Origin of the sequence: Sphingobium sp. DEHP117, from assembly GCF_030867385.1 — a bacterium.
Lineage (GTDB): Bacteria > Pseudomonadota > Alphaproteobacteria > Sphingomonadales > Sphingomonadaceae > Sphingobium.
Genome location: NZ_JAPFBJ010000001.1, coordinates 166,809 through 281,435 on the forward strand (window position 1 = coordinate 166,809; position 114,627 = coordinate 281,435).

The following is a 114,627-nucleotide window of genomic DNA, read 5'->3' on the forward strand; positions in this document are numbered from 1 at the left end:
GCGCTCGCGTTCAGCGATGCGGACATGGAGTTGGCACCAGAGGTCAGGGTAACGCTCGAGTCAGGCGTGATCGTCACGATTTCGCTGCTCGATCCGCTGACGTCGAACGCAGCGGCGGCAGTGGTGCCAGAGCAGGTCAGCGCCGCGGCGCAGGTCAGGCTGCCTGCGGCCGAGATCGTCACGGTTCCCGACGAAGCGCCGGCGATGATCTTGCCGAAGGCGAGGTCAGCGGTCTTGGTAACGGTGATGGGCGAGAGGATGGTGGCCGTTGCCGAAGCTGTGCCCTGCGCCGCGTTCGCCGCGCCGCTGAAACCCGCCATGACACCCACAGCAGCCACTAAAGCTATCTTATTTTTATTGAACATATGCGTCTCCAAATATTCTTATGTATTACCCACTCATTAAGCCGGGGGTTTGCTCACCGGCGAGTTGGCTGTCTAGGAACTTGCCGTTGAAATATGGTTCGTGCGCTTGGTTAATTTTTTGGTAACCAGCACGGATTCTCGAAAAAAATCTGATAATGCAAAAATTTTACAAAGCTGAAAATTAGATATATTTGATTCACAAGGATAAAGTGAAACACAGAACACATGATCTCAAAGTTATAGTCTGTTTGGCTATGCTGATGGCCAAGCATTACTCGTATCTTCGGTGTTGTCGCAATTCCATGAAATTCAATGTTAAATTGCCGAAAGATCACATCTATCGGCAATTTACATCTTTGGGTTCAAGCGCGTGTTCTCGCTGCGGAAATATTCCGGGTCATTTTTGATTAACCATTTTTGCCTAACTGCCTCGCTCTGCGTTCAGGGGTGAACGCCAATAAGATGTGGGGATAGGAAGGCATGAATAGCATTCGCGCCAAATGCGCAGCCATGGCTATTGCTATTCCGGGGGCCGTTGCTGCGGTTTCCGCGCCTTGTCAGGCGCAGACCGTCACCAAGACAGCAGATCTTGTATTCGGCAAAATTGTGAGGGGAAGCAGCAACGGCACCCTGTCCGTATCAACTGCGGGGGCGCGGACCTGCCCAGCACCGCTGACGTGCATGGGGGCGGTGTCGGCGGCCCGGTTCACGATAACGGGGACCAATAATCGTGATGTGTCGATCTCCGTCAGCCCGAGCGTGACGCTTACTGCAAGCGGTGGCGCGACGATGACGGCTACTCTTACCAACAGTCCGACGCAGCTGCGCCTCAAAAACGCGAGCACCAATGCCTTTACGGTGGGAGGCAGCCTGACGATCAGCGGAACGCAGACTGCCGGAAGTTATACAGGGACATTCACCGTTACTGTCAATTATCTTTGAACAACAAAATAAATCAACAAAAACTATTAAGTGGGGTTGTTATGAAAAATAGAATATTGAACGGGTTGTCTGTTTGTTCGATTTGTATCGCTTCTGCCTTGCCGTCCAGTGCTTGGGCGCTGGGCGATCTTCTTGTCGCGCCGACCAGGGTTGTAATGGCGGACAACACGGGGGCAGAAGTCATTCTGAACAATAAAGGTCGGGAGAGTGCAACCTACCGCGTTTCGCTCGTTATCAAAAAAATGCTGCCTGACGGTCAGCTTGAGGATGTCGTTGAACCCAGTGCCGAACAGCAGCAGGCTCTTTCGATCATCAGCTACGCGCCCCGCAAGGTAGTGTTGGCTCCCGGACAAAGTCAGACTGTTCGGCTAGGGGCGCACGCGCCGATCGATCTGCCGGACGGCGAATATCGCGTGCATATGCTGTTTCGTGCCATTCCCGACGCCGATCCCGCTGCGCGAGACGTCAACGCGCAGGCGAGCGGCCTGTCGATCATGTTAACGCCGGTATATGGCGTGAGTATTCCGGTGATCACCCGCAAAGGCGAGCTCGAAGCGCAAGCCAAAATAGAAAATATCCGGGTCGAACGAGACAGGGGCCGGGCAACACTGCTTTTCGACCTTGCGCGATCAGGCAACCGTTCCATTTCGGGCACCGTCTTGGTCAGCAAGGCCGGGTCAGCAGATCCGCTTGCAGAGGTAAAGGGTGTGTCGGCGTATCGGGAGGTCGACCGCAGGACGGTCGCAATCGATCTGGGCGACCGTGCGAGCGCACAGCTCAAGGGCCTCGTAACGGTGAGTTTCCGAGAGGATAGCGGCAGCACCTCCGCACCTGTTATCACGGAGGCGCGGGCCAGCCTGTAAATTCGGGGGCGCGGGCGGGGCAGTGCTCCGCCCAAGCCGCCCGTCGTCAGCCGCTCCGCGAAATCGATGTCTTTAGCTCCCGCCTGGATATGGCGGCTACTGAGCCTGTGTCTGGCGTTTACCCTGTTGATGGGTAGTTGCCGGGCGATGGCTCGGACGCCCGATGCCGACGATGCCGTGCTGTTTGATGTACGGCTCGGCGACCTGCGCCTGGGCAACGGTATACGCGGCTATGCCTTGGCGGACGGATACTGCGTCGATTTCGAGGACATTGCCTCCGCGCTTGACGTCGCGGTGCGGATCGATCCCGGCAGGCGTCACGCATCGGGCTGGGTGTTCGACGAATCCTATTTGTTGTCGATCGATCGGGATGCGGGCAGCGTTCGTCATGCCGGGCAGACCATGGCGCTGTCTCCCAAAACAATCACCGACGCCGACGGCGGCTGGTGCGTGGAAACGCGCGCGCTGGCACGGTGGTTCGGCATTGAACTGAACCCAGACCCTCTCAACGCGGTCCTGCATGTGCGGTCGGAGCGCATTCTGCCCGTTCAGGAAGCCATTGAGCGAAAGGCGCGGGCCGAACGAATTTCCGGACAATCGGAAGCCGACGCGACCGCTGATCTGCGCCGTATCCTGATGCCCTATCGGCTATGGCGCACGCCGAGCGCGGATGTTACCGCCGGCCTGGCGCGAGCGGATGGCCATCGATCGGCACGATACGAGGTCTTTGCGGCTGGCGAGGTCGCGTGGATGTCTGCCGAGAGCAGGATCGCGTCGAACTCCCGCGGGAAACCGAGCGAATGGCGCAGCTTGTTCTATCGCAATGATCCCGACGCGCAGTTGCTCGGCCCGCTGAAGGCCACCAGCCTTTCGCTGGGCGATGTCAACAGCTCCGGAACGCCCCTCGTCTCGCTCAACAAGCTGGGCAGGGGCATCGCCGTTTCCAACAGGCCACTCAATCAAAGCACCCGCTTCAATGCCATCACTCTGCGAGGCGATCTGCCCCAAGGTTGGGAAGTGGAACTCTACCGCAATGGCGAACTGCTGGCCGTGTCTGGCAGGGAGAGTGCAGGCCGCTATCTTTTTGCCGATATCCCCTTGTTATATGGAAGTAATTTTTTCGAGGTGGTGCGCTACGGTCCGCAGGGTCAGATCCGCAGGGAAAGGATCGTTCATGAAGTGAGGGGCAATGCCGTGCCACCGGGGAAATTACGGTGGTGGACCAGTACACATCAGGACGACCGAGATCTGATCACGCTGACGCGACGGCCCAACATCGGAGGGCGATGGCGCTATGGGGGAGGGGTCGAATATGGCCTGGACCTGAGGACGTCACTCGCCGCCAATATCCAGTCGCTGGTGTTGGACGATGTACGGCGTACGTATATGCAAAGCGAATTGCGCCGCGCCTTCGGCGCTTTTGGCGTTTCTGTGATCGGCGCGGCGGAACGAAAGAAGGGCAAGGCTGCGCAGTTTGCGGTTCTGGGAAGCCTGGGCGGCTTTCGGCTGGACGCGAGCGCCATCGTCAACCGCGCGCTGCATTCCGAAGAAACGGAGGAGACGACCCGGCGCAGCCAGCGGATTTCCATCGAACGCGCAGTGCGTCTCGGCAGGCTGTTGCTGCCAATACATTTCGACCTTGCGGAGCTGAAATCCGTCAGTGGCGCGCGCAACCGGATATGGGGAGGGCGGGCCTCCTATTCCGGCCGGAGACTCTCACTTACGATGCAGGCCCGCGCCGTCCAGAGCAAGGCGCCGCAAGAGCCATATGGTCCCCTCGATACCAATGTTTCGCTTTTTGCCAGCGCCCGCCTCAAGGCCGTGACCGTGCGGGGTGAACTGGACTATCATTGGGGCGAAGGCATTCAGACCACCCGCCTGTCTGGCGAGTGGGCGCTGGACGAACGCCGCCAGCTGGCAGCCGAGGCCGCCTATGCTTGGCGCGAGCAGCGGGTATCCTTCCGCGCGGCCTATACCCAACAGTTTGATAAAATTGGGATTTCAGCCAATGCGGGGGTCACCGGAAAGTCCGGGTTTTCCGGAGGGATCGAGCTGATCTTCAGCATCGGCAGGCGTGGCGGATGTGCGAAGGGCGGCCTGCTTTCTTCCAGTCGAATTGCGTCCAACGGATCGCTTGCCGTTACTGTGTTTCGAGATGACAATGCGGACGGGGTGCAGGACGATGGCGAACCGAACATGCCCGGCGTAGGAATTCTGCTTGCGAAGCAGCGGGTTCCGGCACCAGAGGGTAATCGCTCCGGCCCCTCATACATTTCCGGGCTGGCGTCGAGCCAGCCGGTCAGCGTTGGCATAGACACTGCGACATTGGTGGATCCTATGTTGGATCCGGCGGAAAAGGCGGTGAGGGTGGTGCCGCGCAAAGGGCTTACATCCGCAGTCAAACTCGCTGTGGTGCCGACCGGTATCATCGAGGGAAAACTGACCGATATGGACTTGAACGCGGCACCGCGCATCCCGGTCGCGCTGGTCGACGACAAGGGTAAGGAGATCGCGCGCACCGTTTCGGAATTCGACGGCAGCTTCCTGTTCGAGCGTATCCGTTATGGCCACTACAGGCTGAAAATAGACGCGGTTGGTGTCATATTGGCGAGCGGTACGCGGCCGGACGCTATCGTTCTTGATGGTCAGAAGCGCGATATCCGCATGGGAGCGCTCAAGCTTCTACGCAGCCCTGTGCGCCTCAGCAGTCGATAGCTTTCCTTAGCGTGCCTGCATTCCGAAGACGCGCTTGAGCGTGCGCTGCATCTGCATGATCGTGGAAAAGCCGGCCCCGGTGGCTGCCGTCTCCAGGCTGGCGCCCCTGCGCAACAAATCCTGAGCCCTTTCCGCTCGTGCCTGTGCTACGTCGCGCATCGGCGTTCGTCCGGTGGCATCCTTGTAGGCGCGGATGAAGTGAAACCGGCTCAAACCCACGAGGTTCGCCAGATCCTCAAGCCGCAGATCTGAATTGAGGTGCCCTGCCATATAGTCGCGTACCAGCCGAACCTTGGTCGGAGCGAGGCTGGCGGAAGGGCGCGGTGTGGGCCGCGCATCTGCGAAAAGTTCGAGCATCAGCAGGTCGCTCAACGCCTCGGCAATGAGCGCGTCACCCGCTTCGCCATTCAAGATCCTCCGCTTAAGCTTCGCCATTGTGTGCTCCGCCTCTGCTGAGCGAAAATAGACACGCGGTTCGCGCCAATCGGTCTTTGCCCGCAATGGCTCGGGAAGGGCGTGGTTCTCTATATAAAGCGCGGTAACGGACTGGGCTCTGTCCTCTGTGTGGCACCAACCCTTCGCCTCCGTGCCTGGCGGGAAATAGGTTATCAGCCCCCTCAAATCCATTTGCTGTATGTTTGCACCGCCCTCAACGAAGAATTCCCCATCCTTCAGGACGAGATCGTGCAGGGCGATGTAATGCACCCCTCCGGAAACAGTAAATTCATAGGCTGTCTGCCGCGGTATTCGGATATGTTCTATCGTAATGCCTGATGCGGGCAATATCGCCCTGCGAAGGGGGCGATCTTCATTGACGTAGAAATCCAAGGACTGCGCTGCCGTCATCTATAGCCCTTTAACCTAAACCTTTATTATGTAGCCCGAAATTTCGTCGCAACAGGCATTTGCGACGAATAAGCGGCGTGTGAAATCTACAGAAATTGCCAAATGTGGCAAGTTGCTGGCGGGGGCGACGATAGAGAAGGCTCTGCCCAAACGGTGGGTGTGTGCTGGTAGCGGAGGAGGGGTGCGACTGCGCAGTGCTGGGCGTCAATCCGGGCACCGAAGCAGTCGATCAGCTCGGTGCAGCGTTGCAGGGTGTGGGCAAGCCGCTCGGAATGATCCCCGGCTACTCCTCTGCGCAATAACCGGCCCTGCAGAAAGGCGCGTCTTCAGTCGGCAAGCCGGTCACCATCGCTGCGGTGAGGGGGTGGCATCGCATGGCCCCTCAGGGTCTCAATTTAGTCCTCGCCGCTTCCCGGTTCGGCCATCTTGCGATGCTGTTCGGCCAGCACGGATTGCGGGATGACACCTGACGCAGCCACCTGCAACTTGTTGGAAATGCCGGAGACGATATGCCCTTTGCCCTCAAGCAGAGCATTCCATCCATCCCGCGCGACCTTGGCAGGGTCGGCTTTTGCATCCTGACCGACCTTGGTATCCAGCATCCCCGCCCGTGCGAAAAATTCGGTCTCGGTCGCGCCGGGCATCAAGGTAGTCAAGGTGACCCCTTCTACATCCTTCAGCTCGTTGCGCAGCGCCTCAGTGAAATTATCGACGAACGCCTTTGTGGCATTGTAGACGGCGTTGAAGCTGCCCGGGATGTAGCCGGCGATGGACCCGGTGACCAGTACCTTGCCCTGATTGCGCGCAACCATGTCGCGCAACACCTTTTGGAGCAGATAGACCGTGCCGGTCACATTGGTGTCGATGGAGCGACGCCATTTCTGGACATCCTGATCGAGGAAGGCGCCGCCCGTTCCCACACCGGCGTTGGCACACAAAACATCGATCGGCTGGCCGTTGGTGGCTGCCAGCAGCCGGTCCACGCCCTGAAACGTCGAAAGGTCTGCCTCGATGGATTGCACGTTCACGCCGTGCCTGTCCAGATCTTGCGCCGCCGCATCGATCAGCGGTTCGTCGGCTGCTATCAGCAGATCATAGCCATCGCGCGCGGCGATGTGCGCCAGCTCGAAACCAATGCCGGTAGAGGCTCCTGTGATGATGGCGAGCTTGGTCATGATAGATCGGTCCTTATGGTCAAACGCCCAACTTGCTCACATCGTGTTCGACGCCGGAGAGGACATGCTGACTATTGATGGCGGAGGTTTGCGCCGCCTTGATGACCGAACGGTCGGGCAGGCGGAATGTGCCGCGCCCACTACTCCGCTGTCCGCAAACGCCGCCCGTATCGTCGCCTGGGATACCAGGCACAAGGCTATCCCTTGGTTTGACCGCCCAATTGCTCAACGGCGTCGAGGATTGTGTCCAGCCGATAGGGCTTGTCCAGCACCAGATCGAACAGGTCTTGGCGATCGCGCGCGATCGCGCCCTGCGCGCCGCTGACCAGCAGGATGGGAAGTTTGCGCAGCTGCGTATCCGCCTTCAGCGCTTCCGCCAGCTCAAGGCCGGTCATGAGCGGCATCATAAAATCGGTGATGACGAGATCGGGGGTCTGCTCTCGGATCAGCTGGAGCGCGGCGGCCCCGTGCGCGGCAGCGCGCACCTGATGGCCTGCCTCTTCCAGGCTGACGACCAGCATATCGGCTATGAGGAACTCGTCTTCAACGACGACGATGTTCATACCCACGGCTCCTGACGACCAAGGCGGATATGCCGCTTCAAGAGGTGAGAGGCCCTGCGAGGCCGGTCGAAACACCTGTCGCCGGCTCGAACGGCCCGCAAATAGCGAGGCCATTGCCATCGATTATCACCTCCTGCGCTGCGGCGTCACAGGAGCGGTCCCGCACTTTGAGGACCGACAGCAAGCGCCGGTATTGAGAGCGGAACTCGACATGGCGCATCATGATGAGATTGTCGAGCAGGCTGGAGATTTCCGGCCCGGGAGCAGCCACTTCTTTCGCGAAAAGATCGCGCTGTTCCCAGGTGCCGACGGTCGTTACATTGCGGGCGCGCAACTCGTTGGTCAGCGCCGCGAAAAATTCCACCAGCCGGGGAGGGTGGACTGCCGCGCGCTCGAACCCGCCCAGTGAGTCCACGAACAGCCGCTTCACGCCGCGCGCCGAAACTGCGTCGAGCAACCGATAGGCAAGCTTGTCGAGAAGATTTTCGGTTAAGGGTTGCCACAAAATTTCAAGGTCTCCGTTGTCTATGGCCCTCGCAAGATCGAGCCCGAGAGCCTTTGCTTTCAGCAGGATACGATCAGGTGTCTCATAAAAGCCGAACAGCAGGCCGGGTTCCGCCGCGCACGACGCAGCGAGGAAGTTTATTCCGAAGGATGTCTTGCCGCTTCCCGAAGGGCCGACCAGGAGGGTTGTCGACCCCTGGGGTAGTCCACCACCTGTTATTCCGTCGAGCCCCTCGATATTGGTGGTGAGCGGTCTTGGATCTGGGAAGTCGTCGACGGAGGGGGTGCCGAACGCGGCCTCTATTCGAGGGAAGAGTGCGATGCCCTCCCCCGTGATCTCATACTGGTGAAAGCCTCCTAGCGCAGCACTGCCACGCGACTTACGGACGCGGGCGCGGCGGACAGTGCGGACGCCGACCAGCTCCTCGTGCAGCTCCAGCACGCCGTCGACCATGGTGTGCTCCGGGCTGTTATCCTCCATTCGTGCGCTGGTGAGGAACAGGACGGTGCAGCCCGCGAAGGCGGCCTGGCTCTGGACCTCCGCCACGAAAGTCTTCACGTCCAGGTCGGTTTTCGCCTGATCCCTGGCGTTCAACAGCCCGTCAAACACGATCAGCGAGGCTTCCCGCTTTTTGGTTTCCTTCCTCAGCAGGCTGACCACTGCGTGCAGCCCCTCTTTGGAAAGCGTCTGAAACACACTGAGATAGGTGACCTTTTCTCCCAAATGGCGCTTGTCGAAAAAGGAGAGGGTGGAGAGCGATTGGAACAGCCGGTCATGCGTCTCTGCCAGCAGGGTGATGTAAAGAACTCTCCGGCCGGATTGCGCGGTAGCGAAGGCAATCTGGTTGCCGAGGATCGTCTTGCCCGCTCCGGGCTGACCCTGCACGATATAGGATGCCCCTTCCACGAAGCCCCCTCCCAGGATCCTGTCCAGTCCTGGCATTCCCGTCGACAGCCTCGGAAGCTCTTGGGTCACTGGCACCTCGTTTAATGTGGGCCGGCTGCGCCAGGCCAATGCATATGTCGAAACAGCGGCAGGCGGGCCGCAGTCTCATGTTCCAGTATCGGCAGGGCAGGGTCGATGCAATGCCAACGCGACAATCTGATTTGGATTTCAAGTACCTTCAGCGCCCGACAGCCTTGTTGACCGCATCGAGAAGCTGATCCGAACTGAACGGCTTTGGCAATATGGGAGCCGCAACCCCGGAAGCGGCGAGCGCCTGCGTGTCGGAAAAGCCCGAGATCACGAGCGCCTTGAGATCGGCGCGTACCGTGTGAGCCTGTCGAAGCATTTCCGCGCCGTTCATGCCCGGCATCGCAAAGTCGACGATGACGAGGTCGAACGGCTCGGCCGTGAGCGCGGCCAGAGCTGTTGTCCCGCGCGACACCGAGTCGACCGAATGGCCGGCCGCTTCCAATAGCCGCGCCGTTGTCGCTCGTACGGCAGGATCGTCATCGACCACGAGCAGCCTCAGCGGAAAATCCTCCAAGAACCGATCGGCCCGCGCAGTCTTGGCAGGGTCCGGATGGGGGCTCGGACATCCTGGCAGGCGCATCGATACCGTCGTTCCTCTGCCAGGCACACTGTCGATCGTTACGGAGCCGCCAGACTGCTGGGCCAGGCCGAGCACCTGCGCCAGCCCGAGGCCGGTGCCGCGACCGACCGGCTTGGTGGTGAAGAAGGGTTCGAGCGCCCGCCGCCGGGTCTCTTCGTCCATGCCTGCGCCTTCGTCATGCATCCGGAAGAGAATGTCGGGCGGGTTGAACCCGTTCTCGTTACTTACTGCCGCTATCGCGAGCCTGATGGTGGCACCGGGCGGCGACGCGTCGCGTGCATTGAGCGCGAGGTTGAGGAGCGCCAGTTCCAGTTGGTTGGGGTCGCTCGTTACTCCCTGAGCCCGCGGGTCGACCTCCAGTTCGAACATGTGGTCGCTCGCGAATGCCCGCTCGACCAGAGTGCTGACGTCCTTCGCCAGCGCAGCCACATCGATCGGCACAATCTGCAGCTGTTGACGGCGGGAGAAAGTGAGGAGCTGGCCGGTCAGCTTGCCCGCGCGCTCGGCCGAGGCCAGGGCGCCCGCTGCCAGCTTGCGCCCACGCTCGTCAAGGCTTTCCCGCCGGTGCAACATATCGAGCGCGCCGACTATGGGGGTGAGGAGATTGTTGAAGTCATGGGCGATGCCGCCTGTCAGCTGGCCCAGTGCCTCCATCTTCTGCGTCTGTTGCAGCCGCTCGGTCATCCGCCGTGACGCATTGATCTGGCGCACAGCAGAGCTGATCAACAAACCCGCCAAAACCAGCGATAATAAGCCGGCTGCGGCGAGCGAGGCGATGAATTTTCTGGTGGGCGCATCGATGTAGTTTGAGCTGAGCGCCACATGCGCGCTCCAGCCGGTCTTGGTCGACCGTGTGAACGCGGTATAGTTTTCGAACCCTTCAAGCGTGATGCCCCGATAGGTGCCCGCCCGCTTGCCCGAGAATATCGCCTGCCGCAGATAAATGGAACCAAGTGTCCCAAAGCGACCATCGTTGTCCAGTGTCCGGGCAATAAATCGGCCGTTCGGACCGTTGAAGGCCGAAACCTCGAAAAGCTCTCCACTCGGGGGCAGCAGCTTCAAGAAAATCGTTGAGTCGGTGAGCAGCGTGAACACATAGGCGTCGCCCGCGCTATCCGTGACGCCCATCTCGAACATCAGGCACAGGCAGCCGCCCCCGCGTGCGTAACCGACGAAAAGCGGTTTGGAAGAGGTTGCCCCGTCGGCAGTCCGCGTGACACCGTCCGGCTTGATCCCGGCGGAAAGGAGGACCTGACCTTCCTTCCCAGAGCGGACCTCCAGCCCCCTGATATCGGCGTTGAACGCGGCAAGTTCTACAAACCGCGATGCAAGCCTCTGCCAATCTGCATTTCTGGTCGATTGGGCGGTGGCAAGCACCTGAAGGACGGTGCCGATCCGCCCTACCTCGCCGTCGGCTGCGACTATCAGCTGTTCGGCTACGGCGGATACTTGCGATTGGGTGGTTTCCCGTTGCGCCTGCGCGGTGAAACCTACCTGAAAGATAACAAACAGGATCAGCGGCACGAATGCCGCCGACACAATCAGCCATATCGACCGCCGCGACGATTGCCCTGTTCCGGTATTTTTGGTCATGCTCGTGACCAGCGATAGAAGATCGAAGTGCCTCTGGCGAGGCAATAAAGCAACGATCTCAATAAGCTATCGGCCAGCCGACCCTGCTCGGCAGGTCAGCCGCTCCGCGAGCGTTAGGATGCAGGCGCCTTTTGGTGCCTTATGCCTCGAAGTAGCGCTCCAGCCCATAGCCGAGCGTGCGACCGACATGGGAGGTTATCTCGACGAAGCGGCGCTTGTCCGTCTCACTCCAGTGCATGTCGCTGAGCTTCAGGAACTGGGTAAGGTCGCGGTCCTTGTTTGCCTGGGGGCGCTGGGAGAGGAGATAATTCTCGACATAGGCGATCTCCTCCGCCTCAAACTCGAGATAGGCGCCGATCTTGTTGGCGGCCGCAGCCGGGTCTGCCGCCATCTCGTGAAAGTTGATCTCCAGAAAATCCTGCCCCATGTCTTCCAGCCGCTGGCGGGACGCGAACCAGGCCTGATGGCAGTCGGTCCATTCGCGGGCATGATTTTCGAGCGACTGGTCCGGGAATTTCTTCACCTTCGACTGGATGTTGTCCACATGACGGCGCGAGCAATGGATGAACTTGGCGTCGCTGTGATAGGTCGCCAGATCGGGCGCTGCGAGGATAGGCGCGATTGTGGGCGTCTTGTCGACGATGTAAGTGGCCTTCCACTGATCGGAAAGATAGGCCTCATAGCCCCCGATCAGCGAACGGATCAGTTCATCCGCCTTGAGGCCAGAAAGCCCGTTGCCCGGCACGTTTGCGCCGATGCCCGACTGGCCGTTGCGGCGGACCGAGGCGATAATTTCGGACAGGATGGGGACGAGGTGCCCCTCGCCATAGCCCTTGTAGCGGGTGCCCGCTATGGCGTTGCGCAACGCCGAGGTGCCGGATCGGGTGGACCCGAGGATATAGAGGATCGTGGTCATGGGAGCATCCTTCCTATCCGGCGAGCGCGATCTGCGGCCGCGCCTGGGCCGGTGTCATGAGCGAATGCGCAAGGTCGACATGGCGCGACCAGGCGAGATCGAGCGAGATTTCATCCTCCACCTGAGCGGAGATCGAATCCCACAGGGCGGCGTTGCCGATGCATTGCGTCATCAGCTGGGAAAGGCCCGACACGCTGCCCGGTGCGAAGCTGAGGCCGTTGCGGCCGTGCTCGATCCGCTCGATCAGGCCGCCGGCGCGCGAGGCGAGGATCGGCCGACGCGCTTCCCATGCTTCGGATACCACCAGCCCGAATGTTTCAGGCCAGACCGAGGGCACGACCACCCAGTCGACGCTGTTCATGAGTTCGAACACGTTTTCACGGGAGTAGGCGCCCATCTCGGTTACGCGCAGGTTTTCGGGGGCGTTGTCGAGGGCTTTTTCTATGCGGAGAAGATAGTCCGGGCTGGCGTGGCTCTTGTTGCCGCCGAAGATCTTGACCTCGACCGGAGTGTCGGACCCTTCCGCCGCGACGCGCGCCGCCTGTAGGAGCACGTCTATCCCCTTAGCGTCGACAAACTGGCCGAAGTAACCGAAAACATTGAGTTTTTCGCTGTGAGTTGCCTGCCAGCCCGCCGGGCGGCTGGTGCGGTGGCCGTTGGGGATGACCGACATCTTGTCACGCGGGATGCCCCATTCGATGAACCGCTCCGCCAGATAGGCGGACGGCGACACGAAATGATCGACTTTGGAAAAGGCGCGCTGGAAAAACCGCTTGCGCAAGGTGAACTCCTCCGCCGAGCGGCCGGGGAAACACTTCACGCACTGGTCGGGCGCGGCCTGATGGCAGATCGCCCGCTCATGATAGCGGAACAGCTGCCCCTGCGAATAGCACATGGCCAGATATTCGTGCAGCGTGTAGATGATCTTCACATTGGGCAGCACCTTGCGGCACAGCTCGATGAATTCCAGCCCCACCCAGAGCGAATGATGGATGTGGATCACATCCGGCTGGTGATCTTCCAGAAAGCGCGCGAGCATCTTGTTGCGGCGCGGATCGTGGACGACATGATAGAAATCGTCGAACTTGAAGCCGCCGAGGATATACTCGTTCTCGGTTTCCGGCAGCGCGCTGATGACCGAGCCGACCTTGACATATTGCGGGAACATGCGCCCGTCGATCCCGGCGAGCAGCACGGCATCGAAGTCTTCGCCCGCCGCCGCCATGTCGTGCAGATCCTTGGCGACATATTGCGCGCCGCCCTTCATCACGCGGGGGTGATAGAGCGCGACGGTGAGGTATTTCGGTTTGGCAGTGGGCAGTGTCATAGCAGCGACTGATCCATCAAAGTGTCGACGACGTGCGGGGTATCGGCATAGGTTTCCGAGAAGTGCGCGCGGTTGAGCCACATGAAACTGCGCACGTGCGGGGGCATGGATTTGCCGACGCCCTCCATGTGGATCCAGCGGGCGCTGGTGTCGATCGTCACCGGCACGCCTTGTTGCAGGGCATCCAGCCCGAAGGCGGCGTCTTCGTAATAGGCATAGATGTAATCGGTCGAAAGGCCGCCCATTTTGGCGAATTGTTTCTTGCGGATCTTCCACAGGGCGGCGCTGGGAATGCATATCTGCTGCGGCACGCCTGCCATCGCCCGCGCGAGCGACTGCCGGTCCGCATCGATATCGAGCGTCAGGCCCTTGCCGAAATGTTCGACGCGCAACGCGTGGTCAATGCCGGTGCTGGCATGGCTCACCAGATCCTGCACCACATACATGCCCGAGTGCATCAGCAGGCCGTCGCCATAATAGAGCATCGCGCCGTGCAACCCGTCACCCGGATCGCTCAGCAAAAAGCCGAGCGAGCCTTCGGCATTGTCGAGCGGGGGGAACACGTCCGGGTTCATGAAGATGAGCACATTGCCGCGCGCCACGCTCGCGCCGAAATTATTGCCTGCGGAAAAGCCCGAATTCCCGCTGCAGTTGTAGAGCGAGATGGCGATCGGGTGGATCTGGCAGAAGGCCAGCACCTCCTCGGCCAGCGTGGCGGCGTTGTCGACCTCGTTCAAAACGACGATCACCTCGATCGCCGCACGCTCTAGAAACTCGGCGAGTTCCGACAATTGCACCAACAGCATGTCCGCCTTGCGATAGATGGTGATGACGATGCTGCTGCGCACCTTGCGCTCTGTGTCGAGCGCGAGGATGCGGGAGAAGGTCATCCCGTCGATCACCCGCTGCCAGATCGGCAGGAACTGGCGGTGCAGCCGCTTGGCCGAGCCGAGAGTCTCGCCGATCGGCCGATCCGAGAGAATTGCGCAGGCGCCCATCGCCTGTTGCAGGAAGCGCTCGGGCGAAAGCCAGCGCGCCGCATTCTGCCGGTGAAGCGCCACGCCGTTGACGAAGACGGTGAGGGCGGAGTGGATCAGGAACGGCTCCGCCTCGTCCACCTTGAGCAGCGCGAGAAAACCGGAGGGCCGGTCATGATCGCCGAGCACGTTGTTGACGTCTACCCGGTCGTACCAGCACGGCGCGGCGTGGGGGAACCGGTATTTGACATAGCCGACCTGCACCGTGATCTCGAGCGTTTCGAAGATGCGGCGATCGGCCCAGCCGGTGATGAAGAAGTCGCCCTTGTCCGAGCAGAGCACGGACTCAATGTTCACATAATCATTGAGGTGGATGCCGCGTCGCTCAAGGATGCCGAATTCCTTGAAGTGGTTGAACACGGCGTCACGATCCCGGCCGCTGAAATACTCGGCGAGGTCGGAGTTGCTGGCGATATAGTCATCGAAGCTGAATTCCTTCAGCACGTCGGTCACCATGTTCATGGGGCGAGAGTCTCCAGTTCTGGCTGGGTTTCGGCGGCGGGCTGGTCTGCGGGCGCGGGGCTGAGGGCCATGGCGCGCTTGTGCCAATGGTCGGCCTTGGCGTCGTCGCGCGCGACATACTCGCCGTCGCGATAGAGGTTATGCAGCGCCCAGAGGGAAGGGCCGTGATCTCGTGCCGCAGCTTCCTCCAGCAACTCCAGGCCGGAGCGGGCGTCGGCAGGGGCGGGGTCAAGCCCGCGCAGGCGCAGGAAGGCGAGGTTGAACAGGCCGTCCGCAGAACCAAGTTCGGTGGCCTGGTGATACTGACGCGCGGCGGCGGCATAGTCCTCGCGCCCGGCGTGGATGATGCCGAGCTGGATGCAGGCGGCGTGGCTGCCGCGCGCGGCAGCGTCTTCAAGCAGCGTGATAATCTCCGGCGTGTCGTTGCCCGCGTCCAGCATCAGCATCGCGATGTGATAGGGCGCATCGATGCTGCCAGCTTGGGCGGCTTGCTTGAACAGGGCGATGGCGGTGGCGCGGTCAGCTGTCACGCCGCGCCCTCCGGCGGTGAGCGCGGCGAGCGCCTCAATCGCGGGCAGCAGATCCTGCTCTGCCGCCTGTCTGATCCAGCCCAACGCCTTCTCGTCATCCTGCGGCACGCCGAGCCCCGCGAGATAGAGCTTGCCGAGCAGAAACTGCCCGACGGGGTCACCCTGTTCCGCCGCCTCGCGGAACACACTGGCGCCGGAGATATAATCGCGCGGTTCCATTGCTTCGGTGAGCAGGAAGCCCAGCGAGAGCGTTGCGTTGCGGTTGCCGCGCACGCTGGCCCGGCGGAACCATGTCTCGGCGGCGCTCACGTCCCGCGCGGTGCCTCTGCCATCGCGATAGAGGCTGCCCAAGTAGAGCATCGCCTCCACCTGGCCGTCTTCGGCGGCGCGGGTGAGCAGGCGGAAGGCGTCGGCATCGCTGCCCTGTTGCGCGTGGCCGTCTATGATGAGCAGGGCGAGCGCCATGCAGGCGGCGGCATCGCCCGCCTCGCTCGCCGCGCGGAACCAGCGCTCGGACTGGTCGGGCCGCGCCTCGGCATCCTCGCCGCCTGCATAGAGCATGCCGAGGCAGCGCTGCGCGAACACATTGCCCTGCTCCGCCGCCGCAAGAAACAGTCGCTCCGCCTGCGCGCGGTCTGCCTCGACCCCGAGGCCATAAACATATTGATAGGCCAGATGCGCCTGACCCGTCGCCAAGCCTGCGTCCGCAGCCTTGCGGTTCCAGTGCGCGGCTTGATCATGGTCGGGCTGGACGGAGAGCAGGCCGAGCAGGCGGTGGGTGCCGCCAGTGTCCCCCTCGACAGCGCGCTGGCCGCGCCCGGCGAGATAGAAGTCACCAAGCTTCGCCCATGCCTCGGCATGGTCCAGGTCGGCGGCACGTTGATACCACTCCAGCGCCTGCGCGAAGTCCTGCAGCGCGCCGAGGCCATGCTCATAGACCTCACCCAGGCGGTACATCGCGTCTACATTGCCGGCGTCTGCGAGGCGGCGGGTTAGGGTGATCGCGGTTGCGAAGTCCTGCCGCCCGAAGGCCGCGTCGAGATCCGCCGGTGTCGGCAGCGGCTCCGGCTTGGTACGCTTGAGGAAGAGGTCTTTGAGGTTCACCATCATTGCGGCTCCCGCATGGCTTCGACCGAGGCGCGCTGTGCGCCGCTCAGCAGATAGGAAAGGATCGTGCGCTTGCCGACGAGTATGTCTCCGTTCAGCGTCATGCCCGGGATGAGACGGAAGTCGCTCGGCACGTTGGTGAGCCTGGCGTTTTCGATTCGCACCCGCACCTTGAAGAAGGGCGCTGTCTGGCGGCCGTCGCGGTCTTGCGTGAAGCTGCCCTCGCTGATCGAGGAGACGACGCCCTGAGCCGTGCCATGGCGGAGGAAATCATAGGCGTCGAGCTTGACCGTGACTTTCTGGCCGCGCTCGATAAAGCCGATATCCTTGGCGTTGACCGCGATCTCCGCTTCCAGCTTGCCGCGGATCGGCGTGATCGTGAACAGGGGCTTCTGGCTCTGGCCCGGGTCGATGATTGAGCCGATCGACGCCTCGCCGATATCGAGCACGACGCCGTCCTCGGGCGCTACGAGGTTTACGAAATCGCTGAACTTGCGCGCCTTGGTGGCTTCGCCCTTGTCGTCATTGAGCTGACGCCGCGCGGTGGCGAGCTGAAGCCCCGCGTCGTTGCGCCATTTGCTGACATAGGCTTCGCGCTGGGCGCGCAGGGCGGCGATCTCGCTGCGGATCTGGGCTGCCTCGTGCTGGCTTTCCTTCATCTGCCGCTCGACCGCCGTGCGGTCCGACGTCGCGATCATGGTGTTTAGCTTGGAGCCGAAGCCTTTCGCCTCGAGCTCGGAGCGCATGTCCCTGATCCGCGTGGCGATGGCGAGCTGCTGGCTGTAGTTGCCGGCATTGGTGCTGGCGCGCCCTTCCGAGGTCTTGAGCGCCATGATGCGCGCGTCGAAATCGGTGAGTGACTGGCGCAGCTCTGCCTGCCGCTGGTTGTAGATGCTCATCTGCAGGTCCGAGTCCGCGTCCCGCCGGGAGGGGCTATAGGCGCGCCCGTCGACCTCCGCCTGCAGCCGCTCGACCATCGCCCGGTTGGCGACGCCGCGCATCTCATATTGCTCCAGATTGGCCTTGGCGAAAGTGGGATCGAGGGTGGCGAGGATCTGGCCCTTGCGCACGACATCGCCCTCGCGGACCTTGATTTCCTTGACGATCGAGCGGTCGAGCGGCTGGACGAACAGCGAGCCTTCCAGCGGCACGATCTTGCCCGAGCTTTCAACGACGCGATCGAGCGGCACTACCGCCATCAGAAGGATGGACAGCAGCAGCATGCCCGACAGCACATACATGAAGCTGAACGAGCGGTTGGGCAGGGTGCGCGCCAGCACGGCCTGCGTTTCCGACTGGAAAACCGCGACCGCATTGGCTCCGCCGCCCGTATTACTGATGATGAGGGATCGCGATGCGGTCAAAATTCGTCACCTCAATTGAGCGGTTTTGCGTGTGCCACATGTGCTGATAGATCTCGTTGCCCTGCAGCAGCTCGTGGTGGGAGCCGATGGCGTCCAGGCGCCCCTTCTCGAGCACCAGGATCTTGTCTGCATCGACAAGCATGGCGAGCCGGTGTGACACGCAGATGATCGTGCGCCCTTGCGCGATGCGCATCAGGTTGGCGTTGATGATGGCCTCGGATTCCGCGTCGAGCGCCGAGGTTGCCTCGTCCAGGATCAGGATCGGCGGATCGAGGATCAGCGCGCGGGCGATGGCGAGCCGCTGGCGCTGGCCGCCCGAGAGGTTCGCCGCGCCTTCGGTAAGCAGGGTGTCATAGCCCTGCGGCAGGCGCTCGATGAACTCCTCCGCCCCGGCGAGCTGGGCGACGCGCACGATCTCCGAGAAGGTGGCATGCGGCTTGGCGATGCCGATATTCTCGCGGATCGTGCCGCTGAACAGGAAATTCTCCTGCCCCACCACGCCGATGCAGGTGCGCAGGTGCTGAAGGTCGATCTCGCGCAGGTCCATGCCGTCGATCTTGATGATGCCCTCATACTGGTTGTTGAGGCCCTGAAGCAGGCGGGTGATCGTCGTCTTGCCCGAGCCTGAGCGCCCCATCACGCCGAGGAAGGTGCCGGAGCGCGCCTCGAAGCTCACGCCGTCCAGTGCCTGCGGCGCGCCGGGGGCATAGCGGAAGCTGACGTCCGAGAAGGAGATGTTGCCGGAGATCGGCTGGCGCAGGCCGGTGCCGATACGGGTCAGCTCCGGCTGGGCGTTGACCACCGAGCCGACCTCGGCGACCGCTTCCTTGATCTCGCCATAATCCTGCATCAGCTGCGCGAGCTGGATGATCGGCTGGGTGGCGCGGTTGCCGAGCATGATGAACGCCATCAGCGAGCCTGCCTGAAAACTCGCCGGATCGACCAGCGTGAGATAGGCGCCGAGCAGGAAGGTGCCGGAGAAGATCAGCCGCTCGAACGGCAGGGAGAGCGTCTGCGGGATGTTGGCAGTGCGCCCCAGCTCATAGCGCGCATCGACGGACTGGGCGACGCGCGCGTCCCACTCGCCGCGCCTGCGCCCCTCCAGCGCGAGCGACTTGATGGTCTTGATGCCGTAGATGCTCTCGACCAGATGGGTGTTCTTGCGCTGCTCGGCCGCGACGACCGCCTTGAAACGTCGGCCGATGACCTCTGCATAATGATAGACGATGAAGGCGAGCACGCAGGCGAGGCTGAGCACCGTCAGCGTGAGCGCCCAGTTGAGCACGAACAGGATCGGCACCACGATCGCCACCACCACGAGATCAAGCGCGGTCTGCAGCAGCTTGCCGGTGAGGAAGCTGCGGATCTGGTAGATCTTGGCTAACTTGGACTGGATGAGGCCGGTGGGGTTGCGCTCGAAAAAGTCGAGCGGGAGGTTGAGCATCCGGTCCAGCAGATAGAGGCTCAGGCGCCCGTCGATGCGCGTCGCCATCACCTCCATATAGAGGCGCCGGGAGTATCCCGCGATCATCTCGAACACGATGAGGAGCACCACCGCGCCGCACATCACGGTCAAGGTCGAGTAGCTGTGGTTGACCATCACCCGGTCGAGCACGATCATCGAGAGGATCGGCGGGAACAGCGAGAAGACGGTGGTGATGATGGACGCAAGGCCGATATCGCGCAGCAGCGTCCGTTCGAGCAGCAGTTGCGAGACGATCCACCGCATGCTGAATGGCTGCACGCTGTCTGTGAGCTTATAATGACGTTTGGCGAGGATTACCTCGCCGGTGCAGAGCCGCTCGAACCGCTGTTGATCGAGCGCGATGTCGACGGAGTCCGGCCCGGCCTCGGCATCGCGCGCCAACAGGATCGGCCCCTGCGGCGTATCTTCGACCAGGCCTTCGAGGATCAGGAAGCTGCCGTCACGCAGGCCCAGCATCGCCGGGAACGCGCCCTGCAACTGGGTGATGGATGCCCACTCGATCTGGAGCGGGCGCAGCTCTATTCCCAGCTCGCGCGCCATGCCGACGACAGTGTCGAGCGGCACGTCCGCGTCAACGAGCGCATAGGATCGCCGCAATTCGTCCTCGGTCGTCTCGATTCCCGTGCGGGCCGCGACATGGACAAACGCGCTGAGGAAATAACCGCAGTTCAGCTTCATCAAACCTATCTCTTGTTCGCCGGACCGGGACTTCGAGCGTGCGATTCCGTGCAAGACGTGTTCGCTGTGGTTCTAGAGAAGTGGAATTAGGAAAGTCTTGGGGTTTGAGGTTAATTCCCCTTAGCCAATCTCGTTCATCATCGGAACGCAATGGCGCGAAACCTCGAGTTTTCCCAGGGCAGCCTTGCGACGCACACCCTCGCGAGGGGTAAGGCCGAGGGACTGCTTGACAGGTTTTTGCGGGAGGATTTTCGTCTTGGGTTGAGCATCGTCCAGAACGGGCCGGCGACCCATGACGAGATCGGCGATCAGGTTTTGCCAGCGGGGCAGGGCGCAGGTCTTGAGATCATAATTTTCGACCACCGTGCGGCGCGCATTCTCGCGGATCGTGCGCATCCGTTGCCGGTCCGAAAGCGCCGCGTCGACCGTTTCCGCGAGATGGCCGGCCGAGAAGAAATCGACCAGCAGGCCGTTTTCGCCGTCGCGGATCACCTCCTGCACCGGCGCGGTGGCGGACCCGATCATCACGCAGCCTGCGGCCATCGCCTCCAGGAACGACCAGGACAGTACGAACGGATAGGTGAGATAGATGTGCGCCGAGGAAATCTGGAGGACGCTCAAGTAAGTATCATAGGGTAGCTGGCCGAGGAAATGGACCCGGCTGAGGTCGATGCGGCCCCGAAGTTCGGTCAGCATCCTCTGGCGATAGGTCTGGCCGGAGGGCAGCGCCGCGCCGTAGCTCACCTCGTCCCCGCCTATCACAAGGATATGCGCGTTGGGCCTCAAGCGCTGAATTTCCGGGATTGCACGCATGAAGCTGTGGAAGCCGCGATAGGGCTCCAGATTGCGGGCGACGTAGGTGATGACTTCGTCTTGCGCGGAGAGGCGCAACTTGGCCCGGTCGATCTGGAGCCAGGCGTCAGGATTGGGCTTGATCGCGTCGGTATCGATCCCCTCATGCAGCACGCTGATGCGCCCGCGCATTTCCGGGGGATAGAGGCTGCGCTGCCATTGCGTGGGCGCATTGCCCCAGTCGGTCGATTCGAAGCTGAGCAGGTTGACGGCATTGCGCATACGGAGCCGCCCGGCGTCGTCCTGCCCGCCGGGAAATTCGGGGTCGAAGTCCGCATCGACACCCGCATGATGATAGAAGAACTCGAAATAGCTCAAGAGCGGCGTGTCGGGATAGACATCCTTGACGAAGAGGGTTTCGCCCCAGCCGCTATGGCCGATAATGATGTCTGGCGTGACGCCCTGTGCCCTCAACATGCCGAGCGATTTCGCCACCGCCTCGCCGTGGCGCACCGCGACCTCGAAGTCGACGGTGTAGCGGTGGCACTGGATCGGCGCATTAAGATCAGGGTAATAAACGAGCTTGATGACGCCCTGCATCCAGTTGGGATTGGGCTGGGAAATGAAATAGACGGTGTTGTCCGGGTCATCCGCCAGATGCCGGATGAGGTGCTTGTACTGCCCCGGAAAATTCTGGTGGATGAAGAGATAGATCATAGCGCCATCGCGTCGAGCAGGCTGCCCATGTGACTGGGATCGGCGTGGGCGGTCTTGCGGCCGACGCAGGCAAGCTCCAGCCCCGGCCTCCGCCGGATCGCGATATCGGCAAAGCCTGCGTCCTGCATGGCTGCGATGATGCTGCTCGGCGTGAAGGCGGTCTTGTGCGCCATGTGCAGGTTGCCCTGCTCGATGGATTCACTGTGGCCGAACAAAATGTCATGCGCGGTGATCGGCCCCGCGGGGGATTCGTAGAGGACTTCGTGCAGCCTGTCCTCCGCCACATAGCGCGCGATGATCTGGATATCGGGAACGAGGATGACGGCAAAGCCATCGGGCTTCAGCACGCGCAGGAACTCGGCCAGCGCCGTGCGCACCTGGTGCTGGAACAGATGCTCGACGCAGTGCGAGGTCCACAGCGCATCGGCAAAATCGTCGTTGAAGGGAGATAGGTCGGTTATGTCCGCCACGACATCGGGCTGGGCGGCGGGATCGATATCGACGCGCATGTGCCGCCAGCTGCCGAACATCGGGGGCAGTCGCTCCGGCCCGGACCGGCCGCAGCCGGCGTTGAGGATTATGGGTTGCACGGGGTTGTCCTTGAACTTCTGGAGTGGGGCGGATCAGGCGGCGTTTTCGCGGAAAGGGCTGAAGCGCGGCCCTGAGGGTGCGGCATTGCCAAGCGTGCGCAGATCGCCCCGGATCGTGTCGATGCTCATGGAAATCCGGGCGGGCGAGGCGGCATGATCGACGACGTTGAGCCACAGGCCCACGAGCCGGTCATTGGCGAGCGGGCTGACGCACAGCGCGCCATCGCTCATCGGCCCGACGATGCGCCCGGAGGCGAACCGCCCGGAATAGGCGCAGCTGAAACGGGCGTCGGCATCTGGCTTTTGGCGGATAGCAAACCCCAGCAACGGCGTTGCCCGTCCGCGCGAGCCGCAGGGGCGGCCCTGATCGGTCCACGGCGTTTCCGCGCCGGTGGCCGAAAGCGTCTTGTACTCGATGGCGGAGGGCGAGATGCCGGTCATCGGCGTGACCGTCAGGCATTCGATCGCGCGCGTCGCATCGGGCGTGCCGACCCATGTCTGATCCATACCGATGACATCGCCGACATATTCGACATGCGCGACGATCTGCGCGCGCAGAAGCATGGCGTCTGCCGGGGCGACTGGCGGCTTGCCCGGCGTGATTGCTTGCGGAGCAGGCGCTGCCTCCTGCGCGAAGGCGGTTGCGCCATGCTCGCCATCGAGCTTGCGCACGTCGATATGCAGCGGGGCGAGGCCCGGCGCGGTGAGCGACATCACCACCACCTTCGCCATCTCGTCATTGACCTTGAGGATCATGCTGTCCTTCGCGCTGCGCAGCCAGTGATGCTCCGATCCCTGCGCCGAGACATGTTCCACGGCGGTGCTGCTCTGCCCCGGCGCGACGAGGATCTGCAATGCGGGCAGCATTGGCGACTGTGCCGCCGTCTGGCCGCCACCGGGCATCACCGAAAAATGATAGATGCCGCGGGCGAGCGTCAGGAATTCGGCGGTGGAACTGAGGGCGGTGCCGGGATCGCGCATGATCGAACCTTCTGGAGCGTGGAGGGGGACGGGGTGGGTGGTGGTGGTCCGTGGTGGTGTGGGGAGGGTATCTGACGTGGCGGGTTGCTGTTGCAGCGCCACCAGCGCTTCGGTGATCTGCGCCGGGGCGGAGCCGAGGGGCAGCAGCTGGTGGGGGTGCGCGCTGTGGCCCAGCCGCTCGGCAATCGCGCCGGTGTCGAAGGCGAGGATGGGCAGGCCGGTCGCCATCGCGTGGCTCAGAGAGTAGCTCCATGTCTCGGGCGTGACCGACGGCAGGAAAATGGCGGCAGGCGCTTCGCGGCGGAGCAGCTCGGGCAGCTCGGCGTCGTCATAACGGCCGGTGATGAAGACCTTTCCGGTGGCGAGCAGTGCGTCTTCCTCGTCGGCAAAGCCGATCAGCACGAACTCCAGCGGCAGGTTATGCAGCGCGGCATGGCGGGCGCAGGCGAGCAGCACCGCACGCCCCTTTTGCTCGCCGACCGCGCCGAGGATGGCGATGCGGTTGGGCACGGGATCGGCGATCGGGCAGGGGGTGGCAGGCTGATCCTCCCACAGCGCGAGCTGGATGCGCGTTTCCGGGAACATGCGCGCATACCGCCGCGCGACATCCTCGCACGGGGCGAAGACATTGCGTGCATGGCTTAGCCATTGGGTACTGCGCGCCCGCAGGGTTTCAGGGTCGAGGCTGTCGTGCAGCTCCGAACCGTTTTGCGCGATGCAGCTTTGGCACGCGGCCGCGCCCGGCTCGCCGCAATAGCTGCCGTTGGCGCCGAGCAGGCTGAGGCGAGGGCAATACCAGCTGTAATCGTGGAGAAAGATGTCTGCCGGGGCATCGAGCGCGAGGCAGGCATCGACAAAGGCCGCATCCAGACCCAGGAAGTGGTGCAGCTCGACATGGCCCACGGGGAGGGTGGCGAGCAGCGCGCCAAAGGCCTCGGCCTCGTCCGCGCGATAGGCGAGATCCTGCAGGTCCGGGCTGTCGGGCTCGGTCAGCTTTGCTGCGCCGCTCTGGGCATCGGGCCGCAGCAGGAGGGGGCGATAGCCCTGGCGTTTGAGCGCCGCCATTCGCGCCTCGACATGGCGCTGTACTCCGCCGGCCAGCGCCAGCGACACCAGCAGCGCGATGGGGCGCGCGTCTTCCCGCAGCAGGGCGATGTCGATCGCCCGCCGCAGCGGTGCGAGCGGCTGTGCCTTGTGACAGGTCTCGACCAGCGCCTGATAGGTCGGGTGACGCTGGCCGAGAACCGCTTCATTCCGCGCCATCCAGCCATTGCGGGTGGTGCCGAACGAAGTTCCATTGCGGTGGAGCACATAGACATCGCCCGCGATCACATGCTTCCAGCCATGTGCCGCAGCGCGCATGCAGAGGTCATTCTCCTCGCCATAGCCGCGGCCGAACAGGTCTTCGTCGAACGCGCCGACCTGATCGAGGCAGGCACGGCGCACGAACATGCAGAAGCCGACGCCGGTGGGTACCTCGACATGACGCCCTGCATTGGCCGACGCTGCGACCGCATCGCGCAGGCGAGCGGTCTCCGGCGCGCAGGCGCTTTCCTCGCCGCCGGGATAGCTGGCGATGGAGCCTGCGTTGGAGAGTGGCGTGACGGTGGCGATGGTGCGGTCCGCCGCCGCGTGGGCGCACAGCCGCTCGAGCCAGCCGGGAAACACCATGGTGTCGGCATTGAGCAGCACGATGTCATGATCGGGCTGGGCGGCCATCCCGATATTGGCCGCACCGGGAAAGCCGAGATTGGTGGCATTCTCGATGACGGTGAGGCGGGGGTCAGCCTTCAGTCGCTCGACCAGCGCCGTGATGGCCGCCTCGGGGCTGGCGTCATTGACGATGACGACCGGCGTGCCCGGCGGAACCGTGTCCAACACGCTGGCGATACACGCGCGGGTTTCCTCGGCACCACGATAGACCGGGATGACGACGGCGACGCCAGCGGATGTGGCGCGGTTGGGCACGGCAGACTTCGGCGCGCGATAGGGCTTGGCCGTGCCGAGGCTGATGGGCGAGCCGGGCAGCGGCGTGCGCGTGCCGTCGGGCAGCTGGACGGAGAGGCCGATCTGGCGACCTGTGAGTTTTGCCAGCAGATTGGCAGGCAGCGCAAAGCGCCAGGTGCCGGGCGCTGCATCGTCCGCCTCCAGCTCTACCGGGCGCTGTTTGCCCCTGTCCTCGACGAAAAGTTGTGGGGGGACGGAGGGCGGCAGCCAGCCAAGGCGCACCGTGCCGTTGATACGGGAGCTTTGTACGGTGACTGAGCCAGTGAGACCGAAGTGGGGCGGGAAGGCGACGCGACGCCCGATCACCGTCTCGTCACCCAGTTCGAGGCCTTCTGCGGGTCGAACGGCAGCGAGGGCATCCACAGGCTCAGCCGTCAGCGCGAAATCAGGGGTTACGCCGACCCAGCTCCAGCCCGGCTGCTCCGCCACCAGAGCCGAGGCCGCTCGCGCGAGCGCGCTTTCCGGCTCGACCGCGAACAGGGCGAGATAGTGCTCCAGCGCTGCGCGTGCATCCGTGAACTTTCCGGCAAGCCGCAGCGCATCGACATGGGCGGCAGCAAGGTCCGCCGTGGCCGTGGGCTGGTCGAGCGCCGCGAACACCTCAAGCGCGCGGTCCGCATTGCCGTCGGCCAGCAGCAGCGCCATCAGCAGCTGGCATACAATGGGCGAGCGGGGCGAGAGACGCCATGCCCGGTCCGCCATGCGCAGCGCGTCTGCGAGCCTGCCGTCGGCAATGGCCTCGTTTGCTGCCGCCATTGCTGAAGACAGCGAGGACGGCGCCTTGTGGGGCGCCGTCGGCTTCGGTCTGGAGTGTTCAGGGTCTAAAACGGGCATTCAGTCCTCATAAAAAAGCCCGGCGGCGGCGCCGGGCTTTTCACAGGCGATCAGACGATCAGGAGAAATCCGAGGCGGTGAGGCTCGTGAAGTTCTTGAGCGTGATCTGCGTGCCATCGGACAGCTTGAGGACCGTGGAACCGGCCTTGATCGTCGCCGAGCTGATGTCGGCCAGCGTATATCCGCCGCCGGACAGGTCGATCTTGTCGAGGCCGTGCTGGAAGTCGGTGATGACATGGGTGGCGCTCGACGGGCCGCCGGAGTTGACGAAGCGGAACTTGTCAGCGCCGGAGCCGCCGGTGAGCGTATCCTTGAAGCTGCCGCCGATGAGCAGATCCCTGCCCTCGCCGCCGTCCGCCTTCATCGCGCCGGAGCCGCCGATGATGGTATCGAAGCCGCCGCCGCCCAGGATCGTCGCCGAGCCGCTGCCCGCCATGATCGAGTCGTTACCCGAGCCGCCGCCCTCGAAGTTGAGCTTGCCGCTGCCGCCGTACACCGTGGTGCCGCGCACGTTGGTGATGTCGACGTTGCCCGCGCCCAGATAGACGGTGTCGTTGCCATTGAGATCGAGGCTGTGGTGGCCGGCACCCAGCTGGTGGATCGTCATGTCACCCTTGAGGTCGTAGCTGCCGCCGACCGTCGAGTTGAGCGTGAGGTCGAGCGTGGCCGGGCCATGCTTGTCGATCTCGACCGAGCGGCCAGTGACGGTGATGTCATCATGGCCGGAGCCGGTGACGGTGAACTTGCCGCCGCCGGTGACGATGGTGTTGTTGCCGCCGTTGATGTCGAAGCTCGCGCTCTTGTCGACGACGATATTGTTGGTGCCGCCGTTGAGCTCGATCTCGTCTCCGACGCGTGAGCCGGTGATGGTGGCGTTGCCGCCCCACATGCGAACGGTGTCGTTGCCCGAGGCCAGCGAGATATACGCATCGCCGCCAGCCTGGCCCGCGCTGTTGAGCTGGATGATGTCGCCGCCACCGCCGCCGGTGATCGTGACATTGGCGGCGCCTGCCGCGTTGATGGTGTCGGCACCGCGTCCGCCTGCGATCAATTGGACGCTCGCGTTGCCGGTGATCTTGGTGCCTTCGTTGCCCGTCACCACGATCGCATCGAGATCAGGTGTCGCAGTCACATTATGCGTATAGCGGCTGTCGACGTTGTACACGTCGAGCACGGTGGGCGAGGACGGGAACAGAGGAATGCTCTGTACCTTGGACGAGGCGAACTGGCTGGAAAGCGCCGCCAGCGCGTTCTTTGCGGTGACAAGGTCCGCGCCCGATAGGCTTAGCGAGACATTGTTGCCGCCGGTAACTGTTGCTGTTGCCATATACATTCCCCATGAAAAGGGCGTTCGTGCGATCGGGAACGCTCGATGACGTGAATATTGGCAGTCGAATTAAAAAAGTCTTAAAATCGAAATACAAAGGCTACTGATAGAATGTATAGTTTGGCGAGTGTTAATCAATATTGAACCCACTGAACCAATAGTTTATATGGTTTATTCAGAATTAACTGTGAATATTCAAATTCTGTTATCGGGTATTTTGTTGAATTAAACTATAGTTTACCATCTTTATATGGTGCAGGAACTTCCCAGATGTCGTGGCCGGCGTGTGTCGAGAACTGCCGCTCTCAGTCGGCGATCAACGCCCGCAGCGTGTCTATGCGGTCTGCCTCGTGCGCGGGCTTGTCCGTCCGGATGCGGTTGATGCGGGGGAAGCGCATGGCAAGGCCGGACTTGTGGCGCTTGCTCTCGTGCACCGAATCGAACGCTACCTCGAAGACGAGGCTCTTGTCGGTCTCTACTACAGGGCCGAAGCGCGCGGTGGTGTGCGCCCGGATATATTTGTCGAGCCATTTCAGCTCCTCGTCGGTGAAGCCGAAATAGGCTTTGCCCACGGGCAGCAGCTCCGCGCCCTGATCGGGGTCGCCGTTCCAGCAGCCGAAGGTATAGTCCGAAAAGAAGGACGAGCGTTTGCCGCTGCCTCGCTGCGCATACATCAGCACGCAATCCACGAGCAACGGATCGCGCTTCCATTTATACCACAGCCCGGTGCGGCGCCCGGCGACATAGGGGCTGTCGCGCCGTTTCAGCATCACGCCCTCAATGGCGTTATCCCGCGCTTCCGCCCGGATTACGGTGAGCTCGTCGATATGCGTGGCGGCGATGACGGGCGAGACATCGAAGTGGCGCGGGTCGAGCGCGCGGGCAAACTGCTCCAGCCGCTCACGCCGCTGGTCCCAGCTCAGTGGGCGAAGATCCTCGTCGCGCTCGATCAATATGTCGTAGAGTCGCACAAAGGCCGGATAGTCAGCCAGCATCGCCTTTGAGACCGTCTTGCGCCCCAGCCGCTGTTGCAGCGCGTTGAAGCTCGCCGCGCCGCCCTCTTCGCCGCCCTGATGGGTGCCGCGCACCAGCAGTTCGCCATCCAGGACGGCCGGGATCGACAGTGAGGCGGCGACTTCCGGGAATGTGCCTGAGATATCGTCTCCCGAGCGCGAATAGACGCGCGTCTGGCCCGCCACATGGACGAGCTGCACGCGGATGCCATCCCATTTCCACTCGGCGGCATAATCGGTGAGATCGATGTCAAGATTTTCGAGCGGGTGGGCCAGCATGAAGGGCCGGAACAGCGGCACATCCTCATGGCTGGGTGGGGGCGCGCGGCCTTCCGCCCAATCGAACAGCGGGCCGTAGGGCGCACGCTGGCCGTGCCAATATTCCTCTACATCATCTACGGACTTGTCGAACGCCTGCGCGAAGGCGACCTTGGCGAGACGCGATGAAATGCCGATCCTCATCGCCCCGGTGGCGAGCTTGATGAGGGCGTAACGGCCATTGGTGTCGAGCTGGTCGAATAAGCCTGCCAGTTCGCGCTTCGCGGTCGCGCGGGTCATGGCATCGAGCCGGGCGACAGCTTCCGCCACCGTGGGCGGATTCTTCGGCGTGCCGTAATCGGGCCAGAGCAGGCTCGCGGTTTCCGCCGTATCGCCGACGAAGTCGCGGCTGAGCGCATAGAGCACCGGATCGACCCGCTCCATCAATAGGTTACGGATGGTGGAGGATTTGACCGCAGGGAAATCCAGCCCGTCGGTGAGCGCCGCGAGCGCCCAGCCACGATCCGGGTCCGGCGTGGTGCGCAGATAATCGGCGATCAGCGCGATCTTGCTGTTGCGCGAGCGGGTGTAGATCAGGCGGTCGATGAGCGACGCAAACTGCTCCATCCAGGGTCAGAACCCGCTAGGCACAGGAGCCGTGGTGGCTCGCTGCGGGATGATATACGATGAGGACCGCGAAAAGCGGGGCATGTTCCCCGGTTGAGCGGTTCGACGAAGTAGATCGCCCGCAGCGAGCCATCCGAAGGACTTGGCTGAAAAGGCCCAGAACTTTGTCACTCTCTCGTTAAATAGCACCACTATTCTCCTCGTTCATTTCGCGTTCCGGGCCTTTTCAGCTCAAGCCACGGCCCTGTACCTAGCAGGCTCTGACCCTAATCTTCCTCGTCGCGCCCGCCGATGTCGAGCGGGCGCGCCTTGCGCTGGCCCAGCTCGCACCAGCGCATCAGCGCATCGTCGCGTCCGTGGGTGATCCACAGCTCGCGCGGGTTGACCTCCTCGATGGTGCGGGTCAGCTCGTCCCAGTCGGCATGGTCGGAGATGACGAGCGGCAGCTCGACCGTCCGTTGGCGGGCGCGCTGGCGGATGCCCATCCAGCCCGAGGCCATGGCGGTGAGCGGGTCGGGCAGATTGCGCGACCAGCGATCATTGAGCGCCGACGGCGGTGCAATGATGATGTGCTTGGCCATCAGCTTGCGGTCGGTGCCCGCGACCGGGCGGATATCGCCCAAGTCCAGCCCCATTTCCTTATAAAGCGCGCAGAGCTTTGCCATCGCGCCATGATAATAGATTGGGGCGAGGTGGCCTGCGGCGCGCAGCTCCATGATCACGCGCTGAGCCTTGCCGAGCGAATATGCGCCGACCAGCACCGAGCCGACGTCTTCATCGTCCAGCGCGTCCAAGAGTTTGCGGATTTCGTGCTCGACCGGCGGATGGCGGAAGACGGGGAGGGCGAAGGTCGCCTCGGTGACGAAGATGTCACAGGGTACGACCTCGAACGGGGCGCAGGTGGGGTCGGCACGGCGTTTGTAGTCGCCGGAAAAAACGACGCGCTGACCCTGATAATCGACCACGATCTGCGCCGAGCCGAGGATATGCCCGGCGGGCACGAAGCGCACCTCAACCTCTCCGATCCGCACCGTCTCGCCATAGGCCACCGGCTGCTCCTCCCAGCCGATGCCGTATCGCGCCTCCATGATCCGCAGCGTCTCGCGTGTCGCCATCACGGCGCCGTGCCCGGAGCGGGCATGGTCGGCATGGCCGTGGGTGATGAGCGCGCGCGGGGCGGAGAAATTGGGGTCGATCCAGAAGTCGCCCGGCGTGATATAGATGCCCCGACGCGAAGCCTGGATCCAGCTGTTGTTAGCCATCGTTATGCCTATATGGTCGAGATGAGCGATAGTTCCCTTTTGCCTGCCGCGATAGAGGCGTGGTTCGCGGGCAAGGGCTGGGCGCCGCGCGCGCATCAGCTGGCGATGCTGGAGGCTGACGGAGCGGGCAGGGATGCGCTGCTTGCCTCCGCAACCGGATCGGGCAAGACGCTCGCCGGATTTCTCCCCTCCCTTGCCGATCTGGCGGATGGCGGGTTTGACGGGCTGCATACGCTCTATGTGTCGCCCTTGAAGGCGCTCACCAACGATATCGAGCGCAATCTCGTCGGGCCGATCGGAGAGATGGGGCTGCCGATCAGCATCGAGACGCGTACGGGCGACACGAGCTTTGCGGTGAAGGCGCGGCAAAGGAAGAAGCCGCCGCAGATCTTGCTTACCACACCGGAGTCGCTGTCGCTGTTGCTCAGCCATCCGGACAGCTTTCATCTTTTCCCGTCGCTGAAGCGCGTCGTGATCGACGAGGTGCACGCCTTTGCGCACAACAAGCGGGGGGACTTGCTGGCGCTGTGCCTCGCGCGGCTGGCAAGGCTGGCGCCTGCGCACCGGCGCGCGGCCCTGTCCGCCACCATTGCGGATGCTACGCCTTATCAGGAGTGGCTTTCGCGTCGGAGTACGGCGGGCGATGTCGCGCTTGTCACCGGCGCGGAGATGGCGCCGCCGGAGATCCACATCCTCTCGCCGGAGGGGCGCATTCCCTGGTCCGGCCACAGCGCCCGCTATGCCGCAGCCGAGGTGATGGAAGCGATCCGCCAGCATCGCCTGACGCTCGTCTTTTGCAACACGCGCGCGCTGGCCGAGCTGACGTTGCAGGAACTGTGGGCGATCAACACGGAGAATCTGCCCATCGGCATCTTTCACGGATCGTTGTCGCTTGAGGTGCGGCAGCGGGCGGAGGCGGGGATCGCGGAAGGGCGGCTGCGCGCGCTGGTGTGCACGTCCGCGCTTGATCTGGGCGTCGACTGGGGCGATGTCGACCTTGTCATCCAGATGGGCGCGCCCAAGGGGACCGCGCGGCTGCTGCAGCGTATCGGCCGGTCCAACCACCGCGCCGATACGCCGAGCAAAGCCTTTCTCATCCCCGGCAATCGCTTTGAATATCTGGAGGCGCGGGCGGCGCTCGACGCGATCGAGGAGGGCGTGCTCGATGCCGAGTTCTGGCGGCCCGGCGCACTCGACGTGCTGGCCCAGCATATCATGGCGATGGCCTGCGCCGCGCCGTTCGACGCCGACGACCTTTTTGCCGAGGTTGCGAGCGCGCGGCCGTACCGCGAGCTTGACCACGCGCAGTTCCACAAGGTACTGAACTTCGTTGCCAACGGCGGCTATGCGCTGTCGCACTATGACCGCTTTCAGCGCCTGCGCAAAGACGCGGACGGACTGTGGCGCGTCAGCCTGCCGCGCTTCGTGGCGCAATATCGGATGAATGCGGGGATCATCGTCGAGGCGCCGATGCTCAAGGTCCGCTTTCGCAATGGGCGGACATTGGGCCAGCTGGAGGAAGGCTTTGGCTCGTCGCTTCGGCCCGGGGATACCTTTCGCTTTTCCGGGCTGGACCTCGAAGTGGAGTCGATCCGTGATACGGACCTGATCGTGCGCGCCAGTCGCAAGTCTGCGCTGATCCCGAGCTATACCGGCGCGCGCATGGCGCTGACCACCAGCCTGTCGGACCGGGTGCGGGCGTTGCTGAGGGACCGCGCGGAGCACGCGCGTTTGCCCAAGGATGTGAAAGAGTGGCTGGCGGCGCAGGCAAGGTTTTCGGTGATACCGGCGCCGGATCAACTGCTGGTCGAGACGTTTCCGCATCATGGGCTGCACCATATCGTCATCCACGGCTTCGAGGGGTGGAACGCGCATCAGTCGCTCGGCATGCTCATCACCCAGCGCATGGAAAAGGCGAAGATGAAGCCGCTGGGGTTCGTGGCGAACGACTATAGCCTTGCCGCTTATGGCCTCATGCCGATCTCCGACCCCGGCTTTCTGCTCGACCCCGAGGTGATTGACGATGAGCTGACGCAATGGGTGGAGCAATCCTATCTGCTGAAGCGCGCGTTTCGCGAGGTTGCGGTGATCAGCGGTTTGGTCGAGCGGCAGCATCCCGGTCGTCGCAAGAACGGCAAGCAGGTCACGTTCTCGACCGACCTGATCTATGACGTGCTGCAAAAGCATGAGCCGGATCACATATTGCTGCGCGCGGCGTGGGACGACGCCTCTACCCGGCTGGTGGAGGTCGCGCGGTTGAAGCGGCTGCTGGAACGCGCGCGGGAGACGATGCTGCATGCGGACCTGCCGAGGGTTTCGCCCTTGTCCGTCCCCGCGCTCGTCATCATTGGGCGTGAGCGTGTTGCCGGAGGCGAGGCGGAGGATGCGCTGATCGCGGAGCTGGAAGCGATGATCGCCGATACCGGCGAAACGACCCGCCGCAACGATGCGCAAACTGCTTGAAAGGCGGCCGGTGCATCGGCATAGGGAGGCGATGGTTCCGTTTTTGTTCCATGGGCGGGAATTGCGGCTTTCGCCGTGCGGCGCACTGTGGTGGCCGGCGGAGAGCGCGCTGTTGCTGGCCGATCTTCACCTCGGCAAGGCGCGCTTCTTCGCCTCTGCGGGTCAGTTCCTGCCGCCGTATGACAGCTATGAGACGGCGCTGCGCATCTGTGAACTGATCCGGCAGACCGACGCGCGGCATGTGCTGTGCCTGGGGGACAGTTTTCACGATGCCGATGGCGCGGCGGATCTGGAGGCCAGGGCGCTCGCGCTGCTGAGGCAATGCGCGGATGGGCGGCGGTGGACCTGGGTCACCGGCAATCACGACCATGCCGCCGCGCCGCCCTTTGGCGAGGTGACCGGCGACATGTGCGTGGACCGGATATGGCTGAGGCACGAGGCGGTCCCCCGACACTCAGAGCCGGAGATCAGCGGCCATTTCCACCCCAAGGTTCAGCTGCACCACCGCGGCAGGTCGATCCGGCGGCGCTGTTTTCTGGCCAGCGAGACCAAGCTCGTGCTCCCCGCCTTCGGTGCGCTGACCGGCGGGCTGGATGTGCGGCATCCAGCGTTTTACGATGCGCTGGGTGCGGAATTTCATGCGCTGGTGCCGACGGGTGATCGGCTCTTGCAGTGGCCGGTCCGCGCCTTGGCTGAACCGACCCGCGATACTATCGGCTCGCGCTATGCGGTGGCCCGGCGCATCACCTAGGCAATGACATCCGGGCAGGTCCGGGCAACATGCAGCGCGTCGTCCCATTGCGGCTTGTAGATCGCGCTGCCGCCGCGCAACTGGGCGCACGAGAGGTCGCCGTTCGCGCCTTCGAGCGCCGCGATGGTGCGGCCATATTTGTCCTCGCCGTAGCGCTCGATCGGCATGCTCGCGCGTACCATGGCGGAGAGGGTGGCAGTGGCTGCATAAGGGTCGCCCGGCGCGCAGTCACGCCCCGGGCGGCAATGGCCCGGCATTTCGGGCGCATCGATCCCGACGAGGCGGATGCGCTCTCCGCCGCACCTCAGCGTGTCACCGTCGACAACATCGCAGCCCGATACCACCGCATCGTAACGCGGTGCCGCCATGGCCCGCCAGCCGCGATGGTCGAGGGTCGAGCCGATGCCCGCCAGAGTGCCGATGATGCCCGCAGCCATAAGGATGAGATAGGGTTTGGCCCCGCGTGATCCCCGACGTGGCGCGGTGCGCCTGCGCCACTTTCGGCCATGAAATGAAGTCCGCCTCATACCTCCATAATAGGAGGCAAGGCTTAATGGTTCCGATGCTGGCGAGGTTTATGAGCCGTTGAGCGTACCGCCAAAACCTGAGCGCTGACTCAAGCGGCTTTTTGCAGCTCCAGCTCGTCCCGGCTCCAGATCTCGACCAGCGCAGCGACCAGTTCGCGCATCATCGCCTCGCTGTGCGCCGGGCCGGGGGTGAAGCGCAGGCGCTCCGTACCGCGCGGCACGGTGGGATAGTTGATCGGCTGCACATAGACGCCATATTCGGCCAGCAATATGTCGCTGATCTTCTTGGCTTTGACCGGATCACCCACCATCAGTGGCACGATATGCGTGACGGACGCCATGACCGGCAGCCCAGCCTCCGCCATCAGGCGCTTCAGCGTGGCGGCGGCGGCCTGTTGCCCCTCGCGCTCGACGCTGGATTGCTTCAGGTGCCGCACAGAAGCCAGCACTCCGGCCACCAGCACCGGCGAGAGCGAGGTCGTGAAAATGAAACCCGGCGCGTAGGAGCGGATGCAGTCGACGATCATCCGATCTGCCGCGATGTAGCCGCCCATCACGCCGAACGCCTTGCCGAGCGTGCCTTCGATGATCGTTACGCGGTTCGCCACCTCGTCCCGCTCGGTGATGCCGCCGCCGCGCGCGCCATACATGCCGACAGCGTGGACCTCATCGCAATAGGTGAGGGCGTTGAACTCGTCCGCCAGATCGCAGAAGGCGGCAATCGGCGCGACATCGCCGTCCATAGAATAGACGCTCTCGAATGCGATCAGCTTGGGCGCGTCCGCGTCCTCCGCCTCCAGCAACTCGCGCAGATGCGCGACGTCGTTGTGGCGGAACACGCGCTTTTCGCAGCCGGAGTTGCGGATGCCCGCGATCATGCTCGCGTGGTTGAGCTCATCGGAAAAGACGATGCAGCCGGGCAGCAGCTTCGCCAGCGTCGCCAGCGTCGCCTCGTTGGAGACATAGCCCGATGTGAAGAGCAGCGCGCTTTCCTTGCCGTGGAGATCGGCGAGCTCGGCCTCCAGATCGACATGGTAATGAGTGTTGCCGCCGATATTGCGGGTGCCGCCCGATCCGGCGCCGACATCGTGCAGCGCCTCTTCCATCGCGGCAACGACCTTTGGGTGCTGGCCCATGGCTAGGTAATCGTTGGAGCACCAGACCGTTATCGGCTTGGGGCCGTTATGCCCGTGGAAACAGCGCGCATTGGGGTATGCACCCTTGTTGCGCAAAATGTCGATGAACACGCGGTAGCGGCCTTCCGCATGGAGCCGCTCGATCGCCTGAGAAAAGATATGCTTGTAATTCGTCATGCTCGCGCCGCCGACCCTATTTGCCGCATGTCGCCCCAAAGCCGCCCCTTAGCGCGGAGTGTATTGCTTTTCCAGCGATAATGGCTCGCAACTAAATATCATCCCATTATAGGGCATTGATCTGCGTCAAGCCATAAGACTTAAGTGCGGATCTGAGCTCGGCGATATCGGGGTCTGATCCCGTGAACACGGCGATGCCGGGCGCGGGTGTTTCCGGCCACGGCAGATCGCCATTCAGATAGGCTATCCGGCGCGCGATGCCTTCGCCACCGTGCAGGAAGGCGAGGGGGCGAGTACCGAGCGTCCTCGCCGCCTGCTCAAGCTCCTGTTGGACCAGCGGGAAATGGGTGCAGGCGAGCACCACGCTGTCCATCCGCTCCCCGTCCGGCTGCTCGATCAGGCCGAGCAGCGCGGTGCGCGCGACCTCTGGATCGAGCGGCTGCCCGCGCAGCTTCGCTTCCGCCAGCGCAACAAGTGCGGCGCTGCCGTGGCGCAGGATCGTGCAGTCCGCGCCATGTTCGGCCGCCAGGCGATCGACATAGGGTTGCCGCACGGTCGCCTCTGTGCCCAGCACGCCGATGACGCGGGTTTTGGAGGACAGCGCGGCGGGTTTGATGGCGGGCACGGTTCCCACCACCGGAATGTCCAGCGCGGCGCGCACAGCTGCGAGCGCGATGGTTGATGCCGTGTTGCAGGCGATGACGGCGATGCGCGGGCGATAGCGCTCCACCAGTCGGCCGAGCAGCGCGGGCACGCGCGCGGCAATTTCTGCCTCGCTCTTGGTGCCATAGGGATAACCGGCCCGGTCCGCCGCATAGATGACGGGCATGCGGGGAAGCAATTCACGCGCGGGGGCAAGGATGGACAGACCCCCTACGCCGGAGTCGAAAAACAGGACAGGCGCTTCGGCGTGATTGTCGCTCTGCATAATGCCCGCCTGTGTCCGTGCGCTGGCACTATAAGTCAAGTACGGTCAGTCGAAACCGAATCGCCTTTCAATCGTTCTGCCTGGCATCAGGGGGCTGCATTGCGGCAAAACGGGGGACCATCATGGCGCTGATCGATCGCTTTCTCGAACGGCTCATCAAGCGGGGCACGCTCACGCTCGTGCGCGCTGACGGGTCCACGCGCACATTCGGGCAGGCGGACGTGGCGTTTCCCAGCGTTACCATGCGCTTTGCCGATGCCAGCATCGGGCGAGACATCGTGCTGAACCCGCGACTTGGCCTGGCCGAAGCCTATATGGATGGCCGGGTTACAGTGGATGATGACGACATCATGGGGCTGATCTCGCTGGCGCGCAGCAATGCGGCGTGGGAGAAGGCGGGCAGCTTGGATGGCGGAGGCCGGCTGCGCGGCGGGTTCCGCAAAATCTTTCGGACCCTCGCGCAACTCAACGCGCGCGCCGCCTCAAAAAAGAACGTCGCGCATCATTATGACCTCTCCGGCGCGCTCTACGATCTGTTTCTGGACAAGGACCGGCAATATAGCTGCGCCTATTGGGATGGCGATCATGACGACCTCGACCGGGCGCAGGAGGACAAAAAGGCGCACATCGCGGCCAAACTCGCGCTGAAGCCGGGAATGAAGGTGCTGGATATCGGCTGCGGCTGGGGCGGCATGGCGCTCTATCTCCACCGGAGGTGCGGTGTCGACGTGACCGGCATCACGCTTTCGGAGGAGCAACTGGGAGTCGCCCGCCGCCGCGCGGAGGAAGCGGGCGTTGCCGAGCATGTCCGGTTCGAGCTGATCGACTATCGTGACATGAAGGGCAGCTTCGACCGCATCGTCTCGGTCGGCATGTTCGAGCATGTCGGCGCCCCCAATTTCCGGGAGTTTTTTCGCTGCTGCCACAATCTCCTCACGCCAGAGGGCGTGATGCTGCTCCATACCATCGGGCGGATGGGCGGACCCGGCGCCACCGACGCCTTCACGCGCAAATATATCTTTCCCGGCGGCTATATCCCCGCCCTTTCGGAAATCGTGCAGGCCAGCGAACCCAACCGTCTGATGGTGACGGACGTCGAGAGCCTGCGCCTGCATTACGGGCGCACTTGCCGGGCGTGGTATGAGCGCTGCCGAGCCAGCCGATCGCAGATAGAGGCGCTGTATGACGCACGCTTCTATCGCATGTGGACCTTTTACCTCGCCGGGGCGGCGACGGTTTTCGAGCATGGGGGGATGCTGATCTATCAGCTTCAATATGCACGTGACCGGCGAACCCTGCCGATTACGCGAGACTATATGGTGGCGGCGGAGGCGCAATTGCGCGCCCCCGCCTGACTTCGGCTCGACTCAGGACTTGTCGCCCTTGGCGGCGCGCCAATCCTTCATCTTCGCTTTCATATAGTCCATGCGTTCGCCAGCGGTGACAGTGCCGTTCTTGTCGGCATCCATCGCATCAAAGTGGGACGTCGCCGCGCTCGTCGCCTCTGCCTGGGTCACCTTGCCATCGTTATTCGCATCGGCCTTGTCGAACATCCGGTCGCCCATCTTCATGCCCATGCCCTTCATGCCATGGCCCATATGACCGGCGGGGCTTTTGCCCGCGTCATGATCGCCATGCCCTTGTGCCATTGGTCCGCGGCCACCACGATGACCGGCAAAGAATTCGTCCCGGCTGATCGAACCGTCGCCGTTGCTGTCCATCGCCTTGAAATGATCTTCCAGACGATCGGCCCGGCGCTCGTCCATGCTGGCTTTCGCCTCCTCCTTGGTCAGCGCGCCATCCTTGTTGGCGTCGGCCTTGGCGAAGTGATCCTTGACCATCGCCTCCATCTGCGCCCGCGTCATGTCGGGCTTCATCATCGGCATGGCGCCGCTTTGCGATATGGCAATTGCCGGGATGGCGAGGGCTAGGGCGGCGCCTCCGGCGATCAACAGGGTCTTCTTCATAGGTCCGTACTCCGCAATTATTACGCTATGGGCGCACACTACGCTCCGGCGGCTGCACCCGCGATGAACGGTAGTGCCGAGGGCAAAAAACCATGGCGCGCGTTAACCAAATCTGTAAGGTCCGGGCCATGAGCGAAGCCGCCTCCCTTGATGCCCCTGTAGTTGAGGCGGCCGCCCAAGCGCCGCCAAAGGCACGAGGGCGTCCGCGTGGGTTTGACACAACGTGGGCGATGGAGCAGGCGAGGGCGCTTTTTTACCTGCGCGGGTACGACCGTGTCACCCTCAACGACCTCACGAGCGCGATGGCGATAAACCCGCCGAGCTTCTACGCCGCCTTCGGCAACAAGGCGCTGCTGTTCATCCGCATTGCCGATGCCTATTCGCGCGCGCTGCTCGATGACATACGCGGCGCGTTCGAGGATGAGCCGACCTTGCCAGATGCGCTGGAGTCGATCCTTCTGTCGGCTGCCCGCCGCTTTGCCGCGCAGGAAGGGCAGGGGGGTTGCCTGATTCTGGAGGCGGCCAGCAATTGCTCGGATGCGGGCGTTACCGCGCATCTGCGCAAGGCGCGCCTCTCCATCGCTGCCGCGCTCTATCGCGGCATCTCGCGCACGGCGCCGGAGCGGGTGGTGGAGCTGACCGACCATGTCATGATGCTGCTCGCCGGATTTTCCGCGATGGGCCGCGACGGCATGGACGTGGAACGGCTGATGCGTGTCGCGGCGCGTGCGCTCCAGCCACTGTGCGACCCTTCCGAGCGCCTTTAAGGGTTCTCCCCGACTCATGAATATCATCCTCACCTCTACCGCGCTGGTGGCGCTTGCCGAAATGGGCGACAAGACGCAGCTTCTCGCCATCCTGCTCGCCACCCGCTTTCGCAAGCCGTGGCCGATCATCGCGGGCATCTTTGCGGCGACGCTGCTCAATCATTTCCTTGCAGCATTGGTGGGGCATGGCGTGGCGGAGCTGCTCGACAGCCCTGCCTTCCGGATTGCCGTCGCGCTGGGATTTGTCGCCATGGGCCTGTGGACGCTGATCCCGGACAAGATGGACGACAATCTGAAGACGCCGGGCAGTGCGAGTGTGTTTCTCTCCACCGCTATCGCCTTTTTCCTCGTCGAGATGGGCGACAAGACCCAGATCGCCACCGTCGCCATGGGTGCGCAGTTTGGCCATACAATAAGCGAGGTCGCACTGGTCACGCTTGGGACCACGCTGGGCATGATGATCGCGAACGTGCCGGCCGTGCTGCTGGGCGAGGCGCTGGTGAAGAAGGTGCCGCTGGCGCTCATGCGCCGGATCGCTGCCGCGCTGTTCACCGGTCTGGGGCTCTGGATGCTGGGCGGCGCGCTTCATTGGTGGTGAGTGTTGCGATTCGCGCGCATCGCTGTTAGGCGCGCGACCGATCATTCCTTCGCTGTGAAAGTGCCCCGATGTCCGAAAAGATAAACCGTGTCGTCCTTGCTTATTCCGGCGGCCTCGACACCAGCGTGATCCTGAAATGGCTTCAGCAGACCTACCAATGCGAAGTGGTGACGTTCACCGCAGACCTTGGCCAGGGCGAGGAGCTGGAACCCGCGCGCGCCAAGGCGCAGCTGATGGGCGTGAAGGACGAGCATATCTTCATCGACGATCTGCGCGAGGAATTCGTGCGCGACTATGTGTTCCCGATGATGCGCAGCAATGCGCTTTACGAGGGGCTGTACTTGCTCGGAACCAGCATCGCCCGTCCGCTGATCGCCAAGCGCCAGATCGAGATCGCGCAGCAGGTGGGGGCCGACGCCGTTTCCCACGGCGCGACCGGCAAGGGCAATGACCAGGTGCGGTTCGAGCTGGGCTATTACGCGCTTCAGCCCGATATCAAGGTGATCGCGCCGTGGCGCGAGTGGGACTTGACCAGCCGCACCGCGCTGATCGAGTTCGCCGAAAAGCACCAGATCCCGGTGCCGAAAGACAAGCGCGGCGAAGCGCCTTTCTCGACCGACGCCAATATGCTCCACACCTCTTCGGAAGGGAAGGTGCTGGAAGACCCATGGGAAGAGACGCCGGACTTCGTCTATTCCCGCACGGTGAACCCCGAAGACGCGCCGGACGCGCCCGAATATATCACGATCGAATTCGAGCGCGGTGACGGCGTCGCGGTGAATGGCGAGGCCATGTCGCCTGCCACCCTGCTGGAGACGCTCAACGGCTATGGCCGCAAGCACGGCATCGGCCGCCTCGATCTCGTCGAGAACCGCTTTGTCGGCATGAAGTCTCGCGGCATGTATGAGACGCCCGGAGGCACCATCTATCACCTCGCCCACCGGGGGATCGAGCAGATCACCCTCGATCGCGGCGCCGCGCACCTCAAGGATGAGCTAGCGCCGAAATATGCCGAGCTGATCTACAACGGCTTCTGGTTCTCGCCCGAGCGCGAGATGCTGCAGGCCGCTATCGACTATAGCCAGGAGAAAGTGTCCGGCACCGTGCGGCTCAAGCTCTACAAGGGTAGTGTTCAGGTTGTCGGCCGCAAATCGCCCAATACGCTGTATAGCGAGAAGGTCGTTACTTTCGAGGACGATGCGGGCGCCTACGATCAGCGCGATGCGGCGGGGTTCATCAAGCTTAACGCGCTAAGGCTGCGTTTGCTCGGCAGGCGTGGCCGTTGAGATAGTCTGCGTCTCCTCGCCTGTGCTGCCGCCACCCCAGAAATAGACAGCGATGAAGGCGAGCACGATCAGCGCCAGCGAAATCGCGAGCACGTAGCGGACATTTTGGCGCGTGGCGCCTGAACGGGCGGCCTCCGCTTCGATATGACGTTCCTGTTCCATGACAAGCTCCTTCGAGGCGGTCAACGAGCCGCGCAAGGATACGTTCCGGCCCCCCATGGGACTTGCACTTAACCCTATATTCCGCTTTTTGGGCGATAGTCGGCCTATGAACGCTGTGGACAGCCCCTCTGAAACCGCGCCATCGCGGTGCCCTCCATCCGCCGTCAGCCATGGCGTAGGCGTGGCGGGGCTGACCGGGCTGGCGATCTGGACTGCGGTGGCCTGGCGCTATGGCATGGATGGCCCGCATGCCGGGATTACCGCCGTGCTCGCCTGCGGGGTGCCGATGGTGTTGTGGTCGCTGCTCGTCGACAAGGTGCACCGCAACCCATCGACGGGCATTGACTGGCGCGGCAACCTGCGCACCCGCCGCGAGGCGCTGGACATCTCCATCGTCAAGCTGGCGGGCCTGTGGGCGACATGGGCCGCGATCGCGCTCTTCTATGGCACCGCCCGCTGGTATTGGGAGGGGAACTACAGCTACACGATGGCGCTGTTGACCTGGGCCGTCGTCCCCCTTGTGCTAGTCTCCATACCCTATGTCATCTGGCTGGACCGCCGCCTCGTCGATCCAAAGGACGGCGCCTACGCTTTCGGACAGTGGATCATCGGCGGCGCGGCGGGCAAGCCGGCGGAGGGTGCGATCGGCGATCACTTGCGCGCCTGGGGTGTGAAGGCGTTCTTCCTTGCCTTCATGCTCTCGATCACGCCCGCCAACTTCGCCACCGTGATCGGCTGGCGCATGGCCGACCCGCTCTCCGGCCCGGTCGCGCTTGCGAGTTTCCTCATCGCCATCCTGTTTCTGATCGACGTAGCCTTCGCGACCATCGGCTATATGCTGACCATGAAGCCACTCGATGCCCATATCCGCAGCGCCAACCCGCATGTCGCGGGGTGGGTCGCGGCGTTGATCTGCTATCCGCCGTTCGTATTGATGGGCGGCGGCGGCCCGCTCGATTATCATCGCGGCACGGCGGAATGGAGCCACTGGCTGGCGGCCCATCCGGCTCTGCTTTGGTTATGGGGCGGGCTGCTGGTGACGCTCACGGCCATTTATGCCTGGGCGACGGTGGCGTTCGGGCTGCGTTTCTCCAACCTCACGCATCGCGGCATCCTCACCCACGGGCCCTATCGGCTGAGCCGCCACCCGGCCTATCTCTCCAAGAACCTGTTCTGGTGGTGCTCGGTGCTGCCGTTTCTCTCGGTGAACGGCAGTTGGCTGGAGGCGGTGCGCAACTGTGCGCTGCTCGGCATCACCAGCGCCGTCTATTACTGGCGCGCGCGCACGGAAGAACAGCATCTGGGCGAAGACCCGGACTATCGCGCCTACCACCGCTGGATGGGGGAGCACGGCGCCGTGCCGCGCCTGTTCGACTGGATAGCCGGGCGGAGATAAGGCAGACCGCTTATTCCTCCAGCATCGCGTTGATCGCGCGGGCGAGGGCGAAGTCACGCTCGCTGACCCCGCCTGCGTCATGAGTCGTCAGCCAGATGTCGAGCCGGTTGTAGACATTGCTCCATTCGGGGTGATGATCGGCCTGCTCCGCCGCCAGCGCAATCCGCGTCATCAACGCGAAGGCAGATGCGAAATCCTTGAGCCGCAACTGCCGATACAGCGCCCCGCGCGTGGCATCCAGCGTCCAGCCCGGCACTTCGCCCAACCGCTCTGTCACCCGCGCTTCATCCAGTGCCGCCACCATGTCTCTCTCCTTGCAACACCCGTGCGGGCATTAAAGCCCCGATGCCCTGTTGCGTCCAGCGGCTTTTCAGGCTAGCAGCCGCCTTCCCGCATTTGACGCGATCGAGGCCCGATGGCGGAGTGGTGACGCAGCGGACTGCAAATCCGTATACGCCGGTTCGATTCCGGCTCGGGCCTCCATTTCTGCTTCCAGAGGCGTCCAAGAACGTCCACGGAATGGCTGTTTTCCGTACTTTTTTATGGTATAGCTGGCCACGTTAGTTCGGTCGGTTCCACCTGCATCCAAGCACATTGATGGTACAGATGATGGACCGAGCTCCGAACGAAGTTCGAAGGTCCATCAATGCCCCAAAGCGAGAAACGCCGAACAGGACTCACCGCAAATGCAGTGAAGCACGCGAGGCCGAGAGAGACTGCCTACAAGCTGTCGGATCGCGACGGCTTGTACTTGCTCGTTAAACCGTCCGGTGTCCGCTACTGGAGGATGAACTATCGCTTCAATGGCCAGCAACGAACTCTGTCATTTGGCCGATGGCCGGAGATTTTATTGAGCGATGCGCGAGAGATGCTGCTGGAAGCTCGTCGCCAGCTTGCCAAGGGGCTTGATCCCTTCGAACAGGCAAAGCTCGACAAGATTGCTCAGTCGATAGCGGCCACGAACACGTTCGAAGCGGTAGCCAAGGAGTGGCTCGAAAAGATCGAGAAGGAAGGCTTAGCAGCGATTACGTTAAAGAAAGCCCGTTGGCTCCTGGAGCAGACCTATCCGGCATTGGGCAAGCGTCCCATCTCCGCGATCACCGCCCAAGAATTGCTGCTGGTCCTCAAAAAGGTGGAAGCCTCCAAACGTTATGACACTGCCAACCGCATTCGAAGCACTTGCAGCCAGGTCTTTCGCTACGCCATCGCCACAGCCCGTGCTGAACGAGATATCTGCAGCGATTTGCGCGGCGCGCTCGTCACTGCGCGTACCAATCACCGCGCCGCTATCACGACGCCAACAGAGGCAGGCGGGCTGCTTCGTGCCTTAGAAGATTATGACGGAAACGCGCTGACGCGGATTGCACTACGCCTTCTCCCGCATGTGTTTGTACGTCCGGGAGAACTACGGTGGGCAGAATGGAGAGATTTCGACATCGAAAAGGCGGTCTGGACGATCCCGGACTATAAGATGAAGATGCGTCGTCCTCACGCGGTGCCCTTATCTAAGCAGGCCTTGGCGATCATTGCCGAGATCGAACATGACGCCAGTTATAGCAGCTTTCTTTTTCCGTCTCTCCGCGCACTTGATCGGCCTATGTCCGATAACACGATCAACGCGGCGCTGCGTCGCCTTGGTTTTAGCAAGGATCAGATGACGGGCCATGGCTTCCGCGCCATGGCCGCCACCCTGCTGAACGAAATGGGCACATGGAATCCTGATGCGATTGAGCGCCAGCTGGCGCATGCTGACGGCAATTCCATCCGCCGCGCTTATGCGCGTGGCCAATATTGGGATGAGCGCGTGAGGATGATGCAGCACTGGTCAGATTACCTCGACCAGTTGCGCGCGGGAGCGACCATTTTGCGTCCAAAGTTCGGACACAGTGGATCGTGATCGAATGAACAGAGCGAGCAGGATCAAGTCTAGCTAGGCTTTTCTCCGCTCAGCAACGCCTCGATCGAAGCGACGCGGATGAGTGTCATGCTGCCGATCTTGACGGTCTCAAGCTTGCCCTCGGCGATGAGCAGGTAAAGCTTGGAGCGTCCGATGCCGGTCATACGGCAGGCATCCTTGATCCGTACGGTGATCGGCGACGGCGAGGGATCGAGGCTCATGACTGCTCCTCCTGCTTGGCGAGCGCGGCTGCTTCGCCGCTGTCGGCTCGCATGAGCCGCTGCTCGACCAGCTTCATGAAGCTGAGATAGCGGGTCCGCCCGAGGCGCGCCGTGTCGCTGTCGAACGGCGGTTGATGTGCGACCAGCGTCAGCTGATGCCGGATAAACAGTCCCAGCATCTCGGTCAGCGCATCGACCTTGCGCTCAAGCCGCTCGGTCGTGCGGTTCTGACGGTCGAGCCGAGGGCCGAAGCGCTGGTCGAGTTCCTGCGCGCCCTTGCGGTCGAGCCAGGCACTGAGCGCGTCGGTCAGGATCTGTGTCTTCGATGTGCCAGGGCTGGTGGTCAGCGCGTCCAGCTTTGCCGATAGGTCATCGGGCAGGTAGAATTGGTGACGGGTCTTGAACGTCTTCATGACGCGCAGGATCGGATATCCTGCACCCGGCTGACAGGGGCTTTCTGGTGCATCTCGACGCATATGGAGGGACGACCCGGTCAGCTGATACCCAGTCCTCTGTTCCTGCCCCCGATGGTCCAACTGATCGGACCATCGCGCATGACGCCCATAACGGACTTGCCGACCGCGCGCTCGAGAACCGGCCGCCACGGCACAAGGCTGAACTCGCGGGACTTCTCGATCATCGCATAACGCTGGTCCCCGACCATGACGGCGCGGCGGTAGATGCCCTCGATCGGCTCGCCACGCCTTGGTGTGACGTGCCGCAGTCCCGTCTCCTCGCTAATCTGCTGGCTGGTCCGATTGAGCTCACGCTGCTGGAGGACGAGGAGCAGATTGCGACGCAAGCGAATGTCCGGCCCCTCAAGCTCGGCCAGTCCCTGTTCGACAAGCCATGCCTGCCGCTGGGCAAGACTGTTCCTCACATCCACTCCGAACCCACCGGAGAGCTTTTCGCACTGATCGCTGACCAGTTCTCGGTCCAGCCAGGTCGCCCCGTCATGGTGCGGTAGTGCTTCGAGCGGACGGTGGGACAGAGTCTCGATACATACAGGCACGCGTCGGCTCTTCTCTCGCTCATAGCGCTCGGCATCAGCCAGGTGATCCTGTCCTATGACCCAAACGCCATCGGGCTGGCGTTCGGGCTTGCCGATCGTACGTCGGATGGCCTCGAGGCGGCGGACATAGGCCTGCGCCCGCTCTTCGGTCATGAGCGGGTCTTGCCTGAGGTGGTGGTCGATACTGTAGTGACCTTGCTGTCGGGCAGCGACATGGGCGATGGTGCGATCGACCTCGCGCACTTCGACCGGCGCGGGCGACAGGCGGACGATGCTGCCAGTGGCGAAGGACTGCTGGTCCTCGCCAATGTCGGCATAATGGCTGTGGCTATCGATCCCGTCGACGATGAGATAGCGGCGGTCGCGATGCTCGTCGGACAGGCCGGTGGCGACGACCCGCCCGATGATCGCCTTTTCCTGTGCCGGTTCGAACAGGCTATGGTTCTGGGGAGGGCGAAGGATACCTGCCTCGCGCAGTTCGCGGTTCAGCGTCCTGATAATGTCGCCGCGCTCTCCCATGCGCCGCAATGTCAGTTCCAGCTCGCGGTCGAGCGTCCAGCGCCCGTTTCTTCCTTCCTCGGCAAGGCCGAGCCGAGACAGCGTGCGTAGCCGCCCAATGAGCGAAGCATGCTGGCCCGGATCGGCCTTGGTGACGGCGATGACGCCCTCTTCGTTCGCCCCGCGCATCAACGCCCGGTCGATGCCGGTGAAGCGCTCCTGTTCGATCTCTCTTGCTTGCGCAGCGGCGATCTCCTGGGCCGTGCGCGGGCCAAGGTCGAGCGAGACGATTGCGATGGCTCGCGCGCGAAGTCCCTGGGTCATATAGTCCCGGGCAATGATAAGGTCCTTGCCCACCTCGTCCTTGCCGCGCACGATCACATGGGCATGGGGGTGACCCGTGTTGAAATGATCAACCGCCACCCAGTCGAGCTTCGTGCCCAGGTCCTTCTCGGCCTGATCCATCAGGCGGCGGACCACGGGCTTCAGGTCATCATATTGATCGCCATCCTCCGGCGCGACGATGAAACGGAACTGGTGGCGATCGCCACTTGAGCGTTCGAGGAAAGGCCTGCCGTCAAGCCTGTCGGCATCGCGGCCATAGAGCGATCCACGCTCTCCCTCGCGGGTCGTGCCGTCGCGCTGGAGATAGCGAAGATGGGCACCAACAGCCATGCCCCTGCCAAGCTTCACGATGCGGCTTTTCACCACCACGCGGCGGGTTCCAGCACCGGCCCTTGAAGCACCCCTGCTCAGCACCCGGCCGACGCCACTCCCACGTCCCAGACGCGCGCCGGTAAACCGCCGCGCTGCACCGCCCACGCGCCCACCCATTCGGCGGGCGCGCGCCAAGCTTTTCCCGACGCTGGGTGTGTCGCTGCCGATGCGCCCAAGCCAAAGGTCGAAATCATCCCTGTCGGCCATGTCGTCATCCTTTCCCGCGAGAGTGGGTAAGGATGGGGTACGCCATACCCAGCCTTCAAGGGCCTCCACCGAGATGGACGGAAGTGCAGCATTGTCGAGACTTATGGAGGCATGACCCTCGGCATGCCTCCATCAGAAACCCTGTGCAGACGCCAACCGCAGTCCCTTCAGGAGGCAAGGCTTTAATCTTGCCATACCTTAAACCCCCTCAAATTTCAGCTTACGTGTCTCGCTGCTTTCAGTGCTGATTTTGGAATGCGGACGAATGGATGCGGACTCAAGCCTGCAAAAGTCCTGTGCAAACGCCACCGTTTATCGCCAGAACCTGTGACATTCTGAGCCTGATTCAGCGGCAAATTCCGGTGCAATTTGTGCCTCTTTCGGACCAATGCACGCGCGATTTGCCTTGATTACTTCTGCAAATCCAGCAATCTGCCACCGCTCCCAAGACACGTGGGAGCGGGGCTTAGTAACCCCGATCGAAGAGCTCGGTCGTCCAATTTTGGAGGCCGGGTGGCATGCGCGCATGTCCAGCCGGCTTGCCGGTAAAGGCGCATGCGCCTTACTTCGGTCAGGTTACTAACATCCGGCTTCGGCCGTCGCCCCGAGTGGACATAGGTGCGACGAAAGAGGCCAAAGGCAACGGCGTCGCCAGTATGGGGACGCTTATGCCGGTGCCAAGCAGCTCAGGCTGGAGCCCAATTTCTGAATTGCCAAGCGACCGAAAAGATGGCCGTCGGATGCTTCTGTGGGAAGGAGACCAGGCTGTTATCGGTCGATGGGACAGCTACCGTCATGGATGGCAGGACCCTGAAAATATGCATCTCTTTGAGGAGATAAGTTATTGGGCAGACATCCTGTTTCCAGAGCCGCAGGAACCCAAAGAGTAATTCCGACCTCCATGGTCCGAGAGCTATCCGCGATAGCCTTCCTCGGTAAAGTGAAAGCACCATGTCAAAATGTCGGCTGTTGGGACACTCCGGAAAGGCAGGTTCCGGGATGCAATCTAGAGATACCTGCCGTTCATTCAATGAGGCTGCGCTTGGACCCTAACCGCTTCGAAGCCGCCGTCGCAAAAATCATTGTTGTCGGCCAATGCTCGATAGAGCTTGGCAAGCCAGTAGTTTGGACCTGACACTTCCTCAAAGTCCTCCGCCCCCTCGATCAATTTCTCAGCGACACGCGCTGCATCTTCCCCGGCTCCATACGCGCGAGGAAGCGCCGGATACTGCCCTCCCAAATGTTCGAGGCCCATCCGCCTGTAACGATCGGCAAGGTCAAGTTCGTTGAAGTGCGACCGCAGATGCTGGAAGGTCTGAACCATCATTCCCGCCGGCCGGGTCAGCCGGTAGGACAGAATCAGTGCATCTGCTTCCATGCGTGCGCGCACCGCCAAAAACGCCATGTCCGGGATCACATCGTAACACGGATGCAGGAACATCCGTACGTTCGTCCCCTCGTCCAGGATGCGGTCTCGCTTGCGCGTATTGCAGACCGCACAGCTTGGTACGAGATTTATTGGAAATACCGAAAACTCGGGATGCTTCTCCTTCGGCAGATAATGATCGAGCGTCGAGGACTCACCGATCCCACAGAATGGGCACCGTGCAACGCTAATCCTTTTCAGAAGATCGCCGCGGAGTGCTGTCATCGGCCCAGTCTCTACGGTGAAAGCATGCCGCATCGCCTCCTTCTGCAGGTCGGTTAACTGGGCTTCATCCAGTTCACCAATCTCCGGCACGGCATCAACGACATGCCTGGTCACGACCTTATCAAGACAGAGCTCAACCCGCCCTACGATCAACTGTATCTCCGCCGCAAAGGCTCCAAGCGGCGGATGACCGACTTTCCAGTTCTCACGGCTGGCCTCGCGCGCGACGCAGCAATACCAGAAACGATGTTTCTGCAATGGGATGCGGTAGACCTGCTCACAAAACGCGTCGACACGCCGGACAAGCTGCTGACCACATGGGAAAATCAATTCAGCTTCCGTCTAGAAGGTAAGAAGGGCGAGCCGGGTCTGCGCCTTCCCCAGATTGGCGCACTACACGCGATCGCTGCGCACTTCGCCGTCGGTGATACGTTCGAGGCCGCGATAGTTGTGCTTCCCACTGGGACGGGCAAGACCGAGACCATGCTCGCGGCTCAGGTCTACCTTCGTCCCGCACGCACACTTGTACTCGTGTCCGGCGTACCGCTCCGCGACCAAATCGAAGAGAAGTTCGCAACACTCGGCTATCTGCCAATTGCCGAGATAATACCGAGCGATCTATCCGGGCCACGCGTGGCCACCATTTCAAGCGGCATTAAGAGCCTTGCTGAGTCAGAAGACCTCCTCAAGAACGCGAACATTATTATCGCGCTGCCGAACTCACTAAATGCGTCCGACCCCAACGCGATAGCTGCGCTCGCCAAGGGCTGTTCATATCTCTTCGTCGACGAGGTACACCACATTAAAGCTCCGACCTGGCGCTCGATACGCGACCACTTCAGCAGTGGTAGAGTCATCCAGTTCACTGCGACGCCCTTCCGCAGAGACAATGAGCGTGTCGATGGCCGGATTATTTTCAATTACAAGCTCGGGGATGCGCAGCGCGCCGGTTACTACAAAAAGATCCAGCTCCAGACTGTCGAGGAATACGGAGACCAGGAAGCGCGCGACGAGGCAATTGCACGCACAGCTGTCGAGGCCCTCCGCCGAGACGTCAATGACGGAAAACTAGATCACATCCTCATGGCGCGCACCGATACGCAGGCGCGCGCCGATGCCCTCGCGGAGATGTACGAGCGACTCGCGCCTGAGTTCGTACCAGTCAAGGTGTATTCCGAGCGACCTGATAGTCAGAACCGCGCAGCCCTGGCGGCGCTGCGCAATCGAGAAATCACTGGATCGCGAATTGTAGTCTGCGTGAACATGCTCGGCGAAGGCTTCGACTTTGCGCAGCTGAAACTCGCGGCGCTACACGACACCCACAAATCTCTTGCCATCACGCTTCAATTTATCGGTCGCTTTACGCGCAAAGGGCCCGACGACGTGGGCGACGCGACCGTCGTAACCAATATCGCAGACCCTGACGCCGAAAAGAAGATTGCCGCGCTGTACGCGGAGGGCGCGGATTGGGACATTCTGATCCGCCGCCTCAGCGAAGAGCGTGTCGATGACGAACTGCGGCTGCAGAACGTTGTCGAGCGACTCAAGCAGAACGGAACTCTTGCTGCTGAGCTCTCACTTTGGAACCTACGCCCGGCGATCTCGACGCAATTTTTCAGAACGAAGTGTGAGGACTGGTCCCCGCTGGCCTATTCCAGCGTATTGCCGGCCGGGGCCGAGACTTGGTACGCGCTCGATGACAAGGACAAGCTTCTCGTGGCCGTGGTCGCCCAAACTGAAGAGGTAAAATGGGGCGACTACCAGAACGTCGTGAACACCTTATATGACTTAATCATAGCGCGTTGGGACGACGCCCAAGGCGTCCCGTCAGTGTACGCCAGCGACTATGACCGGATGCGCACCGAACGGATGGCGAAAGCTATCGTGGGTGATAACGTCGAGCTCTTTAGTGGCGACGCCATCTTTAACATCCTGAACGGTGTAGAACTCCCGCTCGTTAAGAACCTCGGATCGCGCCGTGTTGGCGCCATCAGCTTCACAACCTACTTCGGAAGCAACGTTACCGAAGGCCTCGGACAAATAGATAAGTCCGAAGCAGAGCTGAACAACATAGCCTGCGTGGGCTACGAGGACGGAGATCGGGTGCTATGGGGCGGAGCCAAGCGCCGCGGCAAAGTTTGGCAGCAGCGCAAATCCGGTTCGATCGCCGACTGGGTTACCTGGACGAAATCAACTTGGGCAAAGGTCACGTCTGACGACCACGACGTGAAGAATATCATCAAAGGCTTCCTTAAGCCCATTAAGCTGACCGCCCCGCATGCGTCGCACGCTATCTCGGCGGAATGGGGCGAGCAAGCACAGCAGAACCAAAGCGAGCGACAATCCATCTTCTTCGGTCGTATTGAGAAGCTGCTCTACGACGTCGGCATCGACTCCGTCGAGGCCGACGGCATGATTAACATCAGCTTCGAGGCCGAGGATGCACGGGCCGTTTACGAGCTCAAGATTGCGCCAAGCCTGCCGGGCGGATACGCCTACAACCGCAAATCCGGGCCCGACCTGATGTTCAAACGAGTGACCAAGGAGGCCGAACCGCTTGAGTTTTACCTTCAGAGAGATCCGGTCGTCATCCGATACGCTGACGGCACCCATTCATACAATTGCTATCACATCCCAGCTAAGCTTGAAGCGGGCACCTATCCCAAGGATCAGTTGGAGGCGTGGGACTTCAGTGGCGTTCCGCTCAATAAGGAATCCATAGGCAAGGGCGGCGACAAGGCGACCATCCAATACCGAGCGTTTGAGCACGTGCGGGACGAATATGACCTCGTCTTCAACGACGATGGAAAGGCCGAGGCTGGCGACCTCGTATGCCTCCGAGACATCGACGAGAGTACGATCAAGCTTACTCTCGTTCACTGCAAAGGCGCGATAGGCGGAAGCATCTCTGCCGTTATCGAAAACTTCTATTTTCTATGCGGCCAAGCCCAGAAGTGTATCACGAAGAAGCACAAGGGCGTCGAGCGCCTCGCGCGGGATCTGAGGCGCCGTGAGGCGCAATGGACAGCGTCCGGGCACACCCGCTTCCTCAAAGGTGGACAACGCGAACTCTCGTACTTCAAGGAAAAAGCTCGAAAGTCGAGGTTACAGTTCGAGGTTGTGCTCGTCCAGCCCGGAGCCAGCGTAAATTCCGTGACTGTTCCTATCCTTCAGCTATTGGCGACGACCGAACTTTTCCTGAAGAAGACTACAGATGCCGACTTCCGGGTCATCTTGAACAAATGCTGAGCCTGATCACGTTGGCTAATCCGCGAAACAAGAATAGGCGCTGAGCCGCGCGAGTCCGTTCCCCCAACCCGGTTGCTCACTAAAGGAAATCCGGAAGCCTTTTGCTGTCCTTTAGGCCGGTGAAGGAACGGCAGATATTGGCGAGGCTGTAAAGCGCCGCGAAAGACCGTTCTGTCGGCGTCCCAAACCTCAAATATGATTCATTCACACACGAGATAGTGAGTATTGACATCCTAACCGATGTGGGTCATTTATCGCCTTGGACGCTGCTATCGTGAACGGCGCCAAGGGAGGGATAAATGAAAGCATTTTGGCTAGCATCCGTATGTGCCGGTGCCATCATATCGATGAGCGCTGCTGGCGCTGTGGCTCAAACTGGCGATCGCAGCGCAAGCGCCTCGACGGCCTCTAACGAAGCTTTGAACGACTCAGCTCTTGAAGAGATCGTCGTTACAGCGACCAAGCGTGCGGAAAATCTGCAGGATGTTCCCTTGAGCATTACCGCGCTGACAGGGGATGTGCTGGAACGCCAAGGAATACAGAATTATGGCGATTTTGCCCGTCAGGTTCCCGGCGTAGTCCTGAGCGAACCCAACAAGCAATTCAGCAAGTTCACCATTCGCGGTCTCCAGACGAGCACCACGTCTAACAGCATTGGCGAACAGAAACTGGTCGCCGTCTATGTCGACGAAGTCCCGGTCACCAGTTTCTCGATCGTGACGCCCAATCTTCCGCTTTATGATATCGAGCGGGTTGAAGTGTTGCGCGGACCGCAGGGAACTCTCTTTGGATCCGGCTCTTTGGCGGGCGCTGTGCGTGTCATTACCGCGAAGCCGAACCTGTCGCGCATTGCCGCGCGTGCGAGCGTTGATCTCGGCTGGACCGACGGAGGCGATCCACGACGCAGGTTCGATGCAATGCTCAACGTGCCGCTAATTGCCGACAAGCTGGCACTGCGTGCCGTGACATATCATCGCACGGAGGGTGGCTATGTCGATAATGTGGGCACAGGCGTCAAGAATTCCGACGACTCTCGTGATTGGGGCGGTCGCCTGGCTTTGAAGTGGGCAGCCACGGACGATCTATCGGTCACGTTGATGGCGATGCATGACGACGTCAAGGTTGATGATTGGAGCCTGTTCGATCCCGCGCTGGGAAAATTCAAGAGATCTGGCTTCGTTCCAAATGCCGCCAAGGTAAAGTTCACCAGCTTTAACGCGGGTATCGAATATGACCTTGGAATTGCGAACCTGATATCGTCAACGACTTACGCGAAGGTCAAAAATAGGTGGGACGTGGCGCTCGATGGCATTTTGGCGGGCGTGCTGCCGTTCGGATATGCCGAAGGCGTATCCCAAAAGAACTTCGTTCAAGAGGTCCGTTTGGTCTCTCAATCGGACTCCCCCTTTCAATGGGTTGCGGGTGGATTTTATCTGAAGCGCCATAGCGACTTTCTCGGCGGCGCCTTCACCGATCCCGCGTTCCTCCAGAGCCTCAATATCACGGGGCTCCCAAGCAATCAGAGCCCCGGCGCCGACCTGGCGAACGACTATCGCACGATCCGCGAGACAGAGGCCGCCTTATTCGGTGAACTGTCGTACAAGTTCACCGATACTGTGAAGCTGACCGGCGGACTTCGCTATACGAAATCGCGCTATGTCGTCGAAATCGAGAACCGTGGCTTCGACTCGTTTGGCGCGACGCTCGGTGCGGTCTTTGGCGGCGGAAATGTCGCGGTTCCGCTCGGCCCGGTAACGCCCTTCACACTCGACACGGGACGCCGAGGCACGTTAACAAAGAAGGTCAGCTTGACCTGGGAACCGTCCCCCAATCAAACCATCTACGCAACCGCAGCGGAAGGTTTCCGGCGCGACCATCCTAACTCGGCGGCGCTCACCAACGGCGGCAAAAGTATCGTCGATCCCAACGATCCGCTGATCATTCCGCTGGTCGGCAAATCGGACTCGCTGTGGAATTACGAAGTGGGCCTGAAGGCATATTGGCTTGATCGTCATCTTCGGACCAATATCGCGGCCTATTACATTCCGTGGGACAATTTGCAGGTCGGTCTGACGCGATCGTCCGACACGGTCCCGTTCGTCGGCAACATCTCCAAGGCGGTGTCAAAGGGCGTCGAAATCGAGATCGAGGCCTCGCCGGTAGCGGCGCTGGATTTGGGGCTTAATCTGACGTTTCAGAGTGCCAAGATCAAAGCCTTGACGCCTGCAGAAGCGCTCAGCTCCGGCGCCGTCAAGGGCGCCCGCCTGACCGCGCCCGAGTTCAGCGCGGCCGGGTTTGCGCAGTATAACTGGTCGGTCGGTGACGATTGGAACCTCTACACAAGGCTGGATGTGCAGCACATCGGCTCCTATCCCAATGGATTTCCAAACGTGGCGGGCGCGGGCACGCCCGATCCGAATTATGCGAAGATACCCGCGTATGAGAATGTGAGCGCGACGATCGGCGTGGAAGGCAAAAGCTGGGAAGCCAGTCTTTATGTCGAGAACCTGCTGAATGACGATACCTATATCGGGATCAATCCGGCTTCCAATTCCCCCAGCCGTTACGCAACACTGCGGCCACGGACGATTGGATTCCGGGCGGCGTGGAAATATTAACAGCGTATCGGGGTCGGTTGTCTCCTGCGCCCGTACCGGGAAGGCCGGGTCGTGGGCAGAACCGGAGATCGCGTTCGTTTCTGCGTGGAAAGCGTGACTATGTGTATTCCGGACGTTCTCATGAGAGGGGCCGGAATACAGTCCCAACAGGATTATCATCAGCGTGCCCGTCGTGCGACGCGACCGCGCTAGTGGCGGAATAAGGACGATAGGCGTGACGGACTGCACTGCTTTGGTAGAGACGCCGGATGGCCCGCTGCTGGGGACCCGGGACGGAAGTCTTGACGCCTTTCTGGGCATTGCTTACGCACTGCCGCCCGTCGGTGAGCGCAGGTGGCGACCCCCGGTGCCGGTGCCGCCCTGGACCGAAACACGGCGCGCCGATGCATTCGGCCCCGCCTGCTGGCAACCCAAACCGCGAACCGGCAGCATCTATGCCGAGCGTTACGCGCAGATGAGCGAGGATTGCCTCTCGCTTAATATATGGGCGCCCACTCATGCAAAGGACGCGCCGGTTTTGGTGTGGTTTCATGGCGGCGCGCTGGTGACGGGATCCAGCTGCGACAGCATTTGCCATGGCGCGGCGCTCGCCCGTCTCGGCGTGATAGTGGTTTCGATCAATTACCGGCTCGGCATTTTCGGTTATCTCGCGCACCCGTCGCTCAGCGCAGAGTCGGCAGATGACGTGTCGGGCAATTACGGCCTCCTCGACCAGATCGAGGCCTTGCGCTGGGTAAGGCGAAACATCGCGGCATTCGGGGGAAACCCGGATGATGTCACTATTGCGGGAGAATCCGCGGGCGCATTGAGCGTGCTGTTCCTGATGGCCTGCCCCGCCGCGCGTGGCCTCTTCGCCAAGGCCATTGCACAGAGCGCCTATATGATCTCGATGCCTGAGCTGAAAACCCCACGCCACGGCCACGAGGCGGCGGAGGTGGCAGGAACACGCTTTTGCCGGCAAGTGGGCTGCGACACGATCGACGAGTTGCGGGAATGGGATGCTGATCGGCTCAATGCCGCAGCAGCCGAGCAGCTTTTCGAAACATGGGGCACGATCGACGGAGTGATTCTGCCGCGTCAGCTTATCGACACGTTCGAGCGGGGAGAGCAGGCACCTGTCCCGGTTCTTGCCGGCTTCAACAGCGGCGAGATCCGATCGATCCGCTTCCTGGCGCCCGATGTTCCCCAGGACCAGTCGACATATGAGCCAGCGATCCGCGAGCGTTATGGAGACCTCGCCGATGAATATCTGCGCCTTTATCCCCCCCATCCGCTGGAAGAGAGCCTGCTCGCCGCGACGCGGGACGCCATGTATGGCTGGACAGCGGAGAGAATCGTCGCCGGTCAGACAGCTTTGGGCCAGTCCTCCTTCCTCTACCTCTTCGATCACACTTATCCCGAGGCGGACCGGCTCGGCCTTCATGCCTTTCACGCGGGCGAGCTTCCGTTCGTTTTCGGATCTCTGCAGCAACCGCCGATGCACTGGCCCAAGATTGAAGATAGCGCCGCTGAGCGGGCGATGTCAGACGCGATGATGCACTACTGGGTCGCATTCGCTACACATGGCTCCCCCGATGTACCCGACCTCCCGCAATGGCACCCTTATGCGGATCGCCGATCCTATATGGCGTTTCAGGATCGGCCGCGTCCTGACGTCCATCTCTTTCCCGGCGCATTCGAGCTTAACGATGAAGTCATTCGCCGCCGCCGTGCCGGCGGAAATATCCCCTGGAACTGGAACGTCGGCCTCAATGCTCCGCTGAGGCAATTCGCTGGAGGCGTCGAGGCGAACCGCTCATGATGCACGGCACGATGCAAGACTATCCATTGCTGTTGAACAGCTTTCTCGATCACGCCGCCCGCTGGCATTCCGATGCCGAGGTAGTAACCGCGCGAGGCGACGGTAGCACCGACAGGGTAGGTTATGGCGCGCTACGTGACCGCAGTCTCGCCGTCTCGGCGCTGCTGTCTTCCTTAGGGATACGGCGAGGCGATACCGTCGCGACATTGGCCTGGAACAGTCAGGCGCATGTCGAAACATGGTATGCGGTTATGGGCATTGGGGCGGTTTGCCATACGCTCAATCCCCGTTTGACGATCGACCAACTCGCTTCCATGGCGAACCAGTCGACCGCTCGGGTCCTTGTCGTGTCCCACCATCTGCGCAAGTTCGCAACCGAACTCGTCAAACACGTGCCATCTCTTGAGCGATTGCTCATCATCGATGGCGAAATTTCTGACCGCGTCAGCGAAAGCGGGACACCCCTCGCGTACCTTGACGACCTTATCGGCGGCGCGACCGATGGGGTGAGCTGGGGTGGGTTCGACGAAACGGCTCCAGCGGGTCTTTGCTTCACCTCGGGAACAACGGGTGCTCCAAAAGGCGTCACTTATACCCACCGCTCAAGCTTCCTGCACACGCTTCGCATATTGCAGGCAGACGTCATGGCATTTACGAAATCGGATGCCGTCCTTGCCGTCGTGCCCATGTTTCACGCGAACGCCTGGGGGTTGCCTTTTGCGGTGCCAGCCGTCGGCGGCAAGCTGGTACTGCCGAGCCGACATACCGATGGCGCCAGTCTCGCCCGTCTGATCGAGAAAGAAGCCGTCACCGTCGGCGTAGGGGTGCCGACGGTGTGGATGGGTTTACTTGAGCATGTGGAAGCGACGGGGGCAATGCTGCCATCGCTGCGCAGAATAATTGTGGGCGGGGCGCCTATGCCGCCGGCGCTGATGGCGCGTCTGGAGGAACGATTGGGCGTGGTCGTCCAGACGAGCTGGGGCATGACGGAATTATCGCCTTCGGGTACCGTTGCGTCGTTTAGCGCTCCGGATCGCGCTGCGCATATGGCCGGTACTCCGGCGATTGGCGTCGACCTCCTGCTTACCGATGCCGACGGCTGCGAATTGCCAGGGCAGCGCAATGTCGAAGGGCATTTGTGGGTACGGGGCGCCGCCGTCATAGAGCGTTATTTCGGCCAAAATTTTGCTGCGACGAATGCGCAGGGTTGGTTTCCCACCGGCGATCTCGCTCGCATTGATGGCCAAGGCGGCCTAATCATCACTGGCCGGTCCAAAGAGCTTATCAAATCGGGCGGCGAATGGATCAATCCGGCTGAGATCGAATCGTTAGTTGGTGCGATGCCTGAAGTTTCCCAGGCAGCCGTGATTGGGCGGCCGGACACGAAGTGGGGGGAACGTCCTATCCTGCTGGTCGAGTTGCGATCCGACGCGCGCATCAGTGACGAAGAAATCTATGATCGACTGAGGGACCGTTTGGCCTCCTGGTGGGTCCCGGACGAGATTGTGAGACTTGGCGCAATGCCATTGGCGCCAACTGGCAAAATCGACAAACTCCATTTGCGTGAGCGTTACGGCCTTGCCTGATGTTCGCCCCATCCGCCTTAGGGTTCGTCATGGTTCACGATACCCATCGTGCTCAACAAATCCGCACAATTGACATTTTCACTCACAAGATAATTGATGGACGCTGTAATGAAGTCGAACGAAAATCAGAGGAAACTCAAGGGTCGCGTCGCAATCGTGATTGGTTCAGGGGGTGGCTTGGGGCGCGATCATGCTCTGTATTTGGCAAGCCAAGGTGCCAAGGTGGTCGTGAACGACTTGTCGGCTGATCACGCCGAGGCAGTGGTTTCTGAAATTCGTGATGCGGGAGGAGAGGCAGTCACCTTCGCTGCCTCGGTGACGGATGAGTTAGCCATGAAAGCAATGGCGCGACAGGTGTTGGATCAATGGAACCGTATCGACATTCTGGTCAATAATGCAGGCATCCTCCGCGATAAAAGTTTCGCCAAAATGACAATGGATGACTTTAGACAGGTGATCGATGTTCATCTTATTGGTGCGGCGGTCTGCTGCAAAGCGGTGTGGGAAACGATGCGTGCACAGCATTATGGCCGCATCGTCATGACCACCTCCTCTTCAGGACTATGGGGCAATTTTGGTCAGGCGAATTATGCGGCCGCCAAGATGGGGGTGGTAGGTCTGATGCAGACGCTCGCGATTGAAGGCGAAAAATACGGGATACGTGTCAACAGCCTCGCGCCCACAGCTGCAACCCAGATGACCCACGGCGTGCTAACTGAGGAAAGTCTCGTATTGCTGAAGCCTTCCCTGGTTAGTCCAGGTTTGCTCGCGCTCGTCTGTGAGGACGCTCCTACTCGGGCGGTTCTCTGCGCAGGTGCTGGCCATTTCGCTACAGCGTCGGTCAGCTTGTCGAGAGGTCTCTATATCGGTTCTGATGCTGATGCGGGGGAGCAGGTCGCCGAGAACTGGTATGCACTCAGCGAGCGTGCCGGTGATATGGTGCCTTCCTATGGTTTCTTTCAAGCCGAGCGAGAGGTCGCCAGCGCAGGCAATTCCGGGCGATAGTGCTTGACGCCGAGTATAGGGACGGCAGAGAGTTTCAAAAATCGACTTCTTTTCTTCTTATCGGTGGGAAACGTCTTCACATATCTTCCGAAACCCCGCAGCCATAAACGAGGCCATTCGCTTCTTCACCGCCTCGAAATCGTCCGAATGACAAACCCCGTCTGAGAGCTTGTCGATGCGTCCGGTCCGTGCCAGCGTCAGCATCAACGCACCCGTAACAAAATGATATCCCCAGAAAATATCGGCATCTTCACAGCCGGGCAGTGCCTTCCGGATGATTTCTAGCAATCGCAGAACGACAGGATCGAAATGCTCATCCATGAGGTCTGCACCCCACTCGGGGGTGTTCGCGACTTGCGCCGTCAACTGGGCATAATTTTTCCAGCCCTCTCCACCCGCGATGTAAAGATCGAGATCCGTATCCAGAAATGTGTGTAACGCACCTTCTATGGTTGGCTTGCCACCAGCACTGGCTTCATAATCATCCAACGCCTTCATCCGGCGCTCGCTTGTAATCGCCGCTCGCCGCGCGAAGACCTGTCGGAAAAGTGTCTGCTTGTCTTGGAAGTAATAGTTCAGAAGTGTGTGATGGACACCTACACGTTGCGCAACGTCCTTAAGAGTTACGCCATGCAAGCCATGCTTTGCAAAGAGTTCCTCTGCCACATCGAAAATCTGCTCCATTGTTTCGGCGCGCTGTTCCGCCTTCTTCGAGAGCCGAGGTTTTCCTCGTGATACATTCACACGTTTTCCCTTTCGAACCTACGTACGTTCATTCTCTGGTGAGCTTATATCGGATGTGGGAAGTATCCAATCCGGATTGAAGGATTCTAAGTAATCCTAGCCAATGTATCTCACAAAGCGGATGGTAAACCATAACCTGCGCGTTTCAGCGAACGACCGCCGACCTTTAACCCGGCTTATTCATCGGGCTTGGTCAGAAGGGTTGGCGGGAGTGGTGTAAGCGATTGCTTTCATGTAGGAAAATGGGTGTCTAGACCAGTCCTGCAGCGAGGCAATTTATGCCACGGGCCACACCCGCCGGGAGCGATGATAGCGCGCCGGGATTTTCGTTTCCAGCGATCGGGCGCAAGAAGATCACAGCCGCGTTCGACGGAGGTCGGCTCACCTCGGATGGCGGTGTTCTGCTGCTGGCACAGGCCGAGCGCGCGATGGGGCTTTGCCGGCGGCTTGCGGCTTGCATTGCCGATCCGCGGGACCCTGTGCGGGTGATCCATCGCCTTGATGACATCCTGCGTGCCCGGGTGTTCGCGATCGCCTGCGGCTATGAAGACGCCGATGATCTCGACGCTCTGCGCGACGATCCGGGCTTCCGCCTGGCGCTGGGCAAGCTGCCGGGATCGGGCGCGGGGCTGGCCAGCCAACCGACGATGAGCCGGTGGGAAAATGCGCCGACCACACGCGAGCTGGCCAGGATGATGGCCGCGATGATCGACATCTACTGCACCAGCTACCCCGCCGCGCCGGCGGCGGTGACGCTGGATATCGATGACACCTGTGACGTTGTTCATGGCTATCAGCAGCTCTCCTTCTGGAACGGGCATCATGGCGAGCGCTGCTTCCTGCCGATCCATGTCTACGACACTGCCACCGGCCGACCGGTGGCGATGCTGCTGCGCACCGGCAAGACACCGTCGGGCGCCGAAGCTGCCGGCCACATCCGGCGCCTGGTGCGCCATCTGCGCCGGCACTGGCCCGAAACGCACATCACCATCCGCGGCGACGGGCACTATGGCCGGCCCGAGGTCATGGCCTTCTGCGAGGCGGCCGGCGTCGACTACGTGTTCGGCCTGCCGACCAACGCCGCGCTGCGTGCTGATCCCGAAATCGTCGCTGCCGCCGATGCCTGCGCGGTTAAGCGGGCTCAGCGCCAATATCCGGTCCTGCGCAACTATGCCGAGACCCGCTACGGCGCGAAGAGCTGGAAGTGCCAGCGCCGCGTCGTCGCCCGGATCGAGGCCAGCACGCTGGGCATGGACATCCGCTATGTCGTCACCTCGCTGGCCGAAGGTTCGGCTGAGCATATCTACGACACCCTCTACTGCGCGCGCGGCAACGCCGAGAACCTGATCAAGCGCCACAAGACCCAGCTTGCCAGCGATCGTACCTCGTGCCGCTCAGCCAATGCTAACCAGATGCGCCTCATCCTGCACACCGCCGCCTACTGGCTCGTGTGGCGCATCCAGCAGGAAATCCCGAAGGCTGCCGCGCTCGCCACCGCCGAGTTCGCAACGCTGCGCCTGCGGTTGCTCAAGGTCGCCGCCCGCATCATCGAAACCGCTACGCGCATCCGCGTCGCCTTCGCGTCAGCCTGTCCCGATGCCAGCCTGTTCAGAACCATTGCCACCGGCCTCCGGCCGGCACCCACATAACCAGCGCGGCAGTGCCGCCCAAAGCCCGAGCCCTCGTCCTTCAACCTCGAAAAGCCCATCGATCCTGACGCGGTGAAAAAACCGCCGGAGGAGCTTGCTCTGATCACCCGGCGACCGACAAACCATGCTCGCACGAACCCGGAGCGGAGGCCTCATGAATAGTGCGGGTTAACGTCCTCCACGGAGCGTAGGCATTAACTTTATAAGCAGGAGCGGCGGTCGCCATAAATTTGCCCTGAGTGTCCGGCTTTTCCGCCTTTTTCGCTCTGAAGTACACGGCTCGTGCGGTCCGATGCTAGTCGATCATAATCGTCGAGCTGGCTGTGAATGAATGGCAAGTTTCGATGCCATGTTCCGTGCCTCTGGACGTCCGCAATTGAGCGAGAGCTGCTTTTGTCTGCTCCTGGCCCAGCCGTTGATGCGCCGCTCGATCATTTTAGTCGACCGATGGAAATCAGGCAGCCGAAGTGTATTCCGGAAGTCCTGAAGATTTCCTCTGCACAGTTCTGGCTGACGGCTTCTGCTGAATGACGTTAAGCGTCGGAAAATTTTTCGTTCCGATCCGTAGTTATCGGAAAATTTCCTACGATAAATAACGGACATTTGTCTCACGCCTACACAGCGCAGAAAATTGTCCCAGAGACCCATCTTTGTTCGGGAGACGTCCAATGCTTCTTGAAAATTCCCACTCCTGGGGCTCCGGTGAGCCTGTTCATCTGCATGAGGCAATCGGCCTTTTAAAGAAAACGGCTGACGCTGATGCGACGACAGCATCCTTGGAGATTTTGCTGGTCGAAGATGATGACGCGGACGCATATCTCATCGAGACGGCTCTCTCAAAAATTCCGGAAGTCAAAGCGGTGGTGCGGGCACGCGACGGCGTCGAGGCACTGACCATTGTAGATGGACGAAAACACCAGATCCACATGGCGATCGTCGACCTGCGCATGCCCCGCAAGGATGGTTTCGAGCTTCTTGCCGAACTCGACGCGCGCATATTGGCAGACTTTCCTTCGGTAGTTCTCAGTTCTTCGCGCGCGCAATTAGATGTTTATCGCGCCGGGAAAAAGGGTGCGTGGAAATATTTAACCAAGCAGAGCAGCGTAGCGAGGATGACGAGATCATTGAAGCGTGTCATCCGCGCGGTAAGCTAGGTGCATTGAGGGGGTGACCAAAATTATTTTCGCAATATGGAATTTTGCAAATCTTGTCATTGCCCGAGGATTGCATGAAAAATCTGAGCATACTCTTGATCGATGATGATCTTCTATTCCTTGATATTGTTGAGGACATTGCTCGGACAGCCTTTCCATCAGCTCAAATCGTAACGCTTAACGGAAGTAGGGATGTAGCACAGATATGCTCTGCCGTATCTTTTGATTGCGTCATTCTCGATTATCAGATGCCTGAGACTGATGGACTGACGACGGCAATTAGCTTGCGACAAAAATGGCCGTATTTGCCCATTATCCTGATGACATCAGCCGGTGATGAAGAAATTGCAGCACAGGCAGTCCGGGAAAATCTTTCAGATTACATACCAAAGAGACGGCTCAATATCGATTCCATGCGGCGGATGGTTGATCGCGCAGTACGCATGTCTCAGGCACGCCAGGTCATTGCTCGGCAGCAGCAGGAACTCGAGATGTTCGCTCACACGCTTGCACATGATTTCCAGCAACCTTTACGGCAAATTGGTACGTTCGTGAAAATGATATCGGATGAACTGGGTAAAAATAACTCACCTACATTGGCGCGCCATCTGCAATTTCTGCAATCGGCGAGTCAACGTATGTCCGATCTCGTAAATGTCATGTCGGAATACACTTTAATAGATAAACCAATCGAATGTAGTGCAACACATTTATCGCGAGTCGTCAAAAGATCGATCTCTTTCGTTACTCAATATATTCATGAAAGTGGGGCGTGTGTCCGGATAAAAAACGATTGCGTGTTTCTAGCGAATGAAACGCTGATGTGCAGCATCCTGCAGAACCTCATTATAAACGGCATTAAATATAATAACAGCAAAAAGCCAACCATTGTAATTGATGGATCACAGCACGATGGCGAATGCTTAATATCGGTTCGAGATAATGGCATTGGTATAGAGGCCGAGTATATCGAAGCGATTTTTTCGCCCCTATTCAGGATTCACGCTCACAACGAATATCCCGGCACGGGCTTGGGCCTGACGCTTGTTCGCAAGGCGTTGGAAAAGCAACATGGACGAATAACCTGTCGATCCAATCCGTCGGTTGGATCTGAATTTATCATATCTCTTCCATGTGTGTCACCGATGGTCGAGGAACAAGTAGAACCTGCGATGAGCGACTTCAATGACGCGGACGTCGTTTATGTTGTCTAAATCCATGCCCCGGCAAAGAAACGAGAGTGATCCGAACTCAACAAGAGGCAAGCTCTCACTCAAAGAGCGCTACCAGCAGCGGAAAATTGATTTGCTGAACTCTCTGAAATCGTTGAGTGGTGAAGGTTTCCCTAGCTTACAGCGGTCCATCGAACTGCAATGTGATCTTCACAAACTGGCGGGGTCCGCATCACATTTTGGAGATCAGAAAATTGGCGATCTGTCAGGCTCGTTAGACGAATATTTGCAAAATAGCGGGTCCGAATCCGATCCATCATATTTTCGTCGGCTGGTCGCCGAACTGTGCGACGAAATTGAAAAGTCCTTCAACGATCAGATGTCTCATATTTCCTCCAGCCAGGATGTGGTTTGGAACAGAGACAGCTACGCAAAGGAAGAATTGCGTGCTGTCATAGACACTATGCTCGATGGACTAATTGTCATTAATGATCGCGGCATAATAAGAGATTTCACGCCCGTTTCCGAAAAGCTCTTCGGATATTCTACAGACGAGGTGATCGGTCAAAACATTTCGATGTTGATGCCGGAACCAGATCGTTCGAACCATGATAGCTATCTCGACAATTACGCCAAGGGCGGATTGGCTAAAATAGTCGGTATTGGACGCGAAGTTATCGGCCAGCGGAAAGATGGCAGCACATTTCCAATGGAACTTGGCGTTTCGAGATTCGAGATTGGAGGCAAGAAAAAATATGTCGGGATTTGTCGCGACATAACCCAGCGTAAGCGCGATGAAAAAATCAAAGATGAGTTTATTTCAACCGTCAGCCATGAATTACGTTCTCCGCTAACATCGCTTCAGGCTTCACTAGGCCTGCTTTTGGCGAGACACGCCCATGATTTGGATGAGCAGGGAACCCGGCTTCTTTCGCTTGCCCATAATGGCGCGATCCGTCTGTCAGAATTGGTGAACGATATTCTGGATCTGGAAAAAATTGCGGCAGGAAAACTCGAAATTGTCTTGCAAAGCATTGAGATCGGTCCGCTGGTGCAGGACATTGTTGATCGTCATGCCGGTCTGGCGTTGAGCCATGACGTTCAATTTGAAACGCAAGTGAATGTAAGCGGCGTGAAAGTTCGGCTTGATCCCAACAGATTTAACCAAGCGCTCGTAAATCTGCTTTCAAACGCCGCCAAATTTTCTGACGCCGGCGATACAGTTCTGATCAGCGCCGAATTGGATGACCCGACCAACGTTCGCATTGCGGTCAAAGATAACGGACCGGGCATTCCGCTGGCTTTTCAATCGAAGATTTTTCAGAGATTTGCGCAGGCCGATTCATCGACGACGAGGCAACAGGGTGGAAGTGGCCTTGGGCTGAACATCACTAAATCCTTGATAGAGGAGTTTGGTGGAACCGTAAATTTCGAAAGTACGGAAGGTAAGGGCACATCTTTTTATTTTGTACTTCCAGTTGCATTAGATTGAGATGCTAGGAATGATGCGGCCACTGAAAAAGATACTTTATCTCGAAGACGATGATGTTATCGCGGAATTGGTGATGATATCTCTTATCGAAATATCCGGTTATGACGTGAAGCATTTTAACAATGGCACTGCTGCGATAAAATCGGCCACCCGGTTCAAACCTCAATTATGCCTATTTGACGTCATGCTTCCAAAGATGGACGGGCCGAGCACCCTAAATAATATCCGACTCATACCAGGTTTTTCGAATGTCCCGGTGATATTTATGACGGCAAAAGCACAAGTTCACCAACAGAAAACCTATATGGACATGGGAGCGCTCGGCGTAATCCTCAAGCCGTTCGATCCGATCAGTCTCGGTGAACAAATACACGCTCTCTGGCAAGACCGCGGCAGGGGAGAGGCACGAGTTTAAGCTGCGCTGGGCCTATGGAAATTCCCCCCGCTCAGGGCACAGGAACCACTTATCCAGTTGTAAGCGGGCATTATTGCTGCCGAAGCATATCCGATTTCCCTTGACCATTCTGGCTGTAGGAGAAGTGTTATGGGACATTCAGACCTTGACCCCGCCATACATGATCGGCGTCCCTGGAATGCCGGTAAAAACGTTGGGGCGAAACGACCTTTGAAGCCACGCGATATATGGGCGATCCGCTTTTATTTGGATGAACACAAGCGCATCCGTGACCGTGCGCTGTTTGACCTCGCAATCGACAGCAAACTGCGCGGCTGCGATCTGGTCAAAATAAAGATTGGCGATCTGATGAGCGCAGGTTCTTTTCGTGATCGAGCAACTGTCATCCAGCAGAAGACCGACCGGCCCGTGCAGTTCGAGATCATGTCAGAAGCACGCAAGAGCCTGACGGCTTGGCTCGACCGGCGCGGCGGAACATTCCGTGACTTCGTTTTTCCGAGCAGGATCGATTATCTGGGTCACTTAAGCACGCGGCAATATGCGCGCCTCGTGGACGAATGGGTCTCGACGATCGGTCTCGACAAGCGAGAGTATGGGACGCACTCAATGCGCAGAACCAAGGCCGCGCTCATTTACAAGGCGACCGGCAATCTTCGCGCGGTGCAGATTCTGCTCGGTCATACCAACATCGAAAATACCGTCAGATATCTCGGCGTAGATGTCGACGACGCCCTGACGCTATCCGAGCGCACCGAAATTTGATTATTCACCGGCTTCCCGAAATCTTTGGGGAGCCGGTTCATCCACCTGAACGAATAGCGGCTATCGGCGGGCCACTCTAGCTCCACGAACGACCGCTATGTCGAAGGATTTCGGGCGCTTGCGTACGAAATTCTAACATGGAGGAACCCGCGGGCCCCATGCACTGGTCTATGGGTAAAAGGGCTTTGGGATAGATCTGCCTGGCAGGCGATGCCAAGCTGGGAGGGCTGTCAGGGATCCGATTATCGCCATGTCGAGCACCGTCAGATTGCGATTGGTGTGTGTTTCGTTGGACCTTTTGCTCGGTGTCAGGATCGAGTTTGGGATTGGTGTGCACTGCCTCACCGACCAAGTCGCAGTGACAGTGATCGTTTTGCTGGGCAAGCCATGCCGGATCATGACGCAAGCTCCCGGATCAGCAGCGCCGACGGTGGTGGCGCACGGGGCTGCCGCCAGCGTTCGAACGTCTCGATGATGATCATGTGACCGCCGCAGCATGGGCATGGCGCGCGATGGTCCTCTGGCTCCTCGGGCAGATCGTCCGGCGGCACCGCAACATCGAGCAGCTGGCGGGCGAGCGCGAGGCTGGCTTTGCGTGACGAGGCAGCGAGCAGGCCGTAGTGGCGGATGCGATGGAAGCCCCGCGGCAGGACGTGAAGGAGGAACTGCCGGATAAACTCATCGGCGCTGATGGTCATGACCTGCTGGCGGTCGGGGTCAGCACGACGATAATCCTTATAGCGCATCGTCACGCCGCGCTCGTCGAACGCGATCAGCCGCCGGTTCGAGATGGCAACACGGTGGGTGTAACGCGACAGATAGGCAAGCACGGCCTGCGGCCCAGCGAAAGGCGGCTTGGCATAAACCACCCAGCGCTTCTTTCTCAACGGGGCCAGGTGGCGCAGGAACGCACTACGCTCAGCAAGGTGCGCAGCGTTGCTCCGGAAGAAGAGTCGTCCTGCATCATGAAGTGCCAGTAATCGCATGAGGAACAGACGGCGGAACAGCTTGCCCAGAACCCGCACTGGCAAGAGGAACGCAGGCCGTGACGATATCCAGCTTGATCGATTGGGCGCGATGCCGCCGCCCGGCACGATCATGTGCACATGCGGATGGTGGGTCATCGCCGAGCCCCATGTGTGGAGCACAGCGGTGATGCCGATGCGCGCACCGAGGTGCTTGCGATCGCCAGCGATGGTGAGCATTGTCTCCGATGCCGCCTTGAACAGCAGGTCATAGACCACCGCCTTGTTCTGGTACGCGATATCCGCGACCTCGGCGGGCAATGTGAAGACGACATGGAAGTAACCGACGGGAAGCAGATCGGCTTCGCGCTCGGCCAGCCATGTGCGTGCAGCCGCGCCCTGACACTTGGGACAATGCCGGTTGCGGCAGCTGTTATAGGCGATCCGCCAATGTCCGCAGTCCTCGCAGGCCTCGACATGACCGCCAAGCGCAGCAGTGCGACAGTTCTCGATCGCCGTCATCACCTTGAGCTGGTTGAGGCTCAGATGCCCGGCATGGGCGGTCCGATATGCTGGACCAGCGCTGCGGAAGATGTCGGCGACCTCGAGCGAGGGGCGCACCGGCTCAGCCGGGAGGCGGCTTGCCTTCCATCAGCGCGATGATCCGGTCGAGCGGGCTGGCGACCGCCTGGATCGTGCGGGTGGAGACCTTGGTGTAGATCGCGGTGGTGTCGATCTTGCTATGGCCCAGCAGCACCTGGATAACGCGTATATCCACATCCTGCTCGAGAAGATGGGTGGCAAAGCTGTGCCGCAGCGTGTGAGGGCTGATGCGCCGCTTGATCCCGGCGACCTCGGCGGCTTCCTTCACGGCGCGATGCAGCTGCCGCGACGAGATCGGGTCGGTGTAGCTGCTGCCCGGAAACAGCCAGCCATGCGGGAACATCACGCCACGCCGCTTGCCCTCGCGCCACCACAGCCGCAACAGTTCCAGCAACTGCGGGGAAAGCATGGCATTGCGATCCTTGCCGCCCTTGCCCTGTTCGACGCGGATCAGCATGCGCTTGCTGTCAATGTCATCGACCTTGAGATACGCGACCTCGGACACGCGCAGGCCGGCACCATAGGCCACGCCCAGCGCCGCCTTGTACTTGATGCCCGGTGCGGCCTCGAGCAGGCGGGCCGCCTCCTCGACGCTCAAGACCTCGCGCACATTGTCCGGGCGGCGGGTCGCGACCAGACCGCGCGCCAGATCACGCCGTCGCAGCGTGACCGTATAGAAGAAGCGCAGCGCCGAGACTGCACCGTTGATCGTGCCCGCGCTGGCGCCGCTCTCGTGCTGCTGGATCTGGAAGTTGCGTAGATCCTCGGACGTGGCGGTATCTGGCGGGCGCCCCAGCCAGGCAGAAAAGCGCCGCATATGCCGAATATACTGGTCCTGGGTTCGAGGCAGAAGACCCCGCATCATCATGTCATGCTGCATACGCTGGCGCAGTGAAGTGACAGGGGCGGTGGTGGAAATGTTAGCCATGGCAAGTTCCTCTCAGTTGAAGGAACTCGCACGCTCAGGCGCCGGACTCGCCCCGCGCAAAGCCTCACATTATCGCGCTACCTCTCCCCACGCGACTCTCCCGCGAAAGCGGGTTCGTCCATGTCGGCGTTTCGTCATCAACGCTGGCCAGCCAAGCTAACTATATCGTCTTCTAAACTGATGGATATACTGCCCCGCGAATCGGAGCCGAAGCGACATCGATTCCTGCTTTGGGAATTGAACCCATTTTGAATTTTGTTCTGATGGACCGATTGATGGAATGGCCTAAACTTTAGGCAAAATTTCAGAGCAATATCAAATCACTAAGTAACCAATTCGATTCCGGCTCGGTCCATTTAATCGACCCCACAGTTCGGTCGGTTCCGCCTGCATCAAGGTACATGGATGAATGGGCGCAGGCTGGCCGTTCAATTGACGCATAGTTGAGGTGTTATCGCGCTTCATGGCCGGGAGGACTGCTCCATGGCGAGGATCGCGCGCTTGCGTTCGACGCCCCAGGCGTAACCCGAGAGTGTGCCATCGTTGCGAACGACCCGGTGGCAGGGGATGGCTATCGCCAGTCTATTGGCGGCACATGCGCCTGCGACAGCCCGTATCGCGCTGGGCGCCCCGATCCGCTGGGCGACTTCGCTATATGAGCGCGTCTCCCCGATCGGAATATCACGCAGCGCCTTCCATACGCGCTGTTGAAACGCAGTGCCGCGCACGTCGAGCGGCAGTTCCAGCCCAATCTCGGGTTGTTCCACGAAGCCCACTACCGCAGCGACGACCGCCTCGTAATCGGCGTCTGCACCGATGAGCGTGGCGCACGGGAAACGCTCTTGCAGATCGCGCGCCAGCAGATCGGGATCGTCGCCGAGAAGGATGGCCGCTACTCCCCTGGGACTGGATGCGACCAGGATGGAGCCGAAGGTTGTTTCGCCGATCGCGAAGCGGATCTCCTCTTTCGCTCCGCCCTTGCGGAAACTGGATGGTGTCATGCCAAGAAGGCCATTTGAGGCCTCGTAAAAGCGGCCGCTTGAACTGAACCCGGCATCGTACATCGCTTCCGTGACGCTTATGTCGCGAGACAGTGCCGTGCGCAGGCGCTTCGCGCGATGCGCGGCAGCGTAGCCTCGCGGTGTAAGGCCGGTATGTGCTTTGAAGATCCGGTGCACATGGCCCGGGCTGACCCCGAGCGCCTCGGCGAGATCGGTCAATGAGGGCCTGGTCTCGCTCGTCTCAATCAGCCGACATGCCTTCGTAACGAATTCTGCGGTCGCGATCGCGGCGGGCGGCCCATCAGGCTTGCACCGCCTGCACGCCCGGAAGCCGGTCTGCCGCGCGCTCTCAAGCGTGTCATGGATGGTCACATTGCCGGGATTACAGGCTCGCGAAGGGCAGGACGGCCGACAATAGATGCCGGTCGTGCTGACCGTGTACCAGAATTCCCCATCAGCGGTTTTGTCGCGCGCGACGATCCGTGCCCATCGCGGATCGGCTAGTATTACCTCTGCCTGCTTGTCCTGACTGCTCATGATGCTCTCTCTTTGCAAATCAGGATCAGCCTAGCGGGTTCATCATATCGCGAAACTCCGACTCTTGCTCTCAAATCCAATCTCGTGAGGCAATCGCCTACCGCGCCATCTCCTCAACCATCTCGGCCAGTTCGAGCCAGCGTTCTTCCGCTGCGTCTTTCTCTGCGCGTGCCTTCTCGATTGCAGCCATCAGCGCGGCGAAGCGGGTGGGGTTGTTGGTATAGAGATCCGGGTCGGCGATGGCCGCCTCGTCCCGCGCGATTGCTGCTTCCAGCTCCTCGATCTTCGCGGGCAGCAGATCATAGTCCCGCTGGTCCTTGTAACTCAGCTTGGCCGCCTTGGCGGGCGGGGCGGGAGGGGGCAAGGCGGCATCGCCCTTTGCGGGCGAGGCGCTGCGCTTTGCCGGGTCTGACCGCCGCGTCCGCTGTTTCTCCCAGTCTTCATAGCCGCCAGCGACGACATCGACCTTGCCCGAGCCGTCCAGCCCCAGAGTGATCGTCACCGTCTTGTCGAGAAAGTCGCGGTCGTGGCTGACGATCAGGACCGTGCCGGCGTAATCGGCGATCACCTCCTGCAACAGGTCGAGCGTTTCGAGGTCGAGGTCATTGGTCGGCTCGTCGAGCACAAGCAGATTCGATTCGCGGGCGAACTCGCGCGCCAGCAGCAGGCGGGACCGCTCCCCGCCCGAAAGCGTGCCGACCTTGGCATCCGCCAGCTTGGGGTCGAACAGGAACTCCTTCAAATAGCCCTGAACGTGCTTGCGGACCCCGCGCACGTCGATCCAGTCTCCGCCCTCGGCCAGCACGTCGCGCACGCGCTTTTCAGGCGCCATCAGCTTGCGCTGCTGGTCTATGACGATGCCGTCGAGCGTGTTTGCGCGTGTAATCGTACCTTCGTCGGGCATGATCTCGCCGGTGAGGAGGCGCAGCAGAGTCGTCTTGCCCGCGCCATTGCCGCCGACGACGCCGATGCGGTCGCCGCGCTGGATGCGCAGCGAGAAATCGCGGATGATGGCGCGGTCGCCAAAGCGCTTTGTCACATGTTCCGCCACGATCACGCTCTTGGTCTTGACCTCGTCATTCACCACCGCGAGCTTGGCGATGCCCTGCGGCCCTAGCATAGCGGCGCGCTGTGCCCGCATTTCGTGCAGCTTGGCCAACCGCCCCTGGTTGCGCTTGCGGCGCGCAGTGACGCCGCGCTCCAGCCAGTGTGCCTCGATCTTCAGCTTTGCGTCGAGCTTTTCCGCTGCGCGCGCTTCCTCGGCATAGACCTTCTCCATCCATGCCTCGAACCCGCCGAAGCCGATCTCGTTGCGGCGCAGGCTGCCCCGGTCGAGCCACAGGGTCTGGCGGGTGAGGCGGGTGAGGAAAGTGCGGTCATGGCTGATGACGATGAACGCGCCGGTATAGCGCTTCAGCCAGTCTTCCAGCCAGTCGATCGCCGCGATGTCGAGATGGTTGGTGGGTTCGTCGAGCAGCAGCAGGTCCGGCTCGGAGGCGAGCGCCCGGCAGATGGCGGCTCGGCGGCGCTCGCCCCCGCTTGCCGTTGCGGCTTCGCGGGAGAGGTCGATGCCGATCTGGTGGGCAATCGCCTCTACCTCATGCTGCGGCGGCGCATCCGGGCCTTTCAGCGCGAAATCGAGCAGAGTGGCAAAGCCCGAAACATCCGGGTCCTGCTCCAGCATCACGACATGCGTGCCCGGCACGATCGAGCGGCGGCCCCGGTCCGCCTCCACCTCGCCCGCGATCAGGCGCAGCAGCGTCGTCTTGCCCGCGCCATTGCGGCCGATGAGCGCGAGCCTGTCCCGCTCGCCGATGTGAAGGTCAAGCCCCTCAAACAGCCAGCCGGCGCCCTGGATGAGGCCCAGCCCCTCGTACGATAAGATTGGTGCAGCCATGATCTGCGCCGCCTAGACCCTCATTCAGCCCGCAGCAAGGGAACGATTGGCCTAATAAGGAGATTGTCTCGCAAACTCACATTCTCAGGAGATGCTATGCCCAAGGCTCGTACATATCTGCCCCTCGCGCTCATGTTCGCCGCCGCCGCGCCGTTGCCGCTGGCCGCGCAAGCTCAGATGCCGAGCGTGACGGCGCAAAGCCAGACGCCGCTGCTCACGCTGAACATAACCGAAAATATCGAGGCCAAGCCCGATCTTGCGATGATCGGCGTGGGCGTTCAGTCGAACGCACTGACGGCGGTGCAGGCCTTGCGAGCCAACAGCACTCAGATGAACGCGGTCATCGCGGCGGCAAAGGCGAAGGGCGTCGCCGCGAAGGATATTCAGACGAGCGGATTCAGCCTCAATCCACAATATGACTATCGCGACGGGCAGTCGGTCTTCAAAGGTTATCAGGTCAGCAACATGGTGACCATCAAGACCCGCGATATCGAAAATCTGGGCGCATTCCTCGATGCCATGGTGGCGAACGGCGGCAATACGATCAATGGCCCCACGTTCAGCGTCGAAAATCCCGAGCCCTTGCTGGTGCAGGCGCGCCAGCGGGCGCTGGCCTCGGGCGCGGCTCAGGCGCAGTTTTACGCGAGGGGCGCGGGCTATTCGACCGCGCGGCTGGTGTCCATCTCGGAGGCGATGAACTATTCGCGCCCGGTCGATGCCATGGCTCCGCGCCCGGTGGTCGCCCAGATGGCGAAGGCGGAGGTGGCCAATGTCGAGCCGGGGCAGGTCAGCAACGGCGTAACTGTCACGCTGCAATATGTTCTGGAGCGGTAGAGCGCACCTGTCTTGAAACTGACTCCGCTATTCACCGCTTGTTCAAAGGCCATGACTTATGACAGAAGCATGACGATGCTGAGCCGCCTGTTCCTGTCTTCCCTGCTGTCGCTTTCCGCTTATGGCACGATGACGCTGCCTGATGCGCTGGCGCGCGGTCCGCGAGATGAACAGGACGCCGCTCGCCGCGCGATGCTGGAGGGGAGGGCCATGCCTTTTTCCACGATCAAGCGGCGTGTTGAGGGAGAGATGGGCGATGCCACCTATCTCGGCTCCGAGTTTCACCAGAATTCGAACCGCTATCGCCTGAAATATGTGCGCGATGGGCGGGTCGTCTGGGTCGATGTCGATGGCCGCACCGGCGAGGTGATGGGCCGGGCGCACTGAAAGGCGGACTATGCGGTTGCTGGTTGTTGAAGACGAACCCAATCTGGGCAGGCAGCTCAAGTCGACGCTGGAAGGCGCGGGCTATGCGGTCGACCTTGCCACCGATGGCGAAGATGGCCACTTCATGGGCAGTACAGAGAGCTATGATGCCGCCGTGCTCGATCTCGGCCTGCCGGAGATCGATGGCCTCACTGTGCTGGATCGGTGGCGCAGGGAGGGGCGGTCCTTCCCCGTACTCGTGCTCACCGCGCGCGATTCATGGTCCGACAAAGTTGCAGGGCTGGATGCGGGCGCCGACGATTATCTTGCGAAGCCTTTCCAGTCCGAGGAATTGATCGCCCGGCTGCGCGCGCTCATTCGCCGAGCATCCGGCAATGCGTCGAGCGAACTGACCGCAGGAGATGTCCGGCTCGACACCCGCTCGGGCAAGGTCACGCTCAAGGGTGAGCCGGTGAAGCTCACCGCGCAGGAGTATAAGCTGCTCTCCTACCTTCTCCATCACAAGGGCAAGGTGGTGAGCCGCACTGAGCTGATCGAGCATATCTACGACCAGGATTTCGACCGCGATTCAAATACCATCGAGGTGTTTGTTACACGGATTCGCAAGAAACTCGGGCCTGATGTCATCACCACGATCCGTGGTCTTGGCTATAGCCTTGAGGAGCCAGTCGCGTCATAAACTGTCCGGCAAAGGACAGACACCAGATCATGCCGACCCCCGTGCGCACCACAGGCTCGCTGAGCCGCCGGATGATGATCGTCGCGGCGCTGTGGATCATCATCATGCTGGCGGGCGGCGGTGTGGCGCTGGATCGGTTGCAGGGCGATGCGATCACCCGCAATTTCGATGATGGCATGGCCTATGCCCTCACGGCGATGATCGCATCGGCGGAGATCGGCCCTGACGGCGAGGTATTCTTCAATCGCCAGCTTGCCGATCAACGGTTCCTCGAACCCAATAGCGGCCTCTATTACCAGATCAGCGCGCGCGGGCATGAGGATTGGCGTTCGCGATCCTTGTGGGACCGGGCGCTTAAGCTCGATGTCGATTATCCCAGCTCCGAAATGCGGATCTATGACAGCATGCAGTTTCCGGACGAGAGCCTGCGCGTGATGGAGCGCAAGGTTATCATACCCGGCTCCAATGATCGCTGGACCTTTGCCGTGGCGCAGGCGCGCTCTGGCCTTGATTCGCAAATCCGGGCACTACGGTTCACGCTGGTGCGCAGTTTCGCATTGCTCGGTATCGGCCTGTTCCTGATGGCGAGCATCCAGAGTTTTTATGGCCTGCGCCCATTGCGCGCGCTGCGGCGGGAAATCGGGCGGATGCGCGCGGGCGAAAAGAGCAGGGTTACGGAGGCCGTGCCGGACGAGGTTCTGCCGATGGTCGAGGAACTGAACGCGCTGCTCGCGCATAATGAGCGGCAGGCGGAGGAGGCGCGGGCGCATGCGGGCAATCTCGCTCACGCGCTCAAAACGCCGCTCACCGTCATCATGAATGCCGCAACGGCTGATGCGCCCGATCTCAAGGACACGATCATGCGCGAGGCGGCGACGATGCGGCGGCAGGTGGATCACCACCTCGCCCGCGCGCGTGCCGTCGGCCGGCGCGGCACAGCGCAAAGTCGGGCCAACGTGTGGGAGAGCCTGCAGGCGGTGGAACGCGCGGTGGCGCGGCTCTACCCCGATGTCCGGGTGGATATGGACGGCGATGCGGCGGCATCAGTGCTTGTGGAGCGGCAGGATCTCGATGAGTTGCTCGGCAACCTGATAGAGAACGCCGCGAAATATGGCGGGGGCAGCGTGTTCGCGACGGTGCGGCCCGCGCCGGACGGTCAGATGGTGTGGATCGATATAGAGGACGACGGCCCCGGCATCCCTGATGCGGAACGGGCGCGCATTTTCGATCGGGGCGTGCGGCTGGACAGCGCCAAGCCTGGCACCGGGCTTGGCCTCGCGATCGTGCGCGACGTGGCGGAGATCTATCAAGGCTCGGTGGCCCTGATGGAGAGCGAAGATCTGGGTGGCCTGCTGGTGCGCCTCAGCCTGCCAGCGGGATGAAGGCTGTTTCGCTCGGCCAGCAAATGGGCTAGGCTCAAGCCATGTCATCCCACCTCTATAATCGCGACATTTTGCGGCTGGCGGCTTCGCTGGCGGGGCAGGGGCGGCTCGATCGCGCGGATGCCAGCGCGGATCGCCGCTCTCCCACCTGCGGCAGCCGCGTCATCGCCGATGTGTCGCTGGACGATCGAGGGCGCATCGGCGCGCTGGGTCTGGAGGCGCGCGCCTGCGCGCTGGGGCAGGCTTCCGCCGCGCTGGTTCACGCCCACGGCACAGGCAAGACAGCCGAAGAGATGCGGGCCGCGGCAGATGCGCTGCGCGTCTGGCTGGCGGGTGCAGAGGGAGAGGCGAATTTCTGGCCGGGGGTCGCCGTGTTCGAGGCCGCGCGCGGCTATCCTGCGCGCCACCCTTCGATATTGCTGGCCTTCGAGGCTGTGCGGGACGCCGCTGAAGCCGCGCGAGCCGCGCGCAAGGGCGAGGCGGCATGATCGGCCTTCTCGCGGCGCTGAGCGCAGCGCTCGCCATTGCGGCGGGGGCCTTCGGCGCGCACGGCGCAGCCTCGCCCCAAGCGGCGGAATGGTTGCGGACGGGGGGCATGTATCAGCTCTTGCATGCCGTCGCGGCGCTGGTGTTGGTGCAGACGCTGCGCGGTCCGGCGATCGTCATGCTGGCGGGGGCGGCGATTTTCGCAGGTACCTTATATCTGATGGCGCTGGGTGCGCCGCGCTGGCTGGGCGCGATCACGCCCATTGGCGGATCGCTGCTGATCGCGGCCTGGCTTTGGGCGGCGTGGAGTTACTGGCGGAGCTAGGCGCGTTCCTCGCGATCGAGAAATGCCGCTACCGCTTCGAGATTGACTGTCTTGTCCAGAAAGGTCTGCCCGATCCCGCGCGCCAGAAGGAAGGGCAGGGTGCCGCCCTCCATCTTCTTGTCATGCAGCATATGCGCGACCAGCGCCGCGCCATCCGCGCCTATGCCCGCGTCCTTGAGTGAAGCGGGCAAGCCAATTTTCTTCAGATGCGCGCTGACCCGCTCGGCATCTTCGTCGGAGCAAAGGCCCTGCGCGGCGGAGAAACGAAAGGCCAGCGCCATTCCGGCCGCCACAGCCTCGCCATGGAGCAGCCGGTCCGAATAGCCCGTCTCGGCTTCCAGTGCGTGGCCAAAAGTGTGGCCGAGGTTTAACAACGCCCGGCGTCCGGTCTTTTCCTCCTCGTCCTCCGCGACGATGGCGGCTTTCGCCCGCACGCTGATCTCTATCGCGTGCGTCCGGGCGGTGCAATCACCCGCCAGCAGGGCGGCTCCATTGGTCTCGCACCACTGGAAGAAATCCGGTCGATCAATCAGGCCGTATTTCACCACCTCGGCATAGCCCGCCCGAACCTCGCGCGGAGGGAGGGTGTCGAGCGTGGTCGGGTCTATCAGCACCAGCGCGGGCTGATGAAACGCGCCGACCAGGTTCTTCCCCGCCGCCGCGTTGATCGCGGTTTTCCCGCCCACGGAGCTGTCCACCTGCGACAATAATGTGGTGGGGATCTGGATGAAGCGGCAGCCGCGCTTCAAAATCGCCGCCGCGAAGCCGACGAGATCACCGATAACGCCGCCGCCCAGCGCGATGATCGCATCCTTGCGCTCCACACCCAGCTCCAGCAAACGGTCCATCAGCGCAGATAAGCCGGACCAGCTCTTGGTACCCTCTCCGGGCGGCAATATGATCGGGTCTATCGAAATGCCCTGCTCGGCAAGGCTGGCCTTCAGCCGGCTAAGCTGCGAGGCCGCGACATTCTCGTCGGTTACCACCACCAGCCGCGCGTTGCGGGCATAAGGCACAAGCTGCTCGCCAGCCCGGTCGAGCAGGCCATTCTCGATCCTGATCTCATAGCTGCGCGCGCCCAGCGAAACCGGAACGATGATCATAGCCCCAATGTCTCCACTATCTGTTCCACAGCCTGCTCGTGCGGGCCGGTACCGCTGATGATGCGGATCGGTGCGAGCGCATAGACCGGGTTACGCACGGCCGACAGTTCCGTCAGCACGGTGCGCGGATCCTTGCCGACGAGGAGCGGCCGGCCTTCGCGACGCGAGACGCGCTCCACCAGCACATCGATATCGGCATCGAGCCAGACCGCGATCGCGCGGTCTAGGATCAGCCCGCGCGTTTCGTCGTTCATGAACGCGCCGCCGCCCGTGGCAATCACCTTCCGTCCGCCCTCGATGAGGCGGGCGATCACCCGTCGCTCGCCGTTCCGGAATTCCTGCTCGCCAAAATGCTCGAATATTTCCGGGATGGTCATCCCTGCCGCATGGGCGATCTCTTCGTCCGCGTCGACGAAGGGCAGGCCCAGGCGCGCGGCGAGGCGGCGGCCGATGGTCGACTTACCCACTCCCATCATGCCGATGAGCACGATCGGCCGATCGTCTTGCCCTTGCGCGGATTTGCTGTTTTGTTCCATGCTGGGCGCGGCTATACAGCCATGCGCTTTTTGCGCAAAAGCGAAATTTGGATCAGTTCTACAGGCGGAGCCGCACGGCCTTATCATGAAAATCAGACGTACCAATGCCTTTGGTGAAGCTCCCCGGCGTCGCAGCCCTGTTCCCATCGGTTGCCTGCTGCCCGTCTTGATCCTGATCGCAGTCCTGGGGTGGGCATGGCATCAGGGCGGGGAGAAGCCGCTCAGCCATGTCGAAAAGCCGATAGCGGCGGACAAGCTCGGGCATTGAGCATGGCAGGGGTCAGGCACAAGGGCTGGCGCTGGATGGCGGGCGCGGCGATAGGCGGGCTGGCGCTCAGCATCGCGGTGCCTCTTGTAGCCGGGCGGGCGCCGACTTCGCTGCTTCCCCCCGGTTTCGGCGATGAGCCAGCGGCCGAAAAGGCCGGGCAGCCGCCTGTCAGGTCCCCGAATCCGGCATCGCCCGCTCCGGGCCAGCCGCCGAGGCAGACCGGCCTTCAGCTTGACCTGTCCGATGTAGGCGGCCCGCCGCCCGTCCCGTTGCCGCCCGAGGCGGGCAATGCCGCGATGGAGAATCAGCTCACTCCTGAAGAGCTGGCAGCGGAACAGCAGAAATACGACTTGCCCGAGGGCGCGCACAGATCGCTGGATCGTGTTGGCCCGCAGACAGCAGAAGCGGGTGGCTTGCCGGAAAACGCCTTCGGCATTGCGTCCGGTCCCTTCCTGGCCACCCTGCTGCGCGAAACCAAAGCGCCGCTCGCGTCGCGCTGGCAATCCATCCTGCTGCGTCGCGCGCTGTTGTCCGCCAGCCAGACGCCCCAGGGAATCAACGGCGCGGACTGGGCGGCAGAGCGCGCCTGGATGCTGGTGCGCATGGGAGAGGCGGATGCTGCGCGCAGCCTGGTGCAGAGCGTGGACAGCGATCAGTACACCCCCCGCCTGCATGCGGTGGCGATGCAGGCCTATCTTGCGAGCGCTGACCCGGTGGGCCTGTGCGCGATCCAGCAGGGCGGGGCGGGCAGCAGCAAGTCTCCCGGTTGGCTGATGGCCGAGGCGATGTGCGCCTCTTTCGCTGCCGAGCAGGGGCGGGCAAGCGCGATCCTGAACCAGACACAGCGGCGCGGCGATGTGAGCGGCATCGACTATCGCCTGACTGAAAAGATCGTCGGCGCGGGGGCCAATGCACGGCGCTCGGTGAAGATCGAGTGGGATGGCGTGGAGCGGCTGACCGCGTGGCGCTATGGCCTTGCCACCGCCGCCAATGTCGATATTCCCGCGCCACTGATCGCGCAGGGAGGTGCCCATGTGCTGGCGTGGCAGGCCCGCGCGCCGATGCTCAGCCCGCTCGCCCGTTTACCCGGCGTTGAGGCTGCGGCCCGCCTCGGTGTGTTTTCCGGCAGTGCGCTTGTCGATTTCTACAGCGGGCTGGAGGGCACGGAGGGGCTTCCCGATGATCTTGCGGATCGGTTGACTGCGCTGCGCCGTGCGTATGCCGGGGCCGATGCGGCAGACCGGCTTGAAGGCATGCGCAGCCTGTGGTCCCCCGCCGGAGGGTGGGATCTGGTCCGGCTGTTGTCGGTGTCGCGTGCTGCGGCGGCATTGCCCCTGACGGACGTGAACGGTGCGGACCTCAGTCGGCTGATCGCTGCCATGCTGAGCGCGGGATACGACCTCAGCGCGATGCGATGGGCCGGGGCCCGAGAGGCGCTCGGCGAGGCGGATGGCACCGACGCATGGGCCATGCTGGCGGTTGGCGCGCCACGCATAGTGGTCGGCATCGATACCGGGCGGCTGCGCGATTATGCAGACGCCTCGCCGCGCGGCAGGATGGCGCTGGCGGCGCTGGCGGGGCTTGGGCGCATCAGTGGCGAGGCGTTGCAGGACGCTGCGGCAGATGGGCGGCTTGACCGACGCATACGCAGCCGCTGGGCGCGTGAGATCGCGGCGGCGGCCGGGCGGGGGGAGCGTGGAACTGTGGCGATCCTGGCTGCCGTGGGCATGCAGACCTCCCGATGGAGCGCGATGCCGCCGGAGCACCTCTATCACATCGTTTCGGCGCTGCACCGCGTGGGGCTGGACCCCGAGGCGCGGATGATCGCGGCCGAGGCGATCATGCGGAGCTGACAGGCGAATGGCGGCGCCGACGGCCTTGCAGGCCGACAGGCCGCTGATCGACCGCTATCTCGAAATGCTGAGCGTGGAGCGCGGGGCAGCACGCAATACCATCCTAGCCTATCGCAACGACCTGGAAGCGGCGAGCGCGCATGTTCGCGGGCTTGGCGGCGCGGATGCAGAGGGGCTTCGCGCTCTGGTTGGCGAATGGGCTGCGCTCGCTCCCTCCACCGTTTCGCGCAAGCTATCGGCCCTGCGCGGCTTTTACGCGTTTCTCGAGGCCGAGGGCGTGCGGGACCACAATCCGGCGCACAGCGTTGCCCGGCCCGGCCTGCGCCGCCCGCTGCCCCGTATCCTCAGTCATGAGGAGGTCGCGCGTCTGTTCGAGGTGGCGGAGGAGCGGGCAGGCGGAGAGCGTCCTGCCCATCACGATGTGCGAATGCTGGCACTGCTCGAGCTGCTCTATGGCTCCGGCTTGCGCGCCACGGAGCTGATGTCGCTGCCGCGCACCGCAATTCATCCTGACAGGCCGTTCCTTATCCTGAAGGGCAAGGGCGGACGCGAACGGCTGGTGCCGGTGTCTGATCGCGCCCGTGCGGCGGCGGCGCGGTGGGCCGCTTTTGTGCCAGGCGGACAGCCATGGCTGTTCCCTTCGGGCAAATCCCATATCTCGCGCATCCGCCTGTTTCAGATGGTGCGCGAATTGGGCGCAGCGGCGGGCATTGAGCCGAGCCGCATCAGCCCGCATGTTCTGCGCCACGCCTTCGCCACGCACCTGCTGTCTGGCGGGGCGGATCTGCGCGCGCTCCAGACCATGCTGGGCCATGCGGATATCGGCACCACGCAGATCTATACCCATGTCGACAGCGCGCATCTCGTCGAACTCGTCAATCGCCGCCATCCGCTCGTTGACCTGAAGCGCGGAGCGGCCTAACGCCATCATCCATGGTTACGTTTCTGGACTTTGAAAAGCCGATCGCCGCGCTCGATGCCCGTATCGCCGAACTGAGGGATACTGCCCAATCCGGCGAGCTCAATATAGATAGCGAGATCGGCAAGTTGCAGCAGCGCGCCGACAAGATGCTGGCGGATACCTATGCGAAGTTGACGCCCTGGCAGAAGACGCAGGTCGCCCGCCATCCCGACCGCCCGCATTTCAAGCATTATGTGGCGGGGCTGTTCGACGAATTCATCCCGCTTGCCGGGGATCGCGCCTTTGGCGACGATCAGGCGATACTGGGCGGATTTGCGCGACTGGGCAAAAGGCGCGTCATGGTGATCGGCCATGAGAAGGGCGACGACACCGCGAGCCGTCTGCGCCACAATTTCGGCATGGGTAAGCCCGAGGGCTATCGCAAGGCGATCCGGCTAATGCAGCTCGCCGACCGTTTCGGCCTGCCGGTGGTGACGCTGGTGGATACGTCCGGCGCGTTTCCGGGCGTGCAGGCGGAGGAGCGGGGGCAGGCGGAGGCCATCGCCCGCTCGACCGAACAGTGCCTCGCGCTTGGCGTGCCGATGGTCGCGGCAATCGTGGGTGAAGGCGGATCGGGTGGCGCTATCGCGCTTGCCGCCGCCAACCGCGTGCTGATGCTGGAGCACGCCGTCTATAGCGTCATCTCGCCGGAGGGCTGCGCTTCCATTCTGTGGCGTACGGCGGAAAAGGCGAGCGACGCGGCCACCGCGATGCAGGTGACGGCGCAGGATCTCAAGGCCTTGAACGTGATCGATCGCATCGTGCCGGAGCCGGTCGGCGGCGCGCACCGCGACCCTGCGCAGGCCGTAGCCGCGCTCGGCCGGGCCATTACGGAGGAGCTGGACAGCCTTGTCCGGCTCGATACTGCAACATTGCGTAAGGACCGGGCAGACAAGTTTCTTGCCATGGGGCAATAAGCACCCAATATTGCGTGCGGGAACGATCGGCGGCTTGGCCGGTTAAACCCTGAAAAGTGGGAGAGCTCCATATGCAGATGAAGCGCTTGTTCCTGAGCTGTGGCCTGCTTGCGCTGGTGATGGCCTGCGGCGAAGAGAGTGGCAGCAAGACCAAACCTATCCCGCTGGCGACATCGATCAGCGCGAAGGACAAGCAGGAAGGCGCGAAGGCTCATCCTGAATTGCTGCAGGAATTCGGCGGCGCTTATCAAGGGCCGCAGACCGCCTATGTGGTGAATGTAGGCCGCAAGATCGCGTCGCAATCCAGCCTGTCGAGCGTTCAGAGCGACTTTACCGTGACCCTGCTCAACAGTTCGGTCAACAACGCATTCGCGATCCCCGGCGGCTATGTCTATATCACGCGCCAGCTCATGGCGCTGTGCAACGACGAGGCCGAAATGGCGGGCGTATTGGGGCACGAGGTCGGCCATGTCGCGGCCATGCACAGTCAGCGCAGGCAAAAGGCCGCTACGCGCAACGCGATAGGCGGCACCTTGCTTCAGATTCTTACGCAGGCGACGCTGGGAAGCTCGGGGCTGGGCGGATTGCTTCAGCAGGGCATCGGGCAGGGGGCGCAGCTCCTCACGCTCAAATTTTCCCGCAGTCAGGAATATGAGGCGGACGACCTCGGCATCCGCTATCTCGCCAAGGGCGGATATGATCCGAAGGCATTGTCCTCGATGCTCGCCTCGCTTGCGGCGCAAAGTGCTCTCGACGCGCGGATCTCCGGGCAGACAAAGGATATGCCCGAATGGGCAAGTACGCACCCGGACCCGGCCTCGCGCGTTCAGCGGGCGCTTCAGCGGGCACGGGACACCGGCTCTACCAATACGCTGCGCAACCGTGACGCGTTTCTCGCGGCGTTGAACGGCGTGATCTATGGCGACGATCCCAAGCAGGGCGTGGTGAACGGCAGCCAGTTCATTCACCCGGACCTCAGGATTGCGTTCACAGCGCCCACTGGCTTCGCGCTGAATAACGGCACACAGGCGGTGACGATCTCAGGATCGAGCGGGCAGGCGCAATTCAGCGGCGGGCCTTATTCAGGCAACCTCGACTCATATGTCACCAGCGTATTCCGGGCGCTTGCCAAGAATGACAGCTTCACACCCCAATCGATCCAGCACGGATCGGTAGGCGGCATGAATACCGCGTACACCACAGTGCAGGCAAACGGCCAGTCCGGCCCGGTCGATGTGACCGTGATCGCCTATGAGCTGGCACCCAATCAGGCGTTCCATTTCATTACGATGACGGCGGCGGGGCAGGGCTTCGGACCCTTCGCGGGAATGACCCAGTCCTTCCGGCGGATCAATGCGCAGGAGGCGGCGGCGGTGAAGCCGCGCAAGGTGGCCGTCGTGACCGTGAAGTCAGGAGATACGGTCAATTCGCTCTCGGCGCGCATGGCGTATAACGACTATAGGCTGGAGCGATTCCTCACCTTGAACGCTCTCAATGCGTCCTCCACGCTCACGCCGGGGCAAAAGGTCAAGATCGTTACCTATTGATCCGTGCGCGTCTTACTTTGGATGAAACCGGGATTCACGTTGCAGGCAATTCGCCCTGAAACGATAATGGTCTAACGAAAAAGGCGGCGGGATTTGCTCCCGCCGCCTCTTTTTTTCAATCGTGACAAGACCTTAAAGGTTGTTGCCCACATTATTGAAAGTGTTCTGAAGCTTGTTGCCCATGCTGCCCATCGCGGTGATGGCAGCAACGGCGATCAGAGCGGCGATCAGACCATATTCGATGGCGGTCGCGCCCTTCTCATTCTTGAGCATTTTTTTCCGAAACAGCATTTCTTGCATCTCCCACAATGTATGCAACCAATGAGGTCTTGCAGCAAAAACCCTAGGCGACAGGCGCCTTAGAGGTTGTTGCCGACGTTGTTGAAGGTGTTCTTCAGCTTGTTGCCCATGCTGCCCATCGCGCTGATGGCGGCAACGGCGATGAGAGCGGCGATCAGGCCATATTCGATGGCGGTCGCACCCTTGTTGTTCTTCAGCATCTTACGGAAAAAGGCCATGTGATGTCTCCTTGAAAAGCTTGCCTCTAACTACCCGGCTTGATGGTTTCCCATTTCAGCGTTCCGAAAATTAGGGGCGATGGGTAAAATAAATCTTAAAAAATTGGCGGAAAAACCGGGATTGTCGGTTAACCGGCGTTAGTCACGTTTTGCGCGACGTTGTTCCACATATTGCCCGTCTGGCCCGCTACAAAACTGAGCGAACCGACAATGGCGAGCGCGATCATGGCGAGGATGACCCCATATTCGATGGCCGTTGCCCCGCGATTGCAACGCAAAAGGCCGCGCTCTTTGCCCGGTGCGATACGATGGAAGAGGTTTGTCATGTCGCCAGCCTCTCGATATGAAGACGCGGGAACAGGTTCTAATGGCTGAGGCGTTAATAAAATCTTTGCAAACGGAACGCGCGGCGCGCGGACCACTCATCGTGGTGGCGGCGGCTCTTGTCGATGCCGAAGGCCGGGTGCTGTTGCAGCAACGGCCGGAGGGAAAGTCCATGGCTGGGCTGTGGGAGTTTCCGGGCGGCAAGGTCGAGCCGGGCGAGACCCCGCAGGCCGCGCTCGTGCGGGAGCTGGAAGAGGAACTGGGTATCCTTACCTATGAAAGCTGCCTCGCGCCAGCAACCTTTGCCTCCGAGGCGCTGGATGACAGGGACCTGTTGCTGCTCCTCTATGTATGCCGCAAATGGACTGGCGTGCCCGAGTTGCGTCACGCCTCCGCGCTGCGCTGGGTAAGGCCGGTCGAGATGTTTTCCCTGCCGATGCCGCCGGCCGACCTGCCTATGATTGGCGTGCTCGACGCGTTGCTATAGGCAACAAACGCGCTATCACGAAGAATCTTTCGTGAGCCAGCTTGTTCAGAAGCCAGCAGGAAAAATGTGTTTTCCGTCGGGGCCCATGCGCAGGGTTGCCTTCGTCGTGACGGCGCTCATCGGGATCGGGCCGTAAACATGGGGAAACAGTGCGCCCCCGCGCGACAACTCCCATTTCACGGTCTCGCCCAGCGCGGGCAGGTCTATCATCGCCAGCACGAGGTCGTCCTGCCCCGCGAAATGCTTTGCGACCGTCTCTACCACCTGATCGCGGGCGGAGAGGTGGATGTAGCCATCCGCAATGTCGACTGGCGCGCCGGTGAAGCTCTCATCCGCGCGCCATTGTGTCCATTGATCGCGCGTCAGGACTTTATAGGCGAACAGATCGGTCATTCGGATGTCGGAAGAGCGTCCGCTTCGCTGCCTTCCTCGCTCTCGCCGCTCTCGCTGATCTTGGCTGCGGACACGACATGCTCTTCGTCCGCCACGTTGAACAGGCGCACGCCCGCCGAGCCGCGCCCAATCACGCGCATGGAATTGAGGCCCATGCGGATCAACTTGGCCTGATCGGTGACGAGCATCAACTGGTCGTCGCGCGTGGCGGGGAAGCTGGCGACCACGAGTCCGTTGCGCGCGATATTGTCGATGTTGGTGATGCCCTGGCCACCGCGCCCGGTGCGCCGATATTCGTAGGCGGAGCTGAGCTTGCCATAGCCATTTGCGCAAACGGTGAGGATGAACTGTTCCCTTTCCGCCATCTCCGCCATGCGTTCGGGCGACAGTGAAGGTTCGCCTTCCTTCTCGCCTTTCCACGGAGCGAAGCGAAGATAGGCTTCGCGCTCCTCCTGCGTGGCGCCGGATCGGTGGAGAATGGAGAGCGAGATCACCTCGTCGCCCTGCTTCAGCGTCATGCCGCGCACGCCAGTGGACGAGCGGCTCTGGAACTCGCGAATGTCGGACCCCATGAAACGGATAGCCTTGCCCTGGCGGCTGGCGAGCAGCACGTCGTCATTCTCGCTGAGCAGCGCGACGCCGATCAGGCAGTCGTCGGCATCTTCACCCTCGAACTTCATGGCGATCTTGCCGTTGGACGGGATATTGGCGAAGGCGTCCATGCTGTTGCGACGCACGGACCCGTTCTTCGTCGCGAACATGACGTGCAGGTCTTTCCAGCTCTCCTCATCCTCGGGCAGCGGCAGCACGGTCTGGATGGTCTCGCCCTCGCCCAGGGGGAGCAGGTTTACCATCGGCCGCCCGCGCGTTGCAGGGCCACCCTCCGGAAGGCGCCAGACCTTGAGACGATAGACCTTGCCTAAGGTAGAGAAGAACAGCACCGGCGTGTGGGTGCTGGTGACGAACAGCTCGGTGATCGCATCCTCGTCCTTGGTTGCCATGCCCGCGCGACCCTTGCCGCCGCGCGCCTGAGACCGGAAGCTGTCGAGCGGAGTGCGCTTGATATAGCCCTGCATCGTGACGGTAACGACCATGTCCTCGCGCTCGATCAGGTCTTCGTCTTCAATGCCGTCCGCCGCCGGTGCGAGAGTCGATTTGCGCGGCGTGGCAAATTCGGCCTCTATCGCCTCGAACTCTTCGCGCATTACGGTGTAGAGCTTGGCCCGGTCCGCCAAAATCGCGAGATATTCAGCAATATTGGCGGCGAGGCCTTGCAGCTCGTTGCCGATCTCGTCCCGCCCCAGCGCAGTGAGGCGATGCAGGCGCAGATCGAGGATCGCACGCACTTGAAGTTCGGACAGGCGATAACTGTCGCCCTCGATCTCGGTCTCGATCGCCTCGACCAGGCGGATATAGGGCGCGATCTCCGCCACCGGCCATTCGCGTGCCAACAGCTTTTCGCGCGCGTCGGCGGGGCTGGAGGCTCCGCGGATGATGCGGACGACTTCGTCGAGGTTGGTGACGGCGACAACAAGGCCCAACAATAGGTGCGCCCGCTCGCGCGCCTTGTTCAGCTCGAACTTGGTGCGGCGGGTGATGACCTCCTCGCGGAACTTGATGAAGGCCTCAATGATGTCCTTGAGGTTCAGGAGCTCCGGCCTGCCGCCCCTGATCGCCAGCATGTTTGCGGGGAACGAGGACTGCGCGGGCGTGTGACGCCAGAGCTGATTGAGCACGACGTCAGGCGTGGCGTCGCGTTTCAGGTCGATGACGATGCGCACACCCTCACGGCTCGATTCGTCGCGGATGTCGGAAATGCCCTCGATCCGCTTGTCCTTCGCCGCCTCCGCGATCTTTTCGACGAGACCGTTCTTGCCGGTTTGGTAAGGAATCTCGGTCAGCACGATGGAGCGTCGGTCGCCGCGTCCCTCCTCGATCTCGTGGCGCGAGCGCATTATGATCGAACCGCGCCCGGTGGCGTAGGCCGAGCGCGCACCAGACTGGCCGAGGATCAGCGCGCCGGTCGGAAAATCCGGGCCGGGGACGATCTGCATGAGCTCATCGAGCGAGATCAGCGGATTGTCCATCGTGGCGAGGCACGCGCGCAGCACTTCGCCCAGATTGTGCGGCGGCACGTTGGTCGCCATGCCCACAGCGATGCCGCCTGCGCCGTTGACCAGCAGGTTGGGGAAGCGGGCGGGCAGCACCTGCGGCTCCCGCTCAGATCCGTCATAATTCGGCGTGAAATCGACCGTATCCTTGTCGAGATCGTCGAGCAGCGCGTTCGCCACCTTGGCGAGGCGGGCCTCGGTGTAGCGCATCGCCGCCGGGCTGTCCGGGTCCATCGATCCGAAGTTCCCCTGACCATCGATCAGCGGCACCCGCATCGACCAGTCCTGCGTCATGCGGGCAAGCGCATCATAGATCGAGCTGTCGCCGTGCGGGTGATATTTACCCATGACATCGCCGACGATGCGCGCCGACTTGCGATAGGGCTTGCCTGCGACGAAGCCCTGCTCGTGCGCGCCGAAGAGGATGCGACGGTGGACGGGCTTCAGGCCATCGCGCACATCGGGCAGCGCGCGGCTGACGATGACGGACATTGCATAATCGAGATAGCTCGACTTCATCTCGTCGACGATGTCGATCGGGCTGATGTCTGAAGGTTCGGCGAGCAATGTCCCGTCGGTCAAGGCGTCTCTCTTTTCATTTTTGAGGCTGCTACAAATCGGTGGCTTGTCCTAGCCGCTTCCGGGGGCGCTGTCACCCCTCGCGCGCAGGCGCGCACGCACACGCGCGTGAGCGGACGAGCTCTGGCGTCGGCGGACCGTGGCGCAACGGCGTTTAACCGGATATACGCGCATGACAAGCGCGCGTCCGCCCGCTATGGAACCGCCATTCAACCATCATTCACGCTGCGGATATTATTTCCGCCGTGGAAGGCAGGATTTCCGTCGGTCGTTTCCGGCGCAAGAGGAGAAGAATGGATGCGTAAAGTTTCGCCGGTCGCACTGGGTCTGATGCTGGCATTGGGAGGCGTTTCGCTCGGCGTTTCCGCGCCGGCTGTCTATGCGAAGGCAAAGGCTCCGACAGCACCGCAGGCGAAGCCGAGCGCGGGGTTCCTCGGGCCGGTGCAGAAGCTTCAGGAAGCGGTTAACAAGAAAGACATCGCCGCCGCTCAGGCCGCGCTTCCGGCCGCGCAAGCAGCCGCCAAGACGCCGGACGACGCCTATTTTCTCAATTCGATGAAGCTCAATCTCAGCATTCTCGCCAACGACGCTGTCATGCAGGGCGAGGCGCTCAAAGGCATGCTGGACTCGGGTTTTGTGCCGCCTGAGCAGCAGGGCCAGTTCAGCGCGATTCTCGCCAGCCGCGCCTATGATGCCAAGGATTATGACACCGCGCTCAGCTATGGCGAAAAGGCTGCCGCGCTGAACTATAAGCCTGAGGAAGTAAACGTTGTTCTGGCGCAGGCGATCTGGGCAAAGGGCAAGGGCAACCCCTCCGAAATCGCGCGCGGCCTGGATTACTTTAGAAAGGCGATCGATGCCCGCAAGGCTGCAGGCCAACCTGTTGATCCAAGCTGGTATCAGATGGGCGTACAGCAGGCATCGAGGGCCAACTTGCCGCAGATCAAGGACTGGGCCACGATGGCCTACGACGCCCGACCGACTGGTGATGCCCTGCGGACCCTGTTGCGCATATATCAGCGCGAGAATCCAGCGATGACCAGTCGAGAGAACCTCGACCTGCTGCGCCTGATGCAATATTCGGGCGGTCTCGGGGTGAAAGGTGACTTTCTCGAATATGCCGAGATGGCCTTCAAGGGCGGTATCTACGGCGAGGTGAAATCCGTGATCGATGCCGGGCGAAGCGCACGCGATGCACGCAGCAACTTCTATCTCACTTCGGTGGACGGGAACGATACCTACACCATTGCGAGCCAGAAGATCGCGGCCGACAAGGCAACGCTGGCTGGGGCAGCGGCAGATGCCGCCAAGGCGGCTACTGGCAAAGTCGCGGCGGCGACAGCTGATGCCTATATGGGCTATGGTGACAACGCAAAGGCGATCAGCCTCTATGAGATGGCGCTGCAGAAGGGCGGAGCCGGGGTTGATGTCGCCGAGGTGAACACCCGCCTCGGCATCGCGCAGGCGCGCGCGGGTAACACCGAGGCAGCCAAAGCGAGCTTCGCAAAGGTGACGGGCGGCGCGCGCGGCGCAATCGCGCAATATTGGCTGAAATGGCTTAACCGCACACCCGCGGCATAAGCTGGCGGAAGGCTTGTGAATTGGCGGGCGGCGGGAGCAATCCTGCCGCCTGTTTCATTCGCCGATAGGTACGCCTGGCAGTGCCTTGGACGTGCGGATCGTCAAAGAGGTCTTTACGCTCGCGACATTGGGCGCAGAAGTGAGGTGCGCGGTAAGGAAGGTCTGAAAGCTTTGTAAATCCCGCGCGACGACCTTCAGCATGAAATCAATTTCGCCATTGAGCATATGGCACTCCCGCACCTCCGGCAGAGCGGCAACATGGCTTTCGAACGCCCGTAAATCTGCTTCGGCCTGACTCTTGAGGCTCACCATCGCAAAGACGGTGATGCTATATCCCAGCGCTGCGGGGTCGAGATCGGCGTGATAGGCACGGATAACGCCTTGTTGCTCCAGCGATTTCACCCTGCGCAGGCAGGGAGGCGCCGTAAGGCCCACGCTGGTCGCAAGCTCGATATTGGTCATGCGCCCATCGTTCTGCAGCAGTGCAAGGATTGCCCTGTCTATGTCGTCCAGCCTGATATTACCGGCGCTCACGGCAATTTCCTTATCCAAAGAGGCGCTCTGAGGATAATAATATTCCGAGCCTTTGCAACCGTCCCACTATGCGACGAATCGTTTTTAACCCTGAACTGCCCTTTCCCTCTGGCTGCAAATTGAATAAGCCAAAACAGGCTTAGCGAGGGATTCACCTTGGGGGCGATGGAGACCTGGCAGTTGCGCTTCAATGATCTGACGCAGACCATATTGGCAGTGGAGGACCGGACTGGCAATGCCGCCGCGAGCCTTTGGCGCCAGTGCGTCGACATGCTTGCGCAACATGATCAGGCAGGCAAGATGGTGCTGCGGCAGGAAGACCGCGCGGCGCTGGTGGCGCGGCTGAACGACCTGCGCACCCAACTGAGCGAGGCACAGCGGATCGCCAGCGTGGTCGAGCTGGGGAGTCGCCTGCGCTCGCCCGCATTGGTAGAGTTTTTCGCGACCGACCGCCCTGCGGTGTGCGTGGCGGCATTGTCGCGCGCGCGCCTGCCCGATGCGATGTGGCCGGTGCTGCTCTCCCGCCTTGGGCCAACGGCGCGTGGCGTGTTGCGCGGGCGGCGCGACATCGGGCCGGAAACGCGACGCGCACTCGAGGCCTTCGGCCCGACTGACCTGGTGCTGGGTGACGACGGCGCAACGGCGGTGGTGTCCAACGACATCGGGTCGGCAGGTGTGGCTGACATGGGGCAGGAGCTTCTGCTCGACACGCCGGAGCCTGCCGACGGCGACCAGAAGCCAGAAGGCGAACGCAGCCAGATCCGCCAGCTGGTCGAACGGATCGAGCGGTTTACGAGCAGCGGCAAGCTACGCGCCATCGGTACGCCGGAGGCGGCCGAGCCGCGCGCAACCGAACAGGCTGCGTTGCGCGCCTTTCCGTTCGAGACGGACAGCGAAGGGACGCTGATCTGGGTGGGAGACGCCGCACGCACCGCATTGGTCGGCCTGTCGCTGGCGCAGATCGCCCTGCCCGGCGAGACCGGTCCGGACGGGCATGTTGCCGGCGCGTTTGCCCGGCGCAGCAGCTTCCAGCACGGACGCTTTTTCATCGGCGAAGGGCTGTACGAGGGTGAGTGGCGCTTGTCTGCCGTGCCATTTTTCGATCCCGCGTCCGGTCGCTTTCAGGGATATCGCGGGCAGGCACGACGACCGCTGGTGCACGAGATCCCGCACATGGCGGCGGGTGGTTCGGCGGCATCGGTGGCCCAGCCCTCGCTCGATTCGGTGCGCCAGCTCATTCACGAGCTGCGCACGCCGCTGAACGCCATTTTGGGTTTTGCGGAGATCATCGAGCAGCAGCTGTTCGGCCCGGCTGGCGTGCACTATCGCGAGATGGCGGGCAATATTCTCTCGGATGCGCGCCGTCTGCTCGCCGCGTTCGAGGAGATCGATGCAGCCGCCCGTGCCGCCGCTCCACAGGGGGGCGCGGGCGCTATCCCGCCCAAGAGCGCGGTGGATGTTACCGAACTGATCGAGAGTGCGGTCGGCTTGTTCGAAGCGGAGGGGGCTGCCCGCCTGCGCATTGCCGCCTCGGCCGATCTGCCGCGCGCCTATGTCGAGCCGGTGCAGTGCGAGCGCATGATCCAGCATCTCGTGCGCACGCTGATGCCGCTGACGCAGGGCGAAGAACCTGTGCAGGGCGCTCTGTGGTTCCAGCCGGATGGCACCGGTGGCAAGCTGATGCTCGGTTTCGATCGCCCGGCGCGTATCCGGGGGTTGGACGAGCACGAGCTGCTGGATCCCGGCTATGGAGCCGACGGCGACTGGCCCGATGCGCCGCTGCTCGGCCTCGGCTTTTCGATGCGGCTCGTACGCAGCCTTGCCATAGCGCAGGATTGTGCGCTGCGTATCGAGGCGGAGCGCCTGTTGCTGGAACTACCGGTGGCGCAGGGCGAAGCGCTGGCTGACGACGAAAGCGCCTAGGCCGCCTGCTGCGCGAGGGGCAATCCAATAGCAATGTTTGTGCTATAGGCGAAAGCTATGATCGCATCCGCCTTCTCGCCGGAAGACTTGCGCGCCCACCCTGCACGGGAGGATTTTGTCACGCTGCCGCCCGAGTTCGGCACGCGGTTCATGCTGGTCGTCGATACCGAGGAAGAGTTTGACTGGGGCGCGCCTTTTGATCGCAACAGCCGCAGCGTTACGGTCTGCGCGGCGATGCGCCGGGGGCAGGAGTATTTCCGCGCGGCTGGCGTGAAGCCACTTTATGTGACCGACTACCCGGTGATCGACGACCCGCAAGCTGGGCCGATGCTGGCCGAGTGGCAGGCACGCGGCGAGGCCGATGTCGGCGCGCATTGCCACCCCTGGGTCAATCCTCCGCACGAGGAGGAAGTGAGCACCGCCAACAGCTTCGCTGGCAACCTGCCCGAAGCGCTCGAGCGCGCCAAGATCACCGCACTGCGCGATCGCATTGCAGAAGTGACGGGCCGCACGCCGCTGGCGTTTCGTGCTGGCCGCTATGGTGTGGGGCCGAATACCGGGCGGATTCTTGCCGATCTTGGCTTTCAGCTCGATACATCGGTGCGGAGTCGCTTCGACTATAGCGCACAGGCGGGGCCGGATTTCTCCGACCTGCCGGTGAAGCCGTGGTACGCGGGGCCCGCGAAGGCGCTGATCGAATTGCCACTTTCCACCGCCTATGCCGGGCCGCTGGGGCGGATGGGCGGCAGGCTCCAAACCTTGATCGAGCGGGGCGGGCTGGCGGCGGGTGTGCTGTCCCGCGCGCGCTTGCTCCAGCGTATCCCGCTGACGCCCGAAGGAGTGAGCGCGGCTGAAGCCATGCGCGGCATCGACGCGTTGCTGGCCGAGGGCGTGCGCTTGCTGATGTTCAGCTTTCACTCGCCTACGCTCGAACCGGGCCATACCCCCTATGTGCGGACGCAGGCGGATCTGACAGCCTTTTATCGCTGGTGGGACAGCGTGCTAAACTATCTTGCGCTGCGCGGGGTTGCTTCCGCCGGGGTGGGCGATGTTCTCGCCGCATGCGGGCCAAGATAGGCTTGCCTTCGGGCATGGCGGCGGCTAATCCCCCGCGCAGGTGGGGCCTGTAGCTCAGTTGGTTAGAGCTGGCCGCTCATAACGGCTAGGTCGCGGGTTCGAGTCCTGCCGGGCCCACCATTTTCCCGACGAGCGAGAGACGATGCCCACCAGCCGCGACCAGACCGACGCCCTGCTTTCCCGCTATTACGCGGCGTTCAACGCAGGAGATCATGAGGCGATGCTCGCCTGCCTCGTGGACGATGTGGCGCACGACATCAATCAGGGTGAACGGCAGACCGGCAAGGACGCCTTCCGCGCCTTCCTCGTTCGGATGGACACGGCCTATGGCGAGCAGCTGAAGGACATTGTGTTGATGACCAGCGCCGATGGCGCGCGCGCGGCCGCCGAGTTTGTGGTGCATGGGGTCTACAAGATTGCCGACGAGGGCCTGCCGCCTGCGCATGGGCAGAATTATGTGCTGCCCGCCGGCGCATTTTTCGAGGTACGAGATGGCCTGATTGCCCGCGTCTCTGTCTATTACAACCTTGCCGACTGGATCGCGCAGGTTTCATGAAGGCGGTCATCCGCACCCTGACGCAAGCGGCCGAGCGGCAGACGGCTTTGCCTGCGCTTGCCAGCTTGAGGATCGAGGTGTTTCGCGAATGGCCCTATCTCTATGACGGGACGGAAGGCTATGAGGCTGACTATCTGACCGAGTTCATGGCCGAGGCGGGATCGGTGCTGGTGGTGGCGGAAGTGGATGGCGCCATTGTTGGCGCGGCAACTGCATCGCCTATGGCCGGGCAGAAGGCGGAGTTTCGCGCGCCGTTCGAGCAGCGAGGCTTCGATACCGGCAGCCTGTTCTACTTCGGCGAATCGGTGTTGAAGGGAGGGTTTCGGGGCTTGGGTATAGGCCACGGTTTCTTCGATGCGCGCGAGGCTGCGGCGCGGGCGGCTGGCGCGAGCGTGGCAACTTTTTGCGCGGTGGTGCGCCCTCAGGACCACCCGCTGCGCCCCGATAGCGCGCGCGATCTGCATCCGTTCTGGCGCGCGCGCGGCTATGCTCCGGTCGATGGCCTGACAGGCAGCTTCGACTGGAAGGACATCGACCAGCCGGGCGAGACAGCGCACCCCATGCAGTTCTGGATGCGCAACCTGTGAGCGCTTTTCGCATCGCCTGCGCGCAATATCCGATCGAGCCGATGACAAGCCTCGGGGAGTGGCAAGAGAAGCTCGCGGGCTGGGTAGCGGAGGCGGCGCTGGGCGGGGCGGCGTTGCTGGTGTTTCCCGAATATGGATCGATGGAGATCGCGGCGAGCGACCCGGCAACGATGGGTGACCTGCATGCCAGCCTGCGCACCGTGATGGCGGCTGGTGATGCGATGGATGCGCATCACGCTGCGCTTGCGGCCACGCATCAGGTCCATATCCTCGGGGCCAGCAGGCCGGTCGCGCTCGATGACGGCCGCATCGTCAACCGCGCGCGCCTGTTCGCGCCCAATGGCCGCAGCGGCTATCAGGACAAGATCGTGATGACCCGGTTCGAGCGCGAGCAATGGGGCATCAGCGGGGGCGATGCGATCCGCGTCTTCAATACCGCGCTCGGCGTTATTGGTGTGTCGATCTGCTACGATGTCGAGTTCCCCCTGATTGCGCGGGCGCAGGCCGAGGCGGGGGCGCGGCTGATCCTAACGCCCTCCTGCACAGATAGCATGCAGGGCTATTGGCGCGTGCGAATCGGTGCGCAGGCCCGCGCGCTGGAGAATCAGGTCTACGTTGCCCAGGCGCCCACGGTCGGCATGGCGTCGTGGTCTCCGGCAGTGGATGAGAACTACGGGTTGGCTGGGTTGTACGGTCCGCCGGTGCTCGATTGCCCGGATGACGGGGTGCTTGCTCTTGGGGTGGAAGGGGATAGCGGCTGGACCATCGGCGCGGTTGATGTGCAGCGCGTGGATGGCTGGCGCGAGCAAGGCGCGGTACGCCCGTTCGCGCATTGGCCGGAGCAGCTATTGAACGCGCCTCCGGCATTACCGCCTGTGGAAACAATCGACCTGCGCTGAGGGTAGGTTCCGCATTCATTTCGCACCTGCAACATAATTCTTGCCAAGTGCCGAATCGCGCGACATCATGTGCGCATGGGGATGGATAAAATCTTCTTCGACGAGATGGTTGACGAGGGCGGTCAGCCTCGTCCCTCCTTCTCAGGCTATTGTGACTGGCTGGCAGAACAGGAACCGGCAAAGCTCCTCAAAAAGGCCTATGAGGCGGAAGACCTGTTCCGCAAAACCGGCATCACCTTTGCCGTCTATGGGCAGGAGGAGGCCGAGGAACGGCTGATCCCGTTCGACATCGTGCCCCGCATTATTGCCGGAGCGGAATGGGCGAAGCTTTCGCGGGGAATCGAGCAGCGCGTCCGGGCGATGAACGCCTTCCTGCATGACATCTATCACCGGCAGGAGATCGTGCGCGCGGGCCGCCTGCCCGAGCATATGGTCAGTGCCAACAGCGCATTTCTGGATCGGATGATCGGCTTCACGCCGCCGGGAGGAGTCTATAGCCACATTGTCGGCGTTGATCTGGTGCGTACCGGCCCGAACGAGTTTTATGCTCTGGAGGACAATGCGCGTACGCCCTCCGGCGTGTCCTACATGCTCGAAAATCGCGAGACGATGATGCGCATGTTCCCGGAGCTGTTCACGCAGATGAAGGTGCGCGAGGTTTCGGATTATCCCAAGCGCCTGCGCCGCTCGCTGTCGGCCTGCGCGCCGCCTGCCTGCAAGGGTGACCCGGTCGTCGCGGTGCTGACGCCGGGCATCTATAACAGCGCCTATTTCGAGCATGCGTTTCTGGCGGACCAGATGGGCGCCGAGCTGGTCGAGGGGCATGATCTGCGCATTGTCGATGGCCGCGTGGCGATGCGAACGACGCAGGGCTATCAGCCGATCGACGTTCTCTATCGCCGGCTTGATGACGATTATCTCGACCCGCTCTCGTTCCTGCCGGACTCCGCGCTGGGTGTGCCGGGGATCATGGACATCTACCTCGCGGGTGGCATCACGATCGCCAATGCGCCCGGCACCGGGATCGTCGATGACAAGGCGATCTATAGCTATGTACCGGATATCGTGCGCTTTTACACCGGCGAGGAGCCGCTGCTTCAGAACGTTCCGACATGGCGCTGCTCGGAGCCGGATTCGCTGAAATATGTGCTGGAGCATTTGGCCGAGCTGGTCGTGAAGGAAGTGCATGGCTCGGGCGGCTATGGCATGCTGGTCGGCCCGGTGGCGAGCAAACGCGAACTGACGGACTTTGCGGCGAAGCTGAAGCGCTCGCCCGCCAAATATATCGCCCAGCCAACGTTGGCGCTTTCAACCGTGCCGATCCTCACCAAGAAGGGATTGGCGCCGCGGCATGTCGACCTGCGACCGTTTGTCCTCGTCTCGCCGGAAAGAATCGACATCACGCCGGGCGGCCTGACCCGCGTGGCGCTCAAGAAAGGCTCGCTGGTCGTTAATTCCAGCCAGGGCGGCGGCACCAAGGACAGCTGGGTGCTGGAGGACTGATGACCACGCTCGGGAAAACCGCTGGCGCGCTGTTCTGGATGTTCCGCTATCTGGAGCGCAGCGAGAATCTGGCGCGCCTGACCGAGGCGGGGCTGCGCATGTCGCTGACGCGCGGTGATACGGCGGTGCAGGAATGGCGCTCTGTTCTTACCACGGTCGGGCTGGCGCAGGCCTATGAAGAGACGGGGCTGGCCTATGAACCCGCCCAGGTGGTGAACTTCCTGCTGCGCGGGCGCAATCAGGGCGGGTCGGTCCTTTCCATGATCGAGAAGGCGCGCGACAACGCCCGCCTCGCCCGCACCGCCATCACCCGCGAGGTGTGGGAGGCGACGAACGAGTGCTTCATCACAACGCGTGACACGATGGCGCGGCCGCTGCGCGAGGCGGACATGCCGCAAGCACTCGGCATGATCCGCCAGCATAGCGCGCTGGTGCGTGGCGCGCTGCACGGCACGATGCTGCGCAACGACATCTACAACTTCGCGCGGCTCGGCACCTTTGTGGAGCGCGCCGATAACACCGCCCGCATCATGGACGTGAAATACTATCTTCTGCTGCCCTCGCTGAGCCATGTGGGCTCCACGCTCGATACGAACCAGTGGGACATGCTGCTGCGCTCGCTCTCGGCCCAGCGCAGCTATCGCTGGCTTAACCCCAATGAGACAAAGGCGATCGACATTGCCCGATTCCTTATCTTTGACGGTCGGTTCCCGCGCTCCATCCTGTTCTGCGCGCTCAAGATCAGCGAGAACCTGAAGTGGCTAGGCTTCGATTATGGTGAGGAAAGGCCCGTGCACACGCAGGCGGTAAAGCTGGCCAAGGACCTCCAGAGCATCAGCGTCGAGCAGATTTTCGAGCGGGGGCTGCATGAGTTTCTGCAGGATTTCATGGCGAGCAACGCCGCGATCGCCTGGCAGATCGAGAAGGACTATCGTTTCACCGAGTAAGGGCATCAGCGAACGGACAAGGGCGCGCGCATTTCATGAAGATCCGCTTTCATCACACCACCGCCTACCATTTTGACCGGCCTGTGCCCTATGGCCTGCAACGGCTGCGCCTGAAGCCCAAGGACAACGCACATCAGAAGGTGGTGGACTGGTCGATGGAGGTGAAGGGTGGGGTGTGCGAGGCGGAGTATGACGATGCCCACCGCAACCATGTTTCGCTGATCCGGGTGGAGGAGGGCGCGCAGACTGTCGAGGTGGTCTGTGCCGGAGAAGTTGAGACGGTTGAGGAGCATCATGGCGTTGTCGGCGCCCATCATGGTTATGCCCCGCTCTGGCTGTTTCGACAGCCGACCCCGCTGACCAGGGCGGGCGCGAGCGTGACGGCGCTGGCGAACAGGGTGCGGGCCGAGGGGCATGAGGGCGAAGTCGCGCTGATGCACGGCCTCAGCAATGCCATAGCCGATGCGGTCGATTACCAGATCGGCAAGACGGACGCGCGAACCTCTGCCGAAGAGGCTATGCAGATCGGCCAGGGCGTGTGCCAGGATCACGCGCATATCTTCATCGGCGCCGCACGGTTGCTGGGAATCCCGGCGCGTTATGTCTCAGGTTATCTTTTCATGGAGGATCGGGTGGAGCAGGAGGCCGGGCACGCCTGGGCCGAGGCATTTCTTGAGGGGCTGGGCTGGGTCGGCTTCGATGTGTCGAACCGTGTCTCCCCCGGCAGGCATTATGTGCGCGTGGCAACGGGGCGGGATTATGCCGATGCCTCGCCAGTGCATGCGATGACTTTCGGCGGCGGGGACTCAAGCATGCTTGTCTCGCTGCGCGTGGATCAGTAGACCAAGGCGGGATAAAGCCGGGGGAGCACGATGACTTATTGCGTAGGCATGCAGCTGGATGCAGGCCTGATCTTCATGTCGGATACGCGGACCAACGCCGGAGTCGACAACATCTCCGTCTTCCGCAAGATGTTCAGCTGGGAGGTGCCGGGCGAGCGCGTCATCACCCTTCTGACCGCAGGCAACCTCGCCACCACCCAGTCGGTCGTCAGCCAGCTGGAGGAGCGCAGCAAGCGCCCCGCCGACCGTCGGCCGTCAATCCTCGAAGCGCCGAGCATGTTTCAGGTCGCGAACATCGTCGGCGAGACTCTGCGCGACACGATCAAGGGCGGGGCAGTGGGCGGCAGCCAGGCCGAGAGCAAGTTCGACGCCACCATCATCCTGGGCGGCCAGATTTTGGGCAGCCCGCCGCGCCTGTTCCTTGTCTATCCCGAAGGCAATTTCATCGAGGCCTCGGCCGATACGCCTTTCTTCCAGAGCGGCGAGACGAAATATGGCCGCCCGATCCTCGTGCGCGCCTATGACGCGGGAATGTCGTTTGCCGAGGCTGCCAAGCTGCTGATGGTGAGCTTTGATTCGACGCTGAAGGCCAATCTTTCGGTCGGCCTGCCGTTCGATCTGCAAGTGGTGCCTGCGGGGGCGTGCCGTGTCGGGTTCGAGACGCGGATATCTGCGGACGACCCTTATTATAACGAGGTTTCGCGCGGCTGGGGCGCGGCGCTGAGGCAGGCATTCAAGTCGCTGCCGGAATATTCAATCCCGCTCGAAAACGAGTGACAAGCGCCTCCGCGCGGCTATGGATGGGCCGAAAGAGGATGCAACGGAGCCTAATCTCATGACCCTGTGGCAGACGCCTGCGTTCATCATGGCGCTTGGCTATTTCCTGGGCTCGATCCCTTTCGGCATCATTCTGACGCGGCTTGGCGGGGCGGGAGACCTGCGCGCCATCGGCTCCGGCAACATCGGCGCGACCAACGTGCTGCGCACCGGGCGCAAGGGGCTGGCGGCGGCGACGTTGCTGCTCGATCTCGGCAAGGGTGCGGCGGCGGTGGCGCTGGGCGAGCTGCTGTTGCCCAATGGCGGCGGGGCGATGGCGGGCGTGATGGCGTTCATCGGCCATTGTTATCCTGTGTGGCTGCGTTTTGCGGGCGGCAAGGGTGTGGCGACGATGATGGGCGTGTGCCTTGCGCTGGCATGGCCGGTTGGGCTAGCTTTTGCCGCTGTCTGGATCGGCATGCTGGGCCTGACGCGAATTTCCTCGGCGGGCGGCATGAGTGCGGCGGTCAGTGCGCCGGTTACGGCCTATTTCACGGGGCGATATGAGCTTGTCATCCCCTGCGCCGCGATGGCTGTGGTGGTGCTGTGGCGGCACCGGGCCAACATATCGCGCCTGATGAAGGGCGAGGAACCGCGCATCGGCGGCAAGAAATAGCGCATGGATCAGGCGCGCTTCGATGCGATCCGGCTGGCGCGCTCGCCCCGCATCGGGCCGGTCACATTCCGGCAGTTGATCGGGCGCTTCGGCAGCGCGAGAGAGGCCTTGCGTGCGCTGCGCGAGGTTGCTGAGGAAGGCGCCATCACCGCAGAGGTCGAGGCGGTAGCGCGGCTGGGCGGAAGGTGGCTCGTCTGGGGAGACGTCGATTATCCTGCGCTGCTCGCCGAGACGGAGGACGCCCCGCCGGTGCTGACCTATCGCGGCGACATCACCTTGGCGGGCCAACGCTGCGTCGCGATGGTCGGCGCGCGCAATGCCTCGGCGGCCGCCTGCCGGTTTGCGCGAGCGTTGGCGCGGGAGCTGGCGGGCGAAGGGCTGGTGATCGTCTCCGGCCTGGCGCGCGGGATCGACACTGCCGCGCATCAGGGGGCAGAGGCGCGCACGGTCGCCGTGATCGCGGGCGGGCTCGACAGCCGCTATCCGCCCGAAAACGCCGCCCTGCAGGAACAGATCGCCGGGGCCGCGCTGCTGATCGCCGAGCAACCGCCCGCCACCGAGCCGAAGGCGCGCTATTTCCCGCATCGAAACCGCGTGATTGCCGGTTTGTCGCGCGCGACGATCGTGGTGGAGGCCGCCCCCAAATCCGGCTCACTCATCACTGCGCGGCTTGCCGGGGAATATGGGCGCGAGGTGCTGGCCGTGCCCGGCTCGCCGCTCGATCCGCGCGCGCAGGGGTGCAATCTGCTGATCCGCGAGGGCGCGACGCTGATCCAGTCCGCCGCCGATGTGCTGGAGGCGCTGAGCAGCCTCGACCCGCGTGCGGGCCGGCGTGCGCCGCAGGTGCCGCTATTCGCCCCGGAAACGCCAGCCGTCGCACCCGCAGACCCTGCTGATATCCTCGCGCTGCTGGGGCCGGTGCCGGTGCCGCTCGATGAGCTGATCCGCCAGTCTGGCCAGCCTTCCGCCGCCGTGCAGATGGCGCTGCTGGAGCTGGAGCTTGCGGGCAGGCTGGAGCGGCATGCGGGCGGCAGGGTCTCGCTTATCGCTTGACGGCCCGGCCCAACCCCCTACATCCTCGCGCGTATACGCGTAAGGAAGCCAACACCCACATGCAGCTCGTCATCGTCGAATCTCCCGCCAAGGCCAAGACCATCGAGAAATATCTGGGCGGCGATTATCATGTTCTTGCGTCTTACGGCCATGTGCGTGACCTGCCGCCGAAGGACGGCTCGGTTGATCCCGACGCCGGGTTCGCGATGGAGTGGGAGAATTACGGCGACAAGGCGCGGCAGCTGAAAGCCATTACGGACGAAGCCAAGAAGGCGGACCGGCTGATCCTTGCGACCGACCCTGATCGCGAGGGTGAGGCGATCAGCTGGCATGTGCTTGAGGTGCTCAAAGCCAAGAAGGCGGTGCCGCAGAATGTCGCGCGTGTGACCTTTAACGCCATCACCAAGCAGGCCGTGACAGAGGCAATGGCCGCCCCGCGTGACCTGGATCATGACCTTATCGACGCCTATCGCGCGCGCCGGGCATTGGATTATTTGGTGGGGTTCACGCTCTCGCCGGTGCTGTGGCGCAAGTTACCGGGCGCGAAGTCCGCAGGCCGGGTGCAGTCGGTCGCGCTGCGGCTGATTGTGGAGCGCGAGCGCGAGATAGAGGCGTTCACGCCTCAGGAATATTGGTCCGTCGCCGCCGAGATGGAGCAGGACGGGCGGACCTTCACCGCGCGGCTGGTCAAGTGGCGCGGCGAGAAAATCGAGCGGTTGACGATCAGCAGGGAAGGCGACGCGATGGCCGCCAAGGCCGATGTCGAGGCGGGGCGTTTCACGGTCGAGAGCGTCGAGACCAAGCCGCTCACCCGCAATCCGCCGCCGCCCTTCACAACCTCCACCTTGCAACAGGAGGCCGCGCGCAAGCTCGGCTTCTCCGCCAGCCACACGATGCGCGTGGCGCAAGGCCTGTATGAGGACGGCGCGATCACCTATATGCGGACCGACGGCGTGCAGATGGACGGCAGCGCCATCTCCGCCGCGCGCAAGGCGATAGCGGAGCGGTTTGACGGTGGTTATCTGCCGGACAAGCCGCGCCAGTATCAGACCAAGGCCAAAAACGCGCAGGAAGCGCACGAGGCGATCCGCCCGACAGATTTCGCCAAGGAGCGCGCAGGCAGCGGCGATCATGCGCGGCTCTATGACCTCATCTTCAAGCGCGCGCTGGCCAGCCAGATGGCCTCCGCGCGGCTGGAACGCACCACGGTCGAGATGCTGGACGGCACCGGTCAGCATGGCCTGCGCGCCACGGGGCAGGTGGTGATCTTCCCCGGCTTCCTCACGCTTTATGAGGAAGGCACCGATGACGATGCGGATGATGACAGCAAGCTGCTGCCGCGCCTCAATGCAGGTGACGCGCCCGCGAAGAAGGCGGTGAGTGCCGAGCAGCACTTTACCCAGCCGCCGCCGCGCTATTCCGAGGCATCGCTGGTTAAGCGCCTCGAAGAACTCGGCATCGGGCGGCCATCGACATACGCGTCGACCATTCAGGTGCTGAAGGACCGGGACTATGTCCGTGTCGAGAAGAACCGCTTCTTCGCAGAGGAGAGCGGGCGGCTGGTCACGGCGTTCCTCGAGCGGTTCTTCGACCGCTATGTGAGCTATGATTTCACCGCCGGGCTGGAGGAAGAGCTGGACGACATCTCCGGCGGGCGGGCGCAGTGGCAGGCCGTGCTCGATGCTTTCTGGCGCGATTTCAAGCCCAAGACGGCGGAAGTGATGGAGCAGAAGCCGTCTGAGGTGACGGCGGCGCTCGACGAATTCCTCGCGCCCATGCTGTTCCCCGACAAGGGCGACGGATCGGACCCGCGCGCCTGCCCGCTATGCGGCGAGGGGCGGTTGTCGCTGCGCGGCGGGCGTTTCGGCGCGTTCATTGCGTGCTCCAACTATCCGGAGTGCAAATTCACCCGCAAGTTCGGCCAGCCGGGCGGCAGCAATGGTGAAGGCGCGGACAGCGGGCCGGAGATACTGGGCAAGCACCCCGAAACCGGCGAGGATATCGTCAAGAAATCAGGGCGTTTCGGGCCTTATGTGGAAATGGGTTCGGGCAAGGACGCCAAGCGGGGATCGATACCCAAGGATCTGCCCGATGGTGAGCTGACCGTCGAATGGGCGACGAAGCTCTTGAGCCTCCCCCGCGAGGTGGGCAATCATCCGGAGACGGGCCTGCCGATCGTCGCCAATCTGGGGCGCTACGGGCCGTATCTGCTGCATGACGGCAAATATGCGCGGCTATCGTCAACCGCCGAAATTTTCGAAACGGGGATGAACGCGGCGGTCGTAAAGCTCGCCGAGGCTGCGACCAAGGGGCCGCGTTCGGGCGGGGCCTCGCGCGAGCCGCTTAAAGTGCTGGGTAAGCATCCGCGCACCGAGGCGGAGATCAAGCTGATGGCGGGGCGCTTCGGCCCATATGTGACTGATGGCACGACCAACGCCACATTGCCCAAGAGCATCGAGCAGGATGCGCTGACGCTGGAAGAGGCCGCGCAGCTGATCGATGCGCGCGCTGCGGCGGCTCCGGCGAAGAAGGGCAAGAAACCGGCAGCCAAGAAGAAAGTCGCGCCCGCCAAGAAAGCGGCGCCGAAGAAAGCTGCGGCAAAGAAGGCGGGTTAAGGCTGACTACTCCGTCAACCGCATCGCGACATCGTTCATAAAGCGGGCGTCATCGTCCGCCGCGAGCCAGCCCGCCTCCGCGCCGATCGCGCCGAGCATATCGGACAGTGCATCGGTCTCGCTCTTGTGATAGTTGGAGAGGACATAGCCGTGGACCCGGTCCTTGTGGCCGGGATGGCCGATGCCGATGCGCACGCGGCGGAACTCCGGGCCGATATGAGCGTCGGTGGAGCGCAGGCCGTTGTGCCCCGCCGTTCCGCCGCCGCGCTTCACCTTCACTTTCATCGGCGCGAGGTCCAGCTCGTCATGAAAGACGGTCACCTCGTACGGGGTGAGCTTATAGAAATCCATTGCGGCGCGAATGGCGCGGCCGCTCTCGTTCATGAAGGTTTCGGGTTTGAGGAGGAGGATCTTTTCTGATCCTATCCGTCCTTCGGCGGCGAGGCCCTGAAACTTCTTGGCCCAGGCTGAAAAACCGTAAAGCCCGGCGATGACGTCAACCGCCATAAAGCCGACATTATGCCGGTGGAGCGCATATTGGCTGCCGGGATTGCCGAGGCCAACCCAGATCTGCATGACTTCACACCCCTCCCCTTCAGGGGAGGGGCTGGGGGTGGGGTCGGCCCACCTCGCATTTCCCCACCCCAACCCCTCCCCTGAAGGGGAGGGGCTAGAAACGGAAGGGGATTACTCCCCTTCGCCCTCGGTCTTGGTGGTGTCGCCTTCCTCGCTCTTGAGCGCGGAGGGGGCAACCACGGTGGCGATCGTGAAATCGCGGTCGGTGATCGCGCTCTTGGCGCCGGCGGGCAGGGTGACGTGGCTGATGTGAATAGAATCGCCAACATCGAAGCCGGACAGATCGATCTTCACCTCATCGGGGATTTCCGCCGCATCGCAGATCAGCTCCAGCTCGTGGCGCACGATGTTGAGCACTCCGCCGCGCTTGATGCCGGGTGCCGAGTCCTCATTGATGAAGTGGACCGGCACGTTGACATGCACGCTTGCGTGCTCGCCTACGCGCAGGAAGTCCGCGTGCAGCGGACGATCTGTGACGGGGTGGAACTCGACATCCTTGGGAAGCGTGCGGACAGCCTTGCCGCCCACTTCGACCATGACGACCGAGTTGAAGAAATGGCCGGTGCCGAGCAGCTTGTTCAGCAGCTTTTCCTCGACGTGAACCAGGGTCGGTTCTTCATTATTTCCGTAAATGACGGCGGGTACGCGGCCCTCGCGGCGGAGAGCGCGGGAGGCTCCCTTGCCAGCCCGATCGCGTGCCTCGGCCGACAGCGTAAGCACATCGCTCATTGCATGTCTCCAAGTGTTGGTTGCATTCGACCCGCCACGCCTCCAGGGATGACCATGACGGGAAGGCGCGCCATTAGCAGAAACGCACGGGAAAGCAAGTATCAGTCTTTGCGTCGGGTCAGCCGCTTTGGGAGGCGAGCGTGTACTGCGCCTCCCGTCACCGCATACCGATCTCGACCGCTACGACGTAGCGGCGGGCGCTCCACCGGCCACCATGTCTTTCAGCGGGATGGTCGCGTCGGCCAGTTGTTCCGCTGGCAGCGATATCCCGCCCGCCACCAGTGCGCGGCCCTGAACGTAATCCTTCACGGCGTTCACGCAATCGAGCGCGATTACCTTTCCGGCTCTCAGATAAATGATGCTGAACGAGCGGCTGGCGGGATCGCCGCGCGTGACCGTCTGGTCGAAACCTGTGGAGAGTCCGACGGTCTGCAGCCTCAGGTCATATTGGTTCGACCAGAACCACGGCACCGCATGATAGGGCTGAAGCGTGCCGGTGATCGCCTTGGCGGCGGTGGTCGCCTGATCGTTAGCATTCTGTACCGATTCAAGGCGGATGCGCGCGCCCTCGGCGAAGGCATTGGTGTGGGCCGCGCAGTCGCCAATGGCGTAAATATCGGGCAGCGAGGTGCGGCAATATTCGTCGACATCAACGCCGTTGGCCCCGGCTGCACCGGCGGCAATCAGCGGCTCGACAGCCGGGATGATGCCAATGCCCACGATCACCATCTCGCAGTCGATAACCGTGCCGTCCGCGAGCCGGACTCCGCAGGCGGCCCCGTCGCGCTCCACGATGCACTCCACCATGGCGCCCAGGCGTACATCGACGCCGTGGGCGCGATGCTCCGCTTCGTAAAAACGGGCCAAGTCCTCGCCCGCCACCCGCGCCAGCACACGGGGCAGCGCCTCCAGCAGCGTAACCTGCTTGCCGAATTTGCTCAGCACCGCCGCCGCCTCGAGTCCGATATAACCGCCGCCGATCACCACTGCGCGCGTCACGCCGTCAAGCTCACCCATCATGCGGTCGACGTCGGCGCGCGTGCGCACGACATGGACCCCGGCGAGATCATGGCCGGGGCAGGTGAGGCGCCGCGGGCTGCCGCCGGTCGCCCAGATCATGCTGCCATAGCCGATCTGTCCGCCGTCCGACGTGGTGAGGGTGTGCGCGGCAGCATCTACCGAAACGACGCGCCGACCGAGCAGCATCGTCACGTCTTTTTCGGCCCAGAAGCTTGCCGGACGAATCAGAATGCGCTCGAATTCCTTTTCGCGGGCGAAATAATCCTTGGAGAGCGGCGGGCGCTCATAAGGCAGTTCCGGTTCATCGCCGATGATGGCGATCGTGCCCTCGAACTTGCCCTGACGCAGTGCTACCGCCGCCTGCGCGCCGCCATGGCCTGCGCCTACGATCACTATGTCGAAATTCTCTGCCAAGTTTATGCCTTTCCGGTATTATGACGGTCGTACGACCGCCATTGCTCCCTAAACCTTGTCGGGCCGGAGGCCGGGCGCTTTGCTACCGCAAACTCCCTATAAACCCCCACACTGCTTTTTTCTGCTATCGCCCGCGCTGCCGTGGGCAGCGGGGGGCGTATACAGTGCAGGAGGGAGGCGGGCAAGATCAAGCGAGATGCTGTGCATCAAGCTCTCTTTTAACGCTATGGAATATAATCCCATTGCTCCTTGGTGGTGGCGCCGGTATGCCCGGCGCCGACTTTTGCAGGAGAAGCGCTTATATGAAGCCCGTCGAGCACATCATGCGGATGGCGCCCGTTATCCCGGTCCTTGTGATCGAGGATGCAGCCCATGCGCAGCCGATCGCGCAGGCGTTGGTGGCAGGCGGGCTGCGCGTGCTGGAGGTGACGCTGCGTACGCCGTGTGCGCTCGATGTCATCCGCGAGATGAAGAAGGTCGAGGGCGCAATAGTCGGCGCCGGCACCGTCATTGACGAACGGACGCTTGATCAGGCTATTGACGCGGGTGCGGAATTCATCGTGGCGCCCGGCCTTACCGATCGGCTTGGGAAGGCGGCGATCGAGCGGGCGATAGCTTTTCTGCCAGGAGTGGTGACGGCGGGAGAGTTGATGCGTGGCCTGGACCTTGGCCTCGAGCATTTCAAATTCTTCCCTGCAGAGACCAGCGGCGGGCTGGCGGCCCTCAAGGCGCTGTGCGGGCCGTTCGGGCAGGTGAAATTCTGTCCCACCGGCGGCATCCGGCTGGAAAGCGCCCCGCAATGGCTGGCGCACGATCAGGTGCTTTGCGTCGGCGGCAGCTGGCTGGTACCTGCCGGTGTCCCGGATATCGCAAAGATAGAAGCGGAAGCCCGCAAGGCGGCCGCTCTCTAAGGCAGATCGACATTCAGATGATGAGGTGACGAGAATGTCGGTTTTCCGTGACCCGGAGCGCAGCGTACTCAAATGTACGTGAGCACCGAAGCGCAGAAAATAGCGCTTTGCAGGCCTATATGGACTGAATCCCCGCAGCCCCTAGAATATCTCCGTTGGTCGCTTGATTACCTCTCCCAGTTCCTGTCTCAGCCGCTCGATGACGAGCCGGATCTTGGGCAGCAGGTGCCGGTGCTGGGGATAGACTGCCCAGATCGGCTCGTCATTGGTCTGATAGTCGCTCAACACAACCGCGACCTTGCCGCTGTCGAGATGGGGCAGCACATAGAACTCCGGCAGCTGGCAGACCCCCATGCCCGCGAGGCACGCCTCCATCACCGCGTAGCCGCTGTTGCAGCGAAAGCGTCCCTTGGGCCGGTGGATGATGTCCTTGCCATCAACCCGGAAGCGCCAGGTGGAGCTGCTGCCCTCCAGGCAATTATGCTGGGCGAGGTCCTGCACCGTGCGCAGCGGCGACGCTTCGGCTAGATAGGCGGGCGAAGCGCAGGTATAAAGCGTGCGCGAGGCGACGCGTGTCGCGATAAGGCGGGAGTCGGCAAGGTTTCCTGTGCGGATCGCGAGGTCAAAGCCCTCGGCGATCAGATCGACCACCCGGTTCGACAGATTGATGGAAATGCTGAGCTGGGGGTACAGCATCGCCATGTCCCGCAGGATCGGCGCGATGAACCGCTCACCCATCGCGGTCGAACACGTCACGCGCAGATCGCCATGGGGCTCCCCCTGCTCGTTGATGAGGGCGATGGCTTCGTCGCGCTCGCGGATGATCCGCTCGCAATATTCAAGGAAAACCCGGCCGGTGTCAGTGAGCCGAACGGTGCGTGTGGTCCGGTGGAACAGCAACGCCTGCACGCGGCGCTCCAGCGCCATGATCGAGCGGCTGACATGGGTGGGGGAGACGCCGAGTGCGCGCGCACCGCCGCCGAAGGAGCCTGCTTGGGCGACCGCTACAAATTCCTCAATACCTGCCCAGTTGGACATTTATTATCTACACTCCTGGAATAATGAATTGCATAATAGCCTCATTATCACACAATTGGCGGCGTGCTAGTAGCCGCGCGAATATGGAGGAGACCCTATGAAGACCCGTGCAGCCGTTGCCTTCGAGGCGAAGAAGCCGTTGGAAATCGTCGAGCTGGATCTCGAAGGTCCGAAGGCTGGCGAGGTTCTGGTCGAGATCATGGCGACGGGCGTCTGCCACACTGATGCCTATACGCTCGACGGGTTTGACAGCGAAGGTATCTTCCCCTCGATTCTCGGGCATGAAGGCGCCGGGATTGTCCGCGAGGTTGGAGCGGGCGTAACCTCCGTCAAGCCCGGCGACCATGTGATCCCGCTCTACACGCCGGAATGCCGCCAGTGCAAAAGCTGCCTGTCTGGTAAGACCAACCTCTGCACCGCGATCCGCGCGACGCAAGGCAAGGGCCTGATGCCGGATGGCACCAGCCGCTTTTCCTACAAGGGCCAGCAGATTTATCACTATATGGGCTGCAGCACCTTCAGCAACTTCACTGTGCTGCCCGAGATTGCAGTGGCGAAGATCCGGGAGGACGCGCCTTTCCAGTCGAGCTGCTATATCGGCTGCGGCGTGACGACCGGCGTCGGCGCAGTCATCAACACTGCCAAGGTGCAGGTGGGTGACAATGTTGTTGTCTTCGGCCTGGGCGGCATCGGGCTCAATGTGTTGCAGGGCGCGCGGCTGGCGGGCGCGAACAAGATCATCGGCGTCGATATCAATCCCGATCGCGAGGAATGGGGCCGCAAGTTCGGCATGACCGACTTCCTCAATTCCAAGGGCATGAGCCGGGAGGACGTGGTCGCCAAGGTCGTCGAACTGACGGACGGCGGGGCGGACTACACCTTCGACGCAACCGGCAACACCGAGGTGATGCGCACCGCTCTCGAAGCCTGCCATCGCGGCTGGGGCACCAGCATCATCATCGGCGTAGCGGAAGCGGGCAAGGAAATCGCCACCCGTCCGTTCCAGCTCGTCACCGGCCGTAACTGGCGCGGCACCGCGTTCGGCGGAGCGAAGGGCCGCACCGACGTTCCCAAGATCGTCGACATGTACATGACGGGCAAGATCGAGATCGACCCGATGATCACGCACGTCATGGGCCTTGAAGAGATCAACACCGCGTTCGAGCTGATGCATGCTGGCAAGAGCATCCGCAGCGTCGTCGTGTTCTAACTGAATTTTTACACTGGGGGAGACTGAACTATGGCTGATCCGGTAATTTCGGGAAATGACGTTTTTTCGCATACCTGCGTGGGCGCGAGCGACCTCGCCGCTTCGACGAAATTTTATGATGCGGCGCTCGGTGCGCTGGGCATCAAGAATATGGGTCCGTTTGGCGACGCCTGCTTCCTTTATGGCAAGGACAAGCCCGCTTTTCTCGTGCTGAAGCCGGGCAATGGCGAGGCGCCCTCGGGCAACGGGGTGACGGTGGGCTTCGCCGCCGCGAGTGCGGCCGAGGTTGATGCTTTCTACGCCGCTGGCCTCGCGGCGGGCGGCACCGATGAGGGTGCAGCCGGTCCGCGCGGCCATCTGCCAGGCGCCTATGCCGGGTACCTGCGCGACCCCGCAGGAAACAAGATCTGCGCCTACGCATTCGTCTGAAAGGCGGCAAGGAACCTGTGCGGCAATGATGGAACAAGCGAGCGTTGCGCCCGATACGTCGCCGTGCGGCGAACGCGTGGCTGATGAACCGGAGCGTGCATATCACTTCGGCCTCGGCGCGGGATTCTACGTCAATGCCGCGCAGGAGCCATTCGCGCGATATGGATCGGCAGGCATCACCGGGAGAGTACGTTCGGCGGGGCAAAGGGCCTCACCGAAGCTCCCAAGATCGTCGACATGTACATGACGGGCAAGATCGAGATCGACCCGATGATCACGCATGTCATGGGCCTTGAAGAGATCAACACCGCGTTCGAATTGATGCATGCTGGCAAGAGCATAAGAAGTGTGGCTGTGTATTGACCTCACCTGTCCGGCGGTCCAAAGCCCAACGCGCAAGGATGGAGAGGGAGACATTCATATGTATAGCCACAATATGGTCGGTTCGAACGACATAGCGCGTTCGAAGCAATTTTACGACGCGCTGTTTGGCGCGATCGGCGGCAATCCCGCGTTTGTCGACGACAAGAATCGCCTGGTTTATCTTCACAAGGGTGGCAGTTTTATTGTCACCACGCCCATTGACGGTAAACCGGCGACTGCGGGTAACGGATGCACCGTGGGGTTTGCGATGGACTCGCCCGAGCAGGTGGATGCCTGGCACAAGGCAGGTACCGAAAACGGTGGTACGGCAATCGAAGATCCGCCGGGCGTGCGGCAGGCGGCGTTCGGCAACCTCTACCTCGCCTATTTGCGTGACCCGGACGGCAACAAGCTGTGCGCCTTGTATAGCATGCCTGGCTGATTCCATGCAGGTCAGCGCCAACCGCAGTCACGGCGGCACACAGGGAGTCTATACACATCAGAGCGCGGTCACCGGCACCTCGATGACTTTCTCTGTGTTCGTGCCGGATCATGCGCCCGGCGCGAAGATGCCGGTGCTATGGTATCTGTCGGGGCTGACGTGCACACACGCCAACGTTACCGAAAAGGGTGAATTCCGTGCTGCCTGCGCGCGGCACGGGATCATTTTCGTTGCGCCCGATACCTCGCCTCGCGGTGAAGGCGTGGCTGATGACCCGGAAGGCGCATATGACTTCGGCCTCGGCGCGGGATTCTACGTCAACGCCACGCAGGAGCCGTTCGCGCGGCATTATCGCATGCGTGACTATATTGAGCAGGAACTGCCCGCGCTGATCGCCGAGGAGTTTCCGGTCGATATGGATCGGCAGGGCATCACCGGTCATTCGATGGGCGGGCATGGTGCGTTGACCATAGCCCTGCGCAATCCGGGGCGTTTCAGGTCAACCTCAGCCTTTTCTCCGATCGTCGCGCCAATGCAGTGCCCCTGGGGGCACAAGGCGCTGGGTGGCTATCTGGGGCCAGATCGAGACGCCTGGGCCGACTATGATGCGTGCGCGTTGATCGATAGCGGTGCGCGGCTGCCGGATCTCTTGGTTGACCAGGGAGATGCGGACAACTTCCTGGCAGAACAGTTGAAGACGCATCTGCTGCAAGAAGCCTGCGCGCGTGCAGGCCAGCCCGCGACCATCCGCATGCAGCCCGGATATGACCACAGTTATTATTTCATCTCGACCTTCATGGCCGATCATATCGACTGGCATGCCTCTCGTCTGAAAAAGTGATACATACCCTTCGCGAGCGAGAACATAAATAAGCGCTTGCGGACCCCCTTCCTTCCATCGAAGACGGGGGCGGGAAGGCAGACTATCCAATGCAGTTCAGATACCTCCGCTACTTCGTCACTCTGGCGCATACCCGGCATTTCGCCAGGGCGGCCAGTGCCTGCGGCGTATCCCAGCCCACGCTGTCGGCCGGGCTGAACGCGCTGGAGCAGGAACTGGGCAAAAGGTTGGTGGAGCGGGACAGGAGGTTCATCGGCCTGACCCGGCACGGCGAGGCGATACTTCCCTGGGCGCAGCAGATCGTAGGCGCGCTCGCCAGCATGAATCAGGCAATCTCGGTCAGCAGTGCGCATCTGGAAGGCGAGATCACTCTGGCGGCTATCCCCGCCGCGCTGCCATATGTAGGGATATTGGGAGACGCGCTGCTCAAGCGGTTTCCCGGCATCTCCCTCACCGTCCAGTCAGGCACCTCGCGCGACATCGAAAGGCGGTTGCGCGCATTCGAGGTCGACGCCGGGTTGACCTATCTCGATCATGAGCCACTCACCAACATGCTCTCCATCCCGCTATATGGCGAACGGTTCGTTTTCGTCGCCAGTCGGTCCGAGGTGCTGGAGGGACGCGACAGCATTTCCTGGCAGGAGGCAGCGCGCTATCCCTTGTGCCTGCTCCACCAGGGCATGCAATTTCGCCGCATCCTTGATGCCCGCCTCTCGCAACTGGGTCTGACGGCCGCTCCGCGCGTCAATGCCGACAGCAATGTCTCGCTGCTTGCGCTGGTCAAAGAGGCCTCGTTCGCGACCATTGTTCCTGACGGCTATGCCAATCTGTTGTCGGGGTTGGATTGGGCGGTTTTCCTGCCATTCGAGGAACCGGACGATCTTCAGCGGGTAGGCGTTGTGGCGGTCGACCGCGAGCCCTTGTCGCCTCTGGTTTCCGCGATTCTGAGTGTCGCAAACTCTCTCGCCACCGCTGAATGAAAGACGCGTGATAGACAATGTCTATTAATGATTTGACTTTTCTATTTGACTGAAGGGGCCGATGTGAGAACATCGGCCGATGGCAAACACTCAGGATTTGGCGCAGCTGATTGCCGCTCATGCAGGAGAGGAAGGCGCGTTGCTCCCCATCCTGCATGATGTGCAGCACGCCTTCGGTTGCGTGGATGGGGAGGCGGAGGCAGCGATAGCGCAGGCGCTGAACCTTTCCCGCGCTGAAGTGCACGGCGTGGTGAGCTTCTATCACGATTTTACCTCGAGCAACGACCCACGCCCGCATATCGAGCTGTGTCGTGCGGAAGCCTGCAAGGCGCGCGGGGTGGAAGCGCTTGTGGACGCGGCACAGGCTGCTGCGGGCGAGCGCGTGCAACTGAAGACCGTCTATTGCCTCGGCCTGTGCAGCGTCGGCCCCGCTGCGCGCGTGGGCGACGCGCTGCATGCCCGGCTGGATGAGGCGGCGCTGGTCGCTTTGGTGGAGCAGGCATGAACCAGATCGTACGGATTTCGGACGACGCACTCAGCATAGCGTGCGGCGCCGACGCGGTCGTGGAGGCTTTTGAAGCTGCGGGATGCGCGGTGGAACGGGTATCGAGCTGGGGCATGCACTGGCTCGAGCCCTTGGTCGAGATTGACGGCATCGGCTATGGCCCGGCGACACCCGCCGATGTCCCGGCGATGCTGGACGGCACCAGCGCCAAGAGCATCGGCAAGATATCGGAGCATCCCTTCATCGCTCGGCAGCAGCGGCTGACCTTTGCGCGCGCGGGCAAGACACGGCCCTTGAGCGTTGAGGACTATGCCGCCACCGGCGGCTGGGTTGGCCTTAATCGTGCCCGTTCGCTGGAGCCGGCGCAGGTGATCGCCGAAGTCCTGCAAAGCGGCCTGCGCGGACGCGGGGGGGCGGGTTTTCCGGCGGGTATCAAATGGAAAACCGTGGCCGAGGCGGCGGGGGCGCGCAAATATATCGTCTGCAACGCGGACGAGGGCGACAGCGGCACCTTCGCCGACCGGATGCTGATGGAGGGAGACCCGTTTCAGCTGATCGAGGGCATGGCTATTGCCGCCTATGCGGTTGGCGCCCAGCAGGGGTATGTCTACGTCCGCAGCGAATATCCCCACGCCATCGCCAAGTTGAATGCCGCGATTGAGCTGGCGGCGGGCATCATCGCGCCCTTCAGGATCGAGGTGCGCGTCGGGGCGGGCGCTTATGTCTGCGGTGAAGAGACCTCGCTCCTGAATTCCCTTGAGGGCAAGCGCGGCGAGGTGCGTGCCAAGCCGCCGCTGCCCGCGTTGCAGGGGCTTTTCGGTTGTCCGACGGTGGTCAACAATGTGCTGACGCTCGCGGCAGTGCCACACATCCTGACCGAGGGCGGCGTGAGCCTGTATGACAGTCTGGGCGTCGATCGCTCCAAGGGTACGATGCCGATCCAACTCGCGGGCAACATCAAGCATGGCGGGCTGTATGAAATCGCGTTCGGCATCACGTTGAACGAGTTGATTTACGACATAGGCGGCGGCAGTGCTTCCGGTCGCCCGGTAAAGGCGGTGCAGGTCGGCGGGCCGCTGGGTGCCTATATACCGCCGCAGCAGTTTGACCTGCGCTTCGCATATGAAGACTATGCGCAGGCTGATGCGTTGATCGGCCATGCAGGCATCGTGGTATTCGATGAGAGCGCCGATATGGGCAACATGGCGCGCTTTGCGATGGAATTCTGCGCGGCGGAAAGTTGCGGCAAATGCACGCCCTGCCGCATTGGCTCGACCCGGGGCGTGGAGCTGATCGACCGGATCAGGGAAGGGGGCAGGGGCATCGATGCGGTCGAGCTGCTGCCGCAGATGCATAATGCCCGCAAGACCCAGCGCAGCACCGAGGAGGACATCGCCCTGCTCGAGGATCTGTGCGAGACGATGAAGTTCGGCTCGCTATGCGCGCTAGGCGGATTCACGCCCTATCCGGTGCTTTCGGCCCTGAGGCATTGGCCCGAGGATTTTCGGCGGTGACAGAGGGCACCACCAGCATCGCGACGCGACGCAGCGCCTA

103 protein-coding genes, 2 tRNA genes and 2 pseudogenes (2 of these 107 running past the window's edge) are annotated in these 114,627 nt (G+C 62.0%); 61 read left to right on the forward strand and 46 right to left on the reverse strand.

All coding sequences use genetic code 11. The features are described 5' to 3' along the window. Positions 1-365, reverse strand: the 5' portion of a protein-coding gene (locus tag OOT33_RS00845) for a DUF4402 domain-containing protein (RefSeq protein WP_307748080.1). 127 nt of this gene lie to the left of the window's left edge; only the first 365 of its 492 coding nucleotides appear in the window; it begins with the start codon at positions 363-365; its stop codon lies off the left edge, out of view. Positions 366-845: 480 nt separating this feature from the next. Between OOT33_RS00845 and OOT33_RS00850 the strand changes: the two genes are divergently transcribed. From OOT33_RS00850 to OOT33_RS00860, 3 genes are all read left to right on the forward strand, one after another. Further along, the gene (locus tag OOT33_RS00850) at positions 846-1,307 is read left to right on the forward strand and encodes a DUF4402 domain-containing protein (RefSeq protein ID WP_307748082.1); all 462 of its coding nucleotides are present in this window, start codon (positions 846-848) and stop codon (positions 1,305-1,307) included. Between the two features lie 41 nt (positions 1,308-1,348). Beyond that, positions 1,349-2,170, forward strand: coding sequence for a hypothetical protein (locus OOT33_RS00855; RefSeq protein ID WP_307748083.1), 822 nt, complete (start codon positions 1,349-1,351; stop codon positions 2,168-2,170). Between the two features lie 66 nt (positions 2,171-2,236). Further along, positions 2,237-4,885, forward strand: coding sequence for a hypothetical protein (locus OOT33_RS00860; protein WP_307748084.1), 2,649 nt, complete (start codon positions 2,237-2,239; stop codon positions 4,883-4,885). A 6-nt stretch (positions 4,886-4,891) separates the two neighbouring features. On the opposite strand, the gene OOT33_RS00865 is transcribed toward OOT33_RS00860, so the two are convergent. Continuing rightward, a complete protein-coding gene (locus OOT33_RS00865) occupies positions 4,892-5,731 on the reverse strand; it encodes a helix-turn-helix domain-containing protein (RefSeq protein WP_307748085.1) in 840 nt (279 codons plus the stop codon). 161 nt (positions 5,732-5,892) lie between these two features. Here OOT33_RS00865 and OOT33_RS00870 point away from each other — a divergent pair, with 161 nt between their 5' ends. Beyond that, complete coding sequence (locus tag OOT33_RS00870; RefSeq protein ID WP_307748086.1) at positions 5,893-6,033, forward strand: hypothetical protein; 141 nt, start codon at positions 5,893-5,895, stop codon at positions 6,031-6,033. Between the two features lie 93 nt (positions 6,034-6,126). On the opposite strand, the gene OOT33_RS00875 is transcribed toward OOT33_RS00870, so the two are convergent. The 17 genes from OOT33_RS00875 to OOT33_RS00955 form a co-directional block, all read right to left on the reverse strand. Continuing rightward, the gene (locus OOT33_RS00875) at positions 6,127-6,906 is read right to left on the reverse strand and encodes an SDR family NAD(P)-dependent oxidoreductase (RefSeq protein ID WP_373690469.1); all 780 of its coding nucleotides are present in this window, start codon (positions 6,904-6,906) and stop codon (positions 6,127-6,129) included. 19 nt (positions 6,907-6,925) lie between these two features. Continuing rightward, entirely contained in the window at positions 6,926-7,099 is a 174-nt protein-coding gene (locus tag OOT33_RS00880; protein ID WP_307748087.1) for a hypothetical protein, read from the reverse strand. A gap of 4 nt (positions 7,100-7,103) precedes the next feature. Next, positions 7,104-7,469, reverse strand: a complete 366-nt coding sequence (locus tag OOT33_RS00885; RefSeq protein ID WP_307748088.1) for a response regulator — start codon at positions 7,467-7,469, stop codon at positions 7,104-7,106. A 37-nt stretch (positions 7,470-7,506) separates the two neighbouring features. Then, a complete protein-coding gene (locus OOT33_RS00890; RefSeq protein WP_307749258.1) occupies positions 7,507-8,916 on the reverse strand; it encodes an ATPase domain-containing protein in 1,410 nt (469 codons plus the stop codon). Positions 8,917-9,097: 181 nt separating this feature from the next. Beyond that, positions 9,098-11,122, reverse strand: coding sequence for a response regulator (locus OOT33_RS00895; protein ID WP_307748089.1), 2,025 nt, complete (start codon positions 11,120-11,122; stop codon positions 9,098-9,100). Positions 11,123-11,261: 139 nt separating this feature from the next. After that, on the reverse strand, positions 11,262-12,038 hold the full coding sequence (locus OOT33_RS00900) for a sulfotransferase (RefSeq protein ID WP_307748090.1): 777 nt from the start codon (positions 12,036-12,038) through the stop codon (positions 11,262-11,264). Between the two features lie 13 nt (positions 12,039-12,051). Further along, complete coding sequence (locus OOT33_RS00905) at positions 12,052-13,365, reverse strand: glycosyltransferase (protein WP_307748091.1); 1,314 nt, start codon at positions 13,363-13,365, stop codon at positions 12,052-12,054. After that, a complete protein-coding gene (locus OOT33_RS00910; protein WP_307748092.1) occupies positions 13,362-14,864 on the reverse strand; it encodes a glycosyltransferase in 1,503 nt (500 codons plus the stop codon). The genes OOT33_RS00905 and OOT33_RS00910 overlap by 4 nt, the downstream gene beginning before the upstream one ends. Beyond that, the gene (locus OOT33_RS00915; RefSeq protein WP_307748093.1) at positions 14,861-16,504 is read right to left on the reverse strand and encodes a tetratricopeptide repeat protein; all 1,644 of its coding nucleotides are present in this window, start codon (positions 16,502-16,504) and stop codon (positions 14,861-14,863) included. The genes OOT33_RS00910 and OOT33_RS00915 overlap by 4 nt, the downstream gene beginning before the upstream one ends. Beyond that, positions 16,501-17,865 carry an HlyD family type I secretion periplasmic adaptor subunit gene (locus OOT33_RS00920; RefSeq protein WP_307748094.1) on the reverse strand — a complete coding sequence of 455 codons (1,365 nt, stop codon included), beginning with the start codon at positions 17,863-17,865 and terminating at the stop codon, positions 16,501-16,503. Before OOT33_RS00920 ends, OOT33_RS00915 begins: the two co-directional genes overlap by 4 nt. Beyond that, positions 17,834-20,029 carry an ABC transporter transmembrane domain-containing protein gene (locus tag OOT33_RS00925; protein WP_307748095.1) on the reverse strand — a complete coding sequence of 732 codons (2,196 nt, stop codon included), beginning with the start codon at positions 20,027-20,029 and terminating at the stop codon, positions 17,834-17,836. Before OOT33_RS00925 ends, OOT33_RS00920 begins: the two co-directional genes overlap by 32 nt. A gap of 120 nt (positions 20,030-20,149) precedes the next feature. Further along, positions 20,150-21,538 (reverse strand): glycosyltransferase, encoded by a 1,389-nt coding sequence (locus OOT33_RS00930; protein ID WP_307748096.1) that lies wholly within the window; start codon positions 21,536-21,538, stop codon positions 20,150-20,152. Then, positions 21,535-22,128, reverse strand: a complete 594-nt coding sequence (locus OOT33_RS00935; RefSeq protein ID WP_307748097.1) for a methyltransferase domain-containing protein — start codon at positions 22,126-22,128, stop codon at positions 21,535-21,537. The genes OOT33_RS00930 and OOT33_RS00935 overlap by 4 nt, the downstream gene beginning before the upstream one ends. A 33-nt stretch (positions 22,129-22,161) precedes the next feature. Then, a complete protein-coding gene (locus OOT33_RS00940; protein ID WP_307748098.1) occupies positions 22,162-25,950 on the reverse strand; it encodes a glycosyltransferase in 3,789 nt (1,262 codons plus the stop codon). A gap of 58 nt (positions 25,951-26,008) precedes the next feature. Then, positions 26,009-27,277: a calcium-binding protein gene (locus tag OOT33_RS00945; protein WP_307748099.1), complete on the reverse strand. Its 1,269-nt coding sequence runs from the start codon at positions 27,275-27,277 to the stop codon at positions 26,009-26,011. Positions 27,278-27,582: 305 nt separating this feature from the next. Then, positions 27,583-29,175, reverse strand: coding sequence for a cisplatin damage response ATP-dependent DNA ligase (locus OOT33_RS00950; RefSeq protein ID WP_307748101.1), 1,593 nt, complete (start codon positions 29,173-29,175; stop codon positions 27,583-27,585). A 266-nt stretch (positions 29,176-29,441) separates the two neighbouring features. Next, complete coding sequence (locus tag OOT33_RS00955; RefSeq protein ID WP_307748102.1) at positions 29,442-30,437, reverse strand: ligase-associated DNA damage response exonuclease; 996 nt, start codon at positions 30,435-30,437, stop codon at positions 29,442-29,444. A 21-nt stretch (positions 30,438-30,458) separates the two neighbouring features. On the opposite strand from OOT33_RS00955, the gene OOT33_RS00960 reads away from it, so the two are divergent. Next, positions 30,459-32,900, forward strand: coding sequence for a ligase-associated DNA damage response DEXH box helicase (locus OOT33_RS00960; RefSeq protein ID WP_307748103.1), 2,442 nt, complete (start codon positions 30,459-30,461; stop codon positions 32,898-32,900). Positions 32,901-32,931: 31 nt separating this feature from the next. Beyond that, the gene (gene pdeM, locus OOT33_RS00965) at positions 32,932-33,651 is read left to right on the forward strand and encodes a ligase-associated DNA damage response endonuclease PdeM (protein WP_307748104.1); all 720 of its coding nucleotides are present in this window, start codon (positions 32,932-32,934) and stop codon (positions 33,649-33,651) included. Here the strand turns inward: pdeM and OOT33_RS00970 are convergent. From OOT33_RS00970 to murI, 3 genes are all read right to left on the reverse strand, one after another. After that, entirely contained in the window at positions 33,648-34,178 is a 531-nt protein-coding gene (locus OOT33_RS00970; protein WP_307748105.1) for a thermonuclease family protein, read from the reverse strand. The two genes, pdeM and OOT33_RS00970, sit on opposite strands and share 4 nt — an antisense overlap. 89 nt (positions 34,179-34,267) lie before the next feature. Continuing rightward, complete coding sequence (hemA, locus tag OOT33_RS00975; RefSeq protein ID WP_307748106.1) at positions 34,268-35,491, reverse strand: 5-aminolevulinate synthase; 1,224 nt, start codon at positions 35,489-35,491, stop codon at positions 34,268-34,270. Positions 35,492-35,597: 106 nt separating this feature from the next. Further along, entirely contained in the window at positions 35,598-36,419 is an 822-nt protein-coding gene (gene murI / locus OOT33_RS00980; protein ID WP_307748107.1) for a glutamate racemase, read from the reverse strand. A 122-nt stretch (positions 36,420-36,541) separates the two neighbouring features. Between murI and OOT33_RS00985 the strand changes: the two genes are divergently transcribed. Beyond that, on the forward strand, positions 36,542-37,774 hold the full coding sequence (locus tag OOT33_RS00985) for a class I SAM-dependent methyltransferase (protein ID WP_307748108.1): 1,233 nt from the start codon (positions 36,542-36,544) through the stop codon (positions 37,772-37,774). A 12-nt stretch (positions 37,775-37,786) separates the two neighbouring features. Here the strand turns inward: OOT33_RS00985 and OOT33_RS00990 are convergent, their stop codons facing one another. Beyond that, positions 37,787-38,386 (reverse strand): EF-hand domain-containing protein, encoded by a 600-nt coding sequence (locus OOT33_RS00990; protein ID WP_307748109.1) that lies wholly within the window; start codon positions 38,384-38,386, stop codon positions 37,787-37,789. A gap of 128 nt (positions 38,387-38,514) precedes the next feature. On the opposite strand from OOT33_RS00990, the gene OOT33_RS00995 reads away from it, so the two are divergent. From OOT33_RS00995 to OOT33_RS01005, 3 genes are all read left to right on the forward strand, one after another. Beyond that, on the forward strand, positions 38,515-39,153 hold the full coding sequence (locus OOT33_RS00995) for a TetR family transcriptional regulator (protein WP_307748110.1): 639 nt from the start codon (positions 38,515-38,517) through the stop codon (positions 39,151-39,153). Positions 39,154-39,169: 16 nt separating this feature from the next. Next, positions 39,170-39,751, forward strand: a complete 582-nt coding sequence (locus tag OOT33_RS01000) for a TMEM165/GDT1 family protein (RefSeq protein ID WP_307748111.1) — start codon at positions 39,170-39,172, stop codon at positions 39,749-39,751. Positions 39,752-39,819: 68 nt separating this feature from the next. Continuing rightward, positions 39,820-41,037: an argininosuccinate synthase gene (locus OOT33_RS01005; protein WP_307748112.1), complete on the forward strand. Its 1,218-nt coding sequence runs from the start codon at positions 39,820-39,822 to the stop codon at positions 41,035-41,037. On the opposite strand, the gene OOT33_RS01010 is transcribed toward OOT33_RS01005, so the two are convergent. Beyond that, positions 41,002-41,199: a hypothetical protein gene (locus tag OOT33_RS01010; RefSeq protein WP_307748113.1), complete on the reverse strand. Its 198-nt coding sequence runs from the start codon at positions 41,197-41,199 to the stop codon at positions 41,002-41,004. The genes OOT33_RS01005 and OOT33_RS01010 overlap by 36 nt on opposite strands. A 106-nt stretch (positions 41,200-41,305) precedes the next feature. On the opposite strand from OOT33_RS01010, the gene OOT33_RS01015 reads away from it, so the two are divergent. After that, complete coding sequence (locus OOT33_RS01015; RefSeq protein ID WP_307748114.1) at positions 41,306-42,595, forward strand: DUF1295 domain-containing protein; 1,290 nt, start codon at positions 41,306-41,308, stop codon at positions 42,593-42,595. 10 nt (positions 42,596-42,605) lie between these two features. On the opposite strand, the gene OOT33_RS01020 is transcribed toward OOT33_RS01015, so the two are convergent. Next, on the reverse strand, positions 42,606-42,899 hold the full coding sequence (locus tag OOT33_RS01020) for a 4a-hydroxytetrahydrobiopterin dehydratase (RefSeq protein WP_307748115.1): 294 nt from the start codon (positions 42,897-42,899) through the stop codon (positions 42,606-42,608). 105 nt (positions 42,900-43,004) lie between these two features. Here OOT33_RS01020 and OOT33_RS01025 point away from each other — a divergent pair. Further along, positions 43,005-43,078: transfer RNA gene (locus tag OOT33_RS01025), tRNA-Cys, on the forward strand. A gap of 163 nt (positions 43,079-43,241) precedes the next feature. After that, complete coding sequence (locus OOT33_RS01030; protein WP_307748116.1) at positions 43,242-44,492, forward strand: integrase arm-type DNA-binding domain-containing protein; 1,251 nt, start codon at positions 43,242-43,244, stop codon at positions 44,490-44,492. Between the two features lie 29 nt (positions 44,493-44,521). Here the strand turns inward: OOT33_RS01030 and OOT33_RS01035 are convergent, their stop codons facing one another. From OOT33_RS01035 to OOT33_RS01050, 4 genes are all read right to left on the reverse strand, one after another. Then, positions 44,522-44,713 carry a helix-turn-helix domain-containing protein gene (locus tag OOT33_RS01035; protein WP_307748117.1) on the reverse strand — a complete coding sequence of 64 codons (192 nt, stop codon included), beginning with the start codon at positions 44,711-44,713 and terminating at the stop codon, positions 44,522-44,524. Then, positions 44,710-45,126 carry a CopG family transcriptional regulator gene (locus tag OOT33_RS01040; RefSeq protein ID WP_307748118.1) on the reverse strand — a complete coding sequence of 139 codons (417 nt, stop codon included), beginning with the start codon at positions 45,124-45,126 and terminating at the stop codon, positions 44,710-44,712. The genes OOT33_RS01035 and OOT33_RS01040 overlap by 4 nt, the downstream gene beginning before the upstream one ends. Before the next feature lie 80 nt (positions 45,127-45,206). Further along, a complete protein-coding gene (rlxS, locus tag OOT33_RS01045) occupies positions 45,207-47,147 on the reverse strand; it encodes a relaxase/mobilization nuclease RlxS (RefSeq protein ID WP_307748119.1) in 1,941 nt (646 codons plus the stop codon). Positions 47,148-48,174: 1,027 nt separating this feature from the next. Further along, the gene (locus tag OOT33_RS01050) at positions 48,175-48,912 is read right to left on the reverse strand and encodes a hypothetical protein (protein ID WP_307748120.1); all 738 of its coding nucleotides are present in this window, start codon (positions 48,910-48,912) and stop codon (positions 48,175-48,177) included. On the opposite strand from OOT33_RS01050, the gene OOT33_RS01055 reads away from it, so the two are divergent. The 5 genes from OOT33_RS01055 (at position 48,901) to OOT33_RS01075 (ending at position 59,057) form a co-directional block, all read left to right on the forward strand. Further along, positions 48,901-52,047, forward strand: a complete 3,147-nt coding sequence (locus OOT33_RS01055; protein ID WP_307748121.1) for a DEAD/DEAH box helicase family protein — start codon at positions 48,901-48,903, stop codon at positions 52,045-52,047. The genes OOT33_RS01050 and OOT33_RS01055 overlap by 12 nt on opposite strands. A gap of 299 nt (positions 52,048-52,346) precedes the next feature. Then, the gene (locus tag OOT33_RS01060; protein ID WP_307748122.1) at positions 52,347-54,665 is read left to right on the forward strand and encodes a TonB-dependent receptor domain-containing protein; all 2,319 of its coding nucleotides are present in this window, start codon (positions 52,347-52,349) and stop codon (positions 54,663-54,665) included. A gap of 214 nt (positions 54,666-54,879) precedes the next feature. Then, on the forward strand, positions 54,880-56,466 hold the full coding sequence (locus OOT33_RS01065) for a carboxylesterase family protein (RefSeq protein ID WP_307748124.1): 1,587 nt from the start codon (positions 54,880-54,882) through the stop codon (positions 56,464-56,466). Then, positions 56,463-58,052: an AMP-binding protein gene (locus OOT33_RS01070; RefSeq protein WP_307748125.1), complete on the forward strand. Its 1,590-nt coding sequence runs from the start codon at positions 56,463-56,465 to the stop codon at positions 58,050-58,052. The genes OOT33_RS01065 and OOT33_RS01070 overlap by 4 nt, the downstream gene beginning before the upstream one ends. A gap of 108 nt (positions 58,053-58,160) precedes the next feature. After that, the gene (locus OOT33_RS01075; RefSeq protein WP_307748126.1) at positions 58,161-59,057 is read left to right on the forward strand and encodes an SDR family NAD(P)-dependent oxidoreductase; all 897 of its coding nucleotides are present in this window, start codon (positions 58,161-58,163) and stop codon (positions 59,055-59,057) included. 57 nt (positions 59,058-59,114) lie between these two features. Here OOT33_RS01075 and OOT33_RS01080 read toward each other — a convergent pair whose 3' ends face one another. After that, positions 59,115-59,741: a TetR family transcriptional regulator gene (locus OOT33_RS01080; protein WP_307748128.1), complete on the reverse strand. Its 627-nt coding sequence runs from the start codon at positions 59,739-59,741 to the stop codon at positions 59,115-59,117. 338 nt (positions 59,742-60,079) lie between these two features. Here OOT33_RS01080 and OOT33_RS01085 point away from each other — a divergent pair, with 338 nt between their 5' ends. The 6 genes from OOT33_RS01085 (at position 60,080) to OOT33_RS01110 (ending at position 66,445) form a co-directional block, all read left to right on the forward strand. Next, a complete protein-coding gene (locus tag OOT33_RS01085; protein WP_307748129.1) occupies positions 60,080-61,450 on the forward strand; it encodes an IS1380 family transposase in 1,371 nt (456 codons plus the stop codon). A gap of 668 nt (positions 61,451-62,118) precedes the next feature. Continuing rightward, positions 62,119-62,604: a response regulator gene (locus OOT33_RS01090; protein WP_307748130.1), complete on the forward strand. Its 486-nt coding sequence runs from the start codon at positions 62,119-62,121 to the stop codon at positions 62,602-62,604. Positions 62,605-62,678: 74 nt separating this feature from the next. Next, entirely contained in the window at positions 62,679-63,818 is a 1,140-nt protein-coding gene (locus tag OOT33_RS01095) for an ATP-binding protein (RefSeq protein WP_307748131.1), read from the forward strand. Next, complete coding sequence (locus OOT33_RS01100; RefSeq protein ID WP_307748132.1) at positions 63,790-65,268, forward strand: PAS domain S-box protein; 1,479 nt, start codon at positions 63,790-63,792, stop codon at positions 65,266-65,268. The genes OOT33_RS01095 and OOT33_RS01100 overlap by 29 nt, the downstream gene beginning before the upstream one ends. Before the next feature lie 10 nt (positions 65,269-65,278). Continuing rightward, the gene (locus tag OOT33_RS01105; RefSeq protein WP_307748133.1) at positions 65,279-65,683 is read left to right on the forward strand and encodes a response regulator; all 405 of its coding nucleotides are present in this window, start codon (positions 65,279-65,281) and stop codon (positions 65,681-65,683) included. A gap of 129 nt (positions 65,684-65,812) precedes the next feature. Beyond that, complete coding sequence (locus OOT33_RS01110; protein WP_307748134.1) at positions 65,813-66,445, forward strand: tyrosine-type recombinase/integrase; 633 nt, start codon at positions 65,813-65,815, stop codon at positions 66,443-66,445. A gap of 395 nt (positions 66,446-66,840) precedes the next feature. Here OOT33_RS01110 and OOT33_RS01115 read toward each other — a convergent pair whose 3' ends face one another. The 4 genes from OOT33_RS01115 to OOT33_RS01130 form a co-directional block, all read right to left on the reverse strand. After that, on the reverse strand, positions 66,841-68,031 hold the full coding sequence (locus OOT33_RS01115; protein WP_373690471.1) for an IS91 family transposase: 1,191 nt from the start codon (positions 68,029-68,031) through the stop codon (positions 66,841-66,843). Between the two features lie 4 nt (positions 68,032-68,035). After that, positions 68,036-68,941, reverse strand: a complete 906-nt coding sequence (locus OOT33_RS01120; RefSeq protein WP_307748135.1) for a tyrosine-type recombinase/integrase — start codon at positions 68,939-68,941, stop codon at positions 68,036-68,038. Between the two features lie 461 nt (positions 68,942-69,402). Beyond that, positions 69,403-70,479 (reverse strand): bifunctional DNA-binding transcriptional regulator/O6-methylguanine-DNA methyltransferase Ada, encoded by a 1,077-nt coding sequence (ada, locus tag OOT33_RS01125; RefSeq protein ID WP_307748136.1) that lies wholly within the window; start codon positions 70,477-70,479, stop codon positions 69,403-69,405. A gap of 97 nt (positions 70,480-70,576) precedes the next feature. After that, a complete protein-coding gene (locus tag OOT33_RS01130; protein WP_307748137.1) occupies positions 70,577-72,376 on the reverse strand; it encodes an ATP-binding cassette domain-containing protein in 1,800 nt (599 codons plus the stop codon). A 96-nt stretch (positions 72,377-72,472) separates the two neighbouring features. Between OOT33_RS01130 and OOT33_RS01135 the strand changes: the two genes are divergently transcribed. The 6 genes from OOT33_RS01135 to OOT33_RS01160 all read left to right on the forward strand — a co-directional run bounded on the left by OOT33_RS01135 (position 72,473) and on the right by OOT33_RS01160 (position 76,469). Continuing rightward, the gene (locus tag OOT33_RS01135) at positions 72,473-73,210 is read left to right on the forward strand and encodes an SIMPL domain-containing protein (protein WP_307748139.1); all 738 of its coding nucleotides are present in this window, start codon (positions 72,473-72,475) and stop codon (positions 73,208-73,210) included. A 69-nt stretch (positions 73,211-73,279) separates the two neighbouring features. Next, positions 73,280-73,597, forward strand: a complete 318-nt coding sequence (locus tag OOT33_RS01140) for a hypothetical protein (protein WP_307748141.1) — start codon at positions 73,280-73,282, stop codon at positions 73,595-73,597. Between the two features lie 10 nt (positions 73,598-73,607). Continuing rightward, positions 73,608-74,276 (forward strand): response regulator, encoded by a 669-nt coding sequence (locus tag OOT33_RS01145; RefSeq protein ID WP_307748142.1) that lies wholly within the window; start codon positions 73,608-73,610, stop codon positions 74,274-74,276. Positions 74,277-74,347: 71 nt separating this feature from the next. Next, on the forward strand, positions 74,348-75,658 hold the full coding sequence (locus tag OOT33_RS01150) for an ATP-binding protein (RefSeq protein WP_307749260.1): 1,311 nt from the start codon (positions 74,348-74,350) through the stop codon (positions 75,656-75,658). Positions 75,659-75,699: 41 nt separating this feature from the next. Next, positions 75,700-76,146 carry an iron-sulfur cluster assembly scaffold protein gene (locus OOT33_RS01155; protein WP_307748143.1) on the forward strand — a complete coding sequence of 149 codons (447 nt, stop codon included), beginning with the start codon at positions 75,700-75,702 and terminating at the stop codon, positions 76,144-76,146. Further along, entirely contained in the window at positions 76,143-76,469 is a 327-nt protein-coding gene (locus tag OOT33_RS01160) for a DUF423 domain-containing protein (protein ID WP_307748144.1), read from the forward strand. Before OOT33_RS01155 ends, OOT33_RS01160 begins: the two co-directional genes overlap by 4 nt. Here OOT33_RS01160 and aroB read toward each other — a convergent pair. Beyond that, complete coding sequence (gene aroB / locus OOT33_RS01165; RefSeq protein ID WP_307748145.1) at positions 76,466-77,572, reverse strand: 3-dehydroquinate synthase; 1,107 nt, start codon at positions 77,570-77,572, stop codon at positions 76,466-76,468. The genes OOT33_RS01160 and aroB overlap by 4 nt on opposite strands. After that, positions 77,569-78,108, reverse strand: a complete 540-nt coding sequence (locus tag OOT33_RS01170; RefSeq protein ID WP_307748146.1) for a shikimate kinase — start codon at positions 78,106-78,108, stop codon at positions 77,569-77,571. Before OOT33_RS01170 ends, aroB begins: the two co-directional genes overlap by 4 nt. 85 nt (positions 78,109-78,193) lie before the next feature. On the opposite strand from OOT33_RS01170, the gene OOT33_RS01175 reads away from it, so the two are divergent. From OOT33_RS01175 to OOT33_RS01195, 5 genes are all read left to right on the forward strand, one after another. After that, positions 78,194-78,376, forward strand: coding sequence for a hypothetical protein (locus OOT33_RS01175; protein ID WP_307748147.1), 183 nt, complete (start codon positions 78,194-78,196; stop codon positions 78,374-78,376). A 2-nt stretch (positions 78,377-78,378) separates the two neighbouring features. Beyond that, positions 78,379-80,229 carry a hypothetical protein gene (locus OOT33_RS01180; RefSeq protein WP_307748148.1) on the forward strand — a complete coding sequence of 617 codons (1,851 nt, stop codon included), beginning with the start codon at positions 78,379-78,381 and terminating at the stop codon, positions 80,227-80,229. A 25-nt stretch (positions 80,230-80,254) separates the two neighbouring features. Then, positions 80,255-81,151 carry a tyrosine-type recombinase/integrase gene (locus OOT33_RS01185; protein WP_373690511.1) on the forward strand — a complete coding sequence of 299 codons (897 nt, stop codon included), beginning with the start codon at positions 80,255-80,257 and terminating at the stop codon, positions 81,149-81,151. An 11-nt stretch (positions 81,152-81,162) separates the two neighbouring features. Then, positions 81,163-82,107 carry an acetyl-CoA carboxylase carboxyltransferase subunit alpha gene (locus OOT33_RS01190; RefSeq protein WP_307748150.1) on the forward strand — a complete coding sequence of 315 codons (945 nt, stop codon included), beginning with the start codon at positions 81,163-81,165 and terminating at the stop codon, positions 82,105-82,107. 119 nt (positions 82,108-82,226) lie between these two features. Next, on the forward strand, positions 82,227-83,654 hold the full coding sequence (locus tag OOT33_RS01195) for a M48 family metalloprotease (RefSeq protein ID WP_307749261.1): 1,428 nt from the start codon (positions 82,227-82,229) through the stop codon (positions 83,652-83,654). Between the two features lie 132 nt (positions 83,655-83,786). Here the strand turns inward: OOT33_RS01195 and OOT33_RS01200 are convergent, their stop codons facing one another. The 3 genes from OOT33_RS01200 to OOT33_RS01210 form a co-directional block, all read right to left on the reverse strand. Beyond that, positions 83,787-83,945 (reverse strand): Flp family type IVb pilin, encoded by a 159-nt coding sequence (locus OOT33_RS01200; protein WP_307748151.1) that lies wholly within the window; start codon positions 83,943-83,945, stop codon positions 83,787-83,789. A 68-nt stretch (positions 83,946-84,013) separates the two neighbouring features. Beyond that, on the reverse strand, positions 84,014-84,172 hold the full coding sequence (locus OOT33_RS01205) for a Flp family type IVb pilin (protein WP_307748153.1): 159 nt from the start codon (positions 84,170-84,172) through the stop codon (positions 84,014-84,016). Between the two features lie 128 nt (positions 84,173-84,300). Then, positions 84,301-84,498 carry a Flp family type IVb pilin gene (locus tag OOT33_RS01210; RefSeq protein WP_307748154.1) on the reverse strand — a complete coding sequence of 66 codons (198 nt, stop codon included), beginning with the start codon at positions 84,496-84,498 and terminating at the stop codon, positions 84,301-84,303. A 65-nt stretch (positions 84,499-84,563) separates the two neighbouring features. On the opposite strand from OOT33_RS01210, the gene OOT33_RS01215 reads away from it, so the two are divergent. Next, positions 84,564-84,983: an NUDIX domain-containing protein gene (locus tag OOT33_RS01215; protein ID WP_307748156.1), complete on the forward strand. Its 420-nt coding sequence runs from the start codon at positions 84,564-84,566 to the stop codon at positions 84,981-84,983. A 45-nt stretch (positions 84,984-85,028) separates the two neighbouring features. Here the strand turns inward: OOT33_RS01215 and OOT33_RS01220 are convergent, their stop codons facing one another. Together OOT33_RS01220 and gyrA are read right to left on the reverse strand one after the other, a co-directional pair. After that, positions 85,029-85,376 carry a DUF952 domain-containing protein gene (locus OOT33_RS01220; RefSeq protein WP_307748157.1) on the reverse strand — a complete coding sequence of 116 codons (348 nt, stop codon included), beginning with the start codon at positions 85,374-85,376 and terminating at the stop codon, positions 85,029-85,031. Continuing rightward, positions 85,373-88,069 carry a DNA gyrase subunit A gene (gene gyrA, locus OOT33_RS01225; protein WP_307748158.1) on the reverse strand — a complete coding sequence of 899 codons (2,697 nt, stop codon included), beginning with the start codon at positions 88,067-88,069 and terminating at the stop codon, positions 85,373-85,375. The genes OOT33_RS01220 and gyrA overlap by 4 nt, the downstream gene beginning before the upstream one ends. A 294-nt stretch (positions 88,070-88,363) precedes the next feature. On the opposite strand from gyrA, the gene OOT33_RS01230 reads away from it, so the two are divergent. Then, positions 88,364-89,647, forward strand: a complete 1,284-nt coding sequence (locus tag OOT33_RS01230; protein WP_307748159.1) for a hypothetical protein — start codon at positions 88,364-88,366, stop codon at positions 89,645-89,647. Between the two features lie 54 nt (positions 89,648-89,701). Here the strand turns inward: OOT33_RS01230 and OOT33_RS01235 are convergent, their stop codons facing one another. Continuing rightward, the gene (locus OOT33_RS01235; RefSeq protein ID WP_307749262.1) at positions 89,702-90,166 is read right to left on the reverse strand and encodes an Lrp/AsnC ligand binding domain-containing protein; all 465 of its coding nucleotides are present in this window, start codon (positions 90,164-90,166) and stop codon (positions 89,702-89,704) included. A gap of 180 nt (positions 90,167-90,346) precedes the next feature. On the opposite strand from OOT33_RS01235, the gene OOT33_RS01240 reads away from it, so the two are divergent. The 13 genes from OOT33_RS01240 (at position 90,347) to topA (ending at position 103,615) form a co-directional block, all read left to right on the forward strand. After that, on the forward strand, positions 90,347-92,104 hold the full coding sequence (locus tag OOT33_RS01240) for a histidine kinase dimerization/phospho-acceptor domain-containing protein (RefSeq protein WP_307748161.1): 1,758 nt from the start codon (positions 90,347-90,349) through the stop codon (positions 92,102-92,104). 57 nt (positions 92,105-92,161) lie between these two features. Then, a complete protein-coding gene (locus OOT33_RS01245) occupies positions 92,162-93,181 on the forward strand; it encodes a polysaccharide deacetylase family protein (protein ID WP_307748162.1) in 1,020 nt (339 codons plus the stop codon). A 43-nt stretch (positions 93,182-93,224) separates the two neighbouring features. Continuing rightward, positions 93,225-93,301 (forward strand) — tRNA-Ile (locus OOT33_RS01250). Between the two features lie 22 nt (positions 93,302-93,323). Further along, positions 93,324-93,737, forward strand: a complete 414-nt coding sequence (locus tag OOT33_RS01255) for a ketosteroid isomerase-related protein (protein ID WP_307748163.1) — start codon at positions 93,324-93,326, stop codon at positions 93,735-93,737. Further along, complete coding sequence (locus tag OOT33_RS01260; RefSeq protein WP_307748164.1) at positions 93,734-94,324, forward strand: GNAT family N-acetyltransferase; 591 nt, start codon at positions 93,734-93,736, stop codon at positions 94,322-94,324. The genes OOT33_RS01255 and OOT33_RS01260 overlap by 4 nt, the downstream gene beginning before the upstream one ends. Next, positions 94,321-95,223 (forward strand): nitrilase-related carbon-nitrogen hydrolase, encoded by a 903-nt coding sequence (locus OOT33_RS01265; protein WP_307748165.1) that lies wholly within the window; start codon positions 94,321-94,323, stop codon positions 95,221-95,223. The genes OOT33_RS01260 and OOT33_RS01265 overlap by 4 nt, the downstream gene beginning before the upstream one ends. Before the next feature lie 81 nt (positions 95,224-95,304). After that, positions 95,305-96,726, forward strand: coding sequence for a circularly permuted type 2 ATP-grasp protein (locus OOT33_RS01270; RefSeq protein ID WP_307748166.1), 1,422 nt, complete (start codon positions 95,305-95,307; stop codon positions 96,724-96,726). After that, a complete protein-coding gene (locus OOT33_RS01275; RefSeq protein WP_307748168.1) occupies positions 96,726-97,673 on the forward strand; it encodes an alpha-E domain-containing protein in 948 nt (315 codons plus the stop codon). Before OOT33_RS01270 ends, OOT33_RS01275 begins: the two co-directional genes overlap by 1 nt. A gap of 35 nt (positions 97,674-97,708) precedes the next feature. Continuing rightward, positions 97,709-98,515 carry a transglutaminase domain-containing protein gene (locus tag OOT33_RS01280; RefSeq protein ID WP_307748169.1) on the forward strand — a complete coding sequence of 269 codons (807 nt, stop codon included), beginning with the start codon at positions 97,709-97,711 and terminating at the stop codon, positions 98,513-98,515. Positions 98,516-98,545: 30 nt separating this feature from the next. Next, positions 98,546-99,292 carry a proteasome-type protease gene (locus tag OOT33_RS01285; RefSeq protein ID WP_307748170.1) on the forward strand — a complete coding sequence of 249 codons (747 nt, stop codon included), beginning with the start codon at positions 98,546-98,548 and terminating at the stop codon, positions 99,290-99,292. A 58-nt stretch (positions 99,293-99,350) separates the two neighbouring features. Continuing rightward, positions 99,351-99,947, forward strand: a complete 597-nt coding sequence (plsY, locus tag OOT33_RS01290; RefSeq protein WP_307748171.1) for a glycerol-3-phosphate 1-O-acyltransferase PlsY — start codon at positions 99,351-99,353, stop codon at positions 99,945-99,947. Positions 99,948-99,950: 3 nt separating this feature from the next. Next, entirely contained in the window at positions 99,951-101,000 is a 1,050-nt protein-coding gene (dprA, locus tag OOT33_RS01295) for a DNA-processing protein DprA (protein WP_307748172.1), read from the forward strand. 59 nt (positions 101,001-101,059) lie between these two features. Continuing rightward, entirely contained in the window at positions 101,060-103,615 is a 2,556-nt protein-coding gene (topA, locus tag OOT33_RS01300) for a type I DNA topoisomerase (protein ID WP_307748174.1), read from the forward strand. 6 nt (positions 103,616-103,621) lie between these two features. Here the strand turns inward: topA and pth are convergent, their stop codons facing one another. The 3 genes from pth to OOT33_RS01315 all read right to left on the reverse strand — a co-directional run bounded on the left by pth (position 103,622) and on the right by OOT33_RS01315 (position 106,354). Next, entirely contained in the window at positions 103,622-104,191 is a 570-nt protein-coding gene (pth, locus tag OOT33_RS01305) for an aminoacyl-tRNA hydrolase (protein ID WP_307748175.1), read from the reverse strand. Between the two features lie 111 nt (positions 104,192-104,302). Further along, a complete protein-coding gene (locus tag OOT33_RS01310; protein ID WP_307748176.1) occupies positions 104,303-104,920 on the reverse strand; it encodes a 50S ribosomal protein L25/general stress protein Ctc in 618 nt (205 codons plus the stop codon). A gap of 180 nt (positions 104,921-105,100) precedes the next feature. Then, a complete protein-coding gene (locus tag OOT33_RS01315) occupies positions 105,101-106,354 on the reverse strand; it encodes an FAD-dependent oxidoreductase (RefSeq protein ID WP_307748177.1) in 1,254 nt (417 codons plus the stop codon). Positions 106,355-106,656: 302 nt separating this feature from the next. On the opposite strand from OOT33_RS01315, the gene eda reads away from it, so the two are divergent. Next, the gene (gene eda, locus OOT33_RS01320) at positions 106,657-107,265 is read left to right on the forward strand and encodes a bifunctional 4-hydroxy-2-oxoglutarate aldolase/2-dehydro-3-deoxy-phosphogluconate aldolase (RefSeq protein WP_307748179.1); all 609 of its coding nucleotides are present in this window, start codon (positions 106,657-106,659) and stop codon (positions 107,263-107,265) included. Positions 107,266-107,406: 141 nt separating this feature from the next. Here eda and OOT33_RS01325 read toward each other — a convergent pair whose 3' ends face one another. Further along, a complete protein-coding gene (locus tag OOT33_RS01325) occupies positions 107,407-108,303 on the reverse strand; it encodes a LysR substrate-binding domain-containing protein (RefSeq protein ID WP_307748180.1) in 897 nt (298 codons plus the stop codon). A gap of 97 nt (positions 108,304-108,400) precedes the next feature. Here OOT33_RS01325 and OOT33_RS01330 point away from each other — a divergent pair, with 97 nt between their 5' ends. The 10 genes and pseudogenes from OOT33_RS01330 to fdhD all read left to right on the forward strand — a co-directional run. Further along, positions 108,401-109,513: an S-(hydroxymethyl)glutathione dehydrogenase/class III alcohol dehydrogenase gene (locus OOT33_RS01330; protein ID WP_307748181.1), complete on the forward strand. Its 1,113-nt coding sequence runs from the start codon at positions 108,401-108,403 to the stop codon at positions 109,511-109,513. Between the two features lie 30 nt (positions 109,514-109,543). Beyond that, positions 109,544-109,942 (forward strand): VOC family protein, encoded by a 399-nt coding sequence (locus OOT33_RS01335; protein ID WP_307748182.1) that lies wholly within the window; start codon positions 109,544-109,546, stop codon positions 109,940-109,942. Positions 109,943-109,985: 43 nt separating this feature from the next. Next, positions 109,986-110,105 (forward strand): annotated as a pseudogene (locus OOT33_RS01340) (S-formylglutathione hydrolase); the annotation flags it as partial. Positions 110,106-110,128: 23 nt separating this feature from the next. After that, positions 110,129-110,305 (forward strand): annotated as a pseudogene (locus tag OOT33_RS01345) (S-(hydroxymethyl)glutathione dehydrogenase); the annotation flags it as partial. A gap of 58 nt (positions 110,306-110,363) precedes the next feature. Then, complete coding sequence (locus OOT33_RS01350; RefSeq protein ID WP_307748183.1) at positions 110,364-110,747, forward strand: VOC family protein; 384 nt, start codon at positions 110,364-110,366, stop codon at positions 110,745-110,747. Positions 110,748-110,751: 4 nt separating this feature from the next. Next, positions 110,752-111,588 carry an S-formylglutathione hydrolase gene (gene fghA, locus OOT33_RS01355; RefSeq protein ID WP_307748184.1) on the forward strand — a complete coding sequence of 279 codons (837 nt, stop codon included), beginning with the start codon at positions 110,752-110,754 and terminating at the stop codon, positions 111,586-111,588. A gap of 89 nt (positions 111,589-111,677) precedes the next feature. After that, positions 111,678-112,568, forward strand: coding sequence for a LysR substrate-binding domain-containing protein (locus OOT33_RS01360; RefSeq protein WP_307748185.1), 891 nt, complete (start codon positions 111,678-111,680; stop codon positions 112,566-112,568). Between the two features lie 79 nt (positions 112,569-112,647). Continuing rightward, positions 112,648-113,073, forward strand: a complete 426-nt coding sequence (locus OOT33_RS01365; protein WP_307748186.1) for an NAD(P)H-dependent oxidoreductase subunit E — start codon at positions 112,648-112,650, stop codon at positions 113,071-113,073. Next, positions 113,070-114,587: an NADH-ubiquinone oxidoreductase-F iron-sulfur binding region domain-containing protein gene (locus OOT33_RS01370; RefSeq protein ID WP_307748187.1), complete on the forward strand. Its 1,518-nt coding sequence runs from the start codon at positions 113,070-113,072 to the stop codon at positions 114,585-114,587. Before OOT33_RS01365 ends, OOT33_RS01370 begins: the two co-directional genes overlap by 4 nt. Further along, positions 114,584-114,627, forward strand: the 5' portion of a protein-coding gene (gene fdhD, locus OOT33_RS01375) for a formate dehydrogenase accessory sulfurtransferase FdhD (protein ID WP_307748188.1). 769 nt of this gene lie beyond the right edge of the window; the window shows 44 of its 813 coding nt (coding positions 1-44); the start codon lies at positions 114,584-114,586; its stop codon lies off the right edge, out of view. The genes OOT33_RS01370 and fdhD overlap by 4 nt, the downstream gene beginning before the upstream one ends.

Excerpts from the sequence above, each read along its gene's own strand:
- OOT33_RS00850 (WP_307748082.1), top strand. The coding sequence starts at position 846 with ATGAATAGCATTCGCGCCAAATGCGCAGCCATGGCTATTGCTATTCCG.
- OOT33_RS00855 (WP_307748083.1), top strand. The coding sequence starts at position 1,349 with ATGAAAAATAGAATATTGAACGGGTTGTCTGTTTGTTCGATTTGTATC.
- OOT33_RS00860 (WP_307748084.1), top strand. The coding sequence starts at position 2,237 with ATGTCTTTAGCTCCCGCCTGGATATGGCGGCTACTGAGCCTGTGTCTG.
- OOT33_RS00865 (WP_307748085.1), bottom strand. The coding sequence starts at position 5,731 with ATGACGGCAGCGCAGTCCTTGGATTTCTACGTCAATGAAGATCGCCCC.
- OOT33_RS00875 (WP_373690469.1), bottom strand. The coding sequence starts at position 6,906 with ATGACCAAGCTCGCCATCATCACAGGAGCCTCTACCGGCATTGGTTTC.
- OOT33_RS00885 (WP_307748088.1), bottom strand. The coding sequence starts at position 7,469 with ATGAACATCGTCGTCGTTGAAGACGAGTTCCTCATAGCCGATATGCTG.
- OOT33_RS00890 (WP_307749258.1), bottom strand. The coding sequence starts at position 8,916 with ATGCCAGGACTGGACAGGATCCTGGGAGGGGGCTTCGTGGAAGGGGCA.
- OOT33_RS00895 (WP_307748089.1), bottom strand. The coding sequence starts at position 11,122 with ATGACCAAAAATACCGGAACAGGGCAATCGTCGCGGCGGTCGATATGG.
- OOT33_RS00900 (WP_307748090.1), bottom strand. The coding sequence starts at position 12,038 with ATGACCACGATCCTCTATATCCTCGGGTCCACCCGATCCGGCACCTCG.
- OOT33_RS00905 (WP_307748091.1), bottom strand. The coding sequence starts at position 13,365 with ATGACACTGCCCACTGCCAAACCGAAATACCTCACCGTCGCGCTCTAT.
- OOT33_RS00910 (WP_307748092.1), bottom strand. The coding sequence starts at position 14,864 with ATGAACATGGTGACCGACGTGCTGAAGGAATTCAGCTTCGATGACTAT.
- OOT33_RS00915 (WP_307748093.1), bottom strand. The coding sequence starts at position 16,504 with ATGATGGTGAACCTCAAAGACCTCTTCCTCAAGCGTACCAAGCCGGAG.
- OOT33_RS00925 (WP_307748095.1), bottom strand. The coding sequence starts at position 20,029 with ATGAAGCTGAACTGCGGTTATTTCCTCAGCGCGTTTGTCCATGTCGCG.
- OOT33_RS00930 (WP_307748096.1), bottom strand. The coding sequence starts at position 21,538 with ATGATCTATCTCTTCATCCACCAGAATTTTCCGGGGCAGTACAAGCAC.
- OOT33_RS00940 (WP_307748098.1), bottom strand. The coding sequence starts at position 25,950 with ATGCCCGTTTTAGACCCTGAACACTCCAGACCGAAGCCGACGGCGCCC.
- OOT33_RS00945 (WP_307748099.1), bottom strand. The coding sequence starts at position 27,277 with ATGGCAACAGCAACAGTTACCGGCGGCAACAATGTCTCGCTAAGCCTA.
- OOT33_RS00950 (WP_307748101.1), bottom strand. The coding sequence starts at position 29,175 with ATGGAGCAGTTTGCGTCGCTCATCGACCGCCTGATCTACACCCGCTCG.
- OOT33_RS00955 (WP_307748102.1), bottom strand. The coding sequence starts at position 30,437 with ATGGCTAACAACAGCTGGATCCAGGCTTCGCGTCGGGGCATCTATATC.
- OOT33_RS00960 (WP_307748103.1), top strand. The coding sequence starts at position 30,459 with ATGAGCGATAGTTCCCTTTTGCCTGCCGCGATAGAGGCGTGGTTCGCG.
- pdeM (WP_307748104.1), top strand. The coding sequence starts at position 32,932 with ATGGTTCCGTTTTTGTTCCATGGGCGGGAATTGCGGCTTTCGCCGTGC.
- OOT33_RS00970 (WP_307748105.1), bottom strand. The coding sequence starts at position 34,178 with ATGAGGCGGACTTCATTTCATGGCCGAAAGTGGCGCAGGCGCACCGCG.
- hemA (WP_307748106.1), bottom strand. The coding sequence starts at position 35,491 with ATGACGAATTACAAGCATATCTTTTCTCAGGCGATCGAGCGGCTCCAT.
- murI (WP_307748107.1), bottom strand. The coding sequence starts at position 36,419 with ATGCAGAGCGACAATCACGCCGAAGCGCCTGTCCTGTTTTTCGACTCC.
- OOT33_RS00985 (WP_307748108.1), top strand. The coding sequence starts at position 36,542 with ATGGCGCTGATCGATCGCTTTCTCGAACGGCTCATCAAGCGGGGCACG.
- OOT33_RS00990 (WP_307748109.1), bottom strand. The coding sequence starts at position 38,386 with ATGAAGAAGACCCTGTTGATCGCCGGAGGCGCCGCCCTAGCCCTCGCC.
- OOT33_RS00995 (WP_307748110.1), top strand. The coding sequence starts at position 38,515 with ATGAGCGAAGCCGCCTCCCTTGATGCCCCTGTAGTTGAGGCGGCCGCC.
- OOT33_RS01000 (WP_307748111.1), top strand. The coding sequence starts at position 39,170 with ATGAATATCATCCTCACCTCTACCGCGCTGGTGGCGCTTGCCGAAATG.
- OOT33_RS01005 (WP_307748112.1), top strand. The coding sequence starts at position 39,820 with ATGTCCGAAAAGATAAACCGTGTCGTCCTTGCTTATTCCGGCGGCCTC.
- OOT33_RS01010 (WP_307748113.1), bottom strand. The coding sequence starts at position 41,199 with ATGGAACAGGAACGTCATATCGAAGCGGAGGCCGCCCGTTCAGGCGCC.
- OOT33_RS01015 (WP_307748114.1), top strand. The coding sequence starts at position 41,306 with ATGAACGCTGTGGACAGCCCCTCTGAAACCGCGCCATCGCGGTGCCCT.
- OOT33_RS01020 (WP_307748115.1), bottom strand. The coding sequence starts at position 42,899 with ATGGTGGCGGCACTGGATGAAGCGCGGGTGACAGAGCGGTTGGGCGAA.
- OOT33_RS01030 (WP_307748116.1), top strand. The coding sequence starts at position 43,242 with ATGCCCCAAAGCGAGAAACGCCGAACAGGACTCACCGCAAATGCAGTG.
- OOT33_RS01035 (WP_307748117.1), bottom strand. The coding sequence starts at position 44,713 with ATGAGCCTCGATCCCTCGCCGTCGCCGATCACCGTACGGATCAAGGAT.
- OOT33_RS01040 (WP_307748118.1), bottom strand. The coding sequence starts at position 45,126 with ATGAAGACGTTCAAGACCCGTCACCAATTCTACCTGCCCGATGACCTA.
- rlxS (WP_307748119.1), bottom strand. The coding sequence starts at position 47,147 with ATGGCCGACAGGGATGATTTCGACCTTTGGCTTGGGCGCATCGGCAGC.
- OOT33_RS01055 (WP_307748121.1), top strand. The coding sequence starts at position 48,901 with ATGCCTGGTCACGACCTTATCAAGACAGAGCTCAACCCGCCCTACGAT.
- OOT33_RS01060 (WP_307748122.1), top strand. The coding sequence starts at position 52,347 with ATGAAAGCATTTTGGCTAGCATCCGTATGTGCCGGTGCCATCATATCG.
- OOT33_RS01070 (WP_307748125.1), top strand. The coding sequence starts at position 56,463 with ATGATGCACGGCACGATGCAAGACTATCCATTGCTGTTGAACAGCTTT.
- OOT33_RS01075 (WP_307748126.1), top strand. The coding sequence starts at position 58,161 with ATGAAGTCGAACGAAAATCAGAGGAAACTCAAGGGTCGCGTCGCAATC.
- OOT33_RS01080 (WP_307748128.1), bottom strand. The coding sequence starts at position 59,741 with ATGGAGCAGATTTTCGATGTGGCAGAGGAACTCTTTGCAAAGCATGGC.
- OOT33_RS01085 (WP_307748129.1), top strand. The coding sequence starts at position 60,080 with ATGCCACGGGCCACACCCGCCGGGAGCGATGATAGCGCGCCGGGATTT.
- OOT33_RS01090 (WP_307748130.1), top strand. The coding sequence starts at position 62,119 with ATGCTTCTTGAAAATTCCCACTCCTGGGGCTCCGGTGAGCCTGTTCAT.
- OOT33_RS01095 (WP_307748131.1), top strand. The coding sequence starts at position 62,679 with ATGAAAAATCTGAGCATACTCTTGATCGATGATGATCTTCTATTCCTT.
- OOT33_RS01100 (WP_307748132.1), top strand. The coding sequence starts at position 63,790 with ATGACGCGGACGTCGTTTATGTTGTCTAAATCCATGCCCCGGCAAAGA.
- OOT33_RS01105 (WP_307748133.1), top strand. The coding sequence starts at position 65,279 with ATGATGCGGCCACTGAAAAAGATACTTTATCTCGAAGACGATGATGTT.
- OOT33_RS01110 (WP_307748134.1), top strand. The coding sequence starts at position 65,813 with ATGGGACATTCAGACCTTGACCCCGCCATACATGATCGGCGTCCCTGG.
- OOT33_RS01120 (WP_307748135.1), bottom strand. The coding sequence starts at position 68,941 with ATGGCTAACATTTCCACCACCGCCCCTGTCACTTCACTGCGCCAGCGT.
- ada (WP_307748136.1), bottom strand. The coding sequence starts at position 70,479 with ATGAGCAGTCAGGACAAGCAGGCAGAGGTAATACTAGCCGATCCGCGA.
- OOT33_RS01130 (WP_307748137.1), bottom strand. The coding sequence starts at position 72,376 with ATGGCTGCACCAATCTTATCGTACGAGGGGCTGGGCCTCATCCAGGGC.
- OOT33_RS01135 (WP_307748139.1), top strand. The coding sequence starts at position 72,473 with ATGCCCAAGGCTCGTACATATCTGCCCCTCGCGCTCATGTTCGCCGCC.
- OOT33_RS01140 (WP_307748141.1), top strand. The coding sequence starts at position 73,280 with ATGACGATGCTGAGCCGCCTGTTCCTGTCTTCCCTGCTGTCGCTTTCC.
- OOT33_RS01145 (WP_307748142.1), top strand. The coding sequence starts at position 73,608 with ATGCGGTTGCTGGTTGTTGAAGACGAACCCAATCTGGGCAGGCAGCTC.
- OOT33_RS01150 (WP_307749260.1), top strand. The coding sequence starts at position 74,348 with ATGATGATCGTCGCGGCGCTGTGGATCATCATCATGCTGGCGGGCGGC.
- OOT33_RS01155 (WP_307748143.1), top strand. The coding sequence starts at position 75,700 with ATGTCATCCCACCTCTATAATCGCGACATTTTGCGGCTGGCGGCTTCG.
- OOT33_RS01160 (WP_307748144.1), top strand. The coding sequence starts at position 76,143 with ATGATCGGCCTTCTCGCGGCGCTGAGCGCAGCGCTCGCCATTGCGGCG.
- aroB (WP_307748145.1), bottom strand. The coding sequence starts at position 77,572 with ATGATCATCGTTCCGGTTTCGCTGGGCGCGCGCAGCTATGAGATCAGG.
- OOT33_RS01170 (WP_307748146.1), bottom strand. The coding sequence starts at position 78,108 with ATGGAACAAAACAGCAAATCCGCGCAAGGGCAAGACGATCGGCCGATC.
- OOT33_RS01175 (WP_307748147.1), top strand. The coding sequence starts at position 78,194 with ATGAAAATCAGACGTACCAATGCCTTTGGTGAAGCTCCCCGGCGTCGC.
- OOT33_RS01180 (WP_307748148.1), top strand. The coding sequence starts at position 78,379 with ATGGCAGGGGTCAGGCACAAGGGCTGGCGCTGGATGGCGGGCGCGGCG.
- OOT33_RS01190 (WP_307748150.1), top strand. The coding sequence starts at position 81,163 with ATGGTTACGTTTCTGGACTTTGAAAAGCCGATCGCCGCGCTCGATGCC.
- OOT33_RS01195 (WP_307749261.1), top strand. The coding sequence starts at position 82,227 with ATGGCCTGCGGCGAAGAGAGTGGCAGCAAGACCAAACCTATCCCGCTG.
- OOT33_RS01200 (WP_307748151.1), bottom strand. The coding sequence starts at position 83,945 with ATGCTGTTTCGGAAAAAAATGCTCAAGAATGAGAAGGGCGCGACCGCC.
- OOT33_RS01205 (WP_307748153.1), bottom strand. The coding sequence starts at position 84,172 with ATGGCCTTTTTCCGTAAGATGCTGAAGAACAACAAGGGTGCGACCGCC.
- OOT33_RS01210 (WP_307748154.1), bottom strand. The coding sequence starts at position 84,498 with ATGACAAACCTCTTCCATCGTATCGCACCGGGCAAAGAGCGCGGCCTT.
- OOT33_RS01220 (WP_307748157.1), bottom strand. The coding sequence starts at position 85,376 with ATGACCGATCTGTTCGCCTATAAAGTCCTGACGCGCGATCAATGGACA.
- OOT33_RS01230 (WP_307748159.1), top strand. The coding sequence starts at position 88,364 with ATGCGTAAAGTTTCGCCGGTCGCACTGGGTCTGATGCTGGCATTGGGA.
- OOT33_RS01240 (WP_307748161.1), top strand. The coding sequence starts at position 90,347 with ATGGAGACCTGGCAGTTGCGCTTCAATGATCTGACGCAGACCATATTG.
- OOT33_RS01245 (WP_307748162.1), top strand. The coding sequence starts at position 92,162 with ATGATCGCATCCGCCTTCTCGCCGGAAGACTTGCGCGCCCACCCTGCA.
- OOT33_RS01255 (WP_307748163.1), top strand. The coding sequence starts at position 93,324 with ATGCCCACCAGCCGCGACCAGACCGACGCCCTGCTTTCCCGCTATTAC.
- OOT33_RS01260 (WP_307748164.1), top strand. The coding sequence starts at position 93,734 with ATGAAGGCGGTCATCCGCACCCTGACGCAAGCGGCCGAGCGGCAGACG.
- OOT33_RS01270 (WP_307748166.1), top strand. The coding sequence starts at position 95,305 with ATGGATAAAATCTTCTTCGACGAGATGGTTGACGAGGGCGGTCAGCCT.
- OOT33_RS01275 (WP_307748168.1), top strand. The coding sequence starts at position 96,726 with ATGACCACGCTCGGGAAAACCGCTGGCGCGCTGTTCTGGATGTTCCGC.
- OOT33_RS01280 (WP_307748169.1), top strand. The coding sequence starts at position 97,709 with ATGAAGATCCGCTTTCATCACACCACCGCCTACCATTTTGACCGGCCT.
- OOT33_RS01285 (WP_307748170.1), top strand. The coding sequence starts at position 98,546 with ATGACTTATTGCGTAGGCATGCAGCTGGATGCAGGCCTGATCTTCATG.
- plsY (WP_307748171.1), top strand. The coding sequence starts at position 99,351 with ATGACCCTGTGGCAGACGCCTGCGTTCATCATGGCGCTTGGCTATTTC.
- dprA (WP_307748172.1), top strand. The coding sequence starts at position 99,951 with ATGGATCAGGCGCGCTTCGATGCGATCCGGCTGGCGCGCTCGCCCCGC.
- topA (WP_307748174.1), top strand. The coding sequence starts at position 101,060 with ATGCAGCTCGTCATCGTCGAATCTCCCGCCAAGGCCAAGACCATCGAG.
- pth (WP_307748175.1), bottom strand. The coding sequence starts at position 104,191 with ATGCAGATCTGGGTTGGCCTCGGCAATCCCGGCAGCCAATATGCGCTC.
- OOT33_RS01310 (WP_307748176.1), bottom strand. The coding sequence starts at position 104,920 with ATGAGCGATGTGCTTACGCTGTCGGCCGAGGCACGCGATCGGGCTGGC.
- eda (WP_307748179.1), top strand. The coding sequence starts at position 106,657 with ATGAAGCCCGTCGAGCACATCATGCGGATGGCGCCCGTTATCCCGGTC.
- OOT33_RS01325 (WP_307748180.1), bottom strand. The coding sequence starts at position 108,303 with ATGTCCAACTGGGCAGGTATTGAGGAATTTGTAGCGGTCGCCCAAGCA.
- OOT33_RS01330 (WP_307748181.1), top strand. The coding sequence starts at position 108,401 with ATGAAGACCCGTGCAGCCGTTGCCTTCGAGGCGAAGAAGCCGTTGGAA.
- OOT33_RS01335 (WP_307748182.1), top strand. The coding sequence starts at position 109,544 with ATGGCTGATCCGGTAATTTCGGGAAATGACGTTTTTTCGCATACCTGC.
- OOT33_RS01350 (WP_307748183.1), top strand. The coding sequence starts at position 110,364 with ATGTATAGCCACAATATGGTCGGTTCGAACGACATAGCGCGTTCGAAG.
- fghA (WP_307748184.1), top strand. The coding sequence starts at position 110,752 with ATGCAGGTCAGCGCCAACCGCAGTCACGGCGGCACACAGGGAGTCTAT.
- OOT33_RS01360 (WP_307748185.1), top strand. The coding sequence starts at position 111,678 with ATGCAGTTCAGATACCTCCGCTACTTCGTCACTCTGGCGCATACCCGG.
- OOT33_RS01365 (WP_307748186.1), top strand. The coding sequence starts at position 112,648 with ATGGCAAACACTCAGGATTTGGCGCAGCTGATTGCCGCTCATGCAGGA.
- OOT33_RS01370 (WP_307748187.1), top strand. The coding sequence starts at position 113,070 with ATGAACCAGATCGTACGGATTTCGGACGACGCACTCAGCATAGCGTGC.